The organism is Polynucleobacter sp. UB-Piko-W3 (genome assembly GCF_018881635.1).
Classification (GTDB): domain Bacteria; phylum Pseudomonadota; class Gammaproteobacteria; order Burkholderiales; family Burkholderiaceae; genus Polynucleobacter.
Map to the genome: position 1 here is coordinate 1,032,233 of NZ_JACVPY010000002.1, position 104,156 is coordinate 1,136,388.

98 protein-coding genes, 1 tRNA gene, 1 other RNA gene, 1 pseudogene and 1 riboswitch (1 of these 102 cut by a window edge) are annotated in these 104,156 nt (G+C 45.6%); of the genes and pseudogenes, 44 read left to right on the top strand and 57 right to left on the bottom strand.

The features are described from left to right. Positions 1-1,207, bottom strand: partial view of a glycosyltransferase family 39 protein gene (locus ICN31_RS05630; RefSeq protein WP_216259421.1) — the 5' portion only. Its footprint begins 515 nt before the window's first position; the window shows 1,207 of its 1,722 coding nt (coding positions 1-1,207); the start codon lies at positions 1,205-1,207; its stop codon lies beyond the left edge, outside the window. Positions 1,208-1,380: 173 nt separating this feature from the next. Between ICN31_RS05630 and ICN31_RS05635 the strand changes: the two genes are divergently transcribed. The 3 genes from ICN31_RS05635 to ICN31_RS05645 all read left to right on the top strand — a co-directional run bounded on the left by ICN31_RS05635 (position 1,381) and on the right by ICN31_RS05645 (position 3,576). Continuing rightward, positions 1,381-1,722 carry a c-type cytochrome gene (locus ICN31_RS05635; protein ID WP_255530922.1) on the top strand — a complete coding sequence of 114 codons (342 nt, stop codon included), beginning with the start codon at positions 1,381-1,383 and terminating at the stop codon, positions 1,720-1,722. A gap of 14 nt (positions 1,723-1,736) precedes the next feature. Then, complete coding sequence (locus ICN31_RS05640) at positions 1,737-3,011, top strand: NAD(P)/FAD-dependent oxidoreductase (RefSeq protein ID WP_216259423.1); 1,275 nt, start codon at positions 1,737-1,739, stop codon at positions 3,009-3,011. 106 nt (positions 3,012-3,117) lie between these two features. Further along, a complete protein-coding gene (locus ICN31_RS05645; protein ID WP_088525041.1) occupies positions 3,118-3,576 on the top strand; it encodes a phosphate-starvation-inducible protein PsiE in 459 nt (152 codons plus the stop codon). A 1-nt stretch (position 3,577) separates the two neighbouring features. Here the strand turns inward: ICN31_RS05645 and ICN31_RS05650 are convergent, their stop codons facing one another. Continuing rightward, a complete protein-coding gene (locus ICN31_RS05650) occupies positions 3,578-5,047 on the bottom strand; it encodes a TAXI family TRAP transporter solute-binding subunit (RefSeq protein WP_216259425.1) in 1,470 nt (489 codons plus the stop codon). A gap of 77 nt (positions 5,048-5,124) precedes the next feature. On the opposite strand from ICN31_RS05650, the gene ICN31_RS05655 reads away from it, so the two are divergent. Next, positions 5,125-5,826, top strand: a complete 702-nt coding sequence (locus ICN31_RS05655) for a pirin family protein (protein WP_216259427.1) — start codon at positions 5,125-5,127, stop codon at positions 5,824-5,826. A gap of 23 nt (positions 5,827-5,849) precedes the next feature. On the opposite strand, the gene ICN31_RS05660 is transcribed toward ICN31_RS05655, so the two are convergent. The 4 genes from ICN31_RS05660 to ICN31_RS05675 are packed head-to-tail and all read right to left on the bottom strand — an operon-like array spanning position 5,850 to position 9,587. Then, positions 5,850-6,833, bottom strand: a complete 984-nt coding sequence (locus ICN31_RS05660; protein WP_216259429.1) for a tripartite tricarboxylate transporter substrate binding protein — start codon at positions 6,831-6,833, stop codon at positions 5,850-5,852. Positions 6,834-6,862: 29 nt separating this feature from the next. Beyond that, the gene (locus ICN31_RS05665) at positions 6,863-7,912 is read right to left on the bottom strand and encodes an Ldh family oxidoreductase (protein ID WP_216259430.1); all 1,050 of its coding nucleotides are present in this window, start codon (positions 7,910-7,912) and stop codon (positions 6,863-6,865) included. A 6-nt stretch (positions 7,913-7,918) separates the two neighbouring features. Next, entirely contained in the window at positions 7,919-8,668 is a 750-nt protein-coding gene (locus tag ICN31_RS05670; RefSeq protein WP_216259432.1) for a GntR family transcriptional regulator, read from the bottom strand. Next, on the bottom strand, positions 8,655-9,587 hold the full coding sequence (locus ICN31_RS05675; RefSeq protein WP_088525031.1) for an SMP-30/gluconolactonase/LRE family protein: 933 nt from the start codon (positions 9,585-9,587) through the stop codon (positions 8,655-8,657). The genes ICN31_RS05670 and ICN31_RS05675 overlap by 14 nt, the downstream gene beginning before the upstream one ends. Positions 9,588-9,728: 141 nt before the next feature. Between ICN31_RS05675 and ICN31_RS05680 the strand changes: the two genes are divergently transcribed. Further along, complete coding sequence (locus tag ICN31_RS05680) at positions 9,729-10,664, top strand: 3-hydroxyacyl-CoA dehydrogenase family protein (RefSeq protein ID WP_216259434.1); 936 nt, start codon at positions 9,729-9,731, stop codon at positions 10,662-10,664. Here the strand turns inward: ICN31_RS05680 and ICN31_RS05685 are convergent. Beyond that, a complete protein-coding gene (locus tag ICN31_RS05685; protein WP_216259436.1) occupies positions 10,651-11,796 on the bottom strand; it encodes a mandelate racemase/muconate lactonizing enzyme family protein in 1,146 nt (381 codons plus the stop codon). The two genes, ICN31_RS05680 and ICN31_RS05685, sit on opposite strands and share 14 nt — an antisense overlap. A gap of 64 nt (positions 11,797-11,860) precedes the next feature. Between ICN31_RS05685 and ICN31_RS05690 the strand changes: the two genes are divergently transcribed. The 4 genes from ICN31_RS05690 to ICN31_RS05705 all read left to right on the top strand — a co-directional run bounded on the left by ICN31_RS05690 (position 11,861) and on the right by ICN31_RS05705 (position 15,753). Continuing rightward, positions 11,861-12,823: a tripartite tricarboxylate transporter substrate binding protein gene (locus tag ICN31_RS05690; protein WP_088525034.1), complete on the top strand. Its 963-nt coding sequence runs from the start codon at positions 11,861-11,863 to the stop codon at positions 12,821-12,823. A 25-nt stretch (positions 12,824-12,848) separates the two neighbouring features. Beyond that, positions 12,849-14,396 carry a UxaA family hydrolase gene (locus ICN31_RS05695; protein WP_216259438.1) on the top strand — a complete coding sequence of 516 codons (1,548 nt, stop codon included), beginning with the start codon at positions 12,849-12,851 and terminating at the stop codon, positions 14,394-14,396. A 62-nt stretch (positions 14,397-14,458) separates the two neighbouring features. Further along, complete coding sequence (locus ICN31_RS05700) at positions 14,459-15,439, top strand: DnaJ C-terminal domain-containing protein (RefSeq protein ID WP_216259440.1); 981 nt, start codon at positions 14,459-14,461, stop codon at positions 15,437-15,439. Positions 15,440-15,444: 5 nt separating this feature from the next. Further along, on the top strand, positions 15,445-15,753 hold the full coding sequence (locus tag ICN31_RS05705; protein WP_216259442.1) for a chaperone modulator CbpM: 309 nt from the start codon (positions 15,445-15,447) through the stop codon (positions 15,751-15,753). Between the two features lie 6 nt (positions 15,754-15,759). On the opposite strand, the gene ICN31_RS05710 is transcribed toward ICN31_RS05705, so the two are convergent. The 3 genes from ICN31_RS05710 to ICN31_RS05720 form a co-directional block, all read right to left on the bottom strand. After that, complete coding sequence (locus tag ICN31_RS05710) at positions 15,760-17,682, bottom strand: ATP-binding cassette domain-containing protein (protein ID WP_216259444.1); 1,923 nt, start codon at positions 17,680-17,682, stop codon at positions 15,760-15,762. Positions 17,683-17,761: 79 nt separating this feature from the next. Further along, the gene (locus ICN31_RS05715) at positions 17,762-19,375 is read right to left on the bottom strand and encodes an NAD(P)/FAD-dependent oxidoreductase (protein WP_216259446.1); all 1,614 of its coding nucleotides are present in this window, start codon (positions 19,373-19,375) and stop codon (positions 17,762-17,764) included. A gap of 28 nt (positions 19,376-19,403) precedes the next feature. Beyond that, positions 19,404-20,393: a tripartite tricarboxylate transporter substrate binding protein gene (locus ICN31_RS05720; protein ID WP_216259448.1), complete on the bottom strand. Its 990-nt coding sequence runs from the start codon at positions 20,391-20,393 to the stop codon at positions 19,404-19,406. Between the two features lie 79 nt (positions 20,394-20,472). Between ICN31_RS05720 and ICN31_RS05725 the strand changes: the two genes are divergently transcribed. Together ICN31_RS05725 and ICN31_RS05730 are read left to right on the top strand one after the other, a co-directional pair. Continuing rightward, positions 20,473-21,021: a YaeQ family protein gene (locus ICN31_RS05725; protein WP_216259450.1), complete on the top strand. Its 549-nt coding sequence runs from the start codon at positions 20,473-20,475 to the stop codon at positions 21,019-21,021. A 12-nt stretch (positions 21,022-21,033) separates the two neighbouring features. Then, complete coding sequence (locus ICN31_RS05730; protein ID WP_216259452.1) at positions 21,034-21,450, top strand: putative toxin-antitoxin system toxin component, PIN family; 417 nt, start codon at positions 21,034-21,036, stop codon at positions 21,448-21,450. Here ICN31_RS05730 and ICN31_RS05735 read toward each other — a convergent pair. Beyond that, positions 21,439-22,443 carry an LLM class flavin-dependent oxidoreductase gene (locus ICN31_RS05735; protein WP_216259454.1) on the bottom strand — a complete coding sequence of 335 codons (1,005 nt, stop codon included), beginning with the start codon at positions 22,441-22,443 and terminating at the stop codon, positions 21,439-21,441. The two genes, ICN31_RS05730 and ICN31_RS05735, sit on opposite strands and share 12 nt — an antisense overlap. 33 nt (positions 22,444-22,476) lie before the next feature. On the opposite strand from ICN31_RS05735, the gene ICN31_RS05740 reads away from it, so the two are divergent. The 3 genes from ICN31_RS05740 (at position 22,477) to ICN31_RS05750 (ending at position 23,329) form a co-directional block, all read left to right on the top strand. Beyond that, positions 22,477-22,698, top strand: a complete 222-nt coding sequence (locus ICN31_RS05740) for a hypothetical protein (protein ID WP_088524722.1) — start codon at positions 22,477-22,479, stop codon at positions 22,696-22,698. Positions 22,699-22,710: 12 nt separating this feature from the next. Beyond that, complete coding sequence (locus ICN31_RS05745) at positions 22,711-22,911, top strand: SlyX family protein (RefSeq protein WP_088524723.1); 201 nt, start codon at positions 22,711-22,713, stop codon at positions 22,909-22,911. A 67-nt stretch (positions 22,912-22,978) separates the two neighbouring features. Then, entirely contained in the window at positions 22,979-23,329 is a 351-nt protein-coding gene (locus ICN31_RS05750; protein ID WP_240553690.1) for a phage holin family protein, read from the top strand. 8 nt (positions 23,330-23,337) lie between these two features. On the opposite strand, the gene ICN31_RS05755 is transcribed toward ICN31_RS05750, so the two are convergent. Then, on the bottom strand, positions 23,338-25,152 hold the full coding sequence (locus ICN31_RS05755) for an AsmA family protein (RefSeq protein WP_216259456.1): 1,815 nt from the start codon (positions 25,150-25,152) through the stop codon (positions 23,338-23,340). A gap of 156 nt (positions 25,153-25,308) precedes the next feature. Here ICN31_RS05755 and ICN31_RS05760 point away from each other — a divergent pair, with 156 nt between their 5' ends. Further along, on the top strand, positions 25,309-26,127 hold the full coding sequence (locus ICN31_RS05760) for a hypothetical protein (protein WP_216259458.1): 819 nt from the start codon (positions 25,309-25,311) through the stop codon (positions 26,125-26,127). A 25-nt stretch (positions 26,128-26,152) separates the two neighbouring features. Here the strand turns inward: ICN31_RS05760 and ICN31_RS05765 are convergent, their stop codons facing one another. After that, the gene (locus ICN31_RS05765) at positions 26,153-26,413 is read right to left on the bottom strand and encodes a hypothetical protein (protein ID WP_088524727.1); all 261 of its coding nucleotides are present in this window, start codon (positions 26,411-26,413) and stop codon (positions 26,153-26,155) included. 130 nt (positions 26,414-26,543) lie between these two features. Between ICN31_RS05765 and ICN31_RS05770 the strand changes: the two genes are divergently transcribed. Continuing rightward, a complete protein-coding gene (locus tag ICN31_RS05770; protein ID WP_216259460.1) occupies positions 26,544-26,900 on the top strand; it encodes a hypothetical protein in 357 nt (118 codons plus the stop codon). A 3-nt stretch (positions 26,901-26,903) separates the two neighbouring features. Here ICN31_RS05770 and ICN31_RS05775 read toward each other — a convergent pair. From ICN31_RS05775 to ICN31_RS05790, 4 genes are all read right to left on the bottom strand, one after another. Next, positions 26,904-26,993: transfer RNA gene (locus ICN31_RS05775), tRNA-Ser, on the bottom strand. 252 nt (positions 26,994-27,245) lie between these two features. Then, on the bottom strand, positions 27,246-28,556 hold the full coding sequence (gene serS / locus ICN31_RS05780) for a serine--tRNA ligase (protein ID WP_088524729.1): 1,311 nt from the start codon (positions 28,554-28,556) through the stop codon (positions 27,246-27,248). 46 nt (positions 28,557-28,602) lie between these two features. Beyond that, a complete protein-coding gene (locus ICN31_RS05785) occupies positions 28,603-29,334 on the bottom strand; it encodes an outer membrane lipoprotein carrier protein LolA (protein ID WP_240553660.1) in 732 nt (243 codons plus the stop codon). Further along, the gene (locus tag ICN31_RS05790; protein ID WP_370624326.1) at positions 29,294-31,570 is read right to left on the bottom strand and encodes a DNA translocase FtsK; all 2,277 of its coding nucleotides are present in this window, start codon (positions 31,568-31,570) and stop codon (positions 29,294-29,296) included. Before ICN31_RS05790 ends, ICN31_RS05785 begins: the two co-directional genes overlap by 41 nt. Positions 31,571-31,645: 75 nt before the next feature. Between ICN31_RS05790 and trxB the strand changes: the two genes are divergently transcribed. Further along, entirely contained in the window at positions 31,646-32,602 is a 957-nt protein-coding gene (gene trxB, locus ICN31_RS05795) for a thioredoxin-disulfide reductase (RefSeq protein ID WP_216259464.1), read from the top strand. An 84-nt stretch (positions 32,603-32,686) separates the two neighbouring features. Here the strand turns inward: trxB and ICN31_RS05800 are convergent, their stop codons facing one another. Continuing rightward, positions 32,687-34,747 carry a sodium-translocating pyrophosphatase gene (locus ICN31_RS05800; RefSeq protein ID WP_216259466.1) on the bottom strand — a complete coding sequence of 687 codons (2,061 nt, stop codon included), beginning with the start codon at positions 34,745-34,747 and terminating at the stop codon, positions 32,687-32,689. Positions 34,748-34,918: 171 nt separating this feature from the next. Between ICN31_RS05800 and ppa the strand changes: the two genes are divergently transcribed. From ppa to ICN31_RS05815, 3 genes are all read left to right on the top strand, one after another. After that, the gene (gene ppa, locus ICN31_RS05805) at positions 34,919-35,455 is read left to right on the top strand and encodes an inorganic diphosphatase (protein ID WP_216259468.1); all 537 of its coding nucleotides are present in this window, start codon (positions 34,919-34,921) and stop codon (positions 35,453-35,455) included. A 28-nt stretch (positions 35,456-35,483) separates the two neighbouring features. Beyond that, positions 35,484-37,103, top strand: coding sequence for an NAD+ synthase (locus ICN31_RS05810; protein WP_216259470.1), 1,620 nt, complete (start codon positions 35,484-35,486; stop codon positions 37,101-37,103). A gap of 72 nt (positions 37,104-37,175) precedes the next feature. Beyond that, positions 37,176-37,514 (top strand): P-II family nitrogen regulator, encoded by a 339-nt coding sequence (locus ICN31_RS05815; RefSeq protein ID WP_088524737.1) that lies wholly within the window; start codon positions 37,176-37,178, stop codon positions 37,512-37,514. A gap of 25 nt (positions 37,515-37,539) precedes the next feature. On the opposite strand, the gene ICN31_RS05820 is transcribed toward ICN31_RS05815, so the two are convergent. Continuing rightward, positions 37,540-38,529 (bottom strand): RodZ family helix-turn-helix domain-containing protein, encoded by a 990-nt coding sequence (locus tag ICN31_RS05820; RefSeq protein WP_216259471.1) that lies wholly within the window; start codon positions 38,527-38,529, stop codon positions 37,540-37,542. Positions 38,530-38,606: 77 nt separating this feature from the next. After that, positions 38,607-39,236 carry a response regulator transcription factor gene (locus ICN31_RS05825; RefSeq protein WP_216259473.1) on the bottom strand — a complete coding sequence of 210 codons (630 nt, stop codon included), beginning with the start codon at positions 39,234-39,236 and terminating at the stop codon, positions 38,607-38,609. A 231-nt stretch (positions 39,237-39,467) separates the two neighbouring features. Between ICN31_RS05825 and ilvD the strand changes: the two genes are divergently transcribed. Further along, positions 39,468-41,162: a dihydroxy-acid dehydratase gene (ilvD, locus tag ICN31_RS05830; protein ID WP_216259475.1), complete on the top strand. Its 1,695-nt coding sequence runs from the start codon at positions 39,468-39,470 to the stop codon at positions 41,160-41,162. Between the two features lie 99 nt (positions 41,163-41,261). On the opposite strand, the gene ICN31_RS05835 is transcribed toward ilvD, so the two are convergent. From ICN31_RS05835 to ICN31_RS05880, 10 genes are all read right to left on the bottom strand, one after another. Next, positions 41,262-41,729 carry a copper chaperone PCu(A)C gene (locus ICN31_RS05835; protein ID WP_216259477.1) on the bottom strand — a complete coding sequence of 156 codons (468 nt, stop codon included), beginning with the start codon at positions 41,727-41,729 and terminating at the stop codon, positions 41,262-41,264. Positions 41,730-41,750: 21 nt separating this feature from the next. Continuing rightward, entirely contained in the window at positions 41,751-42,182 is a 432-nt protein-coding gene (locus ICN31_RS05840; protein WP_216259480.1) for a DUF2244 domain-containing protein, read from the bottom strand. Between the two features lie 58 nt (positions 42,183-42,240). Beyond that, on the bottom strand, positions 42,241-42,696 hold the full coding sequence (locus ICN31_RS05845) for a DsrE family protein (protein ID WP_216259482.1): 456 nt from the start codon (positions 42,694-42,696) through the stop codon (positions 42,241-42,243). A gap of 29 nt (positions 42,697-42,725) precedes the next feature. Further along, the gene (locus ICN31_RS05850) at positions 42,726-43,097 is read right to left on the bottom strand and encodes a DUF2946 family protein (RefSeq protein ID WP_216259485.1); all 372 of its coding nucleotides are present in this window, start codon (positions 43,095-43,097) and stop codon (positions 42,726-42,728) included. Between the two features lie 95 nt (positions 43,098-43,192). After that, positions 43,193-44,692, bottom strand: coding sequence for a tripartite tricarboxylate transporter permease (locus ICN31_RS05855; RefSeq protein ID WP_088524747.1), 1,500 nt, complete (start codon positions 44,690-44,692; stop codon positions 43,193-43,195). Positions 44,693-44,725: 33 nt separating this feature from the next. Beyond that, on the bottom strand, positions 44,726-45,253 hold the full coding sequence (locus tag ICN31_RS05860; RefSeq protein ID WP_088524748.1) for a tripartite tricarboxylate transporter TctB family protein: 528 nt from the start codon (positions 45,251-45,253) through the stop codon (positions 44,726-44,728). A gap of 85 nt (positions 45,254-45,338) precedes the next feature. After that, positions 45,339-46,337 (bottom strand): tripartite tricarboxylate transporter substrate binding protein, encoded by a 999-nt coding sequence (locus tag ICN31_RS05865; RefSeq protein ID WP_216260799.1) that lies wholly within the window; start codon positions 46,335-46,337, stop codon positions 45,339-45,341. A 455-nt stretch (positions 46,338-46,792) separates the two neighbouring features. Next, positions 46,793-47,380, bottom strand: a complete 588-nt coding sequence (locus ICN31_RS05870; RefSeq protein WP_216259487.1) for an outer membrane protein — start codon at positions 47,378-47,380, stop codon at positions 46,793-46,795. Positions 47,381-47,701: 321 nt separating this feature from the next. Continuing rightward, positions 47,702-48,169 carry a DUF1854 domain-containing protein gene (locus tag ICN31_RS05875; protein ID WP_216259489.1) on the bottom strand — a complete coding sequence of 156 codons (468 nt, stop codon included), beginning with the start codon at positions 48,167-48,169 and terminating at the stop codon, positions 47,702-47,704. Next, positions 48,166-50,523: an ABC transporter ATP-binding protein gene (locus tag ICN31_RS05880; protein WP_216259491.1), complete on the bottom strand. Its 2,358-nt coding sequence runs from the start codon at positions 50,521-50,523 to the stop codon at positions 48,166-48,168. Before ICN31_RS05880 ends, ICN31_RS05875 begins: the two co-directional genes overlap by 4 nt. A gap of 203 nt (positions 50,524-50,726) precedes the next feature. On the opposite strand from ICN31_RS05880, the gene cphA (ICN31_RS05885) reads away from it, so the two are divergent. Together cphA (ICN31_RS05885) and cphA (ICN31_RS05890) are read left to right on the top strand one after the other, a co-directional pair. Continuing rightward, positions 50,727-52,919: a cyanophycin synthetase gene (gene cphA, locus ICN31_RS05885; protein ID WP_216259509.1), complete on the top strand. Its 2,193-nt coding sequence runs from the start codon at positions 50,727-50,729 to the stop codon at positions 52,917-52,919. Next, entirely contained in the window at positions 52,920-55,490 is a 2,571-nt protein-coding gene (gene cphA, locus ICN31_RS05890) for a cyanophycin synthetase (RefSeq protein ID WP_216259511.1), read from the top strand. 20 nt (positions 55,491-55,510) lie between these two features. Here cphA (ICN31_RS05890) and ICN31_RS05895 read toward each other — a convergent pair whose 3' ends face one another. Continuing rightward, positions 55,511-56,509 carry a class 1 fructose-bisphosphatase gene (locus ICN31_RS05895; protein WP_216259512.1) on the bottom strand — a complete coding sequence of 333 codons (999 nt, stop codon included), beginning with the start codon at positions 56,507-56,509 and terminating at the stop codon, positions 55,511-55,513. A 185-nt stretch (positions 56,510-56,694) separates the two neighbouring features. Between ICN31_RS05895 and ICN31_RS05900 the strand changes: the two genes are divergently transcribed. Beyond that, positions 56,695-56,898, top strand: a complete 204-nt coding sequence (locus tag ICN31_RS05900) for a type II toxin-antitoxin system VapB family antitoxin (RefSeq protein ID WP_216259514.1) — start codon at positions 56,695-56,697, stop codon at positions 56,896-56,898. A gap of 2 nt (positions 56,899-56,900) precedes the next feature. Then, positions 56,901-57,284, top strand: coding sequence for a PIN domain-containing protein (locus ICN31_RS05905; protein WP_216259516.1), 384 nt, complete (start codon positions 56,901-56,903; stop codon positions 57,282-57,284). 9 nt (positions 57,285-57,293) lie between these two features. On the opposite strand, the gene pepN is transcribed toward ICN31_RS05905, so the two are convergent. The 5 genes from pepN to ICN31_RS05930 all read right to left on the bottom strand — a co-directional run bounded on the left by pepN (position 57,294) and on the right by ICN31_RS05930 (position 64,146). Further along, positions 57,294-59,903 (bottom strand): aminopeptidase N, encoded by a 2,610-nt coding sequence (gene pepN / locus ICN31_RS05910; protein WP_216259519.1) that lies wholly within the window; start codon positions 59,901-59,903, stop codon positions 57,294-57,296. 48 nt (positions 59,904-59,951) lie between these two features. Then, positions 59,952-60,527, bottom strand: coding sequence for a TMEM165/GDT1 family protein (locus tag ICN31_RS05915; RefSeq protein WP_216259521.1), 576 nt, complete (start codon positions 60,525-60,527; stop codon positions 59,952-59,954). 106 nt (positions 60,528-60,633) lie between these two features. Then, on the bottom strand, positions 60,634-61,752 hold the full coding sequence (gene ald, locus ICN31_RS05920) for an alanine dehydrogenase (RefSeq protein ID WP_216260801.1): 1,119 nt from the start codon (positions 61,750-61,752) through the stop codon (positions 60,634-60,636). Positions 61,753-61,764: 12 nt separating this feature from the next. After that, entirely contained in the window at positions 61,765-63,090 is a 1,326-nt protein-coding gene (locus ICN31_RS05925) for an amino acid permease (RefSeq protein WP_255530978.1), read from the bottom strand. Between the two features lie 303 nt (positions 63,091-63,393). Continuing rightward, positions 63,394-64,146: a ThiF family adenylyltransferase gene (locus tag ICN31_RS05930; protein WP_216259525.1), complete on the bottom strand. Its 753-nt coding sequence runs from the start codon at positions 64,144-64,146 to the stop codon at positions 63,394-63,396. A gap of 22 nt (positions 64,147-64,168) precedes the next feature. On the opposite strand from ICN31_RS05930, the gene pdxH reads away from it, so the two are divergent. Continuing rightward, complete coding sequence (gene pdxH, locus ICN31_RS05935; protein WP_216259528.1) at positions 64,169-64,804, top strand: pyridoxamine 5'-phosphate oxidase; 636 nt, start codon at positions 64,169-64,171, stop codon at positions 64,802-64,804. Here the strand turns inward: pdxH and msrA are convergent. Next, complete coding sequence (gene msrA, locus ICN31_RS05940) at positions 64,801-65,373, bottom strand: peptide-methionine (S)-S-oxide reductase MsrA (protein ID WP_216259530.1); 573 nt, start codon at positions 65,371-65,373, stop codon at positions 64,801-64,803. The two genes, pdxH and msrA, sit on opposite strands and share 4 nt — an antisense overlap. 48 nt (positions 65,374-65,421) lie before the next feature. Here msrA and ICN31_RS05945 point away from each other — a divergent pair, with 48 nt between their 5' ends. After that, a complete protein-coding gene (locus tag ICN31_RS05945) occupies positions 65,422-66,819 on the top strand; it encodes an aldehyde dehydrogenase family protein (protein ID WP_216259532.1) in 1,398 nt (465 codons plus the stop codon). Here the strand turns inward: ICN31_RS05945 and leuE are convergent, their stop codons facing one another. Continuing rightward, the gene (leuE, locus tag ICN31_RS05950) at positions 66,820-67,497 is read right to left on the bottom strand and encodes a leucine efflux protein LeuE (RefSeq protein WP_216259533.1); all 678 of its coding nucleotides are present in this window, start codon (positions 67,495-67,497) and stop codon (positions 66,820-66,822) included. It lies immediately after the preceding gene. Between the two features lie 249 nt (positions 67,498-67,746). Between leuE and ICN31_RS05955 the strand changes: the two genes are divergently transcribed. Next, positions 67,747-69,297, top strand: coding sequence for a DEAD/DEAH box helicase (locus ICN31_RS05955; protein WP_216259535.1), 1,551 nt, complete (start codon positions 67,747-67,749; stop codon positions 69,295-69,297). Between the two features lie 2 nt (positions 69,298-69,299). Then, complete coding sequence (locus ICN31_RS05960) at positions 69,300-69,872, top strand: chorismate lyase (protein WP_216259537.1); 573 nt, start codon at positions 69,300-69,302, stop codon at positions 69,870-69,872. Here the strand turns inward: ICN31_RS05960 and ICN31_RS05965 are convergent. Together ICN31_RS05965 and hemC are read right to left on the bottom strand one after the other, a co-directional pair. Continuing rightward, positions 69,869-70,693: a uroporphyrinogen-III synthase gene (locus ICN31_RS05965; RefSeq protein ID WP_216259538.1), complete on the bottom strand. Its 825-nt coding sequence runs from the start codon at positions 70,691-70,693 to the stop codon at positions 69,869-69,871. The genes ICN31_RS05960 and ICN31_RS05965 overlap by 4 nt on opposite strands. 14 nt (positions 70,694-70,707) lie before the next feature. Beyond that, on the bottom strand, positions 70,708-71,673 hold the full coding sequence (gene hemC / locus ICN31_RS05970; RefSeq protein ID WP_216259540.1) for a hydroxymethylbilane synthase: 966 nt from the start codon (positions 71,671-71,673) through the stop codon (positions 70,708-70,710). Positions 71,674-71,716: 43 nt separating this feature from the next. Here hemC and argH point away from each other — a divergent pair, with 43 nt between their 5' ends. Genes argH through ICN31_RS05985 form a run of 3 tightly spaced genes read left to right on the top strand, consistent with a single transcriptional unit; the run spans position 71,717 to position 75,221 of the window. Then, the gene (gene argH / locus ICN31_RS05975) at positions 71,717-73,135 is read left to right on the top strand and encodes an argininosuccinate lyase (protein ID WP_216259542.1); all 1,419 of its coding nucleotides are present in this window, start codon (positions 71,717-71,719) and stop codon (positions 73,133-73,135) included. A gap of 5 nt (positions 73,136-73,140) precedes the next feature. Beyond that, positions 73,141-73,692 (top strand): TRAP transporter small permease subunit, encoded by a 552-nt coding sequence (locus ICN31_RS05980; RefSeq protein ID WP_216259543.1) that lies wholly within the window; start codon positions 73,141-73,143, stop codon positions 73,690-73,692. Beyond that, entirely contained in the window at positions 73,689-75,221 is a 1,533-nt protein-coding gene (locus ICN31_RS05985) for a TRAP transporter large permease subunit (protein WP_216259545.1), read from the top strand. The genes ICN31_RS05980 and ICN31_RS05985 overlap by 4 nt, the downstream gene beginning before the upstream one ends. 20 nt (positions 75,222-75,241) lie before the next feature. On the opposite strand, the gene ICN31_RS05990 is transcribed toward ICN31_RS05985, so the two are convergent. The 5 genes from ICN31_RS05990 to ICN31_RS06010 all read right to left on the bottom strand — a co-directional run bounded on the left by ICN31_RS05990 (position 75,242) and on the right by ICN31_RS06010 (position 79,645). Beyond that, positions 75,242-75,505 (bottom strand): Txe/YoeB family addiction module toxin, encoded by a 264-nt coding sequence (locus tag ICN31_RS05990; RefSeq protein WP_216259547.1) that lies wholly within the window; start codon positions 75,503-75,505, stop codon positions 75,242-75,244. Further along, complete coding sequence (locus ICN31_RS05995; protein WP_216259549.1) at positions 75,495-75,752, bottom strand: type II toxin-antitoxin system Phd/YefM family antitoxin; 258 nt, start codon at positions 75,750-75,752, stop codon at positions 75,495-75,497. The genes ICN31_RS05990 and ICN31_RS05995 overlap by 11 nt, the downstream gene beginning before the upstream one ends. A 114-nt stretch (positions 75,753-75,866) precedes the next feature. Next, positions 75,867-78,134 (bottom strand): arginine/lysine/ornithine decarboxylase, encoded by a 2,268-nt coding sequence (locus ICN31_RS06000; RefSeq protein ID WP_216259551.1) that lies wholly within the window; start codon positions 78,132-78,134, stop codon positions 75,867-75,869. 43 nt (positions 78,135-78,177) lie between these two features. Beyond that, positions 78,178-78,744, bottom strand: a complete 567-nt coding sequence (gene dcd, locus ICN31_RS06005; RefSeq protein WP_216259559.1) for a dCTP deaminase — start codon at positions 78,742-78,744, stop codon at positions 78,178-78,180. Between the two features lie 34 nt (positions 78,745-78,778). Further along, positions 78,779-79,645 (bottom strand): formate dehydrogenase accessory sulfurtransferase FdhD, encoded by an 867-nt coding sequence (locus ICN31_RS06010; RefSeq protein WP_216259561.1) that lies wholly within the window; start codon positions 79,643-79,645, stop codon positions 78,779-78,781. A 153-nt stretch (positions 79,646-79,798) separates the two neighbouring features. Between ICN31_RS06010 and metG the strand changes: the two genes are divergently transcribed. The 4 genes from metG to panC all read left to right on the top strand — a co-directional run bounded on the left by metG (position 79,799) and on the right by panC (position 83,477). Next, positions 79,799-81,469 (top strand): methionine--tRNA ligase, encoded by a 1,671-nt coding sequence (metG, locus tag ICN31_RS06015; protein WP_216259569.1) that lies wholly within the window; start codon positions 79,799-79,801, stop codon positions 81,467-81,469. 103 nt (positions 81,470-81,572) lie between these two features. Continuing rightward, positions 81,573-81,761: a DUF3460 family protein gene (locus ICN31_RS06020; RefSeq protein ID WP_216259571.1), complete on the top strand. Its 189-nt coding sequence runs from the start codon at positions 81,573-81,575 to the stop codon at positions 81,759-81,761. Next, positions 81,754-82,629: a ScpA family protein gene (locus ICN31_RS06025; protein ID WP_216259573.1), complete on the top strand. Its 876-nt coding sequence runs from the start codon at positions 81,754-81,756 to the stop codon at positions 82,627-82,629. The genes ICN31_RS06020 and ICN31_RS06025 overlap by 8 nt, the downstream gene beginning before the upstream one ends. Continuing rightward, positions 82,626-83,477 carry a pantoate--beta-alanine ligase gene (gene panC / locus ICN31_RS06030; protein ID WP_216259575.1) on the top strand — a complete coding sequence of 284 codons (852 nt, stop codon included), beginning with the start codon at positions 82,626-82,628 and terminating at the stop codon, positions 83,475-83,477. Before ICN31_RS06025 ends, panC begins: the two co-directional genes overlap by 4 nt. Positions 83,478-83,491: 14 nt before the next feature. On the opposite strand, the gene ICN31_RS06035 is transcribed toward panC, so the two are convergent. From ICN31_RS06035 to ICN31_RS06060, 6 genes are all read right to left on the bottom strand, one after another. After that, positions 83,492-84,424, bottom strand: coding sequence for a methionyl-tRNA formyltransferase (locus ICN31_RS06035; RefSeq protein ID WP_216259577.1), 933 nt, complete (start codon positions 84,422-84,424; stop codon positions 83,492-83,494). A gap of 1 nt (position 84,425) precedes the next feature. After that, the gene (frc, locus tag ICN31_RS06040; protein ID WP_216259579.1) at positions 84,426-85,673 is read right to left on the bottom strand and encodes a formyl-CoA transferase; all 1,248 of its coding nucleotides are present in this window, start codon (positions 85,671-85,673) and stop codon (positions 84,426-84,428) included. A 141-nt stretch (positions 85,674-85,814) separates the two neighbouring features. Then, positions 85,815-86,243 (bottom strand): PAS domain-containing protein, encoded by a 429-nt coding sequence (locus tag ICN31_RS06045; protein ID WP_216259582.1) that lies wholly within the window; start codon positions 86,241-86,243, stop codon positions 85,815-85,817. A 69-nt stretch (positions 86,244-86,312) separates the two neighbouring features. Beyond that, positions 86,313-87,563 (bottom strand): formyl-CoA transferase, encoded by a 1,251-nt coding sequence (frc, locus tag ICN31_RS06050; RefSeq protein ID WP_216259583.1) that lies wholly within the window; start codon positions 87,561-87,563, stop codon positions 86,313-86,315. A 43-nt stretch (positions 87,564-87,606) separates the two neighbouring features. Continuing rightward, positions 87,607-89,316 carry an oxalyl-CoA decarboxylase gene (gene oxc, locus ICN31_RS06055; RefSeq protein WP_216259584.1) on the bottom strand — a complete coding sequence of 570 codons (1,710 nt, stop codon included), beginning with the start codon at positions 89,314-89,316 and terminating at the stop codon, positions 87,607-87,609. Positions 89,317-89,528: 212 nt separating this feature from the next. Further along, a complete protein-coding gene (locus tag ICN31_RS06060) occupies positions 89,529-90,146 on the bottom strand; it encodes a Crp/Fnr family transcriptional regulator (RefSeq protein WP_216259586.1) in 618 nt (205 codons plus the stop codon). 82 nt (positions 90,147-90,228) lie between these two features. Then, positions 90,229-90,440, top strand: a riboswitch (cobalamin riboswitch). A 143-nt stretch (positions 90,441-90,583) separates the two neighbouring features. Between ICN31_RS06060 and ICN31_RS06065 the strand changes: the two genes are divergently transcribed. From ICN31_RS06065 to ICN31_RS06085, 5 genes and pseudogenes are all read left to right on the top strand, one after another. After that, the gene (locus tag ICN31_RS06065) at positions 90,584-92,704 is read left to right on the top strand and encodes a TonB-dependent receptor (protein WP_216259589.1); all 2,121 of its coding nucleotides are present in this window, start codon (positions 90,584-90,586) and stop codon (positions 92,702-92,704) included. A gap of 99 nt (positions 92,705-92,803) precedes the next feature. Next, positions 92,804-93,091: a hypothetical protein gene (locus ICN31_RS06070; RefSeq protein WP_216259591.1), complete on the top strand. Its 288-nt coding sequence runs from the start codon at positions 92,804-92,806 to the stop codon at positions 93,089-93,091. Further along, positions 93,066-93,284, top strand: a pseudogene (locus ICN31_RS10700) (cell division protein ZapA); the annotation flags it as partial. The gene ICN31_RS06070 and the pseudogene ICN31_RS10700, both read left to right, overlap by 26 nt. A gap of 99 nt (positions 93,285-93,383) precedes the next feature. Further along, positions 93,384-93,602, top strand: a non-coding RNA gene (gene ssrS / locus ICN31_RS06080) — 6S RNA. Beyond that, complete coding sequence (locus ICN31_RS06085) at positions 93,603-94,421, top strand: sulfite exporter TauE/SafE family protein (protein WP_216259593.1); 819 nt, start codon at positions 93,603-93,605, stop codon at positions 94,419-94,421. Here the strand turns inward: ICN31_RS06085 and ICN31_RS06090 are convergent, their stop codons facing one another. The 6 genes from ICN31_RS06090 to ICN31_RS06115 all read right to left on the bottom strand — a co-directional run bounded on the left by ICN31_RS06090 (position 94,422) and on the right by ICN31_RS06115 (position 101,480). Next, complete coding sequence (locus ICN31_RS06090; protein WP_216259595.1) at positions 94,422-95,945, bottom strand: malonyl-CoA synthase; 1,524 nt, start codon at positions 95,943-95,945, stop codon at positions 94,422-94,424. It abuts the gene before it with no gap. Between the two features lie 45 nt (positions 95,946-95,990). Next, positions 95,991-96,974, bottom strand: coding sequence for a tripartite tricarboxylate transporter substrate binding protein (locus tag ICN31_RS06095; RefSeq protein WP_216259597.1), 984 nt, complete (start codon positions 96,972-96,974; stop codon positions 95,991-95,993). Positions 96,975-97,136: 162 nt separating this feature from the next. Continuing rightward, entirely contained in the window at positions 97,137-98,441 is a 1,305-nt protein-coding gene (locus ICN31_RS06100) for a malonyl-CoA decarboxylase domain-containing protein (RefSeq protein WP_216259599.1), read from the bottom strand. A 157-nt stretch (positions 98,442-98,598) separates the two neighbouring features. Beyond that, positions 98,599-99,390: a prolipoprotein diacylglyceryl transferase gene (gene lgt, locus ICN31_RS06105; protein WP_216259601.1), complete on the bottom strand. Its 792-nt coding sequence runs from the start codon at positions 99,388-99,390 to the stop codon at positions 98,599-98,601. Positions 99,391-99,396: 6 nt separating this feature from the next. Further along, positions 99,397-99,861: a DNA polymerase III subunit chi gene (locus tag ICN31_RS06110; protein WP_216259603.1), complete on the bottom strand. Its 465-nt coding sequence runs from the start codon at positions 99,859-99,861 to the stop codon at positions 99,397-99,399. Positions 99,862-99,875: 14 nt separating this feature from the next. After that, complete coding sequence (locus ICN31_RS06115) at positions 99,876-101,480, bottom strand: leucyl aminopeptidase (protein ID WP_216259605.1); 1,605 nt, start codon at positions 101,478-101,480, stop codon at positions 99,876-99,878. 158 nt (positions 101,481-101,638) lie between these two features. Here ICN31_RS06115 and lptF point away from each other — a divergent pair, with 158 nt between their 5' ends. From lptF to ICN31_RS10615, 3 genes are all read left to right on the top strand, one after another. Beyond that, a complete protein-coding gene (gene lptF, locus ICN31_RS06120) occupies positions 101,639-102,754 on the top strand; it encodes an LPS export ABC transporter permease LptF (RefSeq protein ID WP_216259607.1) in 1,116 nt (371 codons plus the stop codon). Beyond that, a complete protein-coding gene (gene lptG, locus ICN31_RS06125) occupies positions 102,751-103,905 on the top strand; it encodes an LPS export ABC transporter permease LptG (RefSeq protein WP_216259609.1) in 1,155 nt (384 codons plus the stop codon). Before lptF ends, lptG begins: the two co-directional genes overlap by 4 nt. Positions 103,906-103,967: 62 nt before the next feature. Then, a partial coding sequence (locus tag ICN31_RS10615; protein WP_255530924.1) for a LysR family transcriptional regulator occupies positions 103,968-104,156 on the top strand: 189 nt, incomplete at its 3' end.

Consider the following 104,156-nt stretch of genomic DNA (forward strand, 5'->3'; position numbering starts at 1 on the left):
CAGCCATCAATATCCAGTGGCAATAAGAGTAGGTCCATGTGAATAGATCTTCCATGAGACCAGAGAATTGCAGATTGATACCTATCCACAATAGAAGTGAAAGAGCTAGCATCTGCAGTAGCAAGGCAATCCGAAAGCCCCACAAAGGCAAGCGCTCCCAATGCAAGGCAATCAAGGCAGCGAATGCTGGCATGACTGGCAACAGATATCTGCCAGAACGCTGACTCGGCAAAGTAAAGACGATCAAAAATGCAACAATGAGCAGTAACAGAAGAATTTCTTCTAAGTTTAAGAAGCGGCGTTCACGCCAGCATTGCCATAAAGTTGAAATCAATACAAAAGTAAATAAACCGGCATTAGCCAATGTCGTTAAAAGTAATAGCCAAATACTGTCGCCGCCACGCAGAAGATCTAATACGTAGTTAGCGTTTCTGGCTGCAAATTTGCCAGCATTTTCGCCAAGAACAAATTCTTTCCAAATGGCTTCTGGGTTTGGGTCTAAGGCAAACCACAAGGCAAATACCGCTAAAGCCAATAGGCCAGCGATGCAAACTTTATATAGATCATGGGTGAGTGTTTTTGGAATACTCCACTGCCGCCAGCGCCAGTAGTAAAGGCCTAGGGCAAAAGTGGCAGGCGCGATGTATGCAAAAGATTTGGCAAATAGTGCCAGGCCAAAACAACTGCCAGCCAATAGCGGGAAAAAGAGCTTAGATTCGAATGCGCCCTTACCCCAATAGAGCAGCGCCATAAATGGCAAGCTAATCCAAAAGACTTCTGGTGGGTCTGCTAAGAAAGGACGTCCATAACGATAGGTGGCAAAAAAAGAAAGCCATACCAAAGCTGCTAACAAACCAGTTTGGGTTTTACCGCTAAAGCGACGAACCGCTAAAAATAAGAAAAAAGCGGTAAGTCCTGTATAGAGGACACTAGGCCAACGTAAGCTCGCTAGAGACCATTGACCTGCCCAATGACTAGAAGCAAGACCTTGCCAAAAAATGAGTGGAGGCTTGGTATTTTTGATTCCGTCCATTTCAGACTGCAAGGGTAGCCAATTACCGACCTGCGCAGTCATGCGGACTATATGCATATAGGGGTACTCGTCCCCGTTTTTAGGTGCAAACCGACTATCTAAGCCATAAAGATAGGTAAATACACCTAGAAGCAGTATCAGAAGAGCAGAACGGTAAGAAAATAAGCCACGCATCCCTATAGTTTATAGGTATGCAGGAAGATCAGAAAAAAGTAGACTCCACCCCTTTTTGGAATGAGCTTATGAGAAATGAATATGAAGCAATTCTCACTTTTCTCAGAACTTCTTGTTTAAGATGCTACTAAGCAAAAATGCAATACATTATTTAAGAAATAAACCAATTGGAGATGGACCCCATGCGAGCAAAGTATCTCAAACCCGCAATCCTAGCAGTGCTCTATATCGGCTTTAGCCAATGGAGTAGTGTTGCCCTTGCGCAAAACGCTGATGCCAGCAATTTATACAAACGCGGCCTTGCTGCTACCTGCGCTAACTGTCACGGCACTGACGGCATAGGAGTGCCTAATGCTGGTATGCCCATAATCAATAATTTAACAAGCGAGCAAATGCTGACTCAATTGAAGGCATTTAAATCTGGCGCTCGTGAAGGAACCATCATGCCGCAGTTAGCCAAAGGCTACTCTGATGAGCAACTTGCAACTATCGCCAATCAGCTTGGTAAGAAATAATAAGGAAGCCCATCATGGATCGTCGACACTTTATTGGTCAAAGCGCAGCAGCGCTTGGTTTGCTTGCAGGCTTCTCTGGCCATGCTCGTGCTAATTTACAAAAAGCAGAAATTCTTGTTATTGGCGGTGGTTATGGCGGCGCTACTGCTGCTAAATACTTACGCCTGTTTTCGAATAACACTGCCAAAGTAACGCTCATTGAGCCAAATGCTTCATTTATTTCTTGCCCGCTATCTAATTTAGTGGTGGGTGGCTCACGCACTTTATCAGAGCTCACTTCACCTTATGACAATCTGAGCAAGCGTCATGGTATTAAAGTCATTCAAGATAGCGTTGCCAGTATTGATGCAGATAAAAAAACCGTCAAGCTAGCCTCAGGTAAAACCTTGCGCTACGACAAGGCCATTGTTTCTCCTGGCATTACCTTAATGACCAATACCATTGAAGGTCTAACTCAGGCAAACAAAGATGGGGTGACCTTACAAGCTTGGAAAGCCGGTCCTGAGACCGTTGCACTTCATAAGCAGTTGGCTTCTATGAGAGATGGCGGAACATTTGCCATCAGCATTCCAGAGGCGCCGTATCGCTGCCCTCCTGGCCCATATGAGCGTGCTTGCCAAGTAGCAAACTACCTGAAAAAGAATAAGCCGAAATCTAAGGTACTGATTTTAGATGCTAACCAAGATGTGACATCCAAGGGTGCACTCTTTAAGAAAGTTTGGGCTGAGCAATACACTGGCATGATTGAATATTTACCAAAACATAATGTCACTGCGGTTGATGCAAAAACTAAAACAATCAAGCTTGAAGTTCAAGACGATATTAAGGCTGATGTATTGAATTTACTGCCCGCGATGAGTGCTGGTGAAATTGCAGTCAAAACTGGATTAGCAAATTCGAATGGTCGCTGGGTGAATGTGAACTTCCTGAACTTTGAATCTACAGCGCAAAAGGATATCCATGTATTAGGTGACTCAATACAAATTGCCCCAGCAATGCCCAAGTCTGGTCATATGGCTAATTCACATGCCAAAGTGGCGGCCGCGGCAATTGTGGCTGAGCTCAGCGGCTGGGAAATAAATCCAGCACCTGTTCTCACTAATACCTGCTACAGCTTCGTGAATGAGCGTGAAGTTGTGCACGTTGCCAGCGTGCATCAATACAATGCCGCTGAGAAGACCTTCAAGACTGTTCCAGGATCTGGCGGACTATCGCCGGCACCATCTACGCTCGAGGGTGTTTATGCCTGGGGCTGGGCTCACAATATCTGGGCTGATAGCTTAGGGTAATAAAGAGGGGCGCTTCCGAAAAAAGGGGCCTTTGGGCCTCTTTTTTATTCCCCTAAACCTCATTGCGAAATATACTGAAGTCCACCAAAAAAACAATGGAGTTTTTATGAGCATGACCCCAAACTCACCAAAAGATGCCTCCAAGCTAGAGGCAACCGTTGAAAAGTGGACGGTACCGATTGGCAATCTATTTGTCTCTCTATTCCATCGGATCGCATTATTTGGCATTGGCGCTGCAACCGTCTGGTCTTCCGCCGTCGCCTTCATAGGAATGGTAGATAAAGGATCTGCTTCTATTGAAGATTTGCTCTTACTATTCATCTACCTAGAGATTGGCGCCATGGTCGGCATTTATTTCAAGACTAATCACATGCCTGTGCGGTTTTTAATCTACGTGGCAATCACCGCGGTAACCCGACTCATTATTGATTTGGTTAATACTAAGCATGAGGCCGACCTTCCCATTCTCTACATGGGCATCACAATCCTTGTACTAGCCTTAGCGAATGCAGTAGTACGTTACGCCTCTTTTAAATACCCTAGCAAATCGAGTGAGAGCGAATAGTTTATGAATGGGGCTCTACTTTAGGGGGTTGCTCTATAGGAGCAACCTCTTGACCCTCAAAAGTTTGTACAGCTTCAATAATTTGATAAGGCTGCACACCGCGGTTTAGGCAGTTACGGACATAATCAATACTGGTGCGCAAAGAATAGCACTCACTTGCTAGACGTTTAGATACCTGGATCGTCAGCGCCCGATACTCGAGGACATCCAATCTCTTCAAATACTCGTCTAACTGACTCAGATCAAAATTAGCAAGCAACTCTTGCTCCAGGCTCTTCAAGTCCGCATACAAGCGATTGATCTTATTTTGCATACGCCGGGTTCTAAAACCTGGCAAAGCTTGTAATAGTGGGTAGGCAATAATTAGAAACGGTAAAACCATAAACACAACATGATTTACTAGTTCTGCAAGCCAAAATGGTAAGTACGAAAGCAAGGTAACCAAAAGCGGATAGTTATTATTCTCGAAATGAACAGCTACGGGGCTCTCTGGAAACATCGTATTTTTAAAGGACGGGAATTCTCCACGGTCGGCAAAGAAAGTAGCTTTACCATTAATCTCGGTAGCCGCTTGGAGAAATAAAAATTGAATAGCCGGATGCATACGGTCATCAATTAAGAGATTGGTGGTGGTAGCCAGCATTTTGATATCTGCTCTAGGGAAGTTGCGCTTTAAATCAAACGCCCCTTCAGGCACATTCAACACTTGTAAGTAAGGCTCTAATTTCGCGTACGCTCCAGCGCGCTGAAATGTCCCAATTTGTAAAGTCGGATCCTTTAGTAAGGTCTTTATGTTTGGAGAGTAATAGGCATCCACCATAAAAACACCATCTATCTCTCCATTTTGGATTGCCTTGACGGCTTGATCTCCAGGCAAATTCACAAAGTCTGGTCCAGGCTCATAGCCTGAAAGCTTTAACAGTTTGATGGCTTGCGCATATGTGCCGCTACCCTCAACGCCAATGGAGATCTTTTTTGTCAGGAAATACTTCAACCCCCTATCTACACCATGAAGTTCTTTAGAGTTGAGCTCGGAACCACGATAGAAAAACCAAATAGGGTTATAGGCAATAACGCCTAGAGACTGAATACCAGCAGTGTCCTTGGTAGAAACGACCCCAGCCTGGACAAACGCTACTTGCAAAGGATCATTGCGATCTGACAAACGATCAATATTTTCTTGCGCCCCCTTCGTCGGGACTAACTCTAACGTAATGCCCTTTTTGGCAAAGAATTCTGCATACCGTTTTCCCAGGATCTCGCTCGCACTACCAGGGCCTCCTGTTGCCATCATCACATTCCGCGGGGGTGGCGGATCAGCGTATATGCCGATACCTACGATGATCAACAAAAGAAGAACTAAAATCGGCCAGGCCTCTTTTACGAACTGAACAAAGTCGAACCACTTCTCTTGGGCGCTCTCGAAAAGCCCTAGAAAAGTTTCATGAACGTTCTGTTTGAAGCTTGCCATACTTTACCAATCAGCAAATATTCTAAAAGCTAATGATAATGTCCTTATTGATATTGCTATAACGAAAGCTTAAACCCATGCTCCAACTACGAAAATCAGCAGATAGAGGCTATGCAGACCACGGTTGGCTTAAAAGCTTCCATTCCTTCTCTTTTGCCGGCTATCAGAACCCCCAATTTATGGGCTGGGGGAACTTAAGAGTCATCAATGAAGATCGCGTAGCAGCCGGAATGGGTTTTGGGAAACATAGTCATCGCAATATGGAAATCATTAGCTATGTTCTCTCTGGTGAATTAGCCCATGAAGATAGTATGGGCAATATCGAAGGTATTCCTCCAGGGGATGTGCAACGAATGAGCGCTGGCTCTGGCGTCACGCATAGTGAGTTCAATCATGCGAAAGACCAAACAACCCATTTCTTACAAATCTGGATTGAGCCTAATGTTTTGGAGATTGAGCCAAGCTATGAACAAAAGACAATTCCACTTTCTGATAAACAAGGCAAGCTACGCTTAGTCGCCTCACCAGATGGCGCAGAAGGATCTGTAAAAATATTTGCAGATGCGAAGATATATGCCGGTTTATTTGATGGGCAACAGTTAGCACAATTGCAGCTTGATCCGAAACGCAAGGCTTATGTTCACCTGATTCAAGGATCACTAGATATCAATAGCCAGACTCTGGAGAGTGGAGATGCACTTCTGATTGCAGCTGAAAGTCAATTGGCTATCTCCAATGGAAAAAGCGCTGAAGTCCTTGTATTTGACCTCAGCGCTTAATGATTTTGAAAAGACGTTTTAAATTAGTCTAACTTTATCTTTGCCTTCTCTATCACCACTTTCCAGCGGGCAATATCTGAGAAATACAAATCTGAGAACTGTTGAGTATTCATTGGGGCAACTTGGACACCAGCCTTCTGGAAGCGCTCTTTCATCTCTGGCGTTTCTAAGATTTTCAGAATGGAATTATTGAGTTCCTTAATGATGCTGGGCGAAGTTCCTACGGGAACAAATACACCCTGCCATAAAGCCATTTCATAACCTTTAACGCCTGCCTCTTGCATTGTCATTAATTCAGGAGCACCACTAAAGCGACTTTTACCAGTCACGGCCAATGCTTTGGCTTTATCGCCCTTATATAAGGGCAGCCCTACTGGCATACCAGCAAAATAAAAGTCAATTTGTCCGCCAACTAAATCTGTAGCTGCTGGTGACCCACCTTTATAGGGAATATGAATCGCCTGTAAACCGGTAGTAGCTAAAAATAATTCGCCTGCCATATGATCTGAATTCCCGATACCAGAAGAACCAAAACTCAATTTTCCAGGATCTACTTTAAGCATTGCAATGAGATCAGCAACAGACTTGGCAGGAGAATTATTATTCACAATCAAAATATGGGGAGTAGCTGCAACTCCAACTACTGGCAGTAAATCTTTTTGCCCATTAAATGGCAATCTTGGATTAGCTGCTACATTAATTGCTAAGCCATTTTGCGCAAACAGAATGGTATATCCGTCTGGAGCGCTCTTAGCAACAGCATCAGCAGCCAAGCTACCGGCTGCACCACCACGATTCTCAACAATGACGGGCTGCTTTAAAGCAAGACTCAGATCATTGGCGATCATCCTGCCCACAATGTCAGTAGAGCTACCTGGTGCATAGCCAATCATCATCTTGATAGGCTTATCGGGGTAAGCAGCAACAGCGAAACCCGCGAGTACCGGAATCACTGTCAACGCTGCTGCAGTGTTTAATGCTATGTTTTTTAATAATTTTTTAAACATATTGTCTCCTCCAGTAATAATTTCAATTCTTATAAATTCAAAGTAGCGATACCGCACTCATTAGCGCAGGCATTTAATGCCTCTAGTAATTCCGGTGACACTGGAATACCTAAACGCCTTCTCTCGGCCATCATCTTTGCAGCACCTTCTCCTGGCACTCGAATTTCTTTAACGCCAGGTAATGTTGCTGAGTTTTTCAAATCTTCTACTAAAGCAATCACTCTACTGACAAACTCCTCCTTGTTTCCAAAAGCACTTGGATCAACTGCAATAATGGTTTGTCCAGTATTCGTTACCAAATCATGGTGTACGTTGAAATCAATCGTACCTTTTCCTACGGCAGCATTATTCAGTGCGCCTGCAAGCAAACCAATCATGACAGCCAAACCATACCCTTTGTAGGCGCCAATTGGCAATAAGGAGCCCTCTGCAGCTCTTTGAGGATCTGTAATGGGCTTACCTTGTCGATCGATCATCCAATCATCCGGTATTGACTCGCCCTTCTGGGCTGCAACTTTCACTTTTCCATAAGCAGCCACTGTGGTGGCAATATCTAGGAGAACCATGGGGCCTTCACCCGCTGGTACAGCAATTGCAATCGGATTGGTAGAGAGTAGCAAGTCAATGCCGCCCCATGGCGCCATATGATTGGCGTTACCAACAGCCATATAAATACCAATGTAGCCTTGTTCCGCTAATTTGCGAACATACACTGATGCCGCGCCTGAATGATTGCCGTAATGACTACCAATCCAACAGACACTATGTTTTTCTACCTTTTCAATCGCTAGATCAACCGCTCTATTCATCACCAGATGGCCCAAAGCATTATCACCATTAATCAATGCTGTTGCACCTTGCTCACGCTCTATCCGAATATTGGGATTGAGATTAACGCCACCCGCACGAATTCTCTTTAAATACGCAGGTAAACGAAAAATACCATGGCCATCAGCCCCAACTAAATCAGATTGCACCATTAAATTGGCAATGATGTCTGCGTCGGCCGCAGGAACCTGTTGTGATTGAAGCGCCTTTGATATAAAAGCTTCGGCATCGGTGATGGATAAATACTTCATAGTGACTTAAATCTCTGAGCTCGCTTTAAATTCCATACTATAAACATACTTACTTTCTGGGTGATGCGTCACTGATACCTCAAATAACTTATCTTGATCATCAAAATATCGACGAATAATTACTAAGCAAGAGGGATTGTTTTTGATGTTGAGTTTTGCGGCAATTTCTGACGATGCTGGCGCAGCATACACATCAACCTCTGCTCTCTGGATCCTCGCTCCATACTTTTTCTCTATCTGCTCGTACACCATCACCTGTGTGTGCTCTGGATCTTTTGTTAAAGACGCAAATTGAGGCAAGATATAAATATCAGTCCAAGCAATGATTTCTTCAGACCGCTGGTGCTTACGCATACCCCCAATGTGATACCAAGAGGAGCCAACAGGCGCTTTCACAATCAGACTTAATAGCTCGTCTAGCTCAATATATTCTTCGACTAAGTTTTTACGATAAGTGTCACGCGAATAACTCAAAATATCGATCGGAGAATCAAAGCTTTGAGTGAAGCGCCGCAAACGCTGCCTAGATATAACTTTCGTAGGTGCGCCTTGGCGACAATAAATCAGACCACTCGCCTCCAGAATTTGCAAAGCATGGCGCAAGGTATGCCGACTAGATTCAAAATCTCTACATAAATCGATCTCGGCCGGCAATACAGAGCCGACCGGCCAATCACCGTTATAAATACGCTGCTCTAGCGTGTTTGCTAAAGATTTATATAACGGTAGTCTTTCTGACAATTTAGGTGAGTCCAAACATTTTTTTGCCTGCGATTGGGAGACGAGCCTTCAAGATGTCGCCGGATAAGGATTCTGTGATGTAGAGATCTTTTCCATCAGCACCACCAAAACACATATTGGCTAAATGATGATGGTGTGGGTTCTCTGAGTAAATTAAATGGGTAGGCAGCATATTGTTATCAAACCTCCAGATGCCAATCCCTAAGTGGCAAACCAATAGCCCATTTTCAGAATCCATCTCAATACCATCAGGACCTGCAACACCGCCTGTGAGCTGAACTGCCACACCAGTCTTAGATACCGAGCCATCAGCCATCAGAGGTAGTCTCCAGATCTGCTGAGATCTGGTAGCGGCTACAAATACATGTTTTTCTTGAGTATTCAATGTAATACCGTTAGGACTTGGGACGTTAAGTGCCAAGCGATCTAATTGGCCATTGGCACGCAATCGAAAGACACGCCCTGTTGGATCTGCAATGCCAGTTTGACCTTGGTCCGTGAAATACAAATCGCCATTTGAGGCAAAGTGCAAATCATTTAAGCCTTTAAAGTTCTCGCTATACATTGAACCCAAAATGGTTTCAATTTTTCCAGTCTTAGGGTCTAAAGCGATTAAGCCTGCCTTGTAATCGCAAATGAATGCACGCCCATCTTTATGAAACTTCAAGCCATTTGGCCAACCATCGTATTGGGTAATTAATTCCCACTCGCCTTTTGTATCGATACGGAAAACGCGGCCAAAAGGAATGTCCACAAACCACAAATTTCCGTCGCGATCAAATGAAGGGCCCTCTAAGAAGCACTCCACTTCTGCGCCCTGACGATTTGGATCAGACCAACCCGTGCGAGATTTTTTCCTAAATTTCTCAGGCATCGTTGAAAAAACTTCTGTTTTGATTTTCTCAACAGGCTGGAAGGGGTTGTGCATCGTCATGAAGGGAGCTCCTAGAGTAAGTTATACGGATAAGTAATCTTTATTAATAAACTATTAAAACATAAATAATGATAACCTTATGCGTCAATTGATCTGAAATGATCAAACTCAATTTTTACTTAACCGCATAGGTTTAAAACGATGAAATCTGTAGCTGTCATTGGAACTGGAATCATGGGTGCTGGCATTGCTGCCGGCTTTATTGCTAAAGACATTCCCACCATTATTTTGGGTAGGTCTAAAGATAAGGCAGATGCCTGCTTAGATAAGGCTATTGCTCTTGCAAAGAAGATTGGCATGTCAAAAGACAATGCAGCTAAAGATGATTCCGAGATTAAGAAGCTGCAATTCGTTGGAATATTGGAAGACTATCAAGACTGGGAGCAATGCTACTGGGTTATTGAGACGGTAGCAGAAAACCTTGAATTAAAGCAAAAAGTATTTCAATACCTTGATCAAGTCGTACCAGTGGATATTCCTATTGGGAGCAATAGTTCAGGATTCCCAATAAGCAAAATTGCAGACGGGCTCAAGACAGCTAATCGCATGATGGGTGCCCACTACTTTATGCCAGCTGAAGTAGTGCCATTAGTAGAAATTGTCATGGGGCAAAAAACTGATATCAAATATGCCGAACGGGCCTGTTCGCTCTACAAAGCGATTGATAAGAAGCCAGTTTTAGTTAAAAAAGATATCCCTGGGTTTTTAGCCAATCGCATTCAGCATGCCTTGATGAGAGAGGCACTCTCTCTGGTGCAAGAGGGCATCGCTACTCCAGCTGATATTGATGATGCAGTGAGATATAGCTTTGGCTTTCGCTACGCTGCAGTGGGCCCAATGACACAAAAAGAAATTTCCGGGTGGGACGGAATGGCTAATGCCGCAAAAGAAATTTATCCATCCCTATCGAATATCACTAGCCTTCCACCTAAGGTAGTGCAACTCATGGCCGAAGGAAAAACAGGTATGAAAGCTGGGGAAGGTTTTAGAAAATGGACCCCAGAAGAAATCAAAACGGTTTCTGATTCCTACTCCCGCAGATTGAAAGCGGCTTTTGACGTTCTTAATATTGAATAATTGAGTAACCTTGAGCTACAGCATCCTTAACGCGATCCATATTAGGAGTAACGCCAACTCCAGTAGCATTGAGCTGAGCAAGATCCAAGTGACCGCGCTGCGCCGTTAATGGCTGATCACAGATATCAAAACGTAGGTATTGATTTGACATGCTAAATCCCCAGGGCACATCACCGACAGCGAAGCCGATGGAAGCGGTAGCAGCTCCGGATAGAGATGTTTCTGCAACCTTGCAAGCTAAGTTAAGTTGCAGATTATTCTTCCGCAGAATTTGGGCACAGCTCCAGGCCTCCATCACCCCCCCGGTCTTAATGAGTTTCAGACTGGCGCCATTTAGAGCATTAGCTTTCATTAACTCCATAATCTCAGCAGAGCCATGGATAGATTCATCTAGGCCAATAGCAATTGGCGAGCGCGCTTTGAGCAAAGCAAAATCATTTACAGAAGAGTCTGCGCTAATCAATTGCTCTGCAAACGATAATTTTCTAGCCTGCGGTGAAATACAAAAATGCAGGGCATCGTCTAAAGACATAGCGCCATTAGCATCTACAGAGATAATGTCTCCTTCTAGCAAATCTGAGAGTAACTGGACGCGTCTTAGATCTTCCTCTAATGACAGAGAGCCAACCTTGATTTTCCAATGTTTAAATCCTGCCTCGCGAAATGATTTAGCATCCGCCATTTCTTTTTCGGGTGCTCCACCGATCATTCTCAACAAAGGAATTTCAGTTAACTCAGTTAAGACGGCTCCAGCATTTAAGGAGCGTAGATATTTCCATAAAGAAATGGAATGCTTCTGGGTGTACAAATCAAGTAATGCCATCTCAAGACAGGATTTTGCTGATGGATTACCATACAAAATAGCATCAGAAGATTTGGCAAAAAGATTGGGGTCACTCCACTCAATAGAGCGCGCCTTTTCTACCAAATATTTTAGACTTGCCAATAGACTATCGAGGGTTTCACCAGTCATGAGGGGTGCAACAGATGCTTCGCCCCAACCTTGGCGACCCTCTTCGTCAGTGAGGCAAAGTAATACTGTTTTGGCATCCACAATTAACTCTTTGGCCATTTTGATTGGCTCAATTAGCGGTATGGATAGAGGAAAGATTGTTGCCTGATTAATTTTCATTTTTTTAACAGCATTTAAAGTCAGATTTTATAAGAATTAACACTAAGAATACGGAGAACATTACATGAGAAAAATATTTTTAGCATTGTCGCTTATTAGCATAAGCTCTATTGCTACTGCTCAGGCACAGAACTACCCTAGTCAACCCATTAAATTGATTGTTCCATTTGCTGCTGGCGGCCCTTCAGATGTTTTAGCGAGAGGATTTGCTCCTAAGCTGGGTGAGAATCTAGGTCAACCGATCATTATTGATAATAAGCCTGGTGCGGGCGCCAATCTTGCTGCAGAGTATGTCGCTAACTCCAAACCAGATGGCTATACCCTGTTTCTCATGATGGTGGGCACGCAAGCCATCAATGAAACGCTGTACAAAAAATTGAATTACAACCTCATTAAGGACTTTGCACCAGTCAGCCTGGTTGCCTCCTCATCTTTGCTATTTGTAGCAAACCCTTCTGCACCCTTTAAAACAATTCCAGAACTCATTACCTACACCAAATCCAACCCCAATAAGGTGAGCTTTGCCTCATCAGGTGCAGGCACACCACTTCATCTCGGTGGTGAGCTCTTTAATACTCAAGCAGGTACAAATATTTTGCATGTACCTTACAAGGGCGCTGCACCCGCATTAACCGATGTACTTGGCGGACAAGTTGAAACCGCTCTTGTTGGCACCCCTGCCGCACTGCCCTATGTACGCTCTGGAAAATTAGTTCCCCTGGGAATTACGAGTCTTAAGCGCTCATCAAGCGCCCCTGAGATTCCTGCAATTTCAGAGTACTTGCCTAAATTTGAAGTTGAGCTTGTTTATGCAATCGTTGCTCCCGCTAATACACCAAAAGCGGTTGTTGATAAACTGAACGCACAATTAATCAGCGTACTAAATAACCCAGAAATTAAAGGGCAAATTAATGGAAAAGGCTTTGAGGTCATTACAAGCACCCCAAATCAATTAAGCGAGTACATTAAGTCAGAAGTTGCTAAGTGGGGCCCGATTGTTAAGAAATCTGGCGCCACTGCTGAATAAGAAAATAACTCACCGAAAGAAATCCATGATTGACATGTCTGAAAAACGCCTCATCGGCCCAATCATTCGTCTCCACCCTAATGACAATATTGTCGTGGCCCGGATTGATGTTGGCATTGGCACAGAAGTACCTAGTGAGAGCTTTACTAGCCGCAGCCAAGTACCTGCCGGCTATAAAATTGCAACGAAAAAGATTCTCAAAGGTGATCCGATTCTGAAGTACAACGTGACCGTTGGCTTTGCTAATACAGATATCGAAGCGGGCACCATGGTTCATAGTCACAATACTGAGTTTCGTGAATTTGATCGCGACTATGCTTACGCTAGCGAATTTAAACCTACTCAAATGCTGCCTGAATCTGAGCGCGCAACATTTCAGGGTTATGTGAGACCCAATGGGAAAGTAGGCACACGCAATTTCATCGGGATTTTATCCACCGTGAATTGCTCCGCAACTGTAGTCAATAAAATTGCTGACTGGTTCACCCCAGAAAGATTAAAAGATTTTCCCAACGTGGATGGTGTTGTGGCATTTAGCCATGACATCGGCTGTGGCATGGAAATGAGCGGTGAACCGATGCAGTTGCTCCGCCGCACGATGGCTGGTTATGCACGTCATCCCAATCTTGCGGCCGCACTGATTGTGGGTCTTGGTTGTGAACGCAATCAATTAAAAGGTTTGATGGAGCAGGAAGACCTCACTGCAGGCACCAACCTTCACACCTTCATCATGCAAGAGACTGGTGGCACACGTAAAACGATTGAAGCCGGAATTGAGGCAGTCAAAGCCTTACTTCCAGAGGCAAATAAAGCAAAACGTGAAACGGTTTCTGCCAGCCATCTATGTGTTGGCCTGCAATGTGGTGGATCAGATGGCTTTTCATCCATTACTGCCAACCCTGCGCTAGGTGCAGCAATCGATATTTTGTCTCGTCATGGTGGCACTGGTATTTTGTCAGAGACACCTGAGATTTATGGTGTAGAGCACACCCTCACCCGCCGTGCTGCAAGTCAAGCGATTGGTGAAAAACTAATTAAACGTATTCGTTGGTGGAAAGATGAGTACTCTGTCGGTAGAGATGTGCAGATTAATGGTCAAGTGAGCCCAGGAAACCAAATTGGCGGACTAGCTAATATCTTTGAAAAATCATTGGGCTCTTCCATGAAGGGTGGCACCGGTCCACTCATGGAAGTTTATAAGTACGCCGAGCCAGTAACCACTAAAGGCTTTGTCTTTATGGATACCCCTGGATTTGATCCTGTATCCGCTACTGGACAAATTGCTGGTGGTGCAAATTTAATTGCCTTTACTACCGGCAGAGGTTCAATGTTTGGCTCTAAACCTACGCCTTGCATCAAGCTAGCCACCAATACCCCCATGTATCAGCGACTTACCGAGGATATGGACATTAATTGTGGGGAAATTTTGGATGGCACTGTTTCTGTTCAAGAAATGGGGCAACGCATATTTGAACTCTTCCTAAAAACTGCTTCTGGAGAAGCCTCTAAAAGCGAGCTTCTGGGCCTAGGTGATTATGAGTTTGTACCCTGGCAAATTGGGGTGATGAGCTAATACGCCTGTAGAATTAATCATTAGCTCAGTAAGAAAAAATACGTGAGGATTAATACAGGCTTATGAAATTTAAGGATTACTACGAAACGCTTGGGGTAGCACGCTCTGCTACCGAAGCTGAAATTAAAACTGCCTACCGCAAGCTTGCCCGAAAATATCACCCAGATGTCAATAAAGAAGCTGGGGCTGAAGAGCAATTCAAAGAAATTGGTGAGGCCTATGCCGTTTTAAAAGATACCGAGAAGCGCGCAGCTTATGATCGCTTCGGTGCTAATTGGAAAAATGGTCAAGACTTCACCCCTCCCCCCAATTGGAATGAAGGCTTTGAATACTCTGATAATAGCTTTAATAGTGGCAACCCAGGTTATGGCGGTGGCTTTGAAGGTGATCAAAGTGAATTCTTTGAATCTCTCTTTGGCAGAGGTAAGTACCGTCAAGGTGGTCGTAGTAGCCAATCACGCCAAGGCATGAACTTCAAAGGACAAGATCATCACGCCAAAATTTTGATTGATCTTGCTGATGCCTATAACGGCGCTAAGCGTACGATTGCATTACATATGCCAACGCAAGATCCCAATGGGCATGTCAGCACTCAAGAGCGCAAATTAGATGTCAGTATTCCAAAAGGAATTAAAGCTGGTCAAAATCTTCGCCTCTCAGGGCAAGGTGGGCCAGGCATTGGTGAAGGACCAGCAGGTGATCTCTATCTAGAAATTGATTTCCATTCAAATCCAATCTATCGAATTGATGGCAAGGATGTATTTATCGATATTCCATTGGCGCCATGGGAAGCGACCTTAGGCACTACAGTAAATGTGCCAACACCAGCAGGCTCTACTTTGGAGTTAAAAATTCCGGCAGGCACGATTGCAGGTCGCAAGATGCGTCTCAAGGGTAAAGGCATACCAAGTGCAGAGCCCGGTGACCTTTATGTAGTGCCGACGATTGCACTACCGCCTGCAGAAACAGAAACGCAGAAGGAAGCCTACCAACAATTTGAGAAGGCTTTTGATTTCAACCCTAGAACTCACTTGAAGGGATGATCACCATGACGAAGATCAATACCACCTGGATTGAAGCAAGTGTTGTAGAAAACGAAGTACATATGAGTATTGTGGAACTCTCACATGCTTCTCGCACTCCTCAAGAACTAATTATGTCTTGGGTGTCAGAGGGCGTTCTCAGTCCTGCGGGCTCATCACCTGAAGATTGGCGGTTTAGTGGGGACTCTCTAAAAAGAGCCAAGACTGCAGCGCATCTCACACACGATCTGGAATTAAATGTTCCAGGAGTTGCACTAGCTCTCGATCTCTTAGATGAAATCGCGCAGCTACGTGCGCGCCTCGAGCTTAAATAAGAATACTCAAGCCTCAGAGCGACCCAGGAGCAGCTCCCAGCGTTGTAGCTTTTGATCTAGCTGGCCGGTAATCTCGGTTAAGCGCGCTTGCATACTGGCAGCTAACTCAGGCTCATTCTTATATAGATCTGGATTACTCATCGCAATGCCGATATCAGCCTGCTCTGTTTCTAGCTCTTCGATTTGTAAAGGCAAGACTTCTAATTCTTGACGCTCTTTGCCATTGAGTTTTTGTACCCCACTCTTTACTGCTGGCTTTACTTCTACTTTAGGCTCTTGCTTGGCTTCGGGTTTGGGTTCTGCCTTAGTCACAGGTTTTGCATTATTGGCACGGATTTTCTCTGAACGGGCCTTTTGGATTTTCCAATCCTCGTAGCCACCTTCATACTCGCGCCAAAAACCATCTCCCTCATGAGCGATGATACTTGTCACCACGTTATCCAAAAAATAACGATCATGGCTAACCAAAAATACAGTGCCTTTGTAATCTTGTAGCAATTGCTCAAGTAAATCTAAGGTATCGATATCTAAATCATTAGTTGGCTCATCCAAAACCAGCACATTAGCTGGTCTAGCGAATAAGCGAGCGAGCAATAAGCGATTGCGTTCGCCCCCTGACAAAGTGCTTACTGGAGAGTTGGTGCGCTCTGGTGCGAATAAGAAATCACTTAAATAACTCTTGATGTGCTTCTTGTTGCCATTGATTTCGATCCACTCGCTACCCGGACTAATGTAATCTTCAAGCGAAGCATTGAGATCCAGTCCTTCACGCATTTGATCAAAATAAGCTACTTCAATGCGAGTACCCATCGTAGCACTTCCTGAGTCAGGTGCAATTGTTCCTAGAATCAATTTGAGCAAGGTTGTTTTGCCTGCGCCATTAGGGCCGAGCAATCCTACTTTATCGCCGCGCAATATCGTTGCCGTGAAGTCTTGCACAATCGGCCTATCGTAAGATTTACTGACCTCCTGCAGGTCTGCAACGATCTTGCCACTGCGATCACCTGCTGAAACGGCCAATTTCACTTGACCCATCGCATCTCTTCGCTCAGTTCGGCTAGTACGTAATTTTTCAAGACGGGCAATACGGGCTACGCTCCGCGTCCGACGAGCCTCAACCCCCTTACGAATCCAAACTTCTTCTTGGGCTAATAATTTATCTGCCCTGGCGTTAGCCAATGACTCCGCATTGAGCTCTTGTTCTTTAAGAACTTCGTATTGAGTAAAGTTACCTGGGTAGCTTCGCAGAATTCCACGGTCAAGCTCCACAATTTGTGTGCAGACGTTATCCAAGAAAGCACGATCATGGGTCACTAGAATGACTGAACCTTGGTATTCTTTTAACAACTCCTCTAACCAGGCAATCGAATCTAAATCTAAATGATTGGTTGGCTCATCTAGAATTAAGACATCGGGCACTTCTACTAAAGCGCGCGCAAGTGCCACGCGTTTTTTAGTTCCACCGGATAGCGTGCTGATCTTAAGCTCTGCATCTAAATGCAAACGATCTAGAGTTTCATAAACACGCTGCTCCCAATTCCAACCACTGAGCGCCTCTAATTGAGATTGCACCTCATCTAAGCGATGGTGGGATGCATCATCCCAGTCGCCTACGCTAAGCGCTTCATATTCTTCACGCAAGGCCTTGGCCTGAGCCACACCCTTAGAGACTGCATCAAATACCGTCTCGTTTGAATCAAAAATGGGCTCTTGGGGAACGTAAGCAATTCTTAAACCTTGCTGATATTGCAAAAGCCCATCATCCATTTTTTCAATGCCAGCCAAGATCTTTAACAAGGAAGATTTGCCAGTGCCATTGCGTCCAATTAAGCCGACACGCTCACCCGATTCGAGTGAAAAAGCAGTATTTGCGAGGAGATCTACGTGGCCGAAAGCCAGTTTTGCATCAGTAAGTACGATTAAAGCCATGGCGACATTATCGTCTCTTCCGCAAAAGAGGTGGTATTTCTGAAATTACCTAAAAATGAGCACTGTCAGGAGGGAGAATTTACTTTGACAAGTAATCAAGCGCAAGTGCTTCTGCTACCTTAATTCCATCGACGCCAGCAGATAGAATACCGCCGGCATATCCAGCGCCCTCACCCGCAGGATAGAGACCCTTGATATTGAGGCTTTGAAAATTTGGGCCGCGTGGAATGCGCAGAGGTGAAGAAGTTCTAGTCTCTACACCCGTTAAGACAGCATCTTTCATCGAAAAGCCTTTGATCTGCTTTTCAAATTCAGGCAAGGCTTCACGAATGGCCTCAATGGCATAAGCGGGCAAGCTTTGGGCTAAATCCGTTAAATGCACGCCAGGCTTATAAGAAGGTAAGACGCTACCAAACTGGGTTGAGGCCTTGCCTTCCAGAAAATCCCCTACTAACTGCCCTGGGGCCTCATAGGTTCCACCGCCTAATTCAAAAGCCTTAGATTCAAGCGCACGCTGGAACTCAATTCCAGCAAGTGGCCCACCCGGATAATCATCTGGAGTAATGCCTACGACAATCCCGGCATTAGCATTGCGTTCATTGCGCGAGTATTGACTCATGCCATTAGTCACTAAGCGGTTAGGCTCTGAGCTTGCTGCTACAACTGTGCCACCTGGACACATGCAGAAGCTATAGACCGAGCGACCATTCTTAGCGTGATGCACTAACTTGTAATCAGCAGCGCCAATCAACTCATTACCTGCATGCGGACCTAAACGCGCCTTATCAATCAGTGACTGCGGATGCTCAATACGAAAACCTACTGAGAATGGCTTAGACTCCATAAACACGCCAGCTTCATGTAAAGCCTGATAGGTATCGCGCGCACTGTGGCCAAGAGCCAGCACGACATGGGTTGCAGGAAGATCTTCATGGCCTTCAATTTTGACACCAGTAATTTGCTCATTCTGGATGTCAAAACCAATCACTTTTTGGGAGAAACGAATCTCGCCACCAAGATCAATAATCTCTTGACGCATTTTCTCTACCACGCCTACCAAGCGGAAGGTACCAATATGAGGCTTAGCAACATATAGAATTTCTGCTGGCGCTCCTGCCTTCACAAATTCATTAATCACTTTACGACCATAAAACTTCGGATCTTTAATCTGACTCCATAACTTACCATCTGAAAAAGTACCGGCGCCACCCTCTCCAAATTGCACATTAGATTCTGGGTTGAGTACATTCTTGCGCCATAGACCCCAGGTATCTTGTGTGCGCTCTCTAACCTTCTTGCCGCGCTCGAGCACAATCGGCTTAAATCCCATTTGCGCCAAGACGAGTGCAGCAAATATTCCACAAGGACCAAAACCAATGACTACAGGACGCAATGATTTGCCAGATGCAATGGACTCAGGCGCCCTGGCTTTAAAGTGATAACTCGTATCAGGTGATGGTCTGATATGAATATCGCCATCAAACTGTTTCAGAATAGCTTCTTCATTTTTGACCGAAAGATCTACTGTGTAGATAAAAGAAAGTGCCACATTCTTTCTGGCATCATAGCTACGCTTAAAGACTTCAAAGCGGATTAAGTCCTTAGCAGACAAATTGAGGCGTTTGAGAATTGCCGCTTCTACAGCTTCTGGAGCATGGTCGATAGGCAGACGTAGTTCAGTAATACGAATCATGGAGTTCTACAATACACAGTATTAAGATTTAATCTGCTTTTGCTCCTGAGCTTCTCACAACATTTGCCATGCGATCGAAATCTTTGACAAGTAGTTGATTGAATTCAGAAGGCGTCAGACTCCCAATTTCTATTCCCTGGCGACGCATGCGCTCAATGATGTCTGGCTGCTTTAGTAGTTTAGCCATCTCAGTAGAAATTTTATTGATCACTTCTTTTGGAGTCCCGGCTGGCGCCAACAAGCCAAACCAACTATCAAATGCATAACCCTTGACAGCATTACCAATGGGTGGAATACCCGGTACAAATGGTGAAGGCTTCTCAGAAGATACGCCCAAGAAACGAATCCGGCTATCGGACACAAATGGTAGTGCAGCCACATTTGCAGCAATGACTGCCTGAGCCCGATTAGCCAGTAATTCGGTAATGGCGTCTCCCGTTCCTTTGGTAGGGATATGCACTAAATCAATGCCGGCCATACTATCGAAATAGGCCATCGCTAAATGAGAGGCACTGCCATTGCCAGCGCTGGCGTAATTGAATTGACCAGGCTTAGCTTTCGTCAAAGCAATAAACTCGGCAACAGTCTTTGCTGGAAACTCAGTATTCGTCATCAAGATATAACTACTAGTGCCAATGTAGGCTGCTGCCGTGAAATCTTTGATCGGATCAAAACTGAGCTTAGGAAATAAAGTGCCATTGATATTGTGACTCGCTGCAGCCATCACTAAGGTATATCCATCAGGGGCAGATTTTGAAACAATGCCGGTACCAACAGTACCGCCAGCTCCCGCCTTATTTTCAACTAAGACAGATTGACCAAGTGCTTGGCCCAATTCATTTGAGAAGGATCTCGCTAAAGCATCTTGAACGCTACCTGGAGAAAATGGCACGACGATCTTGATTGGCTTACTAGGCCAAACTTCCGCTGCTAAGAGTATATTTGCAAAGCCAATAAAAAGAAATCCGACGACTAAACGCAAGAAATAGTAGATTTTTCGAGTAGGCCAAGTATTCATAGATATCCTGTTTGAAAAGTTTAATTCCCAAAATGATACTAGGGATATGAATAGGCCACTTTAAGGGCGATAATGCGGCATGGCTCTTCGCGCAACTATCCACAAAGTCGACCTTCACGTCGCAGACTCTGACCGGCACCATTACGGCAGTCACTCCCTCACCATTGCCAAGCACCCCTCTGAAACCGAAGAGCGAATGATGGTCAGAATCATCGCCTTTGCTTTGCAAGCAAATGAGGATTTGGCATTCACCAAAGGCTTAAGCGATACCGACGAACCTGATCTTTGGATCAAAGATCTCACTGATGCTATTAAGCTGTGGATTGAGATTGGTCAGCCTGATGAACGTCGCATTCTGAAAGCTTGCGGTAGATCAGATCAAGTGATTGTGTACTGCTATGGCGGACACACTAGCAAAATTTGGTGGGATGGCATTGCCAATAAACTCACACGCGCTCGCAATCTTCAAGTTATTTCTATCCCAGCGACGCAAGCAAATGAACTCAATAAATTGGTTGAGCGCAGCATGGTCATTCATGTAAACATTCAGGATGGCGAAGCTTATGTCTCCTCAGATCAGGGGCAAGTAACGATCACACCTGAAATTTGGCGCAGTAATCAAGAGTAAACATTTTTGTAGATGAAATCCGTCGTCTTTGATACCAATGTTCTGCTAGATCTATTTGTCTTTAATGACTTTAGAGCACTACATTTAAAACAAGCCCTGATTGAGCAAAAAATTGATGCGCTTACCAGCCTAAAAACTCTGGAAGAGTTTGCAGATGTGATCTCTAGACCCCTGTTTTCTTTAGAGACAGTAGAACAAGAGAAAATCTTAGATCAATGGAAATCTCTATCAAGAGTCTTAGATGATCAAAGTCTATTGAGCTCCCCCTGGCTCTGCCAGGACCCTGATGATCAGATCTTTCTAGACCTAGCCTTTACCGCAAAGCCCTGCACTCTGATTAGTAAAGACAATGAAATATTAAAGTTTGCCGCTCGGGCTGCAAAAGAGAATATTTTGATTTCTGCTGACTATCAGTCTTTAGACTTCTAGCGACTGAGCAGCCTGTGCTGCAATTTCAAACGAACTCAAGCGGGCTTGATGATCAAAGATTTGTCCGGTGATGATGATTTCATCTGCTCCAGTAGCTTCTAGCCAATAAAGCATTCCTTTTTTAACGGTTTCTAGTGAGCCCACCACAGAGACTTGCAAGGTATGCGCTGCTGCTGCCTGCTCGTGGGGCTCACAAAATTCATCGAGATTCGTTATTGGTGGTGGTAATTGACCACGGGTATTACGCCGCATGCGAACCACATTTTGCTGCAGGGTTGTAAATAGATAAGCAGCCTCTTCATCTGTATCAGCAGCCACAACATTCATCACAAAAGCACAATACGGTTTATCTAATTTATCTGAGGGCTTAAAGAGCTCACGATAAATCCTCATTGCCTCCAATAATTGATCGGGTGCAAAGTGTGAGGCAAATGTATAAGGTAAGCCAAAATGCGCAGCTAGCTGAGCGCCATAAAGACTAGAGCCTAGAATCCAAATTGGTACCTCAGTGTTAGCGCCAGGAATTGCCCTGACAGTCTGACCTTCCTGAATCGGGCCAAAATAATGCTGCAATTCGCGCACATCTTGTGGAAACCGATCATCACTACCAAGCAGATCTCGACGCAAGGCTCTTGCTGTCATTTGGTCAGCACCAGGCGCCCTGCCTAGACCTAAGTCAATTCGTCCAGGATACAGAGACTCTAAAGTGCCAAACTGCTCTGCGATCACTAAAGGGGCATGGTTAGGCAGCATCACCCCGCCAGACCCTACTCGAATATGCGTTGTTCCTGCTGCCAAATATCCTATCAATACTGCTGTTGCAGAACTCGCATTCCCTGTCATATTGTGATGTTCAGCCACCCAATAGCGGGTATAGCCCCATTTTTCAGCATGCTGAGCAAGATCCAAAGAATTACGCAAGGCATCAGCTGCAGTAAAACCCTGAGGAATGGGAGATATATCTAGAATGGAGTATGGGATGGGATTTGCCATCACAAGATCATACTGAGAAAGTACATTGTTGACATGACTAAGCCCAAAATGGCTGCCCCTGATGCGGGACTCTTTAAGCCCGGCAGCAAACTAAAACATCTAAAGACGGGTGGATTTTATAAAGTCGTCTTATTAGCAAATGTTGAAGCCTCTCTTGAGCCAGCCTACGTTTATGAATCAATGCAATCGCATGATTTTTGGATTAGGCCAAAAGCAGAAATGGAAGATGGGCGTTTTGAGCTTGTCTCAGAATAAAAGGTAAGTTATATGAGTGATGAGCGCATTACTAATCTAGAAATCAAATTGAGCTTTACTGAAGACTTGATTGAAAAACTCAATGAGACTGTCTATAAGCAACAGCAACAAATTGAATTTCTGTATCGCGAGCTAAAAGCCATTAAAGAACAGGCCAGCAGCTCTGGCGGTGGTGGTGGCAGCCTCAAAGATGAAATCCCCCCGCACTATTAGATGACTGATAAGATCATCCTGTAAGAACCATCCTCTAACAACTTCTCATCAGAAGAAAAGGCAGAAAATCATGGGCAACTTAACGCTATTTGTAATTCAATGGGGACTCACTTCCCTATCCCTATGGGTAGCTAGCTATATATTTAGTGGTTTGCGTTTTGCTGATGGAGGGTCACTCATCATTGCAGCACTGCTCTTAGGATTCGCCAATGCCATCGTTAAACCATTACTCATTTTGTTTACCTTACCTTTAACGGTAATTACGATGGGCTTATTTTTATTGGTTATCAATGCTTTAGTCTTGATGCTAGTATCGTCAGTCGTTAGTGGCTTTACGATTTCTAGCTTCTGGACCGCGCTCTTTGCGAGCATCTTTATTTCTTTATTCAGCCTCTTTATCAGTGGCCTAGTCTTCTAAAAACTCAATTAATTAGATCCTGGATAGATATCTGCCCAAGAGTGCAGCGCCGTTTTGCAGGGCTGCCTCTTGGTGCTCATGGACCTTACATTCTCTGCAGCAATACTCATCCCGCCGGTTAAAAAGCCTAAGCCGATAGATACCGCGCTATTAACAACCCCTTCTTTATTAATACCAGCCTTGGGATTTTGCAAAGTACCCTCAAGTTGCACCAAGCTACCTAAGTCAACCCCTGTAGTCAGACCAGATTTTTGATGGGGATCAATCTTGAGATTGATTGCTTCACTATTCAAATTCACCGCACCCGACAACACAATGTTTAATTTATCAGTCACTACCCCAACTGAATCTTTCACATTCACCATGCCATTGATGACTGGCAAATAAGCAACGGCGCACTCCAACACAGTCTGATTGCTTTGCTTGCGCATTGGATTTAATGTATCCATGATTGTGATAGCTAGGTCACCAGCAGCATTTAGCAGCCTTGAGTCAATGCGGGCATTGCCCACCGTCATTTGCGCAGAACCATTTGCACCCCCAACTATCTGATGCAAACTTTTTCCTCTGCCAGATAGATTTAAGGCAACTTGAACATCTCCCCCGCTCACCTTGGCACTGGAGTCACTGCTAACGACTACTTGCTCCAAAGTAAATCCTTTAGCAAGTGCCTTCATAGAGACTGCAGGCGCAGCGCTGCTGATCTGTGAGAGCGAAATTTGTGCCTGGGCCTGCCCTTTACCTAACTCAAATTTCAGATTGTTAATATCAATCTTGTCACCTTTGAATGCAATGGTGCCGCTCATGTCCTTCAGGGCCGTCAAATTTGGTAGCTTGAGTTCATTCATATTGAGTGCAATGCTTCCATTAGCGTTTGGCAGTAAATTAAATGGCAACGCATCATCACTAAAGAAATATTTACTCTGAGTACTGATAGGCTTTACTAGTCCTGTTGATTTTCCGACAGAAGATGCGATGGAAGCAGCGACTAGTGGAGCCAAGTCAAACGATTTAGACTCCAGCTTGATATCGAATTGTGGCGATACCTTGGGCTCTTTATCAATCTTGCCTGTGATATCTAAGGACTTTCCATTGAGAGTCAGCGTCAAATCCAGACTTGTCTTCAAGGGAGCCTGGTCCCAATCGACGATAGTCTGGCGCACCGAGCCCATATTACCTTTGAGGCCTAATTTGTAATTGGCATATTGAAGATCCAGCAAGATAGCCGTTTTGCTGCCCTCAGCCATGAGAGAAAGCTTTGGTATCTCCAACAGCTTGATTGGATTATCTCCATTCTGATAGCTAATGCGTGCATCAGAAACGCGAATGGCTTCGATTGTCATCAAAATGTTGTCACTAGAAGATGCTTGGGGAGGATTGCTAGAAGTACTAGAACTACTTTTTGAATTACTAGCAGTGACTGGCGACGATAAATTCCAATTGCTTTGCCCTACTTGATTGGTCTGCAAATACGCATCAAGTCCAACAAGATTGATGCTGCTAATTTCTACGCGTCCTAAAAACAGAGGAAATAACTTCACATCGAGCTCAATCTGCTTTAAAGCCAGCATTTGGGATTGACTTGCCCATGAAGCGTTACTTAGGGTAACTTGTTCAGCCTTGACGCCAATTGAAGGAAAAATCTTGAGACTTACTGGCCCTGCAATTTTGAGATCCCGTCCCGTGGCATCTTTCACTGCGGAACTAAGTAATTGAGTTAATTGCGTTGGGTTGATAGATGATGCGGCATACCAAGCCCCCAGACCTCCCAGGGTTAAGATAGCCGCAAAGGTGATCAGAGTGATTTTGAGAGTTTTAGTCATTACGGATTCATTCTATATCGAGCCCATCGGGATCGTAAGTCTTTCCCGGCCATCAGCAGAACAAGCCTTATAAAGCCCGTATTAAAAGTATCAAGAACTTGCAGTAATATCTATCAGTACTGCAGCTCATTAACAGCAAACGAAGGGTAATAAACCATGGCTACAAAGAAATCTCCAGCAAAAAAGAAGGTAGCTACTAAGGCGGTAAAAAAAGCCCCTGCAAAGAAGGTTGTTAAGAAGGTGGCGACTAAGAAGCCGGCAACCAAGAAAACCGCTAAAAAGGTAGTGAAAAAGATGGCCGCCAAGAAACCAGCTATCAAAAAACCAGCAGCAAAGAAGGTGGCTAAAAAAGCGGTCAAGAAAGTAGCAGCTAAATCTTCTAAAGTAGATCAATATGGTCTTGAGAAAGACGATGAGTTTTATGGTCTTTACTTCGCCAAATCTACCAGTAAAGGTCTTGTAGAAGTAAAGCCCTGCACCTTCACATTGATGTACTGGTGGAAAGGTTTGCTTGGCTACCCTGACATGATTGAGATTTCTAAAGGCAGCAATACTGCAATGTTGCAGTTTGAATCTACTTTTGGTGGTGGCGATTCTGGTGAAACAGAATTAACTGAGCAAGATGTTCTCGATATTGACCATATTATTGAAGTAGACGAGCAAGAAATGCTGATCTCGCTCTACTCCTATGTACCCATTCCGGTTCCAGATAAATTAATTGGTGCGCTAGGTTTAGCGATTCTGAACATCAACCCAGAAACACGCTATGGCAGCCTTGAGTTGTGCACTACTGAAAATGAAGAAGGCCAAACAGAGCACTTCTTACGCTATCGTGCGGCAACGTACTTACGCGGCATTAAATCCGGAAAAGTAGAAGCCATCGAGAGCATGGTCACCAATGGTTCCGAATTCTTCGGGCTTGCTTTAGATGCCATGTGTGTCAATAAGTCGATTAAGAAATGGTTGCTAAGCTAGAGCCTTAGTAGGGCTTCATCGTCACTTATCGGCATAAGTAGATATAAGTCATTGGAAAACGGTCATTGACCGTTTTCCTACTTTCAGCAGCTACAGCATTCTGCTTTCCCAGCTTCTTGCATTCCGCAAGAGCCATTCCTTGAGCCTCATTCTCTTTAGCGCCTTTTGGGGCATGGACCCCAATCGCACCATCCGATTGTTTGTATACCCCAAACTCACTGTCTGGAGTTCCGCAGGCAAACAAAGCAAAAACAAGAATGAGGGGTAAGTAAGCAGAAGTTTTCATTATGAGCATGGATAATTGAGAATTGATTCTATTCTAGAAGTAATTCTGATGATCCCAAATAGTATAAATATATCTTTTTAAGATGTCTGTTTAGCTATCTATTGAGCTGCATAGCTGATACATTGAATTGATGTTTAGTAAAAACCATGAGTTAATGATCGGCAGCATTTTTGCCTTACGTGCTTGGACCAAAGACCACCTCCCAATAGAAAATTCTTTGATTGCCTACGATTTAATTCTTGTTCTAGCTATTAATAACTACGCCAAAAATAACATCTCAATCAAAGAGCTGTTTGCTTCAGTCCCTCACTCCTATACAGCTGTGCGTGGACACTATCTCAGGTTTGTCAATGATGGCTGGATTGAGCATTATTTAGATGAGCCTGATAAACGGATCAAGTATGTTCGTCCGACCGCTAAGCTTGTGAAGACAATGAATGATTACGCTGCAGCAGCCAATAAACTCTTAATAAAAACTATTGACTAGTTTTGGCGGAGAGGGAGGGATTCGAACCCTCGGTACCTTTGACAGTACGCCTGATTTCGAGTCAGGTACATTCGACCACTCTGCCACCTCTCCGAACCGAAGAGCAATTATAGCGGGCATGCTAAGAATATCCGCGCAACCACAAGGGGCTTAAATCTCTTGAATTTAGGCAGTGAAAATCCAATAATCACACTATGAGCGAAAACCTAAAGCAGAATAAATTAACTAAGCCTCCATTTGATAGAAAAAAGTTTGCTCAAGAACTTAGAAGGCATAGAGCCTCAATGAAGATGGGCACCTCAGTTATGAATGAAGTCAGATCTGAACCCCGCTACGAACCGGCCATTAAATCGACTTAAGTACTTCCAAACTACCCAAATAAGGTTGCAGTGCTTTCGGAATAGCAATGCTGCCATCGACTTGTTGTTTGTTCTCTAGTAGAGCAACCAATGCTCTACCTACAGCAAGGCCCGAACCATTTAAGGTGTGTACCAATTCTGGTTTACCTTGGCCAGCTTTAAATCTCGCTTGCATCCGTCTTGCTTGGAAGTCGCCCATGCTCGAGCATGAACTAATCTCGCGATAAGCCTTTTGCGATGGCACCCATACTTCTAAGTCATAAGTCTTGGTACTACCAAATCCCATATCACCGGTACACAGCAATACTTTTCTGTACGGCAACTCGAGTAGCTCCAGAATACGTTCGGCATGGCCGGTCAATTCTTCAAGCGCTTGCATTGAATGCTCTGGTTTGGTGATTTGTACCAACTCGACTTTGTCGAACTGATGTTGACGAATCATTCCCCGCACATCACGACCATAGCTACCTGCTTCGGAGCGGAAGCATGGTGTATGCGCCACATACTTCATTGGCAGATTGTCTGCGTTGACGATTTCATCCCTTACCAAATTAGTTACGGGCACTTCTGCGGTTGGTATGAGATAGAAGTTTTCTGTTTTTGATTCTCCACCCTCGTCTTCGCCACCCATCTGGCGCGGAACCTTAAAGAGATCTTCTTCAAACTTCGGCAATTGGCCAGTACCGCGCATAGAGGCTGCATTCACCATATAAGGTGCGTAGACCTCTTGGTAACCATGATGCGTTGCGTGCGTATCAATCATGAATTGCGCTAAGGCGCGATGTAGTCTAGCAATTGGTCCTTTGAGTACGACAAAGCGTGAGCCACTGATCTTGGCTGCAACTTCAAAATCCAAGCCTAATGGACCGCCAAGGTCTACGTGATCTTTAGTCTCAAAATCAAATATGGGCTCAGTTCCCCAGCGCTTGATCTCTTTATTTTCAGTCTCATCTTTGCCGGCTGGCACAGACTCATCTGGAAGGTTGGGAATACCCATTAAGAAATCAGATATCTCGGTTTGGAGGATAGATAAACGTGCTGAACCAGATTCCATATCGACGTTGATCTGACTTGCCTCTGCCATCTCTGCAGATGCATCCTCGCCCTTACCTTTTTTCATGCCAATGGCTTTTGCCAACTGATTGCGTTTGGCTTGCAGCTCTTCGGTGCGGGTTTGTAAAGATTTACGCTCAGACTCAAGAGTATTGAACCTCTCAACATCCAATTCAAATTTACGAGTAGCTAAGCGCGCTGCAATAGCGACGATATCTTTACGGAGTAATTGGGGATCAATCATATGTTGCTCTGTTTGGTTTGTTTAATGCTTAATTAATATTGTGGCTCTAGTTTAAGCGTAAGACCTCAGCGCCGGCCGGTGGTGTAAAAGTGAAGCGATTTGCTGGTAAATTCACGTTCAGCTGGATTTTATCTAGGGTCACCAGCACCACGCTTCCCAGACCATCAATTAATTCTAGCGCTTTGGGTAAGCCATTGGCCATGCCTACTGAGATCTTTGTATAAGGAAGATCGTTGCCGCTTTTGGCATTGGGATCTTTCTTGGGAGAAAGCCCAACCCACTTCATGCCGGAACGCTCCTCGCCCTCCACTAAATCAAAATGCTGATCCAAAGAGGATTCACCAAATAGAATCGCTGCAGGCGTTGCTGCCAGTGCTTGCCCTGCAGGACGAATGGTGGCTTGATTTAAATCCTTATCCCACAAAGTCAGATATTTTCCATCTGCAATCAGTTTTTGCTCATATGGCTTTTGGGTATCCCAGATAAATCGTCCCGGACGCTGAAATACAAAGCGACCTTGCGTCTGGCGCACCAACTTCAAACCTTTATCTTGCGGCTCATTTGCTTTGGGTGTGCGCAACTGTTGTTGTACAAAATCACCTTCGGCTGTTTTGGAGTTACGTACAAACTGACGTAATTGATCAGCGCCGCTCTCGCTTTGGGAGAGGGCTGTGCCTGAAAACAGCATGGCAGTTCCAAAGATTACTGCAGATAAGAGTCTTTGCAAAATGACTGCCTTATTCTGAAGGGCGGCGCAAGATCTCGCGATTACCACCATTACCCATCTTCGATACGAGTCCTGCTTTTTCCATATCCTCTAAGAGGCGTGCTGCACGGTTGTAACCAATCCGTAAGTGACGCTGCACCAAAGAGATGGACGGGCGCTTGTTCTCTAAAACAATGGCTACAGCTTGGTCATACAGTGGATCTGCTTCACCACCACCCTCACCTGTTAGGGCATCGACATTAGATTCGTCAGCACCTTCAAGTACGCCATCAATGTAATTGGCTTCGCCCTTCTCTTTAAGCCACTCCACCACACGATGCACTTCATCATCTGATACAAATGCGCCATGTACACGCACTGGCAATCCAGTCCCTGGTGCCATATAGAGCATGTCGCCCATACCAAGCAGGGCTTCTGCCCCCTGCTGATCCAAAATCGTACGGCTATCAATCTTGCTGCTGACCTGGAAAGAAATACGAGTCGGTACGTTCGCTTTAATCAATCCGGTAATCACATCCACACTGGGGCGTTGTGTTGCCAACACCAAATGAATACCTGCAGCACGGGCTTTTTGCGCAATGCGGGCAATGAGCTCTTCAATCTTCTTGCCGGAGACCATCATCAAGTCAGCTAACTCATCAATTACGATGACAATTACTGGCGCTTTATAGATCGGCTCAGGATCATCCGGGGTCAAGCTAAATGGGTTGGTGAGTTTCTCGCCCTTCTCTTCAGCTTCCAAAATCTTTTTATTAAAGCCAGCAAGGTTACGCACACCAAACTTACTCATCAGTTTGTAGCGGCGCTCCATCTCATTGACTGCCCAATTGAGCGCGTTATAGGCCTGATTCATATCCGTTACTACTGGGCAAAGTAAATGGGGAATCTTGTCGTAGATTGCCATCTCGAGCATCTTTGGATCGATCATGATCAGACGCACCTCATCGGGCTTAGCTTTAAAGAGGAGTGACAAAATCATGGCATTAATACCAACTGACTTACCAGCGCCGGTAGTACCTGCAACTAAGCAGTGAGGCATCTTCGCAAGGTCGGCCACCATTGGGCTACCAGAAATATCCTTACCTAGAGCAAGAGTGAGTAATGAATGATTATCGTTATAAACCTGTGAGGTCAAAATCTCAGAGAGATAGACGGATTGGCGTGTTGGGTTTGGTAATTCCAAAGCCATACAAGTTTTGCCTGGAATAGTTTCGACGACACGCATACTCACAACACCCAGTGAGCGTGCAAGATCTCGTGAGAGATTGACAATCTGACTACCCTTCACGCCAATTGCTGGATCAATCTCATAACGAGTCACCACTGGACCAGGGTAGGCAGCAATGACGGTTACCTGGACATTAAATTCAGCTAACTTGCGCTCAATCAAGCGGGAAGTAAATTCCAATACATCCGCAGAAATTGTTTCTTTTACTTCCGGTACGGGATCTAGTAATGCCAGCGGTGGCAATTCAGAATCGGGGATATCTACAAACAATGGCTGTTGTTTTTCACGCTCTACACGCGCACTCTTTGGAATCTCTATCGGTGCACGCACTATTTGTACGGGAGCTGCAACTTCTACGCGGCCACGAAACTCCTCAACAAACTCTTCACGCTCTTCGGCAGCAGCTTCGCCTAGCTTGCGATCTTCTTCGCTATCGCGACGCTCCCGAATGCGCAGAAAGGTCACTTCCAGGAAGCGCCCTACTTTTTCAGCAATATCTAACCAGGAGAAATGTAAAAACAGGGATAAGCCAGCAGACAAGCCAAAAAGGAGAACTAGCGTTGCTCCAGTAAAACCGAGCGACATCTGCAGGGGATCGCCAATCAACTCACCCAAGATGCCTCCAGGCGGTCTTGGGAGCTGCCAGGACAAGGAATGCATACGAATCGACTCAAGGCCCATGCTGCAGGCTAAGGTCAGCCCAAAGCCCAACCAGCGCACCAGCAGGGATTCTGGTTTGGCATCAGGATCGGGCGGAAGTGGAATGCTCCAGAGCTCACGCCAGCCATGAAGGACGCGGCGGCCAAAGAGGACAATCCACCAAAAGGCAGAAATGCCAAAAATATAGAGCATCAGATCAGATAAATAAGCCCCAAAACGACCACCGAGGTTTCTAGGAGCCTCAAAACTGGCGTGGGACCAGGCTGGATCAGCCTTGGAATAAGTGAGCAAAATGGCCAATAAACCCAGGCATAGGCCTAGGGAGATAAACCAGCGTGCCTCTAGGAGAAGGCGGGGCATCCTGCCCTGCCCATCCATCTCTGGGGGCTGAGGACTCATTGGAGCCTTGGACTTTGGATATACAGTTCTTGCCATGTTCCACCGATTGTAAACAAGCAAACCTATAATTTGGGTATGACTACAAATACCCCAAAACACTCCAAAGTTCTGATCCTCGGATCCGGCCCTGCTGGCTATACCGCTGCAGTCTATGCGGCCCGAGCCAATTTAAAGCCTACCCTCATTACTGGCCTGGCTCAAGGGGGTCAATTAATGACCACTACTGATGTCGAAAACTGGCCGGCTGATGCCGATGGGGTTCAAGGACCAGAGCTGATGGACCGCTTTTTGAAGCATGCTGAACGCTTTAATACCGAGATCATTTTTGACCACATTCATACAGCAGCACTCACAGAAAAGCCTATTCGCTTAGTTGGCGACTCTGGAACTTATACCTGTGATGCCCTCATTATTTCCACTGGTGCTTCTGCCCAATACATTGGCCTGCCAAGTGAAGAGGCATTTATGGGTCGCGGTGTTTCTGGTTGCGCAACTTGCGATGGTTTCTTTTATCGCAATCAAGATGTCTGCGTAGTGGGGGGTGGCAACACCGCAGTTGAAGAGGCGCTCTACCTGACCGGTATTGCAAAGAAAGTTACTGTCATTCATCGTCGTGACAAATTCCGTGCAGAGCCAATCCTAAATGATCGCCTCATGGCCAAAGTTGCCGAAGGCAAAGTAGAGCTCAAGCTCAATGCAACACTGGATGAAGTTCTGGGCGATGAAAAAGGTGTGACTGGTGTGCGCATCAAGAAACAAGATGGCAGCACAGAAGATATCGCTATCACTGGCGCCTTCATTGCGATTGGCCACAAACCTAATACGGAACTCTTTATTAATCAGCTAGACATGAATAATGGCTATATCAAAACGCACTCGGGCTTAGAGGGCAATGCTACTGCCACCAATATCCCTGGCGTGTTTGCTGCAGGCGACGTGCAAGACCATATCTATCGTCAAGCTATCACTAGTGCAGGTACAGGATGTATGGCTGCATTAGATGCGCAGCGTTATTTGGAAACTTTGGATTAAGTTTTCTATTTGTTGATTCTTGTTGAGTAATAAAAAACGCCTAGCATTGCTAGGCGTTTTAGTTTGCTGCTTTGATGCTGTTTCTTAGCGACTTATCACCGGCAACAATGGCACGATCAGCAATGCCACGATGTTAATGATCTTGATGAGTGGGTTCACTGCAGGACCAGCAGTGTCTTTGTAGGGATCGCCTACAGTATCACCAGTCACTGCTGCTTTATGCGCTTCAGAACCTTTACCGCCGAAGTTACCTTCTTCGATGTATTTCTTGGCGTTATCCCAAGCACCACCACCAGTACACATTGAGATCGCCACAAATAAGCCGGTCACAATCGTACCCATGAGTAAGCCGCCTAATGCAGCAGGCCCTAACAAGAGACCCACTACGATCGGCGCAACCACTGGTAATAGAGAAGGAACAATCATTTCCTTAATAGCTGCAGTGGTGAGCATATCGACTGCCTTGCCGTACTCAGGCTTAGCAGTGCCCTCCATAATTCCGGGGATGTCACGGAACTGGCGACGCACTTCTTCCACAACTGCACCAGCGCAACGACCTACTGCTTCCATCGCCATCGCACCAAACAAGTAAGGAATCATGCCGCCAATAAAGAGGCCAATGATCACCATATGGTTAGACAAGTCAAAGGAAACTTGTTGGCCAATACCCTCTAGCGCATGGGTGTAGTCAGCGAACAATACCAGTGAAGCTAAGCCAGCCGAACCAATCGCATATCCTTTGGTCACAGCTTTAGTAGTGTTACCAACAGCATCCAATGGATCGGTAATATCGCGAACTGTTTGTGGCAAACCGGCCATCTCAGCAATACCACCTGCATTATCAGTAATCGGGCCATATGCATCTAGAGCAACGACTATTCCTGCCATAGACAACATGGCGGTCGCTGCGATTGCAATACCGTACAAACCAGCCAACCAGTAAGCCGCAAAAATTGCTGCGCATACAAAGAGTACTGGGTATGCAGTGGACTTCATAGAAATGCCTAAGCCCGCAATGATGTTAGTACCGTGACCTTTAGTAGAAGCCTCAGCAATATGCTGCACTGGCTTAAATTGAGTGCCGGTGTAGTACTCAGTAATCCACACCAAGCCTGCAGTAAGTAGGAGACCTACTACTGTGGCACCAAATAAACGCCACTGGCTACCAGGAATACCCAAAGCATCATCGGGCATGATGAAGTTCGTCACAAAGTAGAACGCTACTAATGACAAGCCACCTGCAATGATGAGGCCCTTATACAAAGCTGGCATCACGTTTCTCATGCCAGGCGTTGCTTTTACAAAAGAGCAGCCGATGATAGAGGCGATGATGGAGACGCCACCCAATACCAATGGGTAAATAACGGCCGCTACTGGCGCACCAGTCACCATCAAAGAGCCGAGTACCATCGTTGCGATCAGTGTTACTGCATAAGTTTCAAAGAGGTCTGCTGCCATCCCTGCGCAGTCGCCAACGTTGTCACCGACGTTATCGGCAATCACCGCTGGATTACGTGGGTCATCTTCCGGAATGCCGGCTTCTACCTTGCCCACCAAGTCAGCACCAACGTCTGCACCCTTGGTGAAGATACCGCCACCAAGACGCGCGAAGATAGAAATTAATGATGAACCAAATGCCAATCCAATCAGTGGATGTAATACAGAAGAGAGATCCTGTCCTGCGCCTATCGATACGAGGAACATAAAGAATAAGCCAACCCCCAAGAGGCCAAGACCAACCACCAGCATGCCGGTAATAGCGCCACCTTTAAATGCTACGTTGAGTGCTTCGTTCATGCCTACGGTAGCCGCTTGTGCTGTGCGCACGTTTGCGCGAACTGAAATATTCATGCCAATAAAGCCGCATGCTCCAGAGAGCACTGCACCAACCACAAAGCCGATCGCAGTTGCAAAGTCCAAGAAGAGCGCCATGAGGATGGTGAGAACCACCCCAACGACCCCAATCGTTTTATATTGGCGTGATAAATAAGCGGCAGCGCCCTGCTGAATCGCTTCAGCAATCTCCTGCATTTTGGCGTTGCCCGTACTTTGCTTCAAAATCCAGCTGCGCATCACAAAACCGTAAATCACGGCCAGAACACCGCATGCCAAGGCAAAATACAAGCCTAAAGTGATATTACTCATGCTTGAACTCCCTAAAGTTGATCCTATTGTTTTATATATCTAGCGCCTATATCAGCCTAGTTTTTTAAAGCTTTAAACTAGAGCTCTAAAGCTGTATCAGTATGTATCAGAATCACCCCTGAGCCTATTTGCTAATATCAGGGTATTTACTAATCACCAATTGGAGTTTTTATGAGTTTGGACAACGTCAAGCCGGGAAAAAAGATTCCTGAAAGCTTTAACGTCATTATTGAGATCCCGATGAATGCGGATCCAATCAAGTATGAAGTTGACAAGGAAAGTGGTGCGATTTTCGTAGACCGATTTATGGGCACTGCGATGCACTATCCATGCAACTATGGCTATATCAATAAAACTATCGCTGGTGACGGTGACCCTGTTGACGTACTGGTCATTACGCCATTCCCACTTATTCCAGGTGTCGTTGTAAGTTGCCGCGCCATTGGTGTTTTGCAGATGGAAGATGAAGGCGGACAAGATGCCAAATTATTGGCCGTTCCAGAAGACAAAATTTTGCCGATCTATACCCATTGGCAAAAGCCAGCAGATATTAATCCATTACGCCTCAATCAAATCCAACACTTCTTCGAGCACTATAAAGATCTCGAGCCTGGTAAATGGGTTAAGGTAAAAGGCTGGGGTGGTGTTGCAGATGCGCATACAGAAATTCTGGAAGGCATTGAACGCTACAATAAAGAGCGCGCTTAATTTATTAGTAAAGGCTTTGTGAATCGGAGTGAGTACGCAAAAAATTGCCCTAGTTCAAATGAACCCAATGTTGGGGGATTTGGCTGGCAACGCGCAACTGATTCACAAGGCTGCTCAAGATGCCTTTAAGCAAGGTGCCAAACTCGTAGTCACTCCAGAGCTTGCGCTCACTGGCTACCCCCCAGAAGATCTATTACTCCGCCCCGCTTTCATAGAAGCGGCAAAGCAAGAGCTTGATCTCTTAATGAAAGAACTTGCCCAATACTTAGGTCTCACTGTAGTGGTAGGGCACCCCAGAAATACCTTAGCCGGCCTACAAAACTATGCCTCTGTTTTACAAAATGGCAAAGTAATCGCAGGCTATGCCAAACAAGTATTGCCGAACCATGAAGTATTCGATGAAGTGCGTTACTTTATTCCTGGCAAAGACGCCTGCGTATTTGAATGCGAAGGTATTCGGTATGGCGTGATTCTGTGTGAAGATGCATGGCATGCTGGTCCCGCCAAACAAGCGCATGCTGCAGGGGCTCAAGTTTTGCTAGTTCCTAATGCATCGCCCTATCACCTGAAAAAAGAGGCCTTGCGCATTGATGTGCTGCGCGAGCACATTGCACTAACCAAGATGCCTTTGATCTATGTCAATTCCGTTGGCGGTCAAGATGAACTCGTCTTTGATGGCGGATCGTTTGCATTAAATAGTCAGGGGGATGTTGTCATGGCGATGCCTCAGTTTGAAACTGGCTTAGGTATCGTTGACATCAGCCCCTCCGGTCAATTAGAGAAGGGTCTCATTAAACCGCCCCAAAGCGTTGAGGCTCAAGCCTATCAAGCGCTGGTTCTTGGGGTACGCGACTACGTTACTAAAAATCATTTTCCAGGGGTCATCATTGGTCTATCGGGTGGTGTAGATTCTGCTTTAGTGTTGGCCATTGCGGTTGATGCTTTAGGCGCTGACAAAGTCCGCGGAGTGATGATGGCCTCGCGCTATACAGCAGACATCTCCTGGATTGATGCCAGTGAACTAGCCAAGAATCTAGGCGTGCAATATGACGAGATTCCCATTAGCGGCCCGGTAGATGCTCTCGAAGCCTCCTTAGCAGACCAGTTCAAAGGCTTGAAGATAGACGCTACTGAAGAGAATCTTCAGGCCCGCGTCCGTGGCACCTTGCTCATGGCTCTTTCTAATAAAACTGGGCGCCTAGTTTTAACAACCGGCAATAAGAGTGAGATGGCTGTTGGCTATTGCACTTTGTATGGCGACATGGCTGGTGGCTTTGCGGTGATTAAAGATATTGCTAAGACTTTGGTGTATCGACTCTGCGATTACCGCAATAGCATTAAACCCGTCATACCGAAGCGTATTTTGACGCGTGCCCCTTCAGCCGAATTACGCCCTGACCAAACCGATCAGGACAGTCTGCCTTCTTATGAAGTCTTAGACGCCATCGTAGAGCGCTATATGGAACAGAACCAATCCATTGACCAAATCATTGCCGCTGGCTTTGATTCTGAGAGCGTAGAGAAGGTTACCCGCCTGATCAAATTAAATGAATACAAGCGTCGCCAAGCCCCTCCTGGAGTTCGTGTAACTACCCGTGCTTTTGGTCGCGACTGGCGCTACCCCATTACCTCACAATTTAGAGCCTAAAAATCGATTGAGCTGATCGTTTTTAGCGTTATATTTGAGTTCTAGGTATGATTACTGCATTAGGGGGAATAAATGAAATTAATTACATCAATCATTAAACCGTTCAAACTTGACGAGGTTCGTGAGGCTTTAGCAGAAGTAGGTGTTACTGGCCTGACCGTAACCGAAGTTAAAGGCTTTGGTCGCCAAAAAGGGCATACAGAACTCTATCGTGGGGCTGAATACGTAGTTGACTTCTTACCTAAGGTCAAAGTCGAAGCCGTTGTTCCAGGCGATCGCGTTGAGGCCGCTCTCGAAGCCATTACGAAAGCTGCACACACTGGAAAAATTGGTGACGGAAAGATTTTTGTTACTGCTGTTGAACAAGTGATTCGTATTCGTACTGGTGAAACAGACGAAGCTGCAGTTTGATTACTGCCCAAACTAGAACAGATTCTCAGCGCAACTGAGAATCTGACGAAACTGCGGGCTGGCCTACTTCAGCAGCCTCCAAAATAATTGTCTTGCTAGCACCGCTTGCACGCACCTTAGTGCCCTGGAAATATAAGTCCACTTGATTTAATCCCAATGTGAGCACTTTAAAAGGGGGCTTGCCATAAATACTTGCCCCTGCCCCAGCTTCCAAAGTTTTATTTTGATTCTTGCCTGAGGCATCAATCACGCAAACGGTTTGCGCCGTCTTTGATTGCATATAAACCATATCGCCAGACTTTTTCGGAGCATCAGGCTTATAAGTCACCGCTGATGCATCCATTGCTGGACACTCTGAAGAAATAATCGCAGCAGGCACAGCAGCCGCCACTACTGGGCTAGGGACTGCTGTTGATGCTGGTACGGCCGGCTTAGCCTCTTCTACAATGGCACTGACTGGAGCGGCCGCCTCCACCAGCACAATCTCTTCTTTAGGCGGCTCAGGGAAAAACAGAGGGCGCAGATTCACTATTGCAAACGCAAGTGCTGCAGCCACGCCCAATAAAACAATGAGTCTCTTTTGGGGATTACTTTGTGCCACTGCTTTACTAGCGTCATAGGGCATTTCCGGCTCGGGATTTCTGATGACAGCTTTGGGTGCCTCCTCCGCTTGCTGTGGTTTAGATTCTTCTTTTGGCGCCGGTGTTTTTTCTACGATCTCTACTTTTTCTACTTCTTCAACGATAGTCTCTAGTATTTTTTCTGGTGAGGCTTTCTGACCAAAATCAAAAGCATCCTCTTCTTTTAATTTGAGTAGGGCCGCAACTTTTTTTGCAGCGACAAATTTGATTTGAGGACCATAGAAGGAGGTCATCCCCCCATTTTCAATTTGCTCTATTTGGCGCACTGAGAGGCAAGCCATACCAGATAAATCCTTCGTGCTTAAGCCAAGACTTTCCCTAGCCTTAGTAAAAGCCTCTTTGCGAATCTCTCCTAGTATTGATGACTTATTCATAATCTATTATCTGTATTGATAAAAGTAATAAAACTGATACTAACCCCAAAATGGTGCAGCAGTAATTAGCCACAAAGCTAATTACTTAAAGGGTGACTCCCCAAATCGGACTCTAGAAACTTTTTCACTAAGCTTTGGAGTGAATCTGCATGCATCTTATCCATCACCCTAGCTTTATGAACCTTAATGGTGGCATCAGTAGTTCCTAATTTGACAGCAATATCTTTATTAAGGAGTCCCTTAACCAACCAACCGCAGACTTCACGCTCTCTTGGCGTTAGGCTAACGTAATCCCTTCTAGTTTCTACGTCTTGAGAGATCCGCTTTAACTGGCGACTGTCAAAATCAACCGCATCAGCTACGGCCTTGAGCAATTCATCCAAATTGAAGGGCTTAAATAAGAAATCGACCGCCCCTTTCTTCAGACCTGAAACAATTTGATGAGGGTGGCTTTGGCCGCTGACAAAGATAATGGGGGTCTTACGACCCAATTTAAGCAATTTTTCTTGCAGATCTAAGCCTGTCATATCTGGCATCTGCATATCCAAGAGAATGACTGCCGGCGATACTGGGACAGACTTTTCTAGAAAAATAGTGGCTGAGGCGTAATCCTCCACTAAATACCCCAACTCACGAAGCATTCTCGCAAGCGAGATACGCATTGATTCGTCATCGTCAATTAAGAAGATATGGCCGACTTTAGTCATTGAATTCAAAGGGAAAAGTAATGATTTACCTAATTTACAGTAGTAAGCTAGATCAAGCTATTAGCTTCATGGCTAATAATTACAATCTACCTCTATGAATTTATTCACTATTTCTTATTGCGTTGCAATATATTGATCCCTTCCCAGTCTTCAATAGAGCAATTAACCCTAAAGCAGTTCCCACGGCACAATAGAACCTTTCGACACCAACCTTTTCTGGAGTAATACAGCATGAAACGCCTTAATGAACGCTCACGTATGGTCACCGAGGGAGTCGCCCGCGCACCCAACCGATCGATGTATTACGCCATGGGCTACAAGGAAAATGATTTCTCAAAGCCCATGGTTGGTGTTGCCAATGGCCATTCAACCATCACTCCTTGCAATAGTGGATTACAAAAATTAGCAGATGCGGCAATTAATGCCCTGGAAGAAGCAGGTGCAAAGGCTCAGGTATTTGGCACCCCTACTGTTTCTGATGGCATCGGCATGGGTACTGAGGGTATGAAATACTCCCTCGTCTCACGTGAAGTGATTGCTGACAGTATTGAAGTTTGCGTCAACGGTCTTTGGCAAGATGGCGTGGTTGTGATTGGTGGTTGCGATAAAAATATGCCAGGCGGAATGATGGCGATTGCTCGCACCAATGTTCCCGCAATCTATGTTTATGGTGGCACGATTAAGCCAGGTCATTACAAAGGTAAAGAACTCAATATTGTTTCCGCCTTCGAAGCGGTCGGTGAATTTACTTCCGGCAGATTAAGCGCAGAAGATTTAAAGGGTGTCGAGGAGAATGCTTGTCCAGGTAGTGGTTCCTGTGGCGGCATGTATACAGCGAACACCATGAGCTCCTCATTTGAGGCCCTAGGCATGAGTCTGCCCTACTCCTCAACCATGGCTAACGTAGATGAGGAGAAAGTGGTCAGTGCCGCTGAGTCTGCTCGTGTGTTGGTGGAGGCGATCAAAAATAACTTACGCCCACGCGACATCATCACTAAAAAATCCATTGAGAATGCAGTCAGCGTCATCATGGCAGTAGGGGGCTCCACCAATGCGGTATTGCATTTCTTGGCTATCACTAGTGCCGCTGAAATTGACTGGACGATTGATGACTTTGAACGCATTCGCAAGCGTGTTCCAGTCATTGTGGATATGAAACCTTCTGGCACTTATTTGGCCACTGACTTACATCAAGCTGGCGGCATTCCACAAGTCATGAAAATCCTTTTGGATGGCGGATTACTCCATGGTGATTGCATGACGATTACTGGCAAAACGATTGCAGAAGTACTGAAAGATATTCCTTCTGTGCCGCGCGCAGATCAAAAAGTGATTCGCACTTTAGATAATCCTTTGTATAAGCAAGGTCACTTAGCGATTCTGAAAGGTAATATCTCTCCAGAGGGTTGTGTTGCCAAGATTACTGGTCTTAAGAATCCATCGATCACTGGCCCAGCCCGTGTATTTGATTCTGAAGATGATGCTATGGCAGCCATCATGGCTCAAAAGATCAAAGATGGTGATGTTGTCATCATTCGTTACGAAGGTCCTAAAGGTGGCCCCGGTATGCGTGAGATGCTCTCTCCTACCTCAGCCCTCGTTGGTCAAGGTTTAGGTGAGACTGTAGGTCTCATCACTGATGGTCGCTTCTCTGGTGGCACTTGGGGCATGGTGGTTGGTCACGTTGCTCCTGAAGCCTATGTTGGTGGCACGATTGCCCTAATCAATGAAGGTGACTCAGTGACTATCGATGCGCATAAGCTCCTCATCCAGCTCAACGTTAGCGACGAAGAAATTGCTAAGCGTAGAGCTGCCTGGAAACAACCTAAGCCACGCTATACCCGCGGCCTTCTTGCTAAGTACGCGAGCACTGCAAGTAGTGCAAGTAAAGGTGCGGTAACTGATTTGGATTTAGATTTAACGTAATCAGTAGAGTCAAAAAACAAAAGCCCCTGAACAAAATCAGGGGCTTTTTTATTGCAGAAGATCAAGAAGCTAAATGCTTAGTACTTACTAAGTGCTAACTTAGTGCTTCGCTGCTCCACCAGCTTGACCCATGGCGTTAACTGGCATCTTCACCTCAACTTCGCCAGCCTTGGCAAACTTCAACTTTACTGGCACTGCTTCACCAGCGCTCAATGGAGCCTTGATATTCATAAACATCAGATGTAAGCCGCCTGGCTTTAATTCAACAGAACCTCCAGCTGGCACAGTAATGTCTTTTACCTGACGCATCTTCATGACATTGCCTTCCATTGCCATCTCATGCAATTGAACTTCACCTGCAGCAGGCGAGCTTGCGGATAGCAATTGATCCCCACTGGTGCCCTTGTTCTCAATCTTCATAAAACCACCAGCAACCTGTTGTCCAGGAACAGTGGCACGGGTATAAGCATGCTCAACCTTGATTGAGCCTACTTTTGCCTCTTGCGCTTGTACTGAAAAATTAAAGGCCAAAGCCACTACTAATAACGCCAATGTATTACGTTTCATATATACCCCTTTTAGTTAACCTTACACCCCGAGATATTTCTCGAGATCTTTTTCAAATTGCTCTTGCTCATTCATCACTACAAAAAAACCAATGGGCACTTCTTTAGTTGAACTCTTGAGAGTTAAAGACGACTTTCCAGTCCCACTACGATGCAACTTTGTCCAAAGAGTATTTAACTCATCAATCTGAATTTTTCCGCCCCAACTTCTTTCTACAAAGAGTTGTTTACCAACAATTGTTATTTTTTCGTAATCCAAGGCATGTCTTGTATAAACATACAAAGCTATCGTTAGAGCCAAAATTTCAATCGAAGTAAAGATGATGATCATCCAAACACCAATGAACAAGAAATAACCTGCTATCAAGAGCGAAAAGCAAACGATTGATAAATAGAAAAGTCCCACCTGTTTAGGCGAGAAGGAACAATTTCTTTTCATTAACCAAGTTTGCATGATTCTCATTTGACCCTAACTTACAAATAAAAACTATCCTATTGTCTGATCAGACCCCCTACCAACTCATTGTCTTGGTGCCGTCCTTAAACAAGGCGTCCCCAGTCATTTTGGGTCCTCCAATTTTTATGCCTGGCAAGAGATCAGCCTCAGCATAACCAGCCTGCTTCAAACACATGGGGCACATGATGACCAGAGCTCCACTAGCAATGACTTCAGATAAAGCCTGCTGCTGGTCAGAAAACTTTGTAGCCCCAGCTTTTACACCCAACATAACAGCCTTGTCATTTAAGAAAATAGTGAGTGGATGACCATTGGCGGAATGGTGCTTACCAAAGTTAATTGCCATCGTTGAGCGGTGCAACTCATCAGTTGAAAGATTGATGAATAGCGGATCATTTGCTCCAGCAATGACTGACAAAGACAAGACTGCTAATACTGCAAAAACTATAGATTTGACTGGCTTTAAAAACATCACTTCTCCACATAACATTTCGGCAATATGATTGCCCATTACATAGCTAGGCTATGCCCTAAAATTTTTTAGGCTTGCGCTGGAGGTGCCGCTGAAGGTGGAGTTATCCAAACGCTAAGTGGTTTGGGTGATTGATAAAAGAGTTTTGGAAGCAACGCAAAAGAGTTTGGCGCTTCAAATGTGAGATTGGTATTAAATGCTGGGATGATGCTACTTTGAGCAACGCAATCAGGACAAGCTTGTGTTTGATTCGCAACTTCTTGATCATCCATCCGAACGCTAATTTGCATCTGGTTGCCATCGGCCGAGCAAATCTCCATCGTAAAACCTTCGCCATGCTTGGCAAGCGATACCGCTTGTGACATTGCTGGCGCAAGCGCACTCATTGCGATTGCAATTGCAGCAATCCAGTGAACGAGGCGGCTTTTGTGGAAGTTCATGATGAAGAAATTTTAGCGGAATTTTGCTTTGCCATTAAAAAAGGGGCTTGCGCCCCTTTTTAGTTAGATCAGACTGGCTTTTGACCAGCTAGGCTTTATGCCGCAGCAGCTTTTTTCTTACCAATGACTTTACCAATCAATGGCCAGAAGAGAAGCAACAAGGCTAGAGAAGTAATGCCGCCTACCAAGTAGTTAGAGAAGAAAATATCTAGGCTTCCCTGTGAGAACAGCATGGATTGACGGAAAGAATCTTCTGCACGGTCACCCAATACCAAGGCTAATACCATTGGCGCCATTGGGTAGTCGAGTTTTTTGAAGACATAGCCTAGAACACCGAAGCCCATCATCAACCAAACGTCAAACATGGCATTGTGAACAGTGTATGCACCAACCGCACAAATCACAATAATGACTGGCGCAATGATTGAGAATGGAATTCTCAAGATAGAGGCGAACAGTGGAACGCAAGTTAAAACAACGAACAAGCCAGCCAAGTTACCCAAGTACATACTAGCGATCAAGCCCCAAACAAAGTCTGGCTTCTCTACGAAAAGCAATGGGCCAGGTTGTAAGCCCCAGATCAACAAGCCACCGAGCAATACCGCTGCTGTTGGTGAGCCTGGAATACCGAGAGACAACATTGGGAGAAGTGCCGCTGTACCAGCAGCGTGAGCTGCAGTTTCTGGAGCAACAATACCTTCCATTTTGCCGGTACCAAACTTATCACCCTCTTTAGATACGCGCTTCGCTACGCCGTAAGCCATAAAAGAAGCTGGAGTAGCACCGCCTGGAGTAATACCCATCCAGCAACCAATCAAACAGCTACGCAATGAAGTAGCCCAGTATTTTGGTAACTGCTTCCAGGTTTCCCAAACTACCTGAGCACGAATCTTGGCAGCCGCACCTTTGAATGCAAGGCCCTCTTCCATCGATAGCAAGATCTCGCCAATACCAAACAAACCGATCACAGCAATCAAGAAGTCAAAGCCACGCATTAATTCTGGATTACCAAATGTCAAACGCAATTGACCAGTAACTGTATCCATACCAACAGTAGCTAAGGCGAAGCCCAGCATCATGGCAGAAATCGTTTTGAATGGCGATCCCTTGTTCATCCCCACGAAACTACAGAAGGTCAGCAAGTACACCGAGAAGAACTCCGGGGGACCAAACTGGAGCGCAAACTTAGCGACCAACGGCGCCAAGAAGGTAATCATCACGATGGCAAAGAACGCACCAACGAAAGAAGATGTAAATGCGGCTGTGAGTGCCTCACCTGCTTTGCCATTACGGGCCATTGGATAACCGTCAAAGGTTGTCGCAACCGACCAGGGCTCACCAGGAATATTAAATAGGACAGATGTAATCGCACCACCGAACAAAGCGCCCCAATAAATACAGGAGAGCATGATGATGGCTGATGTTGGCGGCATAGTGAAAGTCAATGGCAACAGAATGGCGATGCCGTTGGCACCACCCAATCCTGGCAACACACCAATAATCACACCAAGCGTTACTCCCACAAGCATGAGTAACAGGTTAAATGGGGTCATTGCAACAGCAAAGCCGTTGAATAGAGCGTTAATTTCTTCCAACTCGTACTCCTTTTATCTAATCTTTTTTATTTTTTAGTTCACACCAACAAACTCGAGTGGATTGAACCATGAGCCATGTGGCAATGGAACCTGGAACCAGAACTCGAACATGAGGTACAGGGCTACGCTCACCCCAACAGAAACAGCAACCGCCTTCCAAATTGGATATTTTCCTAGCCACACCATAAAGATAGCGATGTAGAGGGCTGAAGAAACATAAATACCGATCAATTGCACTCCCAACACAAAAACGATCGCCGGTAAAAGCACGGCCAAAATTTGCTTTAAAGGCTCGCTATCGACAAATGACTCTGTTTTCTTTTTCTTATTGACGATTGCAGCTTGGTAAAGAGTGACTGTGCTTGAAAGCAGAATAATCAAGCTGATATAGAACGGGAAATATCCCGCTTCTGGGCCATCACTACCCCAACTCGCGCCTAACTTGAGACTTCCAACCATTACCGTTAGACCAATCGCAAGGAACACGATCGAAGTGATGATATCCATTGCTCTGACGCTAATTGCCGATTCTTGATTTGAATTATTTGTATGTTCAGACATTTGCTTTGTTTATCAATAAAGTTAATTAATACGTTACTTAAAAAATAGGACCCCCGAGTGGAGGTCCTATCAGATTTATTACAAATTACTTAGCCAAGAATCCAGCTTCAGTCATTAACTGCTTATGCAAAGCTTCATTTAATGTGAGCCAGTTTCTAAACTCTTTACCAGTCATAAATGTCTGATTGAATGCACCATCAGCCATGAACTTCTTCCATTCTGGAGTGGCACGTACTTTTTTGAACAACTCAATATAGAAATCAACCTGCTCTTGAGTTACGCCTGGAGCCATGAAAATACCGCGCAACATCACGTAGTCAGTTTTTACACCTGCCTCGTTACAGGTGGGTACGTCATACCAAGATTGGGTATCGGTAATTTTTTCTTTGTAAGGCATACGGGTGTCATCAAATACACACAATGCACGTAATTTGTTAGCACGCCATTGAGCCACTGCTTCAATTGGGTTATTTACAGAAGAATCAATGTGATTACCAACAAGCTGAACAGCTACGTCGCCACCCCCTTTAAATGGGATGTAAGTAAATTTAGCGCCAGTTGCTTTTTCAATAGCTACTGTAATGATTTGATCTTCTTGCTTAGAGCCAGTGCCGCCCATTTTGAACTTACCTGGGCCAGCTGCTTTAGCAGCATCAATATATTCTTTGGCTGTCTTATATGGCTTTTCTGCGTTATCCCACAAAACAAATTGGTCAAGCGCCAACATCGCTACTGGGGTGATGTCTTGCCAATTAAATGGAACACCGGTTGCCAATGGAGTAGTAAACAAGTTTGAGAGTGTGATCACGATCTTATTTGGATCACCTTTAGCTTCTTTCATTGCCAAGAAGCCTTCAGCTCCAGCACCAGCACCTTTATTCACAGGAATAACAGCCTGCTTCATTAAATTATTTTTAGTGATGATTCCTTGAATCATGCGCGCCATTTGATCAGCACCACCGCCAGGACCAGCAGGAATGATGAACTCAACAGGCTTAGTGGGTTCCCATGCAGCAAATACAGGTGAAACGCCAGCGACACCGAGGGCTAATGCGGTGGAAATCAATGCCCCTTTTAACTTCATCTTCATTAATGCGCTCCTATAGGTGGTTTGCCAATTTATTTTTGGCTTATTGAATGTCTGTGATTTTTAAACAAGATGGGCAACTTGAACTTGACAACCATCAATAATTTCAAAATCGATCAACACAAGTGTCTACAAGCGAGTGTAAACCCCTATCAATCAAGCCAAAGACAATTTCAGTGTACTTATATCTAGGCTAAAAAACTGCATTTAATCAATAAAAAAGCACAAAGTGAATATGGTTATATATCTAGCCAATCTTGAATTGCATCTAAGTATTTACCCTAGCAGTAGCATGCCGTGCTGTGGATTTAAGCTGTCGACCCTTCTCTGCTTTGCGGGCTCAAAATGAGCTTAATGGTAAGGTAATGACGCGTTCACTGTAGAAGCTTTGCATTGAAGCAATAAAAAAAGCCACCTATTACGGTGGCTTTTAGTAAAAACAAATGCTTAATTTAGAACTTGTATCCTAAACCAAGTGTTCCAACAGTAGCGCTTGGCTTGACGGTAACGCCACTAAATGTTTTTGAATCATAGGTGAGCTGTTGCACTTCAGCCTGAACATAAATATTCTTGCTTATTAAAGCCTGGATACCAGCGCCACCACCAAAACCGTTATAGGTAGAAGTAGCTTTTGCACCACCGTTACTTATTTTTCCAGTCATGCTGTTATAGCCCACAATTGCATAAACCTGAGTTGTATTGTTAAACACATAACCGGGCTTGAAGTTAATACTGTAATGGTTTTCACCTTTTAAGTTGACATTATTCACACTGCCTGCCTTGGTTTCTGTCAAGTCATAGGTCGCGGTTAAGCCCAATACGATTTCTTTAGAAACACCGTATGCGTATCCAAGTTCAACCGTTGGAACGATAGATTGCTGGCCAAGATTAACTGAACCAGCGTTATCTGAAATGGTTGTGGAGGTACCTACTGAGCTCACCTTTACACCAGCAGAAAAACCTTCAAACGCGTTTGATTGTGCCATTGCGCCTGTACCAGCCAAAGCCAATAAGGAAGCAACCAATAATTTCTTTTTCATTTTTATTTACCCTTTTTTGTTATAAAAACAGCAAAACTTATAAAAGTTTGTAGTTTTATAGCATAAAAACCCCTTATTAAGGGGGCTACTGGAGGGGTGTTGTTAATTAGCAATAGGTCTCACTAAAAAAAAGGCCTTTAAATGCTTTTTATTAGGGTCGTTTTAATGGCCCCTCTATTGGCTTAAGGGCTATTAGGCTAGATTTTTGTTGGCAAGGGGGCGTGCTCAAAGCGCTACAAATACACAGTTAGCCCCCATAAATAATGCTCTAAGCCATTTTCATGAGGAATTGAGTGGCTTAGCGGCAAATCGGCTTTGACTCTAGCGGAAACGATCGAGGAGCTTCTTACTGACTTTATCAAGCTTCGTAGAGTCTTTAATCATGAATTGCAGGCCATTTGAATCTGCAATCAGTAAGGTATTGCCAGCGATTCTGCGGATATCTTCCTCGCCCTTCAGGCGGATACGCGTTGGACCACGATCCGTTTCAATATCCCAAATGCTTGGTGTGGCAAATGTGGAGACCTGGGTAATTCTCTCAATGACCGGTATAAATTCTCGGGCAGCCAATTCTTCTTTAATGAGGGTGAGCTCTGCTTCTGGAATCAGCGCAACATCTGGAAACCAACAGACTTCTTTGCCGGACTGATTCATAATGCCAATGCCTGCGCTAGGTGCAGTAATCGGAAATGCTCGTACCGGATATACACCAATATGGCGCTCACCCACTGCGTCGATGAAAATCAAATTTCCAAGTGCATCTCGTTCTAGTTGGTGGGTCTTATTCATGCTCCGCCCCCAATGTTCTTGGCAATGACTTCTAATTTGTCTACTTGCTTTTCTTGCTGCTGCTCTTCTGGTAACTCCTCAAGGCTCTCGCCAATCGCTCCGCCCTCAACCAACTCGGCAGCATGACGAAGTTGTGCCTGATACAGAGTGAAGTAGGCGCCTTGAGCCTCCATCAATTGCTCATGCGAGCCAATCTCGACAATCTCGCCCTTATCAAGGACTACGAGGCGGTCAGCCTTTCTCAAGGTTGAGAGGCGATGTGCAATCGCAATGGTGGTGCGGCCCTTCACAAGGTTATCTAATGCGCGCTGTATTTCTTTTTCAGTCGTTGTATCAACGGATGATGTCGCTTCATCCAAGATCAAGATGCTAGGATTAATTAGGAGTGCGCGTGCAATCGAGATACGTTGACGTTCGCCACCAGATAGAGATTGGCCACGTTCGCCAACCAAGGAGTCATAACCCAAAGGTAGCCTGAGAATAAATTCGTGGGCATGGGCAGCGCGTGCAGCTTCAATAATTTCTTCTCGAGTCGCATCAGACTTTCCATAAGCGATATTCTCTGCAATCGTGCCAAAGAATAAGAATGGTTCTTGCAAGACTAAGCCAATACGCTTGCGATAGTCGGCAATCCGAATACTGCGAATATCGCGCCCATCTAAAGAGATTGAACCAGCACTCACATCGTAAAAACGGCAGATCAAATTCACTAAGGTGCTCTTACCTGAACCACTATGCCCTACCAAACCAATCATTTCACCAGGAGCAATATCTAAATCAATCCCTTTGGATACCGCACGATTGCCATAACGAAAACCTACCCCCTTCAGGGAGAGACGACCCTGAACGCGTCCTAATGGTGCTGGGTTGATAGGCTCAGGAACACTCGATACGTGATCCAAAATATCAAAAATACGCTTAGCTCCTGCAGCTGCTTTTTGGGTATGAGAAACAATCCGGCTCATCGAGTCTAGGCGAATATAAAAACGTCCGATGTAGGCTAAGAAGGCAATCAATACACCAACGGTTACCTTTTGATGCGCAACCTGCCAAATACCAAATCCCCACACAACTAGTAAACCTGTTTCGGTCAGCAAAGTGACCGTAGGAGAAAACAATCCCCAGACGCGGTTCACGCGATCGTTGATTTGTAAGTTATGTTTATTGGAGTCAACAAAACGTTTTAGCTCACGATCTTCTTGAGCAAATGCTTTAACTACCCGAATGCCCGGGATAGTATCAGCCAAGATGTTGGTCACCTCAGACCACATGCGATCAATCTTTTCAAAGCCAAAACGCAAGCGATCACGTACGACATGAATCATCCAGACAATGAAAGGCAATGGAGCTAATGTCACCAAAGCAAGCAAAGGATCAATCGATACCAAGATTGCTGCCGTCATGGTGATCATAATGACATCGGTTATAAAATCTAAGGCATATAAAGACAAGAAAACGCAGATACGATCAGTCTCTGCGCCGATGCGAGCAATCAAGTCGCCAGTACGCTTGCCGCCAAAATACTCTAGAGAAAGCTTGAGTAAATGCTCAAAGGTGGTGTTACGTAAATCGGCACCAATGCGCTCGCTCACTAAGGCAAGTAAGTAAGTCTTCCACCAACCTAAACCCCAAGCAACAATTGCAGCGCCAAACAAGGCGAGCAAATACATGCTGGCCAAATGAAAATCAATTGGATTACCTTTCTCATACGGAATCAAGACATGGTCCATCAACGGCATCGTGAGATAAGGCGGGATCAGTGTTGCGCCAGTTGACAATAAGGTCAGCACAAAACCTAATGCAAGTTGTTTTTTGTATGGTTTTGCAAAACGCCACAATTTAAATAAGGTCCACGTAGAAGGCGGAGTGTCATCCTCTGGATCACAGGTAGGGCATGAATCTGAATTAGAAGATTTTGGGCTTAAGCAAACTGGGCAAACTTGTTTGTCGTACTCGCTTGCCTCGCCCTTGCTTTGCTCTTCACCTCTAGTGAGTTTCTTAAAACTCGACTGCAGACGCAGAATCTGTGGATTGACTGCAAGAGTGAAATACCAAGCTCGGAGCAAGCTATCAGCAGTTTCCAGCCTGAGATGGCCGACTCCCGCATGGTCTCCATGAGCCAAATGCTGGCCCCGCTCTAGTGACCAAGACTCAAATTGCTTGCCATCAGTCCAAAAAAGGCCCTGTTCACTTAGCAAAAGCAGGCTTTTTTCAAAGCGCAGATCTGCATCTAAATCTAACTCAACCCACGCCAGCAAGGCATCAAGACTGCGGACTGGGGATTTTTCGCCTTGCAAAACCAGCTGCCAATGGCTTGGCAAGCTTGGTGCAAAAGGTAGAATTTCTGGCTTCATTGACACTAAAAGTATAGTGGAGCTAGATTTTTTAGATTTATCGCCGTTGTCAACTTTGGAGCCCTAAAAGCGTTGAATTGTGAAAGTAGCGCTTTTTATGCATTTTTGCGAATTTTGTGAGTTTTAAATAAAAACTAGAAATAGAGAGACTGTCTAACGCGTCTTAGCCAAAAACTGGCTTAAGCACTCGCAACACCCTAAAAATGCCCCAATTACTAGATAAATCCATCGAGATCCTGAGTGTTAAGCATCTCCGTGGCCCCAATATGTGGACTTATCATCCCGTCATTGAGGTTTGGGTTGATATTGGCGATCTAGAGGACTACCCCTCTAATTTGATCCCGGGCTTTTATGACCGTTTGGTTGAGGCCTTACCCAGCCTTGTGGAGCATCGTTGCAGCATTGGGGAAACTGGCGGCTTTCTGATGCGGGTTAAAGAAGGTACATGGCCTGCTCACATCATGGAGCATCTCACTCTCGAGCTGCAAAACCTTGCTGGCATTCCAGGTGGCTTTGGCAAGGCACGTGATGGGGATCGCCGAGGGGTTTACAAAGTGATGGTGAGCGCCATCAATCAAGAGGTGACTCTGACCGCACTGAAGTGCGCACGTGATCTGTTCCTAGCCTTAGCGCAAGATAACAAAGACTGTGTTGCACAAGTTCAAACGATTATTGAAGAGCTACGTGATCTGGGTGATGATCTTTTGCTTGGGCCAAGCACAGCATGTATTGTGAATGCTGCTGAAGAGCGTGGCATTCCTTCAATCCGCTTATCCGAAGGTAACTTAGTCCAATTGGGTTATGGGGCTAAACAACGCCGCATCTGGACTGCAGAGACTGATCAAACCAGTGCGATTGCTGAAACCATTTCTAGAGATAAAGATTTAACGAAGAGCTTGCTGCGCAGCGCAGGTGTTCCTACGCCTGAGGGCAGAACCGTGACTAGCCCGGATGATGCTTGGGAGGCTGCGCAAGATATTGGCTTACCAGTAGTGGTCAAGCCAATTGATGGTAATCACGGTCGAGGCGTATTTATTAATCTGTATACCCAACAAGAAGTTGAAGCTGCTTATGCAGTAGCTATAGATGAAGGTAGCGAAGTTCTTGTTGAGCGCCATATTGTTGGTGACGAACATCGCTTACTGGTAGTGGGCAATAAAGTTGTTGCTGCAGCGAAAGGTGAAACTGTTTGGGTTACTGGCGATGGCAAGCACGCCGTTCACGAACTCATTCAGATTCAGATTAATTCCGATCCCCGTCGTGGCACTGCGGAAGAATGTCCGCTGAATCCAGTGCGTATTGATTCAGCAGTAGAGCTTGAGCTCGCACGCCAACAACTTAAAGGCAATAGTATTCCCACGATTGATCACAAAGTGCTTATCCAGAGCAATGGCAACGTTGCTTTTGATGTAACTGATTTAGTTCATCCAGACGTTGCCCACCAAGTAGCTTTGGCTGCGCGCGTGGTTGGGCTTGAAATTGCTGGTGTTGATCTAGTTGCGCAAGATATCAGTCGCCCCATGGCAGAGCAAAATGCCGCCATTGTGGAAGTGAATGCCGGCCCTGGTCTATTAATGCATTTGAAGCCAGCGAGCGGAAAACCACAACCCGTAGGTAAAGAAATTGCTAATCACCTATTCCCTCCAGAGACGGATTTCCGTATTCCGGTTGTAGGCATTTGTGGTGAACATGGCAAAACCCCTGTTGCAGAAATGATTGCTCACTTCTTGCGTCTTACCAATGCCTATGTTGGTCTTTCCTGTAGCAAAGGTTTGTATTTTGGTAATCGTGCAATTCCAAATACCAATACATCGAATTGGGAAAATGCACGTCGCACTTTGTTAAACCGCGCGGTAGAAGCAGTCGTGATTGAAAATAATCACCTCTCGATGCTGATTGAAGGTTTAGCTTACGATCGTTGCCAAGTTGGCGTAGTTCTGAATGTAGACCCTAAGGCAAATTTTCCTGAATATGCAATCTACGATGAAGAACAAGTCTTTAGTATTGTGCGCACTCAAATTGATGTTGTGCTCCCGAGCGGCGTTGCGGTTCTCAACGCAGATGATCCTATGTGTGTTCAGATGGCAGAACTCTGTGATGGTCAAGTTATTTTTTTCAGTCAGGATCCCAATTCTGAAGTTATTAAAACTCATCTACAGAATGGTGGCCGTGCAGTGCTCGTTGGTAAACAACAAATCACACTCAAGTCTGACAAGCTCGATCAGAAGTCCATTCCAGTGCCAAGTCACTCAGAATCAGACTCGACTGCTCCGTGGAAGGGAATGAACCTCGGCGCAGCGATTGCTGCAGCTTGGGCTTTAGATATTCCGTTTAATGTGATTGAAGCTGGTGCAGAAACCTTTGTGCCAGACCTTACCACTGCAACAGGGGCTTAAGTGGAAATCACCCGCATTCGCATGTTGCGCGGCCCTAATTTATGGAGCCGCCATACCTCTTTGGAGGCGATTGTTTCTTGCGAAGAATCTGAACGCTCTATTGACTCGATACCCCAGTTTGAAACCAAGATTCGTGAACGCTTCCCACAATTAGGTGGTATGCGCCGAGGCGGTCAAAATGAAATACTTTCTTTAGCACATGCTTTGGAACATGCCGCTTTAGGTTTACAAGCGCAAGCGGGCTGTCCCGTCACCTTTAGCCGCACTGTTCAAACGATCGATGCTGGGGTCTACCAAGTCGTTGTGGAGTACATCGAAGAAGTTGTTGGTCGTATGGCCTTTGACTTTGCCTTTGCCCTCATTCAAGCTACCTTAAACGATGCACCCTTTGATCTCACCGCCGCTCTTTCAGAGTTAGAGGCCTTATACGAGGATGTACGTCTTGGTCCTAGCACTGGCTCTATTGTTGATGCCGCCGTTCAGCGCAATATTCCTTACCGTCGTATGACCGAAGGCAGTATGGTGCAGTTTGGCTGGGGTAGCAAACAAAAACGTATTCAAGCAGCCGAAACCAGCGATACGAGTGCAATTGCCGAAGCGATTGCCCAAGATAAAGAATTAACCAAGAACTTACTTGCAGCTGCTGGAGTGTCAGTACCCGTGGGTGAAGTGGTCACTACTGCTGATGACGCTTGGCGTGCCGCACAAAAAATTGGCGGTCCAATTGTTCTCAAGCCCAAAGACGGTAATCAAGGCAAAGGTGTTGTCGCCAATATACAAACTGAAGAGGATATCCGTGCTGGTTTTGTGGTGACTCAAGGCTTTGGTAGAGAAACCATTGTTGAGCGCTACCTTCCAGGTGCTGACTATCGCTTACTAGTAGTTGGCAATCGCCTCTCTGCTGCTGCACGTCGGGAACCCGCCCAAGTAGTTGGTGATGGCACGCACACCATCACCGAACTGGTTGAAATAGAAAACAAAAATCCTTTGCGCGGCGATGGACATGCCACAGCGCTTACCAAAATACGGTTTGATGACATTGCCCTTGCCCACTTAGCCAGCAATGGGCTTACTCCACAGTACACACCTAAAACGGGTGAACGTGTACTGCTTCGCAATAACGCAAACTTAAGTACTGGTGGAACTGCCACCGATGTTACTGATGATGTCCATCCCGATGTCGCTGCCAGTGCAGTCGCTGCTGCACAGATGCTTGGTCTTGATATTGCTGGTGTAGATATCTTATGTGAAGCTATCTATAAACCCTTGGAACAGCAAGGCGGCGGTATTGTGGAAGTGAATGCTGCTCCTGGTTTGCGCATGCACCTCAAACCGTCTTATGGCAAGAGCCGCCCCGTTGGTGAAGATATTCTCAATACCTTATTCCCTGCTGGCGAAGATGGTCGCATTCCAGTAGTTGCAGTCACAGGTACTAATGGCAAAACAACCACTGTCCGTTTGATAGCCCATCTACTAGATGAAAATGGACTTCGCGTTGGCATGACGACGACTGATGGCGTTTATGTTAATCATCGCTTGATTGACTCTGGTGATTGCAGTGGGCCGAAGAGCGCGCGCAATGTATTGATGCATCCCGATGTCGATGCTGCCGTTTTAGAAACTGCACGCGGCGGCATGTTACGTGAAGGTCTTGGTTTCGATCGCTGTGAAGTAGCTGTAGTGACGAATATTGGTGAAGGTGATCACCTTGGACTAAATTACATTACAAGCGTTGAGGATTTAGCCATCTTAAAACGTGTCGTTGTGCAAAACGTAGAGTCAACTGGCGCTGCTGTCTTAAACGCTGCTGACCCAATGGTAGTGAAGATGGGGGATAAGTGTGCAGGTCGAGTGATTTTCTTTGCCCAGAACCAACATCATCCCGTTATTGCTGCACATCGTGCAAAGAATAAGAAAGTAATCTATTTTGATGGCACATATATTGTTGCCTCAAAAGGTTCTCGCGTCATGTTCCGCTTCCCCGTAAGTGAAATTCCACTGACTAAAAATGGGGTACTGGGCTTCCAAGTAGAAAATACGATGGCTGCAGTTGGTGCAGCCTGGGCACTCGGATTAGACGCTGAAAAAATTGCACGTGGCTTGCATAGCTTTGAGAGTGATGCCAACTCTGTACCAGGTCGCTTTAATCAGTTCCAACATCAGGGTGCGACTGTCATTGCAGACTATGGCCACAATCCAGATGCCATGCGTGCGCTAGCAAGCGCCATTCAGGCCATGAAGCCAATCAAGAGTCATGTTGTCATTAGCGGGGCGGGGGATCGGCGCGACGAGGATATTCGTGATCTCACTCGCATTCTTGGAAACTCGTTTGATAATGTCATCTTGTATCAAGATGCCTGTCAACGTGGCCGTGAAGATGGTGAGGTACTAAAGCTCTTACAAGAAGGGCTTGTAGGCGCAACCAAGGCAAAGCAAGTGAAAGAAATTTATGGGGAGTTCAAGGCGATTGATACCGCCCTTAACGATGTCTCGCCTGGAGATATCTGCCTCATACTGATTGACCAAGTCGAAGAGTCGCTCGCCTACCTCAAAGAAAAAGTAAAACCCTAAGACCAAACTTGGGTTTTAGCTTATGAGTGGTATTGCTTTAAGCGGTCAATCTCTTCTTTAGACCCCAGCATCACTGAGACACGCTCATGCAAGTCAGTTGGCTGGAGATCCATAATAGTCTGAGTACCATTAATCGATGCACCACCGGCCTGCTCTACTAAAAAGCTCATCGGATTTGCTTCATACATCAAGCGTAATTTGCCCGCTTTCTTTGGATCACGCTTATCCCACGGGTACATAAATACGCCACCGCGAGATAAGACCCTATGCACGTCAGCTACCATCGATGCAATCCAGCGCATATTAAAGTCTTTATCACGTGTTCCAGTAGTGCCAGCCAAGCACTCTTCAACATAACGACGCACAGGATCAGCCCAATGACGCATATTGGACATATTGATCGCAAACTCTTTGGTAGAAGGCGAAATGGTCACAGCCTCTTTGATTAATAAGAACTCACCAGTCTCTTTGTTTAAAGTGAACATGACTACGCCATCACCCAAAGTCAGAGCCATCGTAGTTTGCGGGCCATAAACCACATAACCAGCAGCCGCTTGGTGACGACCTGATAACAAGAAATCAGAAGTTTGTAGTGGTGCGTTAGGATCTTGCTTTTTCAATATAGAGAAAATAGTGCCGATGGATACATTCACATCAATATTGGATGAGCCGTCAAGTGGATCAAACAAGAGAAGGTAATCGCCAGTACCCTGCACTGCTACAGGCAATTCCATTTCTTCTGAAGCAAGACCTGCAAGGGATTGACATCCTTTAACACCTTCCATCAATTGATTATTCGCAATGATGTCGAGCTTTTGTTGCACTTCGCCTTGCACATTTCCACTGCCAGCAGAACCCAATAAACCAATCAAGGCGCCCTGCGCTACTTCATGACTAAGAGTGGAGCAAGTATTGACAACTGCGAGCAATAAATCTTGAAGGCCGGCAGGTATAGCGACACCCTTTGGTTTGGTGGCAACCAGATACTGCTTAAAATTAGTATTGATACCTGAGGACAAAAGTGTTTCTCCAGTTATGAGCAACGAAGTTCTTGAAGGCTCTATTTTGCCCTGTTACCTCTATAAGTATTAAAAACGATACTTTCTTACCAAAAATTAGGCATTAAATGCCTGTGAGCTAAGAAAATTGTACTTTTTGATGTCAATTTAGATGCTATAATACATCATTATTGATGAGGATGAATATGAGAACAACAGTCACTATTGACGACGATCTATACCAGAGAGGGTTAGATCTTGCCGATCCAGCGATGGATAAGGCTGATTTATTTCGTGAAGCTATTAATGTTTTTATTCGAGTTCAGGTAGCCAAAAGACTAGCTTCTTTGGGTGGCAAATCGCCCCAAATGAGGAGTATCCCGCGTCGCAGACCTAAGAGTGGCCAGTAATTATGACGATGGTTTTGGTCGATACATCAGTATGGGTTGCTCACTTTAGAAAATCTAATGCTACTTTTCAATCTCTATTAGCGAATGACCAGATTCTCTCTCACCCATTAGTCATCATAGAGTTGGCTTGTGGATCACCGCCATCGCCAAGATCGAAGACATTGGATTACTTAAAAAAATTACAGCAAGCAACAGTTGCTACCCCATATGAAACTCTAGAGTTCATAGAAAAACATCAACTCTATGAATCAGGGTGTGGGGCAATTGATGTATCACTTCTCAGCTCGACTCTGCTGTCAGGCAATACTCTTATCTGGACACTAGATAAACATCTAGAAAGTCTTGCAACTAAACTAGGCATTTCTTATAGCGATAGGCTCCACTAGGAAATTAGACTAGCTGCTTAATGCCTTGCTGATTACTTCCCGGGTGTCTGGAGAGAGGGTTTGGCAGGCTGCCACACGCTTCAAAGCCGATTTCATGTGGTCTTGATAGGGTCCTGCAAATAGGCGCCAACGATCTAGAGCCCTGGCTAAACGCGCTGCAACTTGGGGGTTGATGGGATCCAAAGCCAGAACGCTATCCGCCCAAAATTCATAACCACTGCCATCTGTCTGATGAAAACTCGCCGGATTATTCGAGCAGAAAGTATGAATCACGCTTCGCACTCTGTTGGGATTATTCATTTTGAATGCCGGATGCTCACGTAATTTCTTGACATTGCCCAGAGTTGGCTCAAGGCCATCAACCGGTGGACGGCTCGATTGCAAGCCAAACCATTTATCAATCACTAGCGCATCATTTGTAAAGCGTTCATAAAAATCACTCAAACAATCAGTTGCCTCCCTAGCCCCATGAATTACTAATCCAGCTAAAGCAGCATAGCGATCAGTCATATTATCGGCAATACGATATTGATTAACTGCCATCGGCGCCCAAACAGCAGTATTGGCTTCAAGCAACATACTCAGAGCCAGGTTTTTTAAAGCCCGCTTGCCTGCATCTACCGCATCTGACTTAAACGGTCCAGGCGTTTGCATCTGCTGATAGAGCGCGGCCCACTCTAACTGTAGCTGTTTAGCAATTTCCCTGCGAAATGCTCGGCGTGCGGTAAAAATTTTCTGTGGATCTACGCTCGTGCACTGCTCATACAGATAAGACTCGGCGGGCAGCGTTAAGGCCAAATCTTTAAAGGCTGGATCGAGTTTAGGGTCCATTAATAGATTGCGATAGGCATCAATTAATTGCTTATCAGGTAAGCGATGATTCAAAATCATTTGCATAGCTAACTTCTGGCCAGCCTCCCAGCGATTAAAGGAATCGTCATCACTTGAGAACAGGGTGAGGAGATCTGCCTCACTTTGCTCGAAGTCTAAATGAATCGGGGCCGAGAAATTCCGGTTAATTGACAGTACTGGGCGCTCATCAATATTGTCAAAAGTCCAGGTTTGACTTGCTTGAGTTAATTCCAACAATTGCTCTACTTGATCATCGCTATTGGTAATCAAACGCATCTTCAATGGGATGTGAAAGAGCTTCTTATCCGGCTGGCCTGGACTTGGCGCGCAGCTTTGAGTCAATGTGATCTGATATTGTTTTTTTGTCGCATCGTAATGCTCCTCTAGCTTAACCCGCGGTGTCCCTGCCTGGCTGTACCAATTTCTGAACTGGGTAAGATCTTTGCCATTGGCATCAGCCATCGCCATCAAGAAATCATCACAGGTGACGGCTTGACCATCGTGACGCTTGAAGTACAAATCCATTCCCTTGCGAAAACCCTCTATACCCAGCAGGGTTTGATACATCCGCACCACCTCAGAGCCTTTTTCATAGACGGTTACGGTATAAAAGTTGCTGATCTCTTGGTATTCATCAGGACGAATCGGGTGAGCCATCGGACCCGCATCTTCAGGGAACTGTAGCTGGCGAAGTAAACGGACATCCTCAATTCGCTTCAATGCCCTACCCGATTCAGTACCCATTTGATCGGCAGAAAACTCCTGGTCTCTAAAGACTGTTAAGCCTTCTTTCAGAGAAAGTTGAAACCAGTCTTGGCAAGTGACTCGATTACCAGTCCAGTTATGAAAGTACTCATGAGCTACAACGCTCTCAATATTAGCGAAGTCAGCATCCGTTGCAGTTTCTGGCTGGGCCAAGACGAATTTAGTATTGAAGATATTTAAACCCTTGTTCTCCATGGCGCCCATATTAAAATCACCAACCGCCACGATCATGAAGCGCTCTAAATCGAGCTCCAGACCGAAACGTTTTTCATCCCAATGAATCGAGGCAATTAAGGAATCCATGGCATGACGGGTCTTCTGAAGATCATGAGGCTCTACCCAGATCTGCAATAGCTTCTTGGCGCCGCTACTTGTAGTGATAGTCTCTTCTATGCATTCCAACTTACCGGCCACCAAGGCAAATAAATAGGATGGCTTTGGAAAGGGATCCTCCCAGATGGCACTATGCCAGCCGTTCGGTAATTTTTCAGTTTTTAATAAGTTGCCATTAGATAAAAGAACTGGGTACTCAGCTTCACGCGCCCGCAAGGTCACGCGATAGCGTGCCATGACATCAGGGCGATCTAGGAAATAGGTAATCTTTCTAAAGCCCTCAGACTCACATTGAGTAAAGAAGTTCCCATTGGAAACGTACAGCCCCATGAGAGAGGTATTTTTCTCTGGGACGCAAACACAAATGATTTCAACAATAAACTTCTCCTTACCCTCTTTTGGTAAAGAATGAATTATTAAAAAATCAGGGGTGAGTTCAAAGTGACGATGAGCCTCGCCGTTAATGCGCAAACTCACAAACTCTAATTCATGACCCACTAGAACTAGGGGCTCCCCAGCCTTAAAACTCTTACCAGGCAATACCTCAATCCGACTTTTGATGATCGTGCGTGCAGGATCTAAAGCGATATCAAGCTCTACTTGATCAAAGGTGTAAACAGGAGGACGGTATTCGAGCCGACGAAAGCTCTGTGGCAGATCAGTTTTCATGGTTTTATTTTAAGCCCTGACTAGAGTAGCTGAGCCCCTCACAATCCTCTAACCCCAAATTAGCGTGGCGATGCCAATCGCAATAAAGGTAACGGCGGCAACCGCATGCACCCACTTGATCGGCATGCGCTTGGTAAATTTTTGACCAATCCAGACTGCTGGGGCATTAGCCAGCATCATCCCCAATGTGGTGCCAACTGTTACAGAGAGGACATCTTCATATCGCGCGCCTAAGGCAATCGTCGCAATTTGAGTCTTATCACCCATCTCAGCCAAGAAGAATAAACCTACTGTCAGCACAAATACTTGTAACGCACGATCAGCAACCTTTGATCGTGCAGCGTCATCAATATGATCTGGCACTAAAAGCCATAAACCAATTCCTAAAAAGCTCAATCCCAAAATCCAGCGCATCACATCGGGAGAAACCAAAGTAGTGAGCCAATGGCCTAACAAGGCAGCACATGCATGATTAGCAATGGTGGCGATGAATATGCCCGCAATAATGGCCAAAGCTTGTTTGGGGTAGCGCGCAGCCAACATCAATGAGAGAAGTTGGGTTTTATCGCCCATCTCTGCTAAGGCAACAACCCCAGTAGAGAGGGCTAGAGCAGAAAAATCCATGAATTTAGTCGTTTCAGTAAGCACAGCAAGGAGAAATACATTGGGGATAGTTTAAATCCCCAATGCGTCCATGCGATGCAAAACTACAAACCCCTATAAAAATAACTTATGCGACCAAGAGCTCCTCTGCCAAAGAAAATTCTAGGCCCTGAGCTTGAGCAACTGGTTTAGAAGTTAAGGCCCCTTTATGCACACTCAGGCCATTGCGCAGGTGATGATCCATTGATAAGGCTTTCAGGACGCCTCGATTAGCCAAAGCCTCTACAAATGGATAAGTTGCATTAGTTAAGGCAAATGTAGATGTTCTAGCAACAGCACCAGGCATATTGGCAACGCAATAATGCAATACACCGTCTACCAAGAAAGTGGGGTCAGCATGCGTTGTAGGTCTGGAAGTTTCAAAGCAACCGCCTTGATCAATTGCCACATCAACTACCACGGCACCAGGCTTCATCTTCTTTACCATCTCATGTGTGACTAACTTTGGCGCCGCACCACCGGGCAACAGCACTGCACCAATCACAACGTCTGCTTCACATACCTCTTGCTCAATCAATAAATTGTCAGAGTAAAAAGTACGCACTCGATTGCCATACAACATATCGATCTGACGCAAGCGATCAATATCACGATCAAAGATACACACATCTGCACCAAGACCTACTGCCATCTGCAAAGCATTACGGCCCACTACCCCACCCCCCAGAATGACAATCTTAGCGGGCGACACACCAGGAACCCCTGCCATCAGAACACCTAAACCACCATGCGTCTTTTCTAAATGAGATGCAGCTGCCTGAATCGACATCCGACCCGCTACTTCACTCATGGGAGCAAGTAGTGGTAATGCCCCACTCATGGCCGTTACTGTTTCATAGGCGATACAAGTAGCACCAGAATGCATTAATGCTTTGGTCTGCTTTGGATCAGGAGCTAAATGTAGATAGGTAAACAGAATCTGATCTTCACGCAACATAGCGCATTCTTGTGCTTGCGGCTCTTTCACTTTCACAATCATCTGAGCCTTATGAAAAATTTCTGCAGCACTGTCAATTAACGATGCGCCAGCAATGCGATAGGACTCATCTGTCAGGCCGATTTGTTCCCCTGCCCCGCGCTGAATCAGAACTGCATGGCCTTGCTTACAAAGCCCACTAACATTCCCAGGGGTAAGTCCTACGCGGAACTCATTATTTTTGATTTCTTGAGGTACGCCAATAATCATCGTCATCTCCTATTATTTAAATTCACGATTATTTTTTGTCTTATGGTGTAAGCCAACGATGTAAAACATCACTAGATACACTGCTAATAAACACGGGCCTAATATCAAGGCGATTCGTGCATCCTCATGAAAGCCCATCAGCACAATTACCAAAAAGATGAAGGCAAGAGCAAACCATGAGGAATACGGATACCAAGGAGTGCGATAGGCAAGCTCAGCTACTTGGACTTTGCTTAACGAGCGACGGAATTTGAGCTGAGTAAATAAAATCGCAATCCAAACCATTAAGCCAACAAAGGTCACTGCAGCCATGACGTATTGAAAGGCCTTATCTGGAACAAAATAGTTCAAGACAACCCCTGTCATAGACACTATAACTGTAGCCATTACTGCGTAATGAGGAACGCCATACTTCGATAGCTTGGCAAATGGTGCTGGTGCGTAACCATTGCTTGATAGGGAATATAAGAGGCGCCCGCCACTAAAGATGCCGGCATTGCAGGATGAAAGTGCTGCAGTAATCACAACGAAGTTAATCAAGCCAGCCGCTTCACGCAAGCCTATCCGCTCAAACATGACCACAAAAGGGCTGCCCTGTTGACCTACTTCATTCCAAGGGAAGATTGCCAGAATGACTAAGATCGCGCCCATGTAGAAAATCAAGATACGCCATGCCAGTGAGTCAATCGCCATTGGGATTGTTTTCTTTGGGTTCTCAGCCTCACCTGCCGACAAACCAATCATTTCAATGCCAACATAAGCAAATAAAACCATCTGCAGGGAGAGCAACATCCCGCTAATGCCATTCGGAAAGAAGCCGCCGTGCTGCCACAGATTACTTAAGCCTATGGGTTGCCAATCATTGGTAAACCCAAACAAGATCACCGATCCACCAAGCGCAATCATGGCAATAATTGCCACTACTTTAATGAGAGCAAACCAAAATTCAAACTCACCGAAGACTTTGACTGCAATGAGATTAATTAAACCCATCATCGCTATGGAAGATAGCGCCCAGATCCACTGAGGAATTTCTGGGAACCAAATTCCCATATAAATTCCAACAGCAGTGACTTCAGCAATACCCACCACAACCCAATAAGTCCAATAACCCCAGCCGACCATATAACCTGCTAATGGACTCACATAATTATTGGCATAAGCAGCAAATGAGCCAGCTACAGGTTCATGAACTGCCATTTCACCCAGAGTGCGCAGCACGATGAAGGCAACGATCCCCGCCAAGAGATAACCCAAGAGAATGGATGGCCCAGCAATCCTGATCGCAGTTGCTGATCCTAGAAATAATCCAACTCCAATCGTTGAGCCTAACGCCATCAAGCGAATGTGTCTTACTTTGAGATGGCGTTTTAAGCCTGTTTGTTCAGTCTGCAAAAGAGACCTCCTTTCGGTTTACCGTTGGCCGATTTACCAACGAGGCAAAGTCTAGGGAGTGCTTGGCAGATGTGCTAGGGGATAAAAATACCTAAAGTGATTAAAGATATAAAAAGTAGATCACATCAAAAGGAAATGTCTTTTAAATCAAGGTTATTGCGATCTCTAAAATATTCCTGACTGCAAAAGAATCAGAAATTTCCTACAGGGAATCCCCTTAGGGATTTATTGCCAAGCGAGCAAAAGTTATTCTTGTGCTGCAATCAGATTGAGAATCTCAGCAGCGGCAGCAAGACCGCAAGCGGCCGTTACCATCACAGTAGAGCCATAACCAGTACAAGCAAGACCACCACTTGCTGTGCCAGCTCGTGGCTCATGGGAGTAAACGGCACGAATACCAATTTTTTTCTTCAGATTTCTAGAAAAGCCATAATCTTGTCTAAGTCCTTGGCGTACCTTTGCTAGTAAAGCATCTTGCTCGGTACGAGAGAGATCATCACAACGCACAGAAGTTGGATCAGACTTACCACCTGCAGCGCCACACATCACGAGTGCACGATGATTTTTAGTTGCCCATACTGATAAAGCAATTTTGGTTTGTACTGAATCCGTAGCATCTAATACCAATGCATCTTTTGGTATAAGTACATCTAAATTTTCCGGCGTCAGAAATTCATCGCAAGGCGTTAATTTGATCTCGGGATTAATCTGCAAAATACGTTGTGTCATCGCCTCTACTTTGGCCTTGCCGTACTGCCCCTCTAAGGCATGGAGTTGGCGATTGGTATTACTCTCTGCAATGTGATCAAAGTCCACTAAGACGAGCCGCCCAATGCCAGTTCGGGCCAAGGCCTCAGCAGCCCAAGAGCCGACTCCGCCCAAACCAGCAACCACCACCGTGGCATTGCGAAAGCGCTCCCGCAGTTCTGGTCCATAAAGTCTAGCGACTCCGCCAAAACGACGATCTTCCATGCTTTCTACTACCTTGTCTTCTGCCATAGCTTCTCTTTATACTGAATAAATGGACTCCATTGCTCAACTTCGCAAAAACTATACCTTCGGTCAACTTTCTGAAACCGATGTACCGGGTAATCCTTTGCCTCTTTTTAAGCTCTGGTTTGACCAGGCCGTAAGAGCCGAGTGCCCCGAACCCAATTCCATGACTTTAGCTACTGCTGATAAAGCTGGAAATCCATCAGCTCGTATTGTCTTACTAAAAGGCGCTGATGAAACTGGCTTTAGCTTTTTCACTAACTACGAAAGCCAAAAAGGCAAAGAATTGGCAGTCCGCCCTCAAGCTGCCCTGCTGTTTCATTGGCACGAGCTGGAGCGCCAGATTCGTATTCAGGGAGTAGTAGAACGTGTCAGCGCTGCTGAAAGCGATGAATACTTCCACTCCCGCCCTTCAGCATCACGAATCGGTGCTTGGGCTTCTCCACAAAGCTTGGCCATTCCGAATCGTGAATTTTTAGAAGAGGCTGAGAAACAATTTAAAGCAGAATTCGGGGATAAGCCACCTCGTCCTGAGCATTGGGGTGGTTACCGCCTACGTCCTACTGAAATGGAATTCTGGCAGGGCCGTCCCTCCAGATTGCATGACCGCATTCATTACAAATTAGATGGCTCTACTTGGCAAATAAACCGCCTAGCACCTTAAGAGTATTGTGGCGCTATCAGCGATTTAAATTTCGCTCTGAACTTTGCTAACTTAGGCGCAACTACTGCCCTGCAATAACCCTGATTAGGATGTTGCACAAAATAATTCTGGTGATAGTCTTCAGCTGGGAAAATGGTGGGCGCCGCATCAATCTGCGTGACCACTGGGCTAGAGTAAATTCTCGACTCTTCAAGTGCTTTAACAACTTCATGAGCCATTTTATTCTGCTCATCACTATGCGTAAAAATGACTGATCGATATTGTGTGCCGTGATCATTACCTTGATAGTTCAATGTGGTGGGATCATGAATCACGAAAAAAATCTCCAATAAATCCCTAAATGAAATCACTTGTGGATCAAACATAATGTCCACAATTTCAGCATGGCCAGTAACCCCAGTACAAACTGCTTCGTAAGTAGGATTAGGTCTTGGGCCCCCAGCATATCCAGAAACAACCGATTTAACCCCGGTAATTTGCTGGTACACAGCCTCAAGACACCAGAAACATCCACCGCCCAAGGTGGCCTGCTCTAGTAGGGGCTGATTTTTCTCAAGAGTTTCGTTCATGGCTTTATCCTAATGCCTTATTCCTATATTTGCCAACTTTTAAATACTATGAATCGCTTCACCATCCAGCTTGAGGAAATCAAAGCAGCCTATGCTGCCGAATCTAACCCCACTCTTGAAGTGAGATTAGAGCGCATTAGTCGAATCGAAAAGATGATTAAGGTCAATGAGGAAAAAATCTGCAAAGTATTGGAAGCAGATTTCGGAGTGCGCCATCCGATTGAAACCCGCCTTGCAGAATTTCAGATGGTGTATCAAGCAGCTAAGTACACACGCAAACATCTCAAAGAGTGGATGCGACCTGTACGAATGGAAACACCCTCATTTATGGACTCTTCAGAGGCGTGGACCGAAAGTCAATCGATTGGAGTTATTGGCATCATGAGTCCATGGAATTACCCAATCCAATTAGCCCTTGTTCCTGCTATTGCAGCGCTTGCTGCTGGGAATCGCGTTTGGCTAAAGCCTTCTGATCGCTGCTCTCGTACCTCTGGGTTCTTAGCAGGCTTAATTCAAGAGTATTTCCACCCCAGCGAATTTTGTGTCACCACTGGTGGTATCGATGTAGCCGAACAGTTTGCCGCATTGCCATTTAACCACCTTCTTTTTACTGGATCAGAAGCTGTCGGCAAAAAAGTGATGCGTGCTGCTGCCGAAAATCTGACTCCTGTGACACTAGAGCTTGGTGGCAAGACACCAGCAATCCTTGATTCAACAGCCAATCTCCAAGAAGCTGCTAGCGCCATTATTTATGGCAAATTACTTAATGGCGGTCAAACCTGCATTGCTCCAGATTACGTTCTGATTGAACAAGGCAAGCAAGATACTTTTATTCAAGAACTTCAAGCTGCGGCTCAATCCCAATTTAGCAATCCGGAAGAGCTGACTGGCCCGATTAATGATGCGCAGTTGCAATACTGGCAGCACTTGGTAAGCAATGCTCTAGATCATGGAGCAAAAGCAATTCCCTTACTCAATAATCTCTCTGCTGGAGCAAGAAGATTTGAGCCTGTAGCACTAATTGGTGCAGCGCCCCAGGCGCGTGTTCTGCATGAAGAAATTTTTGGGCCTATTCTTCCAATCGTCACTATTGCAGATACTGCCGCAGCTATTGCTTATATCAATAATAGGGCTAATCCCTTAGCCCTCTACTGGTTTGGTAAAAATAAAAAGAATATGCGACGTGTTTTAGAAGAGACTCGTTCTGGTGGTGTCACCATTAATGACACCTTATTGCATGCAGCGGTCGAATCCTTACCCTTCGGCGGAATTGGTGCCAGCGGTATGGGCACTTATCACGGTAAGGCGGGCTTTGATACCTTTAGTCATCACAAGCCAATCCTGGAAGTACGCGGCTTACTCGGTAGCAATCTTTTGAAGGGTACTAAGCCTGCTCGTCCACCCTATACTAAGAATACAGAGCGCCTATTGAAGAGGCTGAAGTAATCAGGCAATTAATAAGCGTAGAGCAAATCCGATAAATAAGAACCCTGCGAGCATCCACAGGCTAGCAGCCCAACGCGGATGAGCCTCAAAAAACTTTGAGAAGAATTGGCCAACACAAATTAAGGCCGCTAAATAGGTCATGCTCATCAACTGCAAAACAGTGGCTAGATATAAAAAGGTATATGTAGGATTTGTAGAATCAGAACGGATAAATTGAGAAAAGAAGGCGATAAAGAAAAAGATTGCCTTGGGGTTTGTTAGGGATAGGGCGAGGGCCGCAAGCAATGGATGAAATCGCATGAGGCGTGCTTGGATTTCATAAGCTTCTGAATGCCCCTCTGATACCCAGCGCTGTTGGCCACTCCACAGTAAGCCAACTCCCATCCACGCTAAATAGGCCGCCCCCAGAGTTCGGACGATGGTAAAAATGACTGGCGAGGACATTAGCAATGAGGCGGCACCCAAGGCAACGGCAATCATCAAAATAAAATCACCAATAAAGATCCCTAGCGCACTCCAAGCACCTAACTTCCAACCCCTTTGCGTCGTAGTTGTTAATACATAGAGGGAATTAGGCCCTGGCAATAAGATGATGAAGAGTGTGCCCAGCAGGTAGCTTGTGAAATCAACAATTCCAGCATTTGAGGGCTTGAGTAGGTCTAAGGAGAAAAATTCCATCCCTGCATCATAATTAATTCGGGAAAACCCTTGTAATCAACCTCTCAAACTGTCATAATGAGAGGCTTTTGAAGCAATTTGATTCATCGCCCCCCAGCTATATTTCAGCGTACCGTTTAGAAGTCATAAACATCGAAGTTCAAAAAACGCGCTGCCGCCTGCCTGATGGTCGATGCCTTTGACCATCGCATCCTATAAAACCATAGGTGCAACATACGGAGACATCCCTTGAAAGGGATGTGTAATAGCATGACTTTTTCTAAAGAAACTCAACACGAGTCGAAAGACTCAAAGCCGACTGGATCTGAATTCCAGTCTTTCGCCCTAGCAGCCCCACTACTTAAAAACGTTGCTGAATTGGGTTTTACCCAAGCGACCGCTGTTCAAGCTCAGGTTATTCCTGCAGCTTTAGCTGGCGGCGACTTATTGGTCAGCAGCCAAACCGGTAGCGGCAAAACTGCAGCCTTTTTATTGCCCTTGATTCATCAACTCATCGAAGCTAATCCAAACAATTCACCTGTACCAGGTCGCGCACAACCTAAAGTGTTAGTACTCTGTCCTACACGTGAATTAGCTCAACAGGTGACTGCTGATGCAGTGAACTTAGTACGTGGCATGAAAGGCATCCGTATTGCAACCATCATGGGTGGTATGCCCTATGGCAAACAAATTCAAGCCCTCAAAGGTGCGCTCTTAGTGGTTGCAACCCCAGGCCGTTTACTTGACCTATGCGATAGCAAAGCAATTCGCTTAGATGACGTCAAGCAACTCGTGATTGATGAAGCCGATCGCATGCTCGATATGGGATTTGCTGATGATCTTGAGGCAATTGATAAACGTTGTGCAGGCCGCAACCAAACTTTAATGTTCTCAGCAACCTTTGCGCCAAAGATTATGTCTTTAGCCAATGCCTTGACTACTGATGCTAAGCGTATTGAACTTGCTCACGCAGGTGAAAAGCATGCGAACATCGAACAGAAATTACATTGGGCTGACAGCATGTCCCACAAGCACAAATTGCTTGAGCATATTTTGGCGGATGCCACTTTGGACCAAGCGGTTGTATTTGCTAGCACCCAGGTAGAAAGCGAAAAGATCGCTGACACATTGCGTGCTAACGGCTATGAAGCAACTGCTCTCCATGGCGCAATGCCTCAAGCTGTAAGGATGCGTCGCCTAGAGTCTTTACGTAAGGGTCATACCAAGATTTTGGTAGCGACTGATGTAGCGGCTCGCGGTATTGATGTTCCACGTATTAGTCACGTGATTAACTTTGGCTTGCCAATGAAACCTGAGGATTATACGCACCGTATTGGTCGTACTGGTCGCGCTGGGCGTAATGGTGTGGCTATCACTTTGGTAGAACATCGTGATCGCGCTAAGATCCGCAACATCGAACGCTTTACACAGCAAGATATCGTAGCGTCAGTTATTGCCGGCCTTGAGCCACAAGCAAAGCCTAGCTTTGGTGGTGGCGGTGGCGGCAACCGTTCCGGTGGCGGTCGCTCAGGTGGTGGCGGTGGCAATCGTTCAGGTGGCGGTGGTGGCCGTTATGGCTCAGGCGCACGCTCTGAATCTCGCTTTGGTGGTGGCGGCTCTGGCGGTGGCAATCGTTCAGGTAGCTATTTCGAAGCGCGCTCGACTGGCTCTGCTGACTCACGTCCTTCACGTTCAGCCGATTCACGCCCTGCACGCTCTGCTGACTCACGCCCTGCACGCTCTGCTGACTCACGTCCAGCAGGTCCACGTTTTGTTAAACCAAAGTCTGGCGGTCAACGTCGGAACTTTAGCGGTAACTAAAAATGGCTCACCGAAATCGTCTCCGTTCTTCATGGAATCGAGTCGGTTCTGGTGAAATTCATCGGGCGCCACGAAAGTGGCAGCCTTGGCTTGGCGATACTGGGTCACTCACCCAAAAAATTGAGAACGCACTTGGTCAAAAACTAGAAGTACGGGTTTTGCGCGATTGTCCTCAATCACTCAATAGCGACGAAAGTCGCTATTTCCATTTCAAGATTAGACGCTGCAGGGTGCGTGAAGTACTGTTGTGCGCAAACAATATTCCCATAGTGATGGCACATAGCGTGATTCCGACCTTAAGCTCTAGTGGCAGCAACCATAGTGTTCTGCGCCTAGGTACAAAGCCTTTGGGTGCCGTGTTGTTTGCAAAAACACGAAGATATATCAAAGCAAAACCGCCACGGGATATTGCGCGCCTAGATAAAAGTAGCGCCTTATGGAAACGATGTTCCAAGAATTACAGTGGATTGAGTTCGCCCTTATGGGCTCGACGTACCCTCTATCAACTAAAGGGTCGTCCAATACTAGTCAATGAAATTTTCTTACCCGCTTTACTGAAACTCTCAAAAGCTTAAATCATGAGCCAAGCCAGGCTGGCTTTAATGAGAGCTTCATCGCCAGACTCAGTAGTAAATACCTCACCAAACCCAATTACCTTAGCTGCATCAGCAATATTCTGATGTGGGCATAAGGCACTAGCAGTTTGCAGCCCCTGTGGAAATTGATCCTTCACCACTTGACCCAAATAACGCACTGCTTCGGAAGATGTCAGCAACCAAAGTGATTTTGAGAAATCCATCTCACGAATGACATGCCAAGCGGGATTAGCAAGATCTAAGGGCACGCGAGTGTATACAGAGATCGCTTCTACTATCGCCCCTGCTTGCACTAGCGTATCAGCCAGCCATTCGCGGCCACCCTCACCTTTGAAGATAACAATCTTCTGTTTTTTGAAGTCCCAGCCAAGGCTTTGTAGCTCTTGCCAGAGCCCTTCTGAATCCCATTGTTCATTGTTCTTTGGGATTAATACCGGAGTAGGATTTTTTTCTTGACCAATTCCATGGTTCTGTAACGCCAACTTACTGCTTCCACCCATCACGCCAATCGGAATAATCTTCTTTGAAAATTCTTGCCAATCACGCTCTAGTAAACGCATGACGCATTCAATTGCATTAGGGCTAACAAAGATCGCCAGATCTGCATCTTTTAATGTTGTAGCAATATGATCTGCTAGTGAATGATCCGCTTTGGGAACGATTGTCAGCAAAGGGAGTGAGACTATTTCTGGGAGACTGCGCTTAGCAACCCCACTGCGCTCAATGCTACTCATCAGTACCTCGATGAGCTGACGAGCTTGGCCGCTAGGTCTAGTAACGACGATAGTTTTAGCACTCATCGCTACGATGATTACTATTTAGTAATTTTCGGAATTAAATCTGCTGCGCCCTGTGCTAACAAATCTTTTGCGACCGCAAGCCCTAGTGCCTCAGCATCTTCAATCGACTGTACTTGTGCATTGCCATTGGCTATACAAATCGCTTTGCCATCCACACTTGCTACAAAAGAACGAATTTGCATTTGGCTCTGATCCCATACAGCATGAGCCGCCAAGGGCACTTCGCAGGATCCACCGAGCTGACGAGATACCATTCGCTCTGCAGACACAGAAAACAGAGTGGGCAAATCATTTAAGGGGGCAAGCCATTGTTTGATATTGGGATGCTTGCTTAAAGTCTCAATACCTAAAGCACCTTGACCAGCAGCTGGCGTGTATGGATCATAGGGAAGATAAGCACGAATTCGGCTTTCTAAACCTAAACGCTTTAATCCTGCGGCTGCCAAAATGATGGCTTGATACTCACCACGATCTAACTTACCCATGCGGGTATCCAAATTACCACGCAGAGGATGAATCTCTAAATGTGGGAGTTTTGCTCGCAGTACTGACTCGCGACGCAAGCTCGAAGTTCCTATGATTGCTCCCTTGGGTAAGTCTTCAAGACTTGCATAGTCATTTGAAACAAAGGCATCCCGTGCGTCTTCTCTAGCCATCACACAAGAAAGATCAAATCCCTCTGGCATCACCATCGGCACATCCTTCAGGGAGTGAACTGCCAAATCAGCGCGCCCATCCTCAAGAGCCGTTTCGAGCTCTTTAACAAAAAGGCCTTTACCACCCACTTTAGAGAGGGCTTTATCCAAAATCTGGTCCCCTCGGGTAGTCATACCCAAAATCTGGACATCGCAGTCTGGATAGAGCTTTTTGAGGCAATCCCGGACGTGTTCTGCCTGCCACATGGCTAGGCGACTTTCACGGGAGGCAATAACTAGGCGCTTAGGAGCTGCCAAAGAGGGAGAATTTGTGTTCTGGGACATAGCATTTAAAATAATAAAAGACGTACAACAATATACTGTGTTTATGAGCTCACCCAAAAATTCCTTAGACAACAAAGCCCAAGCTTGGTCGGCCCGTTTTAATGAGCCGGTAGACGAGCTCGTTCAGCGTTATACCGCCTCAATTGGCTTTGATCAGCGCTTTGCAATGGTCGATATTGCCGGCTCCCTGGCCCACGCCCAGATGTTAGCTACCCAAAAGATCATCAGCGCCCAGGATTTAGCGGATATCGAGAAGGGTATGGCGCAGATTAAGAGTGAGATTGAATCTGGCCAATTTGTATGGCAATTGGCACTAGAAGATGTGCACCTCAATATTGAGGCACGCTTAACTGCGCTCGTGGGTGATGCAGGAAAACGTCTGCACACTGGTCGCTCTAGGAATGACCAAGTAGCTACTGATTTACGTCTATGGTTGCGGGCTAGTGTTGATGAAATTGCTATTACTCTTCAAGCTCTGCGCAGCGCACTATTGGATTTAGCAGAAAAGCATGCTGGCACGATCATGCCTGGTCATACTCATTTGCAGGTTGCACAACCCATTACCTTTGGTCATCACTTGATGGCTTATTTTGAAATGTTTAGTCGTGATGCTAGTCGCTTGACTGATTTGCGTGCGCGCTTTAATCGCCTGCCTTTAGGTGCGGCGGCTTTGGCAGGGACTACCTACCCAATTGATCAAGAGCAAGTTGCTAAGACTCTCGGCTTTGATGGTATTTGTAATAACTCCTTAGATGCCGTGTCAGATCGTGACTTTGCGATTGAGTTCTGTGCATTTGCATCGATCTTGATGATGCACGTTTCTCGTCTCTCTGAAGAGCTTGTGCTGTGGCTTAGTCCACGCTTTGGATTTATTGATCTACCAGATCGCTTCTGCACTGGCAGCTCCATCATGCCGCAAAAGAAAAACCCTGATGTTCCAGAATTAGCAAGGGGCAAAACAGGTCGCGTCTATGGCGATCTCATTTCTTTGCTAACACTCATGAAGAGCCAGCCTCTTGCCTATAACAAGGATAACCAAGAAGATAAAGAACCATTGTTTGATGCAGTCGATACTGTGCAAGATACCCTGCGCATCTTTGCTGACATGATTCCTCATATCGAAGTTAAAGCAGATGTCATGAAAGTAGCGGCCCAGGAAGGTTTTTCAACGGCAACTGACTTAGCCGACTACTTAGTTAAAAAAGGCTTGGCATTCCGTGATGCTCATGAAGCTGTTGCTCACGCCGTTAAAGCCTGCGTTGGTAGAAACTGCATGCTAACTGACTTAAGCCTCTCAGAACTGCGTTTTGCTTGTGGTCTTGATAATCGTCCTGAGCTGATTGGTGATGATGTCTTTACCTTGCTAACCGTCGATGGCTCGGTGCAATCACGCCAACATGCTGGAGGCACAGCGCCCTCCCAAGTACTCGCTGCCATCAAACGGGGTCGTGCAGATCTCTAGATCGCATGGGGTTTTGGTCTAAACTTTCCGCGAGTATTGATCGTATAAACCAACTGCTTGGCAAAGCTGCCAGCATCATGATTCTGTTGTCCTGCGTAGTATCGGCAGTCAATGCCTTGCTACGCTATGGCCTAGATATCAGCAACAACTGGCCCTTAGAGCTGCAATGGTATTTATTTAGTGCTGCAGTCATGTTGGGCGCAGCCTACACCCTCAAACGCAATGAGCATGTTCGTGTCGATTTAATTTACTCACGCCTGTCAGATCGGGGTCGTATTTGGGTAGATTTATTCGGCTTGGTTTTGTTCTTGATGCCAGCTTGTATTTTGTTTGCCTCGCTCTCATGGACAACCCTCTTTTATCCGTCCTGGTTAGTCATGGAGCATTCGATGAATTCTGGTGGTCTTGCTCGTTACCCTATTAAGTTTGTTGTGCCCTTTGGCTTCTTCATGCTCAGCTTGCAAGGCGCATCGGAAATCATCAAACGTATTGGCGTACTCACAGGTGAAGGCACACTAGCCGCCGAAGATCTTCATTACGAAAAGCCGATGCAATGATTCCATTAGAGTGGATGCCACCGCTCATGTTTGGCGGCCTGATTGTCTTTATGTTGATTGGCTTCCCAGTTGCATTCTCTCTGATGGCTGCTGCTCTCTTCTTTTCTGCCATCGCCATCAGCGAAGGCTTCTTTGGTATGCCATTTTTGCAAGCTATCCCACAGCGTATCTTTGGGAGCGTACTCGCGAATGACCTGCTTCTGGCAATTCCGTTTTTTACTTTTATGGGCGCCATTCTTGAGCGCTGCGGTCTTGCTGAAGAAATGCTCGACTCTATGGGTCAACTCTTTGGGGGAGTGCGTGGCGGCTTAGGTTACTCAGTCATCATTGTGGGATTTATTCTCGGCGCAATTACTGGCACTGTAGCCGCCCAAGTGATTGCTATGGCAATGATCTCTTTGCCAGTGATGATGCGCTATGGCTACAACATGCGCTACGCCACAGGCGTTTTGGCAGCCTCTGGAACCATTACCCAATTAGTGCCGCCATCGTTAGTTCTGATCGTTTTAGCAGATCAACTCAAGACTCAAAGTGGTAGCGCCGATGTAGGCAGTATGTATCTTGGTGCTTGGGGACCTTCATTACTTCAAATTGGGCTTTTTGCGCTCTACACCTTCTTCCTCTCCCGTATACGTCCAGACTATTTGCCAGCGATGCCAGCAAGTGATATCACCCTCAAGGGCTGGGCGCTCTGGAAAAAATGTCTCCTCGGAATCATCCCGTCTGCGGTGCTGATTTTTTTAGTGCTAGGTACGATCATGACCGGCATCGCCACCCCAACTGAATCTGGTGCTATGGGGGCAATGGGCGCATTACTATTAGCATGGCTACGCAGAGCGAATATTCCCAATCTCAAAGGCTTAATTCAGGAGGCCTATCAAAACACGATGCGCATTACTGCCATGGTGGTCTTTATTCTCATCGGCTCAACCTGCTTCTCAGTCGTATTCCAAGGAGTTGATGGCGGCTTATGGGTTGAGAATCTATTCTCGGAATTGCCTGGTGGCTGGATTGGCTTTCTGATTGCCGTCAATCTCTTAGTATTTTTCTTGGCCTTCTTTTTAGACTTTTTTGAGATTGCCTTCATCATCGTGCCGATGCTCGCACCAGTAGCAGTCAAACTGCTCTCTCCGGTGCTGCTTGACTCCATGAACGGCAATCCACAAGCTGCTGCGAGCGCTGCTCTTGTCTGGTTTGGGGTGATGCTATGTGTCAATATGCAAACCTCATTTATGCATCCACCATTTGGGTTTGCGCTCTTCTACCTGAGAGGGGTGGCACCAAAAGAGGTTAAGAGCAGTGATATCTATTGGGGCGCGCTCCCTTGGGTAGGATTGCAGCTGATTATGGTGGCAGTGGTCATCGCCTTCCCTGCGCTTGTGACAACATTACTAGATAAGCCCGCTGCTATAGTACAGAGTCAGGATTTCAACTTCACCAGCGCAGAAGAATCAAAGCCGGAAGAATCTGTAAATAAGGTGGATGAAGACGCCCCGGTAACATTTCAATTGGATAAGCCGGTTAAATAAGAGCCGCCGAGAACTACTCACTACTCATAGTGGTAACGGCAAGTAATAATGACGAGTTGATCTTTCTCAACCGCATATACAAGTCGATTAACATCATCAATTCGCCTAGACCAACAGCCCGATAGATTTTCTCTTAGCTCTTCGGGCTTGCCGATTCCATCCTCCGGATTTCTTAAGGCATCTTTGATGAGCGTATTGATACGCTTTAAGGTTTTTTTATCTTGTCCTTGCCAATAAACATAATCAGACCATGCGGCATTTGTCCACACTAGCCTACTTAGCATCCACCAAGGCCTTTACTTTTGTTTGCCCTTTACGATATTGAGCCAATGATTTCTCCAAATGTTTTACGTTAGCTGGAGATTTTAATAAATGGAATGTTTCCATCATGCTGTTATAGGTATTTAAAGACATGACCACAGCATCCTCTGCATCTCTACGAGAAATGATTGCGACGTCACAATCGGAAACGACCTGATCAATCACTTGCTTAAACTGATTTCTAGCATCAGAAAAATTGATAACCCTCATCCCGCCCTCCAACATGTTCAATATATTGTACAAGTATAGAGAACTGCGGGATTGTTGGCAAGCAAAAAATATTCCAAAATATGGGGTATTTGGGCTTACAGCATAGATTCTTAATCAGAGGGTGATGTCACGCTCTTGCCTTACGCAATCAACGTAGTATTGACTGCGACCATCTAGATCAGCCTTCACTAGGCCGTGGATATCAGTCTCAAAGCCGGGGAACTTTTCATTAAAGTCTCTTGCGAAGTACAGATAATCCACAATGCGTTTATTGAAACGTTCACCAGGAATCAACAGAGGAATACCTGGCGGGTATGGTGTTACCAACATGGCTGTTACACGCCCTTCTAACTGATCGAGCGGCACCCGATCGACTTCTTTATGAGCCATCTTGGCCCAAGCTTCAGAAGGCATCATGGCTGGAACCATGTCAGAGGTATACATCTCTGTAGTCATGCGAGCCACATTGCGGCCCTTATAGAACTCATGAATCTGCTGACAAATATCTTTTAGGCCAACGCGCTCATAGCGCGGGTGCTTAGCAATAAACTCTGGCAACACTTTCCATAAGGGCGCGTTCTTATCAAAGTGATCCTTAAACTGTTGCAGCTCTGTCACCAGGGTGTTCCAACGACCTTTGGTAATGCCAATGGTAAACATAATGAAGAAGGAATACAGGCCACACTTCTCAACGATCACGCCATGTTCTGCAAGATACTTGGTAACAATACTTGCCGGGATACCCATAGAACCAAAGTTACCCTCAATATCTAATCCTGGAGTAACCACTGTTGCCTTGATCGGGTCCAGCATATTGAAGTCTTTAGCCAATTTGCCAAAGTCATGCCAGCCTGCATTGGGTGCCAACACCCAATCAGAGCGCTCGCCAATACCTTCTTCTGCCAAGTGATCTGGTCCCCAGACCTTAAACCACCAATCGGCACCGAACTTATCATCCACCTCGCGCATAGCACGACGGAAGTCCATTGCTTCAGCAATCGACTCCTCCACCAGAGTAGTGCCACCAGGCGACTCCATCATGGCGGCAGAAACGTCGCAAGAGGCAATAATCGCATACTGCGGGCTCGTAGAGGTATGCATCAGATAGGCTTCATTGAAGCAATCACGATCAAGCTTAGTCTCTTCGGCATCTTGAACTAATACTTGAGAAGCTTGTGACAAACCAGCTAAGAGCTTATGAGTAGATTGAGTTGCAAACATCAAACTCTTCTTGGTGCGCTTACGATCAGAACCAATCGCATGCATATCTTTATAGAAAGGATGGAAAGCAGCGTGGGGCAACCAAGCTTCGTCAAAATGCAAAGAGTCAACCTTGCCATCAAGCATCTCTTTAATCATTTCAACGTTATAGATGATGCCATCGTAAGTGCTTTGAGTCAGCGTCATGACGCGTGGCACCACGTTTTTATTCTTAATGAATGGATTAGCATCAATTTTCTTCTTGATGTTGACCCACTCAAATTCTTCTTTAGGAATCGGCCCAATAATGCCGAGGTGATTGCGGGTTGGCATCAAGAAAATAGGAATCGCGCCCATCATAGTGATGGAGTGAATTACTGATTTATGGCAATTACGATCTACCAACACTACATCGCCAGGAGCAACCGTAGAGTGCCAAACAATTTTGTTAGAGGTAGAGGTGCCATTAGTAACAAAAAATAAATGGTCTGCATTAAAGATGCGGGCAGCGTTGCGCTCACTCTGGAGCACTGGGCCGGTATGGTCTAGTAGTTGACCCAATTCTTCCACGGCATTACAAACGTCAGCACGCAACATATTCTCACCAAAGAATTGATGAAACATTCTGCCTACTGGACTCTTTAAGAAAGCAACGCCGCCAGAATGCCCTGGGCAATGCCAAGAATAAGAACCTTCAGAAGCGTAATTAGTTAGCGCACGGAAGAATGGTGGCGCCAATGAATCGAGATAGACCTTTGCTTCACGAATAATATGACGTGCTACAAACTCTGGAGTGTCTTCATTCATATGAATGAAACCATGCAATTCACGCAAGATGTCATTGGGCATATGACGTGAAGTACGAGTTTCGCCATACAAGAAGATTGGAATATCTTCATTGCGCTTACGTACTTCAGTAATAAAGGCGCGCAAGTTATTTAGAGCAGGAAGATCATGATCCTCGGAATCAGAGTCAAACTCTTCATCATCAATCGAAACGATAAAACTAGATGCACGGGAAGCTTGTTGTGCAAAAGAGGTGAGGTCACCATAACTGGTTAAACCAATCACCTCCATGCCCTCCTGCTCAATGGCTTCAGCGAGATCGCGAATACCCGAACCCGAAATATTTTCGGAGCGAAAGTCCTCATCAATGATGATGATTGGGAAACGAAATTTCATGGCTACCCTTTAGGTTCGCGAACTAGGATTGGAATAAAGGAAATTAAGTCTTAGGCAGGGTCACGCCCCGCTGACCTTGATACTTGCCACCACGATCTTTATAGGACGTGCCGCAAATCTCATCACTCTCAAAAAAGAGAACTTGCGCACATCCCTCACCTGCATAAATCTTTGCAGGCAATGGCGTGGTGTTGGAAAACTCTAAAGTGACATAGCCTTCCCACTCAGGCTCGAATGGAGTGACATTCACAATAATGCCGCAACGAGCATAGGTACTTTTGCCAACGCAAACAGTTAATACGCTGCGTGGAATCTTAAAATATTCAACTGTTCTAGCCAAAGCAAATGAATTCGGCGGAATGATACAAACATCACCCTTAAAATCAACAAAAGATTGATCATCAAAATTCTTGGGGTCAACAATGGTGCTGTTGATGTTTGTAAAGATCTTGAACTCGTCTGCGCAACGAATATCGTAGCCATAGCTTGATGTGCCGTAGCTCACGATTTTGTTGCCAGCAGCGTCCAGGCGAACTTGCCCTGGCTCGAACGGGCTGATCATGCCTTGCTCGCCCATACGGCGGATCCAGTGGTCAGATTTAATAGTCATGGGCGAATTGTAAAACCTTCGCAGCCCTTACCGATCATTTATCGGGTACTGAGCGATAAAAATTAGCTATTTTTGTAAAAATCACTCGCTCAGGGGCGTTATAGATCTCAAAGTGTTTACCGGAGCAACGAGATAGGATGGTGAGGTTAGTTTTACGAGCTAGTTCCAGACCCATGAGTGTGACTCCCGAGCGGGTTAGGAGGAAAGGCACGCCCATCTGGGCTCCCTTAATCACCATCTCGGAAGTGAGGCGCCCAGTAGTGAAGAAGATCAAATCTTGACCGGGTTTATCGGCGAGCCACATCAGACCAGAAATAGAGTCGACTGCATTATGGCGTCCCACATCCTCAATAAAGTGAAGAAGCTTCACCCCATCATTACCCACCCTCTCGAATACAGCACAGGCATGAACTGAGCCAGACCTCTTATAAATCGAGTCGTGAACACGAATGGCATCAATTAGGGCGACGATTGCCTCTTGGGATAATTGGGGTCCATCTGGCAAACGAATCTCGGACATCTCTTCCATGAGGCCGCCAAACATCGTGCCTTGACCACAACCCGTAGTGACCACCCGCTTGCTTGTAAGTGCATCAATATCAACCGTGTTACGGCGAGTCTTAACGGCAGCAGAATCGGTCTCCCAGTCAACCTGGATGCTCTCGATATCTTCCGGAGACTCCACTAGACGCTGATTGCGTAAATAGCCCAGAACTAAGGCTTCGGGAGCGCTGCCTAGGGTCATCAAAGTGACGACCTCACGCTTATCCAGATAAATCGTTAATGAGCGCTCCCCAGGGATGTGGGTAAGCTTTTTCCTGCCCGCCTCATCTAGGACCTCGACCTCGTGTACCAAAGGTACTGAGGCGCTAGACATCTGAATATTGGGCTGAACGGCCATGAAACGCTTTCTGAATCGAGTAGAAATTGAAGTTTATCGAGATTTATGAAGACTTCGCGATGTTTACTTTAACCGCAGACTAAAATCAATGCACAAGCTCGGCATAATTGAGCATTACCCCTAATTTAACCTTCTTATTTAAGTCCGCATTACATGAGTAGCTCCCAGCGTCGCCTTCTTGTCACCTCCGCCTTACCGTATGCCAATGGTCAGATCCATATTGGCCATCTGGTGGAGTATGTGCAAACCGATATTTGGGTACGTTTTCAACGGATGCGTGGCCATGAAGTTCATTATGTTGGCGCCGATGATACCCACGGCACCCCCATCATGTTGCGTGCAGAAAAAGAAGGCATCACTCCAAAGGAGTTAATCGCCAATGTTTGGAAAGAGCATAAGCGTGACTTTGATGACTTCCTTATTTCATTTGATAACTACTACACCACAGATAGCTCAGAGAATGAAAAACTCTCACAAAGCATCTATCTGAAATTACGTGATGCTGGCCTGATTGAAAAGCGTGCGATTGAGCAAGCTTATGACCCAGTCAAAGAGATGTTCTTGCCGGATCGCTTCATCAAAGGCGAGTGCCCTAAGTGCGGCGCAAAAGATCAATATGGCGATAACTGTGAAAAATGTGGTGCCACCTATTCACCTACTGATCTGAAAAATCCTTTCTCAGTAGTCAGCGGTGCGACCCCTATTAAAAAGATTTCTGATCACTATTTCTTTAAATTATCGGACCCACGTTGCGAGGCATTTTTGCGCGACTGGACTCAAGTAAAAACACCTCTTCAGCCTGAGGCCCGCAACAAGATGAAAGAGTGGGTTGGCCAGCCAGGCGAAAGCAAGCTGGGTGACTGGGATATCTCTCGTGATGCTCCTTATTTCGGCTTTGAGATTCCTGATGCCCCAGGTAAGTACTTCTATGTCTGGCTTGATGCCCCAATTGGTTACTACGCCAGCTTCCTCAACTACTGTCAGACCAAAGGCCTGAACTTTGATGAGTGGGTCAAACCAGATACGACTACTGAGCAATATCATTTCATTGGTAAAGATATTTTGTATTTCCATACCCTCTTTTGGCCAGCTACTTTGCAATTTGCAGGCTATCGCACACCAACCAATGTATTTGCTCATGGTTTCTTAACCGTTGATGGCGAGAAGATGAGTAAGTCACGCGGCACCTTAATTTCTGCCAACAGCGTCATTGAGTGCGGCTTTAATCCGGAATGGTTCCGCTATTACTTTGCTACGAAGCTTAATGACAGCATGGAAGATTTGGATTTAAATCTACAAGACTTTGTTGCGCGAGTGAATAGTGATTTATTGGGCAAGTACATCAATATTGCAAGTCGCAGCGCAGGGTTCTTAGTAAAGCGTTTTGGTGGCGTGGTATCTGATGAAGCCATGAACAATCCCCTGCTCAAAGAAATTGCTACCTCTAGTGAAAAAATTGCAGCGCTTTATGAAGCACGCGAATATGCAAAAGCATTACGTACGATCATGGAGCTCGCTGACAAGGTCAATGCTTTCGTAGATGAAAACAAGCCATGGGAAATTGCCAAAGATTTGGCTCGAGAAGCAGACTTGCAGCAAGTTTGTAGCGTTACCTTAGAATCTTTCCGCATGCTCAGCCTTTATCTCAAGCCGGTGATTCCACAAGTTGCTGAAGGTGTAGAAGAGTTTCTTTCCCTCCCTCCACAATCTTGGGGTGATATCAGCACCCCGCTTTCTAGCAAGAATCCAATCAAGGCCTATCAGCATCTGATGACCCGGGTGGAAGCGCCTCAAATTGAGGCTTTGCTAGTGGCAAACTTGTAAAAATAGCCTTAAAAAGCACCTATAATGGCGGGTGTAGTCCCCAGATGACTTTTGGAATTAATACCATAAGTTATTGATTTTATTGAGTATTTTAGGAAGTGTCATGGCAAGATATCAGTCTGAATTTACCCAGTTCTTAAATGAGCTCAAATCTGAGAAGCCCAATCTCGAGGCAGACCAACAAGCTGGTCGTGCGCTACTGTGGGACAAAGAACCTCTTAGCGCTGAAGATCAGCGCCGTGCAAAAGCTGCCAAATTAAAACAACGCGCTTACGTTTACTCGAATGATTGAGCCGGGAACTGAGCCAAGTACTCAGCCAATATCGGATTTACTAGATAGCACCCCCTCAGTTACTGACGGGATGTCGGAAGCGTTCGCCAAACTGTATGGCGAGCCATTATTTAAATTACCTACTGATCTGTATATTCCACCAGATGCTCTAGAAATTTTTCTAGAGGCATTTGAAGGTCCTCTAGATCTTTTGCTTTATCTCATTCGTAAGCAGAATTTCAACGTGCTGGATATTCCAATGGCGCAGGTTACTCAGCAATACCTGAGCTATATCGATCAAATTCGCCACACCAATCTTGAGCTTGCTGCTGAGTATTTGTTAATGGCAGCGATGTTGATTGAAATTAAATCGCGCATGCTATTACCAATGAAGAAGGCAGATAGCGAAGAAGAAGTAGACGATCCACGCGCAGAGTTGGTTCGGCGCCTATTGGAATATGAGCGCATGAAGCTGGCTGCTCAAGAGCTTGACCAAATTCCACAACAAGGACGTGACTTCCAAATAGCCCATGGCTTTGTGGATACTACCGTTGCTATCACTTGGCCGGAAGTCAATTTAGATGATCTGCAAATGGCTTGGCGTGATGTCCTCCATCGTGCCAAACTCAATCAGCACCACACCATCACTCGCGAACAATTATCTGTCCGTGACTTCATGACGCGGATTTTACGTCGCCTACAAAGCACGCGCTTCATTGAGTTTGGTGAGCTATTTGAAGATGCGATTAAATCTGGCGAAGGTATTCCGGTAGTGATTGTCAATTTCATTGCCATGCTCGAGCTCTCACGCGAGGCTTTGATAGAGATCACACAGGCTGAGCCCTATGCTCCGATTTACGTGCGCCTTGCCTATACTCCAGTTGCATGAAAATCATCAGTGATATTCAGGAGTTGCGTGACCACTTGCGCGGCCAAAACCGTGCTTCATTTGTACCGACCATGGGTAACCTGCATGAGGGTCATTTATCACTCATGCGACTAGCAAGACAACATGGTGACCCAGTAGTTGCCAGCATCTTTGTAAATCGCCTGCAGTTTGGCCCCAACGAGGACTTTGATAGCTATCCCCGCACTATGCAAGCGGATATCGAGAAGCTAGAAAAAGAAGGTGTCTACATCCTGTTTGCACCGACTGAGCGTGATCTCTACCCACAACCACAGGAATACCGCGTAGACCCGCCACAACAACTCGGTGACATCCTTGAAGGTGAATTCCGCCCGGGCTTCTTTAAAGGGGTTTGTACGGTTGTATTAAAACTTTTTTCTTGCGTACAGCCCAAGGTCGCCGTATTTGGAAAAAAAGACTACCAACAGTTGATGATTATTCGTCAAATGGCTAAACAGTTTGCATTACCAGTAGATATCGTTCCTGGTGAAACTATTCGTGCTGATGATGGCCTCGCCCTCTCCTCTCGTAATGGCTACCTCTCGACTGAAGAACGCGCAGAAGCACCCGAACTACAAAAAGCGCTTAAAGAAGTACGTGAACAAGTCTTGCAATTAAAGGAACGAAATGTAGCGTCACTTTCAGAAATTGAAAGAAAGGCAGTGGCAACACTTGCTGGACGCGGCTGGAATCCTGATTACATCGCCATTCGTAAACAAAGTGATTTGGCCCCAGCCTCCAATGAAGGTCTGCATGCAGGCGAGCCACTCGTGATTCTCACGGCGGCCAAGATTGGTAAAACACGCTTGATAGATAACTTAGAGATTTAATCTCTAAGTAATGTTTACAGGGTAAAGAACTGACCCACTTCTAAGTTCAGCTCTTTAGCCAAATCAGCACCACTCACCTTCCCTGTAGCACCCTTAGCCTTGAGGACTTCAATCTGTCCGCCATGGCAGGCGATAAAGAATGAATCTAAAGTGATTTGGGTGATTTCACCTGGCTTGCCTTTAACCGCACCAAAGGTTGCAGTCACATGTTTGTGACAATCGTAGATCTGTACCTTTTGTTCACCAAATTTCGTCCATGCTCCAGGAGCCGGGTTGCACGCACGAATCAGGTTGTAGATCTGACTGATATGCGTCGCCCAATGAATCTGCGCAGCATCAATACCAAACCAACCTTCGTAGTTAGCCTTAGATTCATCTTGAACGAGTTCTTGATGCTTGCCTGCGACCACGAGGTCAGCAGCCTCTAGTAACGCTTTTACTCCGATAGGGAAAAGATGATCAAAGTAGACCTTGCCCAAGGTGTCATTTGGCCCAATAGCGACTTCTTTTTGCAAAATCACTTCGCCTTCATCTAAGCCATCGGATGGACGGAAGATCGTTAGGCCCGTTTTTTCTTCGCCTAATGCAATCGCCCAGTTAATTGCACTGGGGCCGCGATATTTTGGCAGTAAGGATGGGTGATATTGGATCGTGCCATGCTTCGGAATCTTGCAGAGCTCTTGCGGCACAAATTGCAGCACATAGGCCATCACACAGATGTCGGCATTGGCATCAATCATGGCCTGAGCAGCCTCAGGTCCTTTGAGGGATGAGAATTGCAGAGCGCTAAGGCCCCTTGCCAGCGCTGCCTCTTTCAGGACCTCAGGTTTAGTAGATTTGGGATTATCAGGTGGGCAGAAAACAGCAACGACTTCGTCACCACGATCTAAAAAAGCCTCTAAAGCAGCCTTACCAAAATCTGCACTACCAATTAACGCAATCCGCATCTTAGATTACCTTATCGTGACGAAGAGAAATTAATTCATCAGTCGAATAACCTAATTCATGAAGAATCTCATCAGTATGCTCACCAAGCAATGGTGAACGAGTTACATCAGTTGGGCTATCAGACATCTTGATTGGATTTCCTACAGTGAGGTACTTACCTCGAATGGGGTGATCCACTTCAACTACTGTACCTGTAGCACGGAGTGCGGGCTCTTCGGCAATTTCTTTCATGGACAGAATTGGGCCACATGGAACGTCGTACTTGTTGAGAATATCCATGACTTCAAACTTGCTCTTAGTCATCGTCCATTTTTCGATCTCACCAAAGATCTCCATCAAATGAGGTAAGCGGGCCATTGGGGATGCGAATCTGACGTCTGTAATCCAATCTTCATGACCGATGACTTTACAAATTGCTTCCCATACTGGCGCTTGCACTACGACATAGATGTATGCATTTGGATCGGTTTCCCAGCCTTTGCATTTCACAATCCAGCCTGGCTGACCACCACCAGAAGCATTACCAGCGCGAGGTACAGCTTCGCCAAACTCACCGTTCGGAAACTGTGGATACTCTTGCATGATGCCATTACGATCTAAGCGCTGTTGGTCACGCAACTTCACGCGACACAAGTTCAATACTGCATCTTGCATTGCTGCCAAAACTTTTTGGCCGCGGCCAGAGTGGGTGCGCTGATAAAGCGCAGTAACGATACCCAGAGCTAAATGCAGGCCAGTTCCGCTATCACCAATTTGCGCACCAGTCACCATGGGAGGGCCATCATCAAAACCAGTGGTGGATGCAGAACCGCCAGCACATTGCGCGACGTTCTCATACACTTTGCAATCTTCATAAGGGCCGGGACCAAAACCTTTGACAGAGGCCATGATCATCATCGGATTGAGTTCTTGAATGCGTTCCCAAGTAAACCCCATGCGATCGAGCGCGCCCGGCGCAAAGTTTTCTACTAAAACATCACATTCTTTAATAAGGCGCTCGAGGATCTCTTTGCCCTTTTGAGTCTTGGTATTGACAGTAATAGAGCGCTTGTTGTGGTTCAACATCGTGAAATACAAGCTATCTGCATCCGGAATATCGCGCAGCTGACCGCGCGTTGCATCCCCTTCCCCAGATTTTTCTACCTTGATTACATCCGCACCAAACCAGGCAAGCAACTGTGTACAAGTTGGTCCAGATTGAACGTGCGTAAAGTCGAGGATTTTGACCCCTTCTAGTGCTTTTGCCATGGTTTAAGTCCCAATAAAGTATGAAATTTTGAATTAGATTAATTTTACCAGTGGGGAATCAGGGTAAATAGTGGATGCCCAATTTTTGGGCATAGACCCCCTGCTCAAGCTAAATTGACGCTTCCTAAGCGGTATAGGAGTCTAAGAGACGTGAGTTTCAAGATCAGCGATGCGCTGTTTAAGAACCTTCTCCTGGGCATAGCGCTCGCTCTCATCGCGAATTACAGCAACAATCCCATTGACCTTGTGATGCTCATCAAACAACATTCCGACCGTAAACGCTATAGAAAGTATGCTGCCACTCTTATGCAGAGCGGGCACCTTGAGCAATGACGCACCGTAACGAGTAATCCCCGTTTCCATTGACTTGCGACAGCCCTCGTTATGTCGATGACGTTGACGCTCTGGAACAATCAAATCTAGTGTACTACCTAAAGCTTCTTCTTCCGAGTAACCAAAGATACGAGTAGCAGCGGGATTCCACAAGACAATTTTTTCATGAGCATCGACAACGACGATCGCATCCCCTATGCACTCTACTAATTGGCTTAAATCAATATTGGTATTCATAGACTCAATCTATATAAAAAAGGCGCTCACAAGGAGCGCCTTCAAGATGCTACTGATTAATGATCGTTCTTAAACTGCTTTAGCTGTATGCAACTTGGCAATGTCATCAGCGTTGTAGCCAAGGTCAGCCAATACTTCATCAGTGTGCTCACCCAATACTGGAGATGGCTTCACTTCGATTTCCAAATCAGAGAACTTGATTGGGCTGCCGATAGTTAAATACTTACCACGTACCTTATGGTCCACTTCAACGATTGAGCCACTCTTACGCAGATCAGGTGAAGCAGCCAATTCTTTCATGGAGAGAACTGGAGCACATGGAATATCGAACTTGCGGAGAATATCCACAGCTTCGTACTTAGTCTTATCTTTGAGCCAATCTTCAATGGTTGCGAAAATATCAAAAATCTTGTCTTGACGAGCTTCAGCAGTCATGTACGCTGGATCAGTTGCCCACTCTGGTTTGCCCAAAGCCTTAGTAATTGGCTCCCAAGCGTGACCTTGAATGGTGAAATAGATGTAAGCATTAGGATCAGTTTCCCAGCCCTTACACTTCAACACCCAACCTGGCTGACCGCCACCACCAGCATTACCGCCGCGTGGAACTACGTCAGTGAATGTGCCGTGTGGATACTGTGGATACTCTTCCAAATAACCAATCTTGTCCAAACGTTGTTGATCGCGCAACTTCACACGGCATAAGTTCAATACTGCATCTTGCATTGAGCAAGAAACTTTTTGACCTTTGCCAGTTTTTTGACGCTGCATCAAGGCAGTCAAAATGCCGATTGCTAAATGCATACCAGTATTAGAATCACCTAAAGCTGCCGCAGAAACTGTAGGAGGGCCATCCCAGAAACCCGTTGTTGAAGCAGCGCCACCAGCACACTGAGCAACGTTCTCATATACCTTTAAGTCTTCATATGAGTGGCCATCGCTAAAACCTTTTACTGATGCCAAAATCATTTTTGGATTGAGTTCCTGAATACGCTTCCAAGAGAAGCCCATACGATCGAGGGCGCCTGGGCCGAAGTTCTCAACCATTACATCGGAAACTTTAATCATCTTTTCTAATACTTCCTTACCCTCTGGAGTTTTAGTATCCAAAGTCAAAGAGCGCTTATTGCCGTTGAGCATAGTGAAGTACAAAGCATCTGCACCTGGGATATCACGTAATTGACTACGAGTAACGTCACCTGAACCTGGACGCTCAACCTTAATCACGTCAGCGCCATAAAAGCCCAATAACTGAGTACATGCAGGACCTGCTTGTACATGGGTAAAGTCAATAATGCGAATACCGTCTAATGGTTTAGTCATGTTTGTTTCTCCTTAAGTATTACTTATTTAGCTTTGGTAAAAGTTATTTCTTGCCAGCCGCAGTGGATGGGTTCAAGTTGGTCAAACGTCCACTTTCAGTACCTGCGGCTTCATCAATAACAGCATTGATCAGGGCTGGTTTACGGGCAGCAATCGCTTCTGTTAACGCTGCTTCTAATTCTGCTGGAGTAGTCACGTAGTAACCTACCCCACCAAATGCTTCGATCATCTTGTCGTAACGAGCATTTTTTACGAATACAGTCGGAGCAACATCAGCGCCGCCAGTTGGGTTTACGTCGGTACCACGGTAAACGCCATTGTTGTTAAAGACGACTGTCGTGATTGGCAAGTTGTAACGGCAAATAGTTTCTAACTCCATGCCGCTAAATCCAAATGCGCTATCGCCCTCGACTGCAACAGTTGGCAAGTCACTGATAACTGAAGCGCCAATCGCATAACCCATACCAATACCCATGATGCCCCAAGTACCAGAGTCAAAACGCTTACGAGGTTTATACATATTTACAATCGCACGGCAGAAGTCCAGCGTGTTTGCGCCCTCGTTTACTAAGTTCACATCGGGGTTCTTTTTAATCACATCACGGATCGCACGTAGTGCTCCATGAAAGTTCATTGGGCTTACTTCTTTGGCAAGTGTTTCTGCCATCTTCGCCATGTTCTTGTCTTTTTTCTCGTTGATTGCTGAAATCCATTCAGCGCTTGGCTTGGGAACAGAAGCAATGGCTTTTAACAGTTCGCCAACGCATGAACCAATGTCACCAATCAATGGAGCGGCAATTTGTACGTTGCTATCAACTTCGTTTGCCTGAATATCGATCTGAATAAATTTCTTAGGCTCTTTGCCCCAAGTCTTGCCTTTACCATGAGCCAATAACCAGTTCAAGCGGGCGCCAATTAGTAAGACTGTGTCAGCCTCTGCCAAAACAAATGAGCGGGCTGGGGATGCAGTTTGCGGATGATCATCTGGCAATAAACCTTTTGCCATCGACATTGGCAAGTAAGGAATACCAGACTTCTCGATCAAGTCACGAATCTCTTTATCAGCCTGCGCATAAGCAGCGCCTTTGCCCAAGAGAATCAATGGACGCTTCGCACCCTTCAATACATCTAATGCACGACCTACAGCATCAGCCGCTGGAATCTGGCGTGGCACCGGATCAATGACTTTGAAAATCGTTTTCTTAGCTTCTTCAACTGGCATGGTTTGAGCAAGTAGCTGAGCTGGCAAGTCTAAATAGACTCCACCTGGGCGACCAGAAACTGCTGCACGAATCGCGCGGGCGAAACCAATGCCAATATCTTCAATGTGATTAATACGATATGCAGCTTTGCAATAGGGTTTAGCTGCATTGAGCTGATCCATCTCTTCGTAGTCACCCTGCTGCAAGTCAACGATCTCACGCTCACTTGAACCGGAAATCAAAATCATTGGGAAACAGTTCACAGTTGCATTTGCTAATGCTGTTAAGCCGTTCAAGAAACCTGGTGCAGAAACAGTCATGCAAATACCGGGCTTTTGTGTCATGTAGCCAGCGATCGCTGCAGCATTACCAGCATGTTGCTCATGACGGAAACCAATAAAGCGCATACCTTCTGCCTGCGCCAAACGACATAAGTCGGTAATTGGAATACCAACTAGACCGAAAATGGTGTTGAGGTCATTTGCCTTTAAAGCATCAATGACGAGATGAAAGCCATCGGTTAATTGTGTGTTTTGATTATCTGTTGTCATAGAATTTTGATATCAATTGCAGGTCACCACTGAGTGATGGGGTTATGCAATTTAGCTTTCGCTAGCTTCTCCAATAAAGTTATTAATTGCACTGCGGGTATTAGTCCCCGCTTGGCAGAGATGAATATTAGGCTCGGGGTGGAGGTTCATCATTGACTTCGGTCAATTTCCCCCTAATTCAAGCATCCCAAAGGGGCGCAAACCCATAAAACCTAAATAAAAAGCTCTTTATGCTTTGTTTTAAGACGGCTCAAGGTCTCTGGAGAGAGATTGAGGTAGGAGGCTAGCTCCTTTTTGGGAAGTAACTCAAATAAGTCTTCATATTTACGCAGGAAACGCTCTACTCGGCCTGGGGCATCGAGCATATGCAAGGTAATGGTATGAGCCATGATCTCGCTCATGAGTCTCATCACTTCGAACTCAAAGCTTTCTTTGAGGGACTGATGTTGCTCCAAGAATTCGGCCCATTTTTTAAGGGGCATCCGAGCTACGCGGGCTTTAGTGACAGCAGCAATACTATAGGGAGCCGCAGTCTTAAGGCGCCAAGCAGCATAGCTAGTCTCAATATCTTTTTCAATCGCAAAGCGCAGAATCATTTCTTTAGCGTCAGCACTAGACACAATGCGCTTTAGGATTCCATCTAAAACAAAGTACTGCTCCATCTGGTGATCGCCTTGATGGAGCACAATTTCTGATTTTCTGAGATCTGAGATCTCTAAATGACCCCCTAACTCAGCCATTGCAGCCTGATCCAAGCTTTTTAAGACTGAGTTTTGACTCAACTGAAGACGAATCAGGTTTTTTTCGGGGTGCTTATCTAATGCTGTCATAAATCTATACTCCAAGAGTGACAATTGTAGTCTTTATTACCCTAAAAACTAAATAAAAACCCTAACCCACTAGGTGATTAAGCTATAATGGTCTTGTCGTGGTGCTTTATTGCAGTGCAATAAAGTTAAACGGGAAACACTAAACGTGTGCTGCCCCCGCAACGGTAAGTAAATGCACCTTTTATCAAAAGGGTGTCAGGAATCTGACAAAGCCACTGTGCGCGTCAATCGCATGGGAAGGCCAGATTCTGAGATTTACTAGCCCGGATACCGGCCAAGACAGGTGGAATTTCGCGGACGGGGACCTTCGCGCGCCGATGACAGTGCCTGGTCCTGCGATCTTGCGCCCAATTGACGCCCGAACTCCTGCACGTGAAGTTCTGTTCGACCCAGCTTACGGGGAAGTGAGCTAGGTATTCGACAACAGAAAGCAGTTCATGAAAGAGCAGTTCGGCAAGAAAAAAATCGCCCTAGTATGCAGCGCATTGTTTTCACTCGGTAGCACCAACATCGCATTCGCGCAAAACTCTCAATCCACAGTAATTGTTACAGGTTCACGCTTTCAAGAAAATCTCAACGAAGCTCCTGCGAATGTCAAAGTCATTACGCGCGATGAGATCGAAAACTCCAGCTCCAACACCATCCCTCAATTACTATCCCAGATAGGGGGGCTTAAAGTTAGCGGATTAAATTCCAGCACACTGAATTTAGATGCCTCAGTAGATATGGGTGGCTTTGGACCGACTGGCAACAGTACAACCGCTGTACTGGTTGATGGAATCAGAATTAATCCAATGGACTCAGGCAGTGTTGCTTGGGATACGATTCCGATTGACTCGATTGAGCGTATTGAAATTCTCCAAGGCGGAGCTGGTGTGCAGTATGGCAATGGCGCCGTTGGCGGAGTCATCAATATCATCACCAACGGTGGCAAGAAAAATATTAATCAAGCCTCAACTACCTTCGGAACCTGGGGCACTTCAATCAATAATGCAATCTTCAGAAATACAGTTGATAAAACTACTTATCAACTGAGTGCAAATACTTCAAATACCAATGGTTGGAGACCTAATACTGCAGCCAATGCATATTCCATGGATGCAAAAATTCTACAGGACTTAGGTGGGGGTGATCGCGTATATGTTGATGCTTACTATGGCTACACCAATTCGAAAATTGCCAGCCCTGTCGTTGGCCTGGTTGGTTCGGGCAACCCACTCTCTGTTCGACCACAAGAAGCCGGTAATAATCTCACCACAAATAATTTAGGATTTAGGCAGGGCTTAACAAAAAGTCTGAATGAAAATTTTGTCACGGAACTTGACACTTCATACAATAATAAAACTTCCTTCTTCTACACTCCGCAAGCAGATTATTTCACCTCCTTAGATCCTGCTAATGCGAATTTTGGTTTTGCGGGAAGCGCAATGAATAACAAGCTGCAAGGCTGGCAATTAGCTGTCTCCCCTAGGCTTAAAGCAAATTTTGCTGGGGTGGGAACCACCATCATTGGATATGATTTCTCTAAAGCTAATCAAGCGGGTAGCAATAGTTATAGCCCACTATCTCAAGGAATTATTCAAGCTAATCTATATGGCACGTATTTCAACAATCTGACCCACGATTCACAAAGCGCAACTCAAGTTAATAATTCTGTCTATGTAATGCAAAAAATACCGCTAGGAAAAGTTTTGGAGGCAAGTGGAGGGTTTCGTCGACAGGTCCAGCAAGCCTCCACTACCAATACCTCAATCAGTGCAGCCAATGGAACGGTTAGCAATACGCAGCAATATGCAGCTAATGCAGGAGATATTGCTTTAAACGCTAACTACTTCCCGGGGCAAAGAATATATGTGAAATGGAATCAGTCCTTTAGATTCCCAAATATCGATGAATATTGGGGATTTGCATACGATGCAAACGGGGTCGGTAGCACTGTATTTAATGGCATCCTACAACCACAGACTACCCAGACTTATGAAATGGGCGGCAATTGGACAATCTGGAATTCAAAAATTACTTCTTCGATTTTTAAATCCATGACTCAAAATGAAATTAGCTATAACCCTACAACAGGCTATAACTACAACTCCATTTATCAAACTAATCGTGGCGGAATTTTGTTTGATATCGTTTCTAATATTACCCCGTCATTCAATATTGGAGGGGGAGGAAAGTACCAGAAGTCATACTATGCAAATGGGCCCTATGCCGGTAATGCCATTCCGATAGCCCCTGATACTCTTCTGAACGCCAGGGCAAACTACCTCATCACCAGCAGCTGGACCATAGGAGGAGTGGTGAATTACATCAGTAATCAATACTACGATGTTGGACCCAATAATTACACCGCATCTCCTGTCATGCCTGCTTATGTAGTTGGAGATGTTTTCACTTCTTACAAGCTCAAAGCAATTGAGGCTCGACTCACGGTGAAAAACGTAGGCAATTCACAATACTCAAGCTACGGTGGCGTGAGCTCCTTTAGCGGGAATCACTTCTACTACCCTAGCGAACCTAGATCAGTTTACGTAACACTGAAATACAGCTTCAACTAATCATTTATGGATTTGCCTGGTTTAGATCCCTGCATTCAAATATAGGGATCTAAACCAACACCCCTACCCCAACCCTTTGCCTAAGGCTACAATGCCAATATGAGCGAGCAAACCCCTTTCTCCCCTGATCTGAGCGATACGGAAATCGAGTCTATCAGTACGTCTGTTAAACGCTTATCTGATAAAGTCCATTCGATTACAGAAGCCGTTAAAAACCTATCGCAGAACCGGGCTCAACTTGAGGACAAAATTGAGGGTGCGCAAAAGCGTATTCAACATATTTTGAGTCGCTTACCAGAACAAACTGATGGACGCCAATTAAACTTACTTGGCGAAGCTATTCCACCTACCAACGCAGAGGATGATAGTGAGCCAACAACGCATTGAAGTAACCCTAGCTGGGCAAAAGATTACTCTTGCCACAAGCGCAGAGCATGAGCCTTTGCTGCGCGAGGCATGCGTATTGGTTGATGAGCAAATTCAGCTTGCTATCGGCGGTGGCAATCGCAGTATTGAGCGTGCCAGCATGATGGCTGCACTCAAAATTGCTGGTGATCTCATTAAGCTACAAAAACAATCACAACAAAGTCCCTCTTCTAACGTAAGTTCAGATGAGATTGCAAGACTTCAAGCAGAGATCCACAATCTTGAAGATCAAGTAGATGCTTTGATGCAAACTCTTTCCCTGCCTGGTTCGCCAAGGCCAATAGTTCCTTGAACCGATGCGCAAGCATCCGGAACGATCTTTACCTTGTGGGCGTGAGCGTTTTGCAAATTCACAGTGCCAACTCAGACTTGGTTACTCCCTGAGCTTCTTAATGCACCCGAAGCAGAGTAGCCGTTCCACCTTGAACCTTAGGGTTCAGGATGACGGCCTAGCGGCCAAGGCGGGGAATTCATGTTACTAAGCGATATCTTGATGCTCATGTTGTGCGGGAGCATCTCCGGATTTCTGGCTGGACTTTTAGGCATTGGCGGCGGCATGATTTTGGTGCCCTTCATGATCTTGGTTTTCAACCATTTAGGATTTAGCCAGGAGGTGATTGTGCATATGGCCATCGCTACTGGCATGGCCACTATTCTGTTTACCACCACATCAGCTATTTGGGCACACCATAAGCATGGCTCTATTGACTGGAAACTCGTTGCAGCCCTGAGTCCAGGCTTAGTCATTGGTAGTCTAATTGGCGGCAGTGAAATTTTTGAAGCGTTAAATACTTCGTGGCTTTCACTCTTTTTCGCGATCTTTATTGTTTACAGCTCAATTCAGATGTTGCTCAATAAGAAGCCTCAGGCTGGCAGAGAATTACCAGCTCCTCTTGGACTCTTTGGCTTTGGCACTTTTGCTGGCGCCCTCTCTAGCCTTGTTGGCGCTGGTGGTGCATTTATCACTGTACCCTTCATGCTCTGGTGTAACGTGAAGCCCCATGTAGCAATGGCAAGCTCTTCTGGTCTAGGATTTCCGATTGCAGCGGCGGCAACGATTGGCTATATGTACGGCAGCTGGAATCACCCTAACCTACCATCTGGATCCTTAGGTTTTGTTTATGTTCCAGCGGTTGCTTGCATTGTTGCAGTGAGTATTTTCACTGCTCCGCTGGGCGCCAAGATGGCCCGCAAGCTCAATATTGCTCAACTCAAGCGTATTTTTGGTGTGATGTTGTTGTTCCTTGCAGCCTTCATGTTTAATGAAAGCCGCAAGGCGTTTGGTTTTTAACTAGCTCGTATATTGCTCACGCAAGATATTCTTTTGTACCTTACCCATCGCATTACGAGGTAAGTCAGCCACAATCTCTAAGCGCTTGGGAATCTTAAAGTTCGCAATCTGCGTTTTTAAAGTAGCAATCATTGCTTGGGCATTTAACTTCGCACCAGCTTTTGGCACTACAACTGCCATTACAGCCTCACCAAAGTCTGGATGTGGAATGCCAATCACTGCACTCTCATCTACACCATCCATATCATCAATAAAGCCTTCGATCTCTTTTGGATACACGTTGTAACCACCAGAAATAATGAGATCTTTGCTGCGGCCAACAATACATAAGTAGTCTTTTGGAGCTTTGCCGCCATTGGCATCGCCACCCCAACGCCCAACGTCACCCGTCTTAAACCAACCGTCTTGAGTAAATTCTTCGGCAGTTTTTTCAGGCATACGCCAGTAGCCCGGGAATACATTTGGGCCTTTGACTTGAATGCTGCCAATCTCATCAACGCCACACGGTTTATTGTTTTCGTTGACAACACGCACCTTAACGCCTGGCAATGGCAATCCTACTGAACCACCCACACGTGCACCCTTGTATGGATTGGAGACCAACATCACTGTCTCACTCATACCATAGCGCTCCAGAATCGGCTGGCCAATCACTTGCTTGAAAGTATTGAATGTTTCCGTCAATAAGGGGGCTGATCCAGAAACAAACAAGCGCATATTACGCGCTACTTTCTTATTAAAGCTCTTGTCAGCTAACAAGCGTACATAGAAAGTGGGTACGCCCATCATCACTGTAGATTTTGGCATGTGATGGATCAATTGCGCCGTATCTAAGCGAGGCAACCAAATCATCTTGCTACCGTTAATTAATGCACCATGGGCAGCTACAAATAATCCATGCACATGGAAAATAGGTAAGGCATGCAAAAGCACATCGCCTTTTTGCCAGCCCCAGAATTTCTGTAAGACCTGAGCATTACTTCCGAGGTTTTTATGGGTGAGCATTGCGCCCTTACTACGGCCAGTAGTACCTGAGGTATACAGAATGGCTGCAAGGTCATCGTCTTTAGCTGGCACAGTTTTAAATTGATCACTTAAACCACCTGCGCGCTCTAGCAATGTGCCAGTTCGATTTTCATCAAGAGTTAAGACATGCTTAGTGCCTGCCTTATCAGCCACTTTGGATACCCAGGAGAAATTCTTGCTACTGCAAACTACCACAGCAGGCTGCGCATTCTCCAGAAAATATTGGATCTCAGCAGACTGATAAGCTGTATTGAGAGGTAAATAAACATAACCCGCACGAATCGTAGCAAGATACAGAAAAAGAGCCTCTGGGGATTTCTCCACCTGGACAGCAACCCTTGAACCAGCAGGCAGCTTAAGACTCTTGAGTAAATTCGCCAGCTTAGCGGTGGCACCCTCAAGATCAACCCAGGAGTAGTAAAGCCCATCATGTGTTTCTAATGCACATGCTTTCTTATCTTTTGGAAATCCTTTTTCCAATAGCGAATATAAATTCATGAACCCCTCAAATCCAACTATTAATATTGATTAGCAATAAAAGTATCAGTCCAACTTAGCGCCAGAAGCCTTAGCTACTCCAGCCCAGCGCTTGATGTCGGCATTAACAAACCTGCCAAATGCGTCGCCAGATAAATTAGGAGTATCGGAACCGTTATTGGTCCAGGTTGCCTTCAACTCTGGGGTATTGATTGCTTTTTGCACTTCAGCAATCATCTTGTCGACGATTGGCTGAGGAGTTCCCTTGGGTGCAAATAAACCATACCAAGTAGAAACTTCATAACCCACTAAGCCAGCTTCTGCAGCTGTCGGAACATCCGGAAATCCTGGTGCGCGCTTTTGCGAAGCTACTGCTAAAGCAACAATAGCGCCATTCTTGATTTGAGGAGCTGAAGAACCCAAACCATCAAACTCAATATCAACCTGTCCTGCAATCAAATCCTGCATTGCTGGGCCAGCGCCACGATAAGGAATATGGGTAACAAAGGTTTTAGTCAACATCTTGAACTGTTCGCCAGCCAAATGATGTGTAGAGCCATTACCTGCACTGGCGTAGTTAAATTTGCCAGGGTTCTTTTTCAAGAGCTCAATAAATTCTTTGAGATTCTTGACTTGAACATTTTTAGGATTCACGACAATCACCTGAGGCGGGTTTGCAATCATCGCCACTGGTACAAAGCTCTTCTCAATATCGTAATCCAGGTTCGGATACATAGATGGCGCAATAGCGTGATGGGCGGCGCCAACAAAAAAGTTGTAACCATCTGGAGCCGCCTTTGAAGCAATGGAAGCACCTAGTGTTCCACCAGCGCCACCACGGTTATCAATAATGATCTGCTTACCCAATTGCTTGGTCAGTTGCGCAGCCAAAGGTCTTGCGAAGGCGTCAGTACCACCACCCGCTGGAAATGGAACGATAAAAGTAATTGGCTTATTAGGCCACTCTTGAGCCATCACCACTAAAGGTGCAGCACAAACTAAAAACAAAGCCTGCTTGATAAGGCTCGTAAATCTCAATTGCTTTAACATTTTTGTCTCCTTTACTAACTATTTTGATTGGCTATAGATTCAATATCCAAACTTCAATAACACTTTTGGCTTACTACGTCATGCCGCCAAGCTTACTCCATATGAACCTTAGGCGAATACTCTATGGATTCTGCCTTAGGACGTCTCCTCCTGCATTCCTGATCAGGGCACCATTAAACGGCCTACTGCCCGTGAATAATCAATCTCTCCGTGGGTAAAACGCTCATGATTCTCCTCAACAGAAGAAAGATCATATAAATAATTCACCATTAATGCCCCTGATTCACGAAGGCCCTTCCGCGAAAGATCGGCTGACCAATTGATTTGATGGAGCTTTGCCCCATTCCCTAGATGGAACTTAGCCACAGGATTACCATTGCGTCCAGCTGAGCCGAGTCCTAAATAAATACTAGCGAGACATAGCAATGCAGATTTTTCTTTTTCGCTTGCATCATCAGGATGCCAGCCAGCACTTAAACGCTCAGTCCAAGAACGTTTTACCAAGCCCAGAGTCTCTAGCGCTTGCTCGCGAGCCGATCTTATTGCAGGCTTGAGTTGTACGTTGGACTTTTCACCACCAACATCAGCACCACTAGCTACCCAATCTATAAATCCAGGAATAGGCGATAAGGTCACAAAAGTTTTGAGGCCAGGAAACTCTGCATGCAATTGCTCAGCAACTCGCTTAATCAAGAAGTTGCCCATAGAGACGCCACGTAATCCAGGCTCGCAGTTACTAATAGAATAAAAAGCGGCTACTTTGTAGTTGGAAGTCTGGTGAACCGTTTCTGCCTTCTTATCGACAAGTGGCGTAATCACCGCAGGGATTTCTGGCAGGAGGGCAACCTCTACGAAGATTAGTGGCTCATTAGGCAACTGAGGATGAAAGAACGCAAAACATCTGCGGTCAGGCTGCAGACGGCGGCGCAAATCATCCCAACCGTCAATCGCATGCACTGCTTCGTGCTGAATGAGCTTTTCTAAAATCTCGGCCGGCGATTTCCAATCGACGCGATGCATCTTCAAGAATCCAGGATTGAACCAAGAAGATAAAAGATGATGCAAATCAAAATCTACTGCTGTTAACTCTGGTTGTTTATCGAGCACCTGCAAAAGATCGCGGCGCATTCCTACTAATGCAGCAGTTCCATTGGTGGCGCGATTTAAGCGGCGGAATAACTCTTGCCTGGGCGGCTCAACAACTCGTTGTAATTTAATGTAATTACGGGCATTACCTTCAGCCGAAAAGTTTTGTGCAGCGGACACCACCGCTATAGGATCTGGATTGAGTTTTTGGAATAGGAAAGTAAAGAACTTGGCATGCTGATCTTTTGCGAGCTTGGAATAGTTATTAATCACATCATCTGCCATGCTGACAGCATTGGACTCGCCACGCTCAGAAATCAGGCGGGTCACCGCACCAGTAACGCGCGAAAAATAACGGGCTTTTGCTAACTTTTCAAGCATGTGAGTCTTTTCAGAAATACGGCTAATAAAAAACGATAAATCAATGTATTCCTGCAAAAACCCTGAAATCCATTAAGTTACTGATTGTATCTAGAAAATATAGGTATTTAGGTATTTTTGCGATGCAATATCAGGGCTTCAGCCCTGATATACATTTTTATACCTTGGACTTTGATTTAAACGAAGTCATGAGGAAAATGCCGAACAGGATCATTGGTACACATAACCACTGCCCCATCGATAAGCCTAAACCTAAGAGACCCAAAAATGCATCTGGTTCACGCGCATATTCAGCTAAGAATCGGCAGATACCGTAACCCAATAAGAAAAGTCCTGAAACCTGACCGACACGATGTTGTTTGCTGGAATAGACCCATAAGACCACCCCAAGCAAAATGCCCTCGCCCAGCAACTGATAGATTTGAGATGGATGGCGCGGGATGTTATCAACCATGGGAAACACCATGGCCCAAGGAAGATCAGTTGGCCTACCCCATAACTCCCCATTAATGAAATTACCTAGACGCCCAAACGCCAAACCAAAAGGGACCAATGGGGCGACTAAGTCACTCACTACAAAGAAAGTAGTGTTACGTTTTTTTGCAAACCAATACAAAGCCAGCAGCACACCCAAAAGGCCGCCATGAAAAGACATGCCACCCTCCCAAACCTTCAAAATATCTAAAGGGTGCGAAAGGTAATAGCCAGGCATATAAAACAAGGTATAGCCCAAGCGGCCACCAAGAACAACTCCCAAGACGCCTGCAAATAATAAGTCTTCGAGATCTTTATAAGTCCAGCCTAAGGCTTGATAGCGTGGGGCTTGAATCCGTAAACGACCTAACAATAAAAATTGTGCGAAGGCCATGAGATACATTAATCCATACCAATGAATTGCAAAGGATCCAATGCGAATCGCAGCTGGATCAAACTGGGGATGAATCAACATAGAGCCTTAACTCTTGGACTGGTCAAAGTTGTGCAACTCATGACCGAGATCTCGGTAAGCTTTATAACGTTCGCGCCCGGCTAAGCGTTCGGCCTCATTGACTGTAACGACTTCAACAATGCGGGGAAATCGTGCGACTAAAGCAGCTACGTCTTTGGGCATTCGCATCCCCAGATGAATCATGACATCAGCATGTGGTAGGTTGGATAACGCGGGAGAGGCAAAATCATCCGTTAAAACAATGGGGGTCTCAGTAGCGGCCTCATCATCGATAAAGCAATGTGGCAAAAAATCAGTACTACTAAAAGTCCAAAGTAACTCATCTAGTTTTTTTAAATCGGCCATTTCGCCAACCATTACAACATTACGCACTGGCTGACCTTCAGGTGTAGTACTCCAAATTTTCCGCGTCAGTCGACAAGCGTATTCCAGCTTATCAGCGACATTGCTATGAAAATCGATACGAGCCATGGCGCAGAAGAAGCTTACTTTTGCTCAAGCAAAAAGTTCACCAACAAAGGCACTGGACGACCGGTAGAGCCCTTTGCAGCACCACTCTTCCAGGCGGTGCCGGCAATATCTAAATGGGCCCACTTGTACTTCTCAGTAAAGCGCGACAAGAAGCAAGCTGCAGTAACGCTGCCTGCCGGACGACCCCCAATATTGGCAACATCAGCGAAGTTCGATTTGAGCTGCTCATGATAGGCAGTATCCAAAGGCATACGCCATACAGTATCTAAAGAGATCTTGCCTGCTTTAGTCAAAGCATTGACTAAATCATCATCATCTGAAAATAATCCACTATGTACATGACCCAAAGCGATGACACATGCCCCCGTTAATGTCGCAATATCAATCACTGCTTTAGGCTTAAAGCGCTCTACATAGGTGAGTGCATCACACAGAATTAAACGTCCTTCAGCATCAGTGTTCAGAATCTCAATGGTTTGACCAGACATACTTTTCACAATATCGCCTGGACGAGTTGCTTGGCCAGACGGCATGTTTTCACAGGTGGGGATTACGCCAATCACATTCTGATTAAGCTTCATCAAGCCAGCCGCATACAACGTACCTAATACTGAAGCAGCGCCACACATATCGTATTTCATCTCATCCATGGCTTCGCCAGGCTTTAATGAAATGCCACCCGTATCAAACGTAATACCTTTACCAACTAAAACAATTGGCGCATCACCCGCTTTGCCACCTTGATGACGCATGACAATAAATTGGGGTGGTGTTTCAGAGCCCTGTGCAACGGATAAGAATGAGCCCATACCCAAAGCTTCTATTTGCTTGCGGCCAAGCACTTCAACCTTTAAGCCAACCTTCTTGCTAAGGCCTTGAGCAGTCTTAGCTAAGTAGCTTGGAGTGCAGATATTGGGAGGAAGATTGCCCAAATCTTTTGCTAAATGCATTCCTTCAACCATAGCAAGACCTTGCTCTACCGCAAGCTTAAGCTCTTTCGCGCAATGATTGTTACCGGCAAACACTAAATGTTTAAAAGTATCTGCTTTATCTTTTGCTTTAAATTTCATGGCGGGTTGACGCACACCGAAACGATAAGCTTGGTCGCCTGCATACTGAATTGTTAGTCGCACTTCTTCAGCAATTAACTCTACTTTTTGTGCAAAGCTTGGTACAAACCACAGCGCATTTTCAATTGAGCCACCGCTTAATGCTTTCAATCCTGCGCGCACTACTTTAGAGAAGCTGGACAAACTACGCTCGCTAGCAAGATGTAAATCACCCAAACCTAGCAATAACACGCGTTTTGCCTTCACCCCGTTTGTAGCCCAAGATTTTTCAGCACGCAGAATACAGACAGCTGATTGCTTATCTTCAAGATCACCGAGCACATTGGCGTGGCTCAATGAACCACCCAGCAATTGGTCAAGCTCAGCCAAAAATCCCGCTTTACTCTTTGCCGCTTTTGCGCCACCAAAATGATCAAAGTCGGCCTTGGAGTATCCCAAAACTAAACAGTCAGAGCTCTGAGCCAGAAGGCTTTTAAGGCTGGAATTTAAGGCTTTTGGGCTTTGGAGGTCAGCCTGAGGGAAAATCTTGCTACTAAATTGGATTGTCATAATCTATTGCTTATGTTTAAGTCGAATCAAGGGTGTAGGAAGTACAAAAACAGGTTTTTTTCCATTATCCTCCGACATGAGGCGAACTTCTTTTATCTGCACCAATATAAGCCCTTAAACCCCACTAATAACCCCAGAATCCAAATAAACCGTTTAGCATGATTTTTCACCAAGCCCTCCGCCGCGAACTCAGCTATACGACTGGTGGGGTTTTTTTGGTCTTGGTGACCATCATGGTGACCACCTTGGTCATTCGAATTTTAGGTTTTGCCGCAAATGGCGCAGTTAACCCAGAGGATGCTGTAGTGTTAATTGCACTGGCTACTCTTGGCTACCTGGCAGTTTTACTTACCGTCTCCCTATTTGTAGCCACCCTCATCGTTTTGGTTCGTTGGTACAAAGACTCAGAAATGATCGTGTGGTTTGCAAGCGGCTTAAGTATTACCAATTTAATTCGCCCCGTTCTGCAGTTTGCAACTCCTCTGATTATCATCATCGCCCTCTTGGCACTTTTTGTTTGGCCCTGGGCAAATCGCGAATCCACCCTCATCAGTCAGCGCTTCCAACAGCGTGATGACGTTTCCATGGTGAGTGCTGGACAATTCAAAGAATCTGCTAAAGCAGAGCGCGTGTTCTTTATCGAAGAACTAGATATCGATAAGGGCGAAGTAAAAAATATATTTGTTGCCGATTCCAAGAATGGCAAGCTCAGTGTTGCCGTCTCCTCAACCGGCTACATCCAAAACTCCGAAGGCGGGGAAAAGTCGATCGTGCTCAAAAAAGGGCGGCGCTATGAAGGTCAGCCGACGCAGCCTGACTTTAGAATTCTCGAATTTGAAGAGTACAGCACCAAAATTCGCAGTAAAGAGGCTCTCGCCCCTGCGCCACGTGATCGAGAAAAGACGATCACTGAGTTATTCACTACTACAGGCCCCGAAGCCATCAATCCAAATCGGGCTGAATTACTTTGGCGTATCGGCCTACCTCTCATGGCGCTTGGGTTGGTGCTGATTGCAATCCCATTAGCTTACGTCAACCCACGTCTTGGCAATTACACTGCTATGTTGTATGCAGTCTTAATTTATTTAATTTATAGCAATCTACTGAACTTAGCGCAGAACTTTGTGTCTCAAGGAAAAATCAGTGTATTTGCTGCTATTTGGCCCATCCATCTTTTGGCATTTCTGATTGCTTTTGCCCTGATTCGTAATCGCATTAATCCATCATTGAAATGGTGGCAACGCCAATTACCCGGCGGGTTTACAAGCAAATGAAAGTGCTCTTTCCCTTTATCTATGAGCGCTATTTAGCCAAGCAAATTTATGTAGCGTTTGGTTTTATTTTGTTTGCCCTTGTAGCCCTATTCTTATTTTTCGATATATTGAGCGAGCTTGGATCAGTCCAGGGCGGCTATACGCTACCTCTTGCACTACTGCATGTTCTTCTAAAGGCACCTAGTCGGATCTCAGAAATCATTCCGATTGCCGGGCTAATTGGCAGTATTTACGTCTTTGCTATGCTCGCTAGCCAATCCGAATTTACGATCCTGCGTATCGCCGGCCTTGATGTAAAGCGTGGTCTGATCACTCTCACCAAAATCTCGCTACCACTCGTGGCGCTCACACTCATTACGAGCGAATGGGTCGGCCCCTATACCGAGGCTAAATCAGAGCAAATTCGCATGAAGGCCTTGGGCTCTGCTTACTCATCACAATTTAGAACTGGTGTTTGGGTAAAAGATCGGCTGCGTGATGAGGATGGCAGCGGTCCAGTGAGGCCCGGCGTGCGCTATGTCAACGTTGGCAAGGTTGATAAAGATAATGTTGTCAGTAATATTCGAATGTATGAGTTTGATGACGCCTATCACCTTTTATCTATTAGAAGCGCCACCTCAGGCCAGTTTGACGAAACTGGCATTTGGGTACTAAACGATGTTGTAGAAACTCGCTTCAAAGAAACTAAGCAATCCGACCCATTGGATGCCGTTTTTTCTGCACAGACATTTAGACATCCCATGGTAATGCTGGAGTCTGAGGTGACTCCCAAAATTTTGAGCGTACTGCTGATTAATCCAGAAAAGATGTCTATCCTGAGTTTAGGTCGCTTTATCTCTCATCTTCGTGATAACAAACAAGATGCGCAACGCCACACTATTGCCTTCTGGAAAAAAGTAATTTACCCCTTTACCATTTTTGTAATGCTCGCCTTAGCATTACCTTTTGCTTATTTAAAAGTGCGCGCTGGCAGTGTGGGCATTAAAGTTTTTGGCGGCATCATGCTGGGCATGAGTTTTCAGCTCTTTAACTCCTTATTTTCCAATGTCGGCTTATTAGGATCTTGGCCCGCTCTCATGACGGCTCTCACGCCACCCCTGCTTTACTTCCTCTTGGCTCTAACGGCATTACGCTGGGTATCTAAAGCTTAATACCCAAAATTCATTTAGAATTTGATTCCTATATCTTTGTTGATATATAGCTAGGAATTTATATGAATCTCCATCAATTTCGCTTTGTGCGCGAAGCGGTTCGACAAAACTTTAATCTGACAACGGCTGCCAAGGCCCTCTTCACTTCTCAGCCAGGTGTATCCAAGGCAATTATTGAACTCGAAGATGAGTTGGGAGTGGAAATCTTTCGCCGTCACGGCAAACGCATTCGCTCTCTCACCGAGCCAGGT

Excerpts from the sequence above, each read along its gene's own strand:
- ICN31_RS05635 (WP_255530922.1), top strand. The coding sequence starts at position 1,381 with ATGGACCCCATGCGAGCAAAGTATCTCAAACCCGCAATCCTAGCAGTG.
- ICN31_RS05640 (WP_216259423.1), top strand. The coding sequence starts at position 1,737 with ATGGATCGTCGACACTTTATTGGTCAAAGCGCAGCAGCGCTTGGTTTG.
- ICN31_RS05645 (WP_088525041.1), top strand. The coding sequence starts at position 3,118 with ATGAGCATGACCCCAAACTCACCAAAAGATGCCTCCAAGCTAGAGGCA.
- ICN31_RS05650 (WP_216259425.1), bottom strand. The coding sequence starts at position 5,047 with ATGGCAAGCTTCAAACAGAACGTTCATGAAACTTTTCTAGGGCTTTTC.
- ICN31_RS05655 (WP_216259427.1), top strand. The coding sequence starts at position 5,125 with ATGCTCCAACTACGAAAATCAGCAGATAGAGGCTATGCAGACCACGGT.
- ICN31_RS05660 (WP_216259429.1), bottom strand. The coding sequence starts at position 6,833 with ATGTTTAAAAAATTATTAAAAAACATAGCATTAAACACTGCAGCAGCG.
- ICN31_RS05665 (WP_216259430.1), bottom strand. The coding sequence starts at position 7,912 with ATGAAGTATTTATCCATCACCGATGCCGAAGCTTTTATATCAAAGGCG.
- ICN31_RS05675 (WP_088525031.1), bottom strand. The coding sequence starts at position 9,587 with ATGACGATGCACAACCCCTTCCAGCCTGTTGAGAAAATCAAAACAGAA.
- ICN31_RS05680 (WP_216259434.1), top strand. The coding sequence starts at position 9,729 with ATGAAATCTGTAGCTGTCATTGGAACTGGAATCATGGGTGCTGGCATT.
- ICN31_RS05685 (WP_216259436.1), bottom strand. The coding sequence starts at position 11,796 with ATGAAAATTAATCAGGCAACAATCTTTCCTCTATCCATACCGCTAATT.
- ICN31_RS05690 (WP_088525034.1), top strand. The coding sequence starts at position 11,861 with ATGAGAAAAATATTTTTAGCATTGTCGCTTATTAGCATAAGCTCTATT.
- ICN31_RS05695 (WP_216259438.1), top strand. The coding sequence starts at position 12,849 with ATGATTGACATGTCTGAAAAACGCCTCATCGGCCCAATCATTCGTCTC.
- ICN31_RS05700 (WP_216259440.1), top strand. The coding sequence starts at position 14,459 with ATGAAATTTAAGGATTACTACGAAACGCTTGGGGTAGCACGCTCTGCT.
- ICN31_RS05705 (WP_216259442.1), top strand. The coding sequence starts at position 15,445 with ATGACGAAGATCAATACCACCTGGATTGAAGCAAGTGTTGTAGAAAAC.
- ICN31_RS05710 (WP_216259444.1), bottom strand. The coding sequence starts at position 17,682 with ATGGCTTTAATCGTACTTACTGATGCAAAACTGGCTTTCGGCCACGTA.
- ICN31_RS05715 (WP_216259446.1), bottom strand. The coding sequence starts at position 19,375 with ATGATTCGTATTACTGAACTACGTCTGCCTATCGACCATGCTCCAGAA.
- ICN31_RS05720 (WP_216259448.1), bottom strand. The coding sequence starts at position 20,393 with ATGAATACTTGGCCTACTCGAAAAATCTACTATTTCTTGCGTTTAGTC.
- ICN31_RS05725 (WP_216259450.1), top strand. The coding sequence starts at position 20,473 with ATGGCTCTTCGCGCAACTATCCACAAAGTCGACCTTCACGTCGCAGAC.
- ICN31_RS05730 (WP_216259452.1), top strand. The coding sequence starts at position 21,034 with ATGAAATCCGTCGTCTTTGATACCAATGTTCTGCTAGATCTATTTGTC.
- ICN31_RS05735 (WP_216259454.1), bottom strand. The coding sequence starts at position 22,443 with ATGGCAAATCCCATCCCATACTCCATTCTAGATATATCTCCCATTCCT.
- ICN31_RS05740 (WP_088524722.1), top strand. The coding sequence starts at position 22,477 with ATGACTAAGCCCAAAATGGCTGCCCCTGATGCGGGACTCTTTAAGCCC.
- ICN31_RS05745 (WP_088524723.1), top strand. The coding sequence starts at position 22,711 with ATGAGTGATGAGCGCATTACTAATCTAGAAATCAAATTGAGCTTTACT.
- ICN31_RS05755 (WP_216259456.1), bottom strand. The coding sequence starts at position 25,152 with ATGACTAAAACTCTCAAAATCACTCTGATCACCTTTGCGGCTATCTTA.
- ICN31_RS05760 (WP_216259458.1), top strand. The coding sequence starts at position 25,309 with ATGGCTACAAAGAAATCTCCAGCAAAAAAGAAGGTAGCTACTAAGGCG.
- ICN31_RS05765 (WP_088524727.1), bottom strand. The coding sequence starts at position 26,413 with ATGAAAACTTCTGCTTACTTACCCCTCATTCTTGTTTTTGCTTTGTTT.
- ICN31_RS05770 (WP_216259460.1), top strand. The coding sequence starts at position 26,544 with ATGTTTAGTAAAAACCATGAGTTAATGATCGGCAGCATTTTTGCCTTA.
- serS (WP_088524729.1), bottom strand. The coding sequence starts at position 28,556 with ATGATTGATCCCCAATTACTCCGTAAAGATATCGTCGCTATTGCAGCG.
- ICN31_RS05785 (WP_240553660.1), bottom strand. The coding sequence starts at position 29,334 with ATGGTGGTAATCGCGAGATCTTGCGCCGCCCTTCAGAATAAGGCAGTC.
- ICN31_RS05790 (WP_370624326.1), bottom strand. The coding sequence starts at position 31,570 with ATGAGTCCTCAGCCCCCAGAGATGGATGGGCAGGGCAGGATGCCCCGC.
- trxB (WP_216259464.1), top strand. The coding sequence starts at position 31,646 with ATGACTACAAATACCCCAAAACACTCCAAAGTTCTGATCCTCGGATCC.
- ICN31_RS05800 (WP_216259466.1), bottom strand. The coding sequence starts at position 34,747 with ATGAGTAATATCACTTTAGGCTTGTATTTTGCCTTGGCATGCGGTGTT.
- ppa (WP_216259468.1), top strand. The coding sequence starts at position 34,919 with ATGAGTTTGGACAACGTCAAGCCGGGAAAAAAGATTCCTGAAAGCTTT.
- ICN31_RS05815 (WP_088524737.1), top strand. The coding sequence starts at position 37,176 with ATGAAATTAATTACATCAATCATTAAACCGTTCAAACTTGACGAGGTT.
- ICN31_RS05820 (WP_216259471.1), bottom strand. The coding sequence starts at position 38,529 with ATGAATAAGTCATCAATACTAGGAGAGATTCGCAAAGAGGCTTTTACT.
- ICN31_RS05825 (WP_216259473.1), bottom strand. The coding sequence starts at position 39,236 with ATGACTAAAGTCGGCCATATCTTCTTAATTGACGATGACGAATCAATG.
- ilvD (WP_216259475.1), top strand. The coding sequence starts at position 39,468 with ATGAAACGCCTTAATGAACGCTCACGTATGGTCACCGAGGGAGTCGCC.
- ICN31_RS05835 (WP_216259477.1), bottom strand. The coding sequence starts at position 41,729 with ATGAAACGTAATACATTGGCGTTATTAGTAGTGGCTTTGGCCTTTAAT.
- ICN31_RS05840 (WP_216259480.1), bottom strand. The coding sequence starts at position 42,182 with ATGCAAACTTGGTTAATGAAAAGAAATTGTTCCTTCTCGCCTAAACAG.
- ICN31_RS05845 (WP_216259482.1), bottom strand. The coding sequence starts at position 42,696 with ATGGGCAATCATATTGCCGAAATGTTATGTGGAGAAGTGATGTTTTTA.
- ICN31_RS05850 (WP_216259485.1), bottom strand. The coding sequence starts at position 43,097 with ATGAACTTCCACAAAAGCCGCCTCGTTCACTGGATTGCTGCAATTGCA.
- ICN31_RS05860 (WP_088524748.1), bottom strand. The coding sequence starts at position 45,253 with ATGTCTGAACATACAAATAATTCAAATCAAGAATCGGCAATTAGCGTC.
- ICN31_RS05865 (WP_216260799.1), bottom strand. The coding sequence starts at position 46,337 with ATGAAGTTAAAAGGGGCATTGATTTCCACCGCATTAGCCCTCGGTGTC.
- ICN31_RS05870 (WP_216259487.1), bottom strand. The coding sequence starts at position 47,380 with ATGAAAAAGAAATTATTGGTTGCTTCCTTATTGGCTTTGGCTGGTACA.
- ICN31_RS05875 (WP_216259489.1), bottom strand. The coding sequence starts at position 48,169 with ATGAATAAGACCCACCAACTAGAACGAGATGCACTTGGAAATTTGATT.
- ICN31_RS05880 (WP_216259491.1), bottom strand. The coding sequence starts at position 50,523 with ATGAAGCCAGAAATTCTACCTTTTGCACCAAGCTTGCCAAGCCATTGG.
- cphA (WP_216259509.1), top strand. The coding sequence starts at position 50,727 with ATGCCCCAATTACTAGATAAATCCATCGAGATCCTGAGTGTTAAGCAT.
- ICN31_RS05900 (WP_216259514.1), top strand. The coding sequence starts at position 56,695 with ATGAGAACAACAGTCACTATTGACGACGATCTATACCAGAGAGGGTTA.
- ICN31_RS05905 (WP_216259516.1), top strand. The coding sequence starts at position 56,901 with ATGACGATGGTTTTGGTCGATACATCAGTATGGGTTGCTCACTTTAGA.
- pepN (WP_216259519.1), bottom strand. The coding sequence starts at position 59,903 with ATGAAAACTGATCTGCCACAGAGCTTTCGTCGGCTCGAATACCGTCCT.
- ICN31_RS05915 (WP_216259521.1), bottom strand. The coding sequence starts at position 60,527 with ATGGATTTTTCTGCTCTAGCCCTCTCTACTGGGGTTGTTGCCTTAGCA.
- ald (WP_216260801.1), bottom strand. The coding sequence starts at position 61,752 with ATGATTATTGGCGTACCTCAAGAAATCAAAAATAATGAGTTCCGCGTA.
- ICN31_RS05925 (WP_255530978.1), bottom strand. The coding sequence starts at position 63,090 with ATGGCGTTAGGCTCAACGATTGGAGTTGGATTATTTCTAGGATCAGCA.
- ICN31_RS05930 (WP_216259525.1), bottom strand. The coding sequence starts at position 64,146 with ATGGCAGAAGACAAGGTAGTAGAAAGCATGGAAGATCGTCGTTTTGGC.
- pdxH (WP_216259528.1), top strand. The coding sequence starts at position 64,169 with ATGGACTCCATTGCTCAACTTCGCAAAAACTATACCTTCGGTCAACTT.
- msrA (WP_216259530.1), bottom strand. The coding sequence starts at position 65,373 with ATGAACGAAACTCTTGAGAAAAATCAGCCCCTACTAGAGCAGGCCACC.
- ICN31_RS05945 (WP_216259532.1), top strand. The coding sequence starts at position 65,422 with ATGAATCGCTTCACCATCCAGCTTGAGGAAATCAAAGCAGCCTATGCT.
- leuE (WP_216259533.1), bottom strand. The coding sequence starts at position 67,497 with ATGGAATTTTTCTCCTTAGACCTACTCAAGCCCTCAAATGCTGGAATT.
- ICN31_RS05955 (WP_216259535.1), top strand. The coding sequence starts at position 67,747 with ATGACTTTTTCTAAAGAAACTCAACACGAGTCGAAAGACTCAAAGCCG.
- ICN31_RS05960 (WP_216259537.1), top strand. The coding sequence starts at position 69,300 with ATGGCTCACCGAAATCGTCTCCGTTCTTCATGGAATCGAGTCGGTTCT.
- ICN31_RS05965 (WP_216259538.1), bottom strand. The coding sequence starts at position 70,693 with ATGAGTGCTAAAACTATCGTCGTTACTAGACCTAGCGGCCAAGCTCGT.
- hemC (WP_216259540.1), bottom strand. The coding sequence starts at position 71,673 with ATGTCCCAGAACACAAATTCTCCCTCTTTGGCAGCTCCTAAGCGCCTA.
- argH (WP_216259542.1), top strand. The coding sequence starts at position 71,717 with ATGAGCTCACCCAAAAATTCCTTAGACAACAAAGCCCAAGCTTGGTCG.
- ICN31_RS05980 (WP_216259543.1), top strand. The coding sequence starts at position 73,141 with ATGGGGTTTTGGTCTAAACTTTCCGCGAGTATTGATCGTATAAACCAA.
- ICN31_RS05985 (WP_216259545.1), top strand. The coding sequence starts at position 73,689 with ATGATTCCATTAGAGTGGATGCCACCGCTCATGTTTGGCGGCCTGATT.
- ICN31_RS05990 (WP_216259547.1), bottom strand. The coding sequence starts at position 75,505 with ATGCTAAGTAGGCTAGTGTGGACAAATGCCGCATGGTCTGATTATGTT.
- ICN31_RS05995 (WP_216259549.1), bottom strand. The coding sequence starts at position 75,752 with ATGAGGGTTATCAATTTTTCTGATGCTAGAAATCAGTTTAAGCAAGTG.
- ICN31_RS06000 (WP_216259551.1), bottom strand. The coding sequence starts at position 78,134 with ATGAAATTTCGTTTCCCAATCATCATCATTGATGAGGACTTTCGCTCC.
- dcd (WP_216259559.1), bottom strand. The coding sequence starts at position 78,744 with ATGACTATTAAATCTGACCACTGGATCCGCCGTATGGGCGAGCAAGGC.
- ICN31_RS06010 (WP_216259561.1), bottom strand. The coding sequence starts at position 79,645 with ATGGCCGTTCAGCCCAATATTCAGATGTCTAGCGCCTCAGTACCTTTG.
- metG (WP_216259569.1), top strand. The coding sequence starts at position 79,799 with ATGAGTAGCTCCCAGCGTCGCCTTCTTGTCACCTCCGCCTTACCGTAT.
- ICN31_RS06020 (WP_216259571.1), top strand. The coding sequence starts at position 81,573 with ATGGCAAGATATCAGTCTGAATTTACCCAGTTCTTAAATGAGCTCAAA.
- ICN31_RS06025 (WP_216259573.1), top strand. The coding sequence starts at position 81,754 with ATGATTGAGCCGGGAACTGAGCCAAGTACTCAGCCAATATCGGATTTA.
- panC (WP_216259575.1), top strand. The coding sequence starts at position 82,626 with ATGAAAATCATCAGTGATATTCAGGAGTTGCGTGACCACTTGCGCGGC.
- ICN31_RS06035 (WP_216259577.1), bottom strand. The coding sequence starts at position 84,424 with ATGCGGATTGCGTTAATTGGTAGTGCAGATTTTGGTAAGGCTGCTTTA.
- frc (WP_216259579.1), bottom strand. The coding sequence starts at position 85,673 with ATGGCAAAAGCACTAGAAGGGGTCAAAATCCTCGACTTTACGCACGTT.
- ICN31_RS06045 (WP_216259582.1), bottom strand. The coding sequence starts at position 86,243 with ATGAATACCAATATTGATTTAAGCCAATTAGTAGAGTGCATAGGGGAT.
- frc (WP_216259583.1), bottom strand. The coding sequence starts at position 87,563 with ATGACTAAACCATTAGACGGTATTCGCATTATTGACTTTACCCATGTA.
- oxc (WP_216259584.1), bottom strand. The coding sequence starts at position 89,316 with ATGACAACAGATAATCAAAACACACAATTAACCGATGGCTTTCATCTC.
- ICN31_RS06060 (WP_216259586.1), bottom strand. The coding sequence starts at position 90,146 with ATGACAGCATTAGATAAGCACCCCGAAAAAAACCTGATTCGTCTTCAG.
- ICN31_RS06065 (WP_216259589.1), top strand. The coding sequence starts at position 90,584 with ATGAAAGAGCAGTTCGGCAAGAAAAAAATCGCCCTAGTATGCAGCGCA.
- ICN31_RS06070 (WP_216259591.1), top strand. The coding sequence starts at position 92,804 with ATGAGCGAGCAAACCCCTTTCTCCCCTGATCTGAGCGATACGGAAATC.
- ICN31_RS06085 (WP_216259593.1), top strand. The coding sequence starts at position 93,603 with ATGTTACTAAGCGATATCTTGATGCTCATGTTGTGCGGGAGCATCTCC.
- ICN31_RS06090 (WP_216259595.1), bottom strand. The coding sequence starts at position 95,945 with ATGAATTTATATTCGCTATTGGAAAAAGGATTTCCAAAAGATAAGAAA.
- ICN31_RS06095 (WP_216259597.1), bottom strand. The coding sequence starts at position 96,974 with ATGTTAAAGCAATTGAGATTTACGAGCCTTATCAAGCAGGCTTTGTTT.
- ICN31_RS06100 (WP_216259599.1), bottom strand. The coding sequence starts at position 98,441 with ATGCTTGAAAAGTTAGCAAAAGCCCGTTATTTTTCGCGCGTTACTGGT.
- lgt (WP_216259601.1), bottom strand. The coding sequence starts at position 99,390 with ATGTTGATTCATCCCCAGTTTGATCCAGCTGCGATTCGCATTGGATCC.
- ICN31_RS06110 (WP_216259603.1), bottom strand. The coding sequence starts at position 99,861 with ATGGCTCGTATCGATTTTCATAGCAATGTCGCTGATAAGCTGGAATAC.
- ICN31_RS06115 (WP_216259605.1), bottom strand. The coding sequence starts at position 101,480 with ATGACAATCCAATTTAGTAGCAAGATTTTCCCTCAGGCTGACCTCCAA.
- lptF (WP_216259607.1), top strand. The coding sequence starts at position 101,639 with ATGATTTTTCACCAAGCCCTCCGCCGCGAACTCAGCTATACGACTGGT.
- lptG (WP_216259609.1), top strand. The coding sequence starts at position 102,751 with ATGAAAGTGCTCTTTCCCTTTATCTATGAGCGCTATTTAGCCAAGCAA.